The sequence below is a fragment of the Sorangium sp. So ce1335 genome (assembly GCF_051521615.1).
Lineage (GTDB): Bacteria > Myxococcota_A > Polyangia > Polyangiales > Polyangiaceae > Sorangium.
The window spans coordinates 460,470-575,812 of the sequence record NZ_CP150363.1 but is presented as its reverse complement, the minus strand read 5'-3'; the positions used below and the strand labels follow the sequence as shown (position 1 = coordinate 575,812).

Below are 115,343 nucleotides of genomic sequence, written 5' to 3'. Positions count from 1 at the left end.
GAGGAGCAGGACCGCGATTGCCGTGGGAGCAAGCGGTACCGGAGCTTCTTCAGCGGCCACAGCTCGACGGCGTTCACGGCGGCGGGGCTCATGTGCTCGCACCACATGCACCTGCCCCTCTACGGCGGCGGCGCGCCCGACGCGCTCGCGTGCGCCGCGTCGCTCGGCGCGGCGGCCGCCGTGGCGACGCTGCGGGTCGTCTCGGACCAGCACTTCGCGACCGACGCGCTCACGGGCGCGGCCGTCGGCACCCTGACGGGCTTCGGGGTCCCGTGGCTCCTTCATTACCGCGGCGGCGCCGCGGCGGCCGGCCCGCCGCGCGCGGAGGCGGTCTCGATCGGCTTCGTGCCCGCGCCGCTCGGCGGGTACCTGGTGGGCAGGTTCTAGCGATGGCGCGTCGACGCACGCTCGCCGCCGCGACGCTCGCCGCGCTGGCCCTCGCGCCCGCCGCGGCCGTCGCCCAGGACCCGGCCGACCTGCCGCCGCCCGCCAGCGATCCGCCGTCGGTGTCCGCGGGGATCGACCTCCTGCAGAAGCGCTCGTACTGGGCGCGGAGCGCGGCCGCGCGCCCGTTCGTCTCCGCGGTCCTCGAGCTCGGCGTCATCTACTTCAGGCCGAGCCTCGCGCTCGGCGTCGGACGGCCTCACTGGTCGTGGATCGGGGTCGAGGGGTACTCGAGCGTCTCGCCGTCCGGCGGCGCGGAGTACGTCGGGCTGCGCGCGGCCCTGCCCCAGCTGGAGATCCGCGGCGGCGCGCGGTACGCGTTCTCGACGACGCAGCACTTCCTCGAGCCGCGGGCGTCGTACACGCGCAGGGAGACCGAGCTCATGCAGGGCCCCCGGTCGCGCTACGTCGCCGGAGAGATCGAGGTCTCGGGCTCGATACCGCTGCTCGGAGGCAGCCTGTTCGGCGTCGCGACGGGCTACGCGGTCCTGGGGACGCCGCGGGGCTACTACCTCTACGAGGAGGCGCTCCACACGGTGATGAAGCCGCCGTATCTCTACCGCGCCCGGCTCGGCTACATGGGGGAGATGGACCGGTTCGGCGAGCTCCGGCTCGGCGCCGCCGCCGAGGTGCTCGGCAACCCGGGCCGCGAGAGCGTCATCGTGCGCCTCGGCCCGGTGCTGGCGATCTCGCTGACACACCACCTGGACGCGGTGGCGACGGTGATGGTGGTGGCGGCGACGCCCGACCGGCTCGGCCTGCTGGGCGCGGATCTCGGGCAGCTCGGCCTGCGGTACCGGTGGGCCACCGGCGATCGGTGGCCGGAGTTCCCGTGATCGAGGCGCCGGGCACGCGGCGTGGTAATCGTCCCGGCATGAACAAGCTCGTCCCCCTGACCTTCCTCGCCGCGTCGCTCGCGGCGTGCACCCAGCCCGGCGACGCCAGCGCGCCCTCTGCCCCCGCGGCGACGAGCGCCGCGGCGCAGCAGCCTGCCAGGACGGAGGCCGCGAAGGCCCCGGACGCGCCGGCGGCGAACCCGGGAAGCGCAGGTCCGGCGAAGGTCGGCCAGCCCGCGCCGGATTTCACGCTGCCGGACCTCGACGGCAAGCCGGTCAAGCTCGCCGACCACAAGGGCAAGACGGTCGTTCTCGAGTGGTTCAACCCCGGTTGCCCGTTCGTGCAGCTCGCGCACCGCAAGGGCGGCCTGAAGGACGTGCCCGCGCAGCAGATGGCCAAGGGCGTCGTGTGGCTCGCCGTCAACTCCGGCGCTCCCGGCAAGCAGGGCGCCGCCAGGGAAGACAACGTGAAGGCCAAGGGCGAGTTCGGGATGAGCTACCCGATCCTCGTCGATGAGAAGGGCGATGTCGGGCGCGCCTACGGCGCCCAGCGCACACCGCACATGGTCATCATCGACCCGCAGGGCACGCTCGTCTACGCGGGCGCGATCGACAGCACGAAGGGCGGTGAGCCCGAGCCGGGCGAGCAGGTCACGAACTACGTCGAGGCCGCGCTGGCCGAGCTCGCCGCCGGCAAGCCGATCTCCACGAAAGAGACCGAGGCGTTCGGCTGCACGGTCAAGTACTGAGGTGCGGTCCGGCGGGCCAGGCGCGACATCGCAGCTTGACCCACCTTGGCCGCATGTCGCGCCGCAGCCATCGACCCGTGACGCGGGCGGCGCGCACCTCGCTGCGCTGGCGTCTTTCCTCTCCGGCCGCTTTCCACACCAGCCGTATTCCACGCTGGCATCTTTCCTCGCCGGGCTCTCTCCTCCGATCAGAACACCCGCCCACCTCGCTGCCGCGCGCAGCGATCACCGCGTAGCCAGCGTCGCAGGCTCGCGCCATACTGGAAGCCTGCAGAGCGCGGCGACACGACGCGTCCGGGTATTGACATGGACGTAAACCCCGGTTTACCGTCGTACGGCAGCGCTGTCGTATCGCCAGGCGCTCACGACCCAAGACGCTCACTGGCAAGCGACCCAGGCGATCCAGGACGATGGCGATTCGCGGCCATGCGCCGGGGGCCTGCCAAGGGAGGTGCTGATGCGAAGGTTGATGTCCACGCTGCTCCTTGCCCTTGTGTGCGGCTGCGCTCCGGACGTGTTCGAGGAGGGGCGCCTCGCGGCGACGGCCCAACTCCTGTCGACCGGAGAGGAGGAGTCGGTCATCCCGGCGCCGGGCGAGCCCTGGTCGAGCGGCGTCGTATCGAACGGGATATGGCCGAATGCGCTCAGGCCGGACTCGATACCGTCCACCGCCCTGCGCGCTCTCCGGGTCCAGGCGCTCGAAGGGGCCGTGTCCCGCGACTTCATCCGTTATGCGGTCGGGTGCGCGCTCGATCGATCGCAGGCGATCACGCTCGACGGGCCGGGCGGCGCGGAGGAGCACCGGGGGGCCGTCGGGCTCGCTCCGGAATGGGCGGACGGGCCGCTCTCTCCGGTCAAGCAGCGGTGGGTCTCGGCCTGCATCGCCGCGCGGACCAACCGCTCCGGCGCGCCCGTGATGGTCTCGATGCGCTCGCAGGCGAGCGCGCAGCTGGGCGCCGGCGCCGAGGAGCGCGGCGCCTTCGCCGTCAGGGAGGGCGCGTTCTGGGGCAACCTGTTCAGCGACACGCCGGCGCTCTACACATGCCACGTCCCGGACAACCTGGAGCGCTCGCGCGCGAGGAGCCGATCGTGTGCGACAGGGCATGACACCGGCGCGGGGGTCGTCGGGTGCGGCATCATCCAGCGGACGGGAGACTGCTCTTCCGCCTGCTCGGCCGCAGGCGACCCGGCGATGGGCTATGCAGCGTGCAGCGGTTCGACGGAGGTCATCACGACCTTCCTCGAATAGAATCCGGGCCCCGAGCCCCCGGGGGCTCCGCCTTTGCTGTCGAGAAGGGTCCGAGTCATGAGCCGAATGGGAAGAGCGGCCCCGGAGAGCGCGCACGCGGCGAGGCCGGCGGCCGTGTCGTCCGCAGCGCCCGTTCCGTCGGAGGGCCCGGGCGCCGCGCAGGACACGGTGTTCGTCTGCGTCGATCCGCCCTCCTCGCGCACGCCGATCCGGTTTCCGATCCGCGACTGGGATCGCTATGAGTGCGTGTCGCTCATCGGCAAGGGGGGAATGGGGACGGTCTACAAGGCCAGGGATCCCCGACTCCAGAGGTACGTGGCGATCAAGCTCATCCGGGGCAACGATCCGGAGCTCGCCCAGCGCTTCGTCTGGGAGGCGCGGGCCCAGGCCCGGGTCGAGCACCCGAACGTCTGCAAGGTGTACGAGGTCGGCGAGGCGCAGGGCCAGCCGTTCATCGCCATGCAGTACATCGACGGCCAGCCGCTGCACCGCGTGGCGCAGCACATGTCGCTCGAGCAGCGGCTCAAGATCGTCGCCGACGTGGCGGACGGCCTCCACGCCGCCCACCGGCTCGGGCTGATCCACCGCGACATCAAGCCGGCGAACATCCTCGTCGAGCGGACCGAAAGCGGCGCCTTCCGGCCTTATCTCCTCGATTTCGGGCTCGCGCGCGACATCGGGGCGGACGGGCGGACGACGACGAGCGATGAAGGGACGCCCGCGTACATGGCGCCGGAGCAGGTGTCCGGGGGGCAGCGCCAGCTCGACCGCCGCACGGACGTCTACTGCCTCGGCGCGACGCTCTACGAGGTCCTCTCCGGGCGCCCGCCGTTCGTCGATCCGTCGATGACGAGCCTCATCTGGCGGGTGGTGAACGAGCGTCCCGTGCCGCCGCGCCAGATCGACGAGGGGATACCTGTCGATCTGGAGACCATCGTGATGAAGTGCCTCGAGAAGGAGCCTCAGCGGCGGTACGACTCCGCGAAGACGCTCGCCCTCGATCTCGGGCGCTATCTCGAGGGCGAGCCGATCGACGCGCGGCCGCGGAGCCTCGTGTACCGCGCGCTGAAGCGGGCGAGGAAGCACCGGCTCGCGGTCGCGGCGGGCGCCGCGGCGCTCGTCGTGCTCTCGCTGTCGGGCGCCGTCGCCCTCCGCGCGAGGCTCGCCGCCGCGCGCCAGGCCGAGCTCGCGGCGCACGTGGCGTCGCTGGCCCAGGGCTTCGGTCAGGACGTGAAGGAGATGGAGCTGTTCATGCGCTACGCGTACGCGCTCCCCCTCCACGACGTGTCGCGCGAGAAGGAGGTCATCCGCGCGCGCATGGGCGAGATCGACCGGAAGATGCAGGCGATGCGCGGGGCCGCGGGCGACCTCGTCGAGGGGCCGGGCCGTTACGCGCTCGGGCGCGGGCACCTGGCGCTGCACGAGCCCGAGGAGGCGCTGCGGCACCTGGAGGCGGCGCTCGCGAGCGGGTATGCCCCGCGGGAGGCGAAGTTCGCGGCCGGGCTCGCGCACGGGATGCTCTACCGGAAGGGGCTCGACCGGGCGCGGCGCGTCGCCGACAAGGGGGAGCGGTCCGCGCAGCAGATCGAGCTCGAGGAGCGGCACAAGGGGCCGGCGATCAGGTACCTGCGCAACAGCGTGAGGTCGGCCGCGGAGCCGTCGGCGTACGCCGCGGCGCTGATCGAGCTCTACGAGGGGCGCTTCGACGAGGCGCTCGGCGACGCGCGGCGGGCGTTCGCGCGGTCGCCCTGGGAGTACGAGGCGAAGAAGCTGGAGGGCGACGTCCTGTTCGCGAAGGGGGCGGCGGCGCGGGACGCCGGCGACCACGCCGCGGCGCTCGTCGAGTTCCGGGCCGCCGTCGCGTCGTACGACGCGGCGGCGCTGATGGCCGAGAGCGACCCCGACGTCCACGAGGCGACCGCGAGCGCCCTGAGCGAGATCCTGCTGATCGAGGCGCAGCACGGCGGCGACGTGGAGCAGCTCTTCGCGCAGGTCATCGACCGCTGCGACAGGGCGCTCCGCGCGAGCCCGGGCGCGAGCGGGGCGCACGCGAAGAAGGCCTGGGCCCACGTGCACCGGGCCCGGCGGGACCTGTCGAGGGGCGTGGACCCGCGGCCGGACCTGACCCAGGCGATCGCGGCGAGCGAGCAGGCGATCCAGGGGGACCCGTCGGACGCGACGGCGCACGGCGCGATGGGGGCGAGCTTCTTCCTCATCGCGTCGCACGAGGGCACGCTCGGGCTCGACGCGCGGCCGTCGCTCGAGCGCGCGATCGAGAGCATGCAGCGGTCGCTCGCCCTCGACCCGAACTCGTTCTGGGCGTGGAACGACACGGGCATCGCCTTCGGCATGATGGCCGAGTACAGCGCGTCCCGCGGCGCCGACCCGATCCGCCTCTTCGAGCTCAGCGCGTCGCACATCGAGCGGGCGATCGAGATCGCCCCGAACGACGCGCCGCCGCGCCTGAACCAGGGGTGGTTCCACGCGCAGCGGGCGCGCTACGAGCTCGACCACGGGGCGTCGCCCGAGGCCTCGATCGAGGTGGCCATGGACAACCTCGAGGAGGCGCTCCGGCTGCGGCCGGACAGCTACCAGTCGTACAACAACCTGGCCCTGGCGTACCTGATCCAGGGCCGGTACGAGCGGCTCACCGGCCGGAGCCCGGAGGTGTCGCTCGCGCGGTCGCTCGACGGCTACGTCGCGGCGTCGCACCTCAGCCCGGAGGACCTCGAGGCGCAGCAGGGGACGGCGCTCGCGCTCGCCGAGTCGGCGCGCTGGGCTCTCTCGCGCGGCGAGGATCCGACCGAGGCGCTCCGCGCGGCGCGGGGCGAGATGGAGCGCATCGTGGCCGCGCGGCCGCGCAACGCGGAGGCGCTGCTCGCGCTCGGGGGCGTCGACCTGATCGCGGCGCGCTGGGCCGCGTCCCGGGGGCGCATCCCCGTGGCGCCGCTCGACGCCGCGGAGCGGGCGCTGCTCCGCGCCGTCGAGGCGAACGACGGGGACGCGAGGATGTTCGCGACGCTGGCCGAGGTCCACCGGCTGCGCGCGGCGCTCGCCGCGCCGGGGCTGCTCGACGCGCGCGCCGAGGTCGAGGCGGGGCTCGCGCTGGTCGATCGCGCGCTGGCGATCGACCCGGCCTACCCGGCGGCGAGCGCCGAGCAGGGCGCGCTGCTCCTGCTCAAGGCGAAGGCGGAGCGCGACAGGGCGCTGCGCCTGGAGCTGGCCCGCCGCGCCGTCGACGTGCTCGAGCGGGCGCTCCAGGACAACCCGCTGCTCGCACGCGAGCACGCGCCGCTGCTCGACGAGGCGAGGAAGGTCGCGGAGGCGAGCGGGCCGTAGAACAACGATCACGTTGAGCTAGCGAGAAATAAACCGCCAAGAACGCCAAGAAGAAGACAATGTCTTGGCGTCTTGGCGGTTCGAAGCTCTGCTCGTTTCAGGCGGGTTCAACCCGTTTGTTGCTCTAGTTCCACATGCCGGGTGTCGGGCCAGGGATCCGGAGAGAGAATTCAACGCAAAGGCAAAAAAAGACAATAATTTCATGCATTTTGCGTCTTTGCGTCTTTGCGTTGAAATTTCTCCCCCCGCTGGAGAGGCAGAGCCCCGGCAGGATCTCTGAACCGAGGCCCCGGCGCCGCTACCGGCGCTTCGGGCGCGACAGCCGGGACATGGCCTCGTCGTGGGCCCACTTGACGCGCATGAACTCGCCGGCGTCGCCGCCGCGATCGGGGTGCGTGACGAGCGCGAGCCGGCGGAACGCCTGGCGGATCTCGTCCGCGCCGGCCGCCTCGGAGAGGCCGAGCACGGCGAACGGCGACGCGCCGCGCGCGGAGGCGGGCCGCGACGGCGCGCGCCGCGACGGCCCCGGGGGCGGCGGCGGGGGGGCCTCGCGGCGCGCGCGGGGCCTGGGCCAGGGGGGCTCGCCGCGCAGGATGCGCGTCCAGGCCGTCGCCCACGCCGGCGCGATCTCGACGAGCGGGCGCCCGGCGGCGCGCTCGGCCTGCGCCCGCGCCTCGTCCACGGTCCGCGCGCCGCCCTGGCTCGCGTCCGGCGGGCGGAACGGCTCGCGCGCGGGCTCGGCCGTCCACCAGGCGGCCCACAGGAAGCGGCGGCGGCGCGTCGGCGTCACCGCGTAGACGCCGCGGAGCGGGAGCGTCATCGCCGCGGACGGTGGCACGGATCGGCCCGAACGGCGAGCGGCGGCCGGCGCGCCCGGCGGCCGATCAGAAGATCTCGGGGCACCACGGGGCGCGCGCGGCGCGGAACAGGCGGTCGGCGCGCGCGAGGGCGTCCCCGGAGAGCGCCTCGACCTGGCCGGCGTCGGCCAGGCCCTGGAACGAGACGCCGCCGAGGTACGCCGAGCCGAGCGCCGTGATGTCGAGGCGGAGGTCCGGCGCCTGCGTTGTGCGCGCCGCGCGCCGCTCGCCCCCGTGGAGCCGGAAGCGCCCGGCGTTCCAGGGGCAATCGCGGTCGATGATCTCGAGGGTGAGCAGCTCGCCGCTGCCGTAGGCGCGCGCCGCGAGCGCGGCCTCGACGTCGACGACGCGCACCCACAGCCCGTCGCTCGCCGTGAGGCGCAGGCGCCGCGGCTCGGCGACGAGCAGGCCGAGCGGGTGGTCCGGCGGCAGGAGGCTCGCCTCGATCCGCTGCGCCAGGTCGATGTCGAAGAGGTACCGCCAGACGAGCCGGGTCCCGAGCGGCGTCGCGCCGACCGCCTCGATCACGCGGACCGAGCCGACCGGGATGGTGGACGCGTCAAACCGGTGGTGAAGGCAGTAGAGCGCGTACGCCTCGGGGCGGCCGTCGACCTCGATGACGACGCGCTGGAGCGGGCCGCCTCCCTGGCGGACGAGGTCGTTGTCGCTCAGCCGGCGGACCTGCCACCACACCTTCGAGCGCGCGAGCATCCCCGGGGAGAGCGGGCGTGCGCGCTCCCAGACCGGCGCGAAGGCCTCGAGCGCCTCGTCCTCTCCGAGCAGCCGCGCGCGGCCCGCCGCGCTCGGCTCCCCGCGGAACGCGGCGCGATCCCGCTCGATCGAGATGGAGCACGCCTGGGACGCGAGGCCGTAGCCGAAGCGGCCGTAGATGGTGCCCTCCGTGGCCCAGAGCGCGGAGATCGGCCGCCCCTCGGCGCGCGCGTCGTCGAGGTGGCGGCGGATGAGGGACGTGAGGATGCCGCGGCGGCGGTGCGTCGGCATGACCGCGACCATCGTGAGCCCGGCGACGGGGACGGCGCCGCCGGGCGTCGTCATCGTGAACGAGAACGAGCCCGCGGCGCCGACGATGGTGTTGCCGTCGTACGCGCCGATGCGCGACGAGAGCTCCGTGAGGCGCATCATCCCCTCCAACCGCTCGGGGTTCACCATCGCGCCGAACGCGGTGAGGATGGGATGAGCCGCCTCGCCGTGTTGATCGGCGGTCAACTGCCGGAGCTCGATGTTCATGCGGCGACCATAGCAAAGGAGCTGCGCGTCCCGGGAGCGCGGGCAAGGTTCCGCGGCCCGGGAGAGGCTCCCGCCCCTATGCGCTCAACCGCTCGCGCTCCCGCGCCGCCGCCCGTCGGACGCGCGTCTTCAGCCACGCCTCGATGAGCGGCCAGACCGTGAGCGGCGCGTCCCGGCCGACGACGATGTCGAGGTGGCCGCGCGGGAACTCGCGGTACGTCTTGTCCGAGGAAAGGCTGAAGTCGTACGCCGGCTTCACCGACGCCGGCGGCGCGAGGTCGTCGAACGCGCCGGCGACGACGAGGAGCGGCAGATCCAGGCCCTCGAACGCCCTGGCGTACCCGAAGAGGCTCCCCATGTGGTGGCCGCTCTTCCGCGACGCCGCCGCGTCCAGGAACATGTTCCGCAGCACCGTGATGCTGCCGCTGTCCATGGCCAGCGACATGTGCTGCGTGAGCACCCGCGTCTCCATCGAGCCCGGCACGAACCCCCGGATCGGCAGCGGAAAGATCGGGCTCTCGACGAACGCGCGCACGAACCGGAACGGCTCGCCCCACGCCGAGAGCGCCAGCGCCCCCTGCCCGAGCGGGACCCGGCGGTCGACCGTCAACATCAGCCGGCCGAGCAGCGCGAGCGCGCGCGAGCCGTGCGTGAACAGGTACGGGCTCCCCAGCGTGACGATCCCCCCCACCGCGTCGCCCATCGTCGGCGCTGTCGCGTAGCTGATGAGACCCCCGAGCGAGTGCCCGATCAGGTACACCGGCCGCGGGCCCGAGATGCGCCGGACCTCCTCGATCGCCGCCGGCACGTCCTCGCGGACGAAGTCCGTGACGTGGGCCGGCCGCCGCGCCCCGAGGTGCCGCGATCGCCCGTGCCCCCGCAGATCCAGGTTGAAGACGTCGAAGCCCGCCCGCGCCAGGTAGTTCGAGAAGCTCCGCGACGGCAGGTGCCAGATGTACCGGTTCTGGCCGTACCCGTGGACCAGCAGCACGCTCGCCACCGTGCTCCGCAGCCGCGCGCTCCGCTTCCGGACCATCGCGAGCGGCACGTCGTGGACCACCAGCTCCCGGTCGACAACCGGGTCCTCCCCCCCCGGCGCGCGCGCCCCCTCGATGCCGCGGCTCGCCGGCGCCACCTCGGCCGCGGTGCTGCGAACCCGCACCACCACGAGCTCCTTGATGAACCTGTCCCGCTCATCGCGGTCGACCGTCTGCTCCACCTGGGACTGGTGAAGGATCATCCTTTCCGTCTATTGCGGATCATTGCGCTGTGCGCAACCTCGCGTCTCGACCGCTGCCGTGCTGGAGGCGCAGGCCGTCGAAGTTTCCCGCGCCGGCGTCGTATCACCTCCGATGCCGGGCCTGGCGAGCGCGCTCTGCCGCGCCGCGCGCGCCTCCTGCGCCGCCCGCCGCACCGCGCGCCCCCCCCCGGCAACGGCCGTCATGCCGGAAAAAGCTCCGCCATGGGCGGCCCGGGGGCGCCACACAACGCTGCGTCTCGTGTACCCTCCCCCCTCGGCTGGTACCCGGTACTCCGGGGCGCGCGGCGAACCGGAGTCGCCGCCGGCGCGTCCGATCGTGGGTGCCCGGGTCCGGCCTCGATCTTACGCATCGCCAGGTGACCTACAATGTACCACTCGAAGATGGGTCGGCAGCTCGCGGTCGGGGTGCACGCCAGGGCCGCCGCGCTCGCCGCGCTGCTCGGTGCCATGAGCTTCGCGCCGAGCGCGCGCGCTCAGTCGGAGGAGGGCTCCGACGGTGGCCAGGACGATCCCCTCGCGGCCGAGAAGCAGGCTGACGAGAAGGCGCAGGGCGACGCGGCGCCCGGCGAGAAGGAAAAGGAGCCTGAGGCCGCGCCGGAGCCCGCCGACGACAACGCCCCGCTCGAGAAGGACGGCAAGGCTTACAAGTTCATCGGGATGCGGTTCCGGAACGTCATCGTCCCGAAGTTCATGATCAACCTCTTCGCCGACGGCGGATCGTCGGTGAACGTGTTCACGTTCGGCCCGGAGTTCACGACGCGCAAGAACGGCCTCGAGCTCGATCTGGCGCTGTCGTACGCCGACTACTCGATGGATCCCTTCCTCTTCAAGGGGAAGAACGACAACGAGTTCGCCTGGGAGATGGTCTCCAGCGACATGAAGCTCGTCTATTTCACGAGCGACCTGCTCTTCGAGATCCCGCTCGACGAGGAGAAGGGCCGCTTCTCGCTCCTCGTCGGCGGCGGCGTCGGGCTCGGCGTCGTCTTCGGCAACCTCCGCCGCGCCCAGGCGTACCCGAACGGCACCGTGGCGAACCCAGGCCCCGACGACGTGAGCGGGTGGAGCCGGTGCGCCGGCCCGGGCGGCGCGGGTGGCCCCTACTGCGACGCGTCCAACAACCACTACGGCGACTACGAGGAGCCGAGCTGGGTCAACGGGGGCGCGAAGCCGTCGGTGTTCCCCTGGGTCTCGTTCCCGCAGGTGAGCTTCCGGTACAAGCCGATCAAGCAGCTCCAGACGCGGCTCGACGTCGGCATGTCCATCACCGGGTTCTTCTTCGGGATGTCCGCCGCGTACGGGCTCTGATCGAGGGATGACGTGACGTCGAATCCGCTGTTTCCCCCGCGCTACGAGCCGATCGCGACGCTCGGCAAGGGCGGCGGCGGCGAGGTGTGGGCGGTCCGCGACCGGATCACCGGCAAGACGGTCGCGCTGAAGACGCTCGGCGAGGACGCGGACGAGTCGGAGGTGCTCGCGCTCGTCCGCGAGGCGGCGGCGCTGTCGGGCGTCGAGGGGCTCGGCGTGCCGCGCGTCCTGCGCTTCGGCCGGCTGCCCGGGACGGGGCGGCCCTTCATGGTGCGCGAGCTCGTCGAGGGGACGAGCCTCGCCGACCTGCTCGTGCGCGCGGGCGACCTGCCGAAGAAGCTCGCGGCCATCGCCGACGCGGCCGACCAGCTGACGCGCCTGCACCGCGCCCTCCTGCTGCACGGCGACGTCAAGCCCGCGAACATCATCGTCGGCGAGGGCGGCCGCGCGACGCTCGTCGACCTCGGCCTCGCCGCGCCGTTCCGCGACGGCGGCGCGCGGCCCGTGGGCCTCACGCCCCGCTACGCCGCGCCGGAGCTGTTCAAGGGCGACCCGCTCACCGTCCGCGCCGAGGTGTTCGCGCTCGGCGCGACGATCGCCGAGGCCCTCCGCGACAGCGCGGGCGAGTGCGACCCCGGCGTGATCGCGGAGCTCCAGGCCGTCGTCGACAGGGCGACCGCCAGGGACCCGAACGCGCGCTACCCGAGCGCGGACGAGCTCGCGAACGCGCTCCGGCGCGCCGCGCGGCTGCCCTGCGGGCCGCACGAGGAGGCCGCGCGGCCCGACGCCGAGGCGCGGCCCGACGCCGGCGCGGGCGCGGTCGTGTGGCCGATCGTCGGGCTGGACGCGCCCTCGGCGCGGCTGCTCGCGCAGATCATGAGCCTGCCCGCGGGCGGCGGGCTCTCGATCGCAGGGCCGCCCGGGTCCGGGCGGAGCGCGCTGCTCCGGCGCATCGCGTGGTCGCTCGAGGTCGGCGGCTACGGCGTCGCGTGGGTCGAGGCGGCCGGCGTGGCCGCCCCGCGCGAGGCGCTCGCGATCGAGCTGTCCGGGCACGACCCCGGCCGGGTGACGGCGCTCGTCGACGACGCCGACCGGCTCGGCGACGCGGAGCTCGAGCGGCTCGACGAGGTGCGCAAGGCGGGCGGCAAGCTCGTGCTCGTCGTCGGGTCGCAGGCCGCGGGCGCGCAGGCGGCGGGAGAGCGCGGCGCGCCAGGCGCGACCGCCGCGCGCGCCGCGCTCCCCGCGCGCGCTCACATCGAGGGGCGCGGGTTCGAGCGCTTCGAGATGGCGCCGCTCGACGAGCAGGTCGCCCGCGAGCTCGTCCAGCGCACCATCCCGTCGCTGAGCGACGCGGTGGCCGCGCACGTCGTCGCGCGCGCGGGGCGGTGGCCGGGGCGCATCCGGGAGATCGTCGCGCGCATCGCCCGCGCGCCCGTCGCGTCGACCGAGGACGTCGACCGCCTGCTCGACGCGCCGCCCGCCTCGGGGGCGGCGGCCTCGGGCCGCGGCGGCGCGGGCGCCGAGGGGGAGGCGCTGCCGCCCGCGGAGATCCACCGGCTGCTCGATCGCGGCCACTTCGACGCGGCGGCGGAGGCGCTCGGCCGGTACGAGGGCGACGGCTCGCCCGCCGTCGTGCCCACCCTGACGCCCACCCTGATGATCGCGCGCGCGCGGCTCGCCATGAACCGCGGCGACGCCGCGCGGGCGCTCGCCGAGCTCGGGCGCGTGAAGGACGACGTCGAGGCCTCGGGCGACCACGCGCTCGCGGCGTTCTGGTCGCTGCAGATGGCCCGGGCGCTCGTCCGCGTCGGCGACTACGGCGAGGCGGAGCGCCGCGCGGGCGAGGCCGTGGAGCGGGTCGGCCCCATCAAGCTCGAGGCGGAGCTCGCCGGGGGCGCGCGCTCGCAGCTCGCGTCGGTCGCCGCGTTCGGCGCCTCGCCCGAGGCGATCGCCTCCGAGGCGGTGGCGACGCGCGGGCTCGCGCAGAGCTTCGCCTCGCGGCACGAGGAGGCGAAGCGCACGCTGGAGCACGCGGTCCGGCTCGCGCGGCTCACGGGCGAGCCGCGGATCCTGTCGGTCGCGCTCGTCTCGCTCGCGTTCGCGCTCCAGCGGGACGACCGCCTGAGCGAGGCGAAGGCGGTCTACGAGGAGGCGCTCACGGCGGCGGAGCAGGCCGGCGACGCGGGCACGCTCGCGACGACGCGGCTGAACCTCGCCGCGCTCACGAAGCTGCAGGGCGACCTCGGGGCGGCGATCCGCCACCTCGAGGCCGCCGTCGACCTCGGCCGGCGCTCGGGCCGCGTGGCGACCATCCGGCAGGCGCTCCTCAACCTCGCGAACCTCGACCTCTACCTCGGGCGGCTCGCGCGGGCGCGGGTGTCGATCGACGCGCTCGCCGCCCACCGCGCCGACCTCGCGCCGCAGCAGCACGCGCAGCTGCTCGCGCTCGAGGCGGAGCACGCGGCGCGCTCCGGCGACCTGGAGCAGGCCGAGCGGCTCTGCCTCCAGTGCGCCGAGGCGTACGAGGCGATGGGCCGGCGGGTCGACGGGGTCGAGGCGCGGCTCGAGCGCGTGCTCTTCGCGGCGGCGCGCCCCGGGGCCGACCCGCGCGCGCTCGGCGAGGAGATCGACGTGGCCGCCGAGCGCCTCGGGTCGACGGGCGCCCACCGCGCGCTGCTCGCGCTCGCGCGCGGGCGCGTCGCGGCGCTCGCGCGCGACGAGCGGCAGGCCCGGGCCGCGTACGACGAGGCGCTGGAGGCGGCGCGCGCCGCGGGCCAGCGCGACTGGATCTGGCGCGCGCTCGAGGCGCGGGCGCAGCTCGAGACGGAGCGGGGGCACGTCATCCGGGCGCGCCACGACCGCGAGGAGGCGCTGATCACGCTCGAGGAGATCGCCTCGAAGCTGCCGCGCGACCTGCGCGAGGTCTTCTGGAACGACGCGCGCCGCAAGGAGATCCGGGCGGCCGCGATGCTCGAGCTGATGAGCGGCCGCACGGTGCCGTTCACGCAGAGCGCGGCGGCGACCCCGCCCGGCGAGGACCGGCTGGCGCGGGTGCTCGAGATCAACCGGGAGATCGCGGGTGAGCACGACCTCGCGCGCCTGCTCGCGAAGGTGACCGATCACGCGATCGCGCTGCTCCAGGCCGAGCGCGGGTTCATCATCCTGCAGCGGCCCCCGCGCGACGAGCCGCCGCCGTCCGCGCGCGAGGGCGCGGTCGACCTGTCGATCCACGCCTCGCGCGACCAGGCCGGGGACGACCCGCACGCGCGGTTCTCCAGCTCGATCGCCGAGCGGGTGATCTCCACCGGCGAGCCTGTCGTGACCGCGAGCGCGCGGGACGACGCGCGCATGAGCGATTACGTCTCGGTCCACCAGCTCATGCTGCAGTCGGTCGCCTGCGTGCCGATCCGGCAGCGGAGCGGGCAGGTGATCGGCGCGCTGTACCTGGAGACGCGCCTGAGCGCGGCGGCGAAGTTCGAGGCCGAGCTGCCCACGCTGACGGCGCTGGCCGACCAGGTGGCGATCGCGATCGAGACGGCGCGGCTCGTCGGCGAGAACGAGCGCCGCGCCCGCGAGCTCGAGCGGGCCAACGAGGAGCTGCGGGCCGCGCGCGCCAAGCTGGAGGAGCTGCTCGGCCACCGCACCGCGCAGCTCGCCGCGACGCGGCGCGATCTGCGCTCGGCGCGCGCGGTGATCCGCGGGCACTTCGGCTACGAGGGGCTCGTCGGCACGAGCGAGGCGATGCGCCGCGTCTACGCGCTGATCGACCGGGTGAAGGACACGGACATCCCGATCCTCATCACCGGCGAGAGCGGGACGGGCAAGGAGGTCGTCGCGCGGACGATCCACAACGCGAGCCCGCGGGCGAAGAAGCCGTTCGTCGGCGTCAACTGCGGCGCGATCCCGGAGCACCTGCTCGAGAGCGAGCTGTTCGGGCACGTCCGCGGGGCGTTCACGGGCGCTGACCGCGACCGCAAGGGGCTCTTCCGGGAGGTGACGGGGGGGACGATCCTCCTCGACGAGATCGGCGAGATGCCGCAGAAGATGCAGGCGGGGCTGCTCCGGGTGCTGCAGGAGAAGGTCGTGCGCCCGGTCGGCGGCGCGCGCGAGGAGCCTGTCGACGCGCGCGTCATCGCGGCGACGCACCGCGATCTCGCCGACATGGTCTCGCGCGGCACGTTCCGCGAGGATCTCTATTACCGGCTGCACGTCGTCGAGGTGCGGGTGCCGGCGCTGCGGCAGCGGATCGAGGACATCCCGCTGCTCATCGACTACTTCCTCGGGATCTTCGCGGCGCGCTACGGGCGCGATCGCCGCAGCGTCTCGCGCGCCGCGCTGAAGCGGCTGTCGGCCTACAGCTGGCCCGGCAACGTGCGGCAGCTCGAGAACGTGCTGCTCAACGCGTGGGTCCTCTCGGACCGCCCCGAGCTGGAGAGCGACGACTTCGAGCTCCCCGACGCGGCGCCGCGGTCGCTGCGGGCCCCCGAGCCGCCGGCGTCCACGCCGCGCGCGCCCGCGGCCGGCGCGGCCCCCGCGAGCGCCGGGCGGGCCGCGCCGCCGCCGAGCGATCGGCGCCTCGAGACGTCGCTCGACGCGCACAAGGCGAGCGAGCGAGAGCGGATCCTCGTCGCGCTGTCGAGCTGCAACTGGAACCGGGTGAAGGCGGCGCAGGTGGTCGGCCTGCCGCGCAGGACGTTCTACCGGCGCCTGAAGGAGTACGGCATCCAGTGACGCGAGGGCCGCGCCCTGGGCGCGGCGCGGGCGAAGCTGGCGGGGCGACCGTATCCGGGCGCATGGCGCCGGACACGACATCGCCGTGCCGCGGCGCTGCGCCCTGCTACTTCGCCCAGAGGACCGAGAGGTCGAGCTCGACGGCGTCGAAGGGCTGGGCGCGGACGCGCGCGGCGTCGCGGTGGACGACCGCCGGCCCCCAGCGGCGATCGTCGCCGAGCGTGTAGACCTCGAGCGTGCGCGCGATCGGGTCGACGAGCCACGCGTGCCGCACGCCCTCGCGCGCGTAGACGGGCATCTTCTCGTGGCGGTCGACGTCCTCGGTGGAGGCGCTCAGCACCTCGCAGATCCAGTCCGGGGCGAGCGCGAAGTAGGCGGTCTCCGGCAGCTCGGGCATGCGTTCGCGGCGCCAGCCGGCGAGGTCGGGGACGAGCGCGTCGATCTCTCCCGGCGCGTCCGGGTCGGGGAAGTGCAGCTCGGGCTCTACCAGGATGCGCCAGCCACCGGGACCGCCGCGCCCGCGACCGAACGCGCCAACGAGCTCGGTGGCCAGCTCGGTCTCTGCCTGCGCATGCCGCGGCGCCGGCCGGGGCAGGACGTGGAGCACGCCCCCGATGAGCTCTGCCACCTTGTTCGGCGGGACGGCCTCGAGGTCGGCGTACGTCGCGCGGCGCGGCTTCTCGGCGGGCTGGCCCATGGGCGAAGCCTGGAGGGGGACGCGAGGCGCGGCAAGGCGGTGCTCCTCGTCGCGCTCTCGAGCTGCAACGGGAACCGGGTGGAGAGGCGTGAAGGCGTGCAGGCGGCGCAGGGGGTCGGCCTGCCGCGCGGGACGTTCGTTCTACCGGCGCCTGAAAGAGTACGGCATCCAGCAGCGCCGCGGGCGCCTTGACCCGGGATCTGCTTTGCGCGAGCCTCGTGGAGGTGGGCTCTCCCGGGCCCTGCTCCTCGCGGCCCGTTCCCGGCAGGGTCGATGGGAGGGGCGAAGAGGGCGCGGCCCTTCGGGTGGGTTCGTCGCGATCCTCCAGAGCGGCCGCCCGTCGCGCCGGGACGACGCGTGCGCGGTCGCGGGGAGCGGTCGGATGCCGAATCGACGAGCGAACAAGAAGCTGCGCGCGCGGGTCCTCGCGCGCATGAGCGAGACCGGGGAGAGCTACCAGAAGGCGCTCGCGCACCTGCTGGCGACGGGCGGCGCTCCGGCGCCTGCACCCGCGGCGGGCGACCGCGCGGGGGCTCGCCCGTCGCGGGCGCGGGCGCCGGCCGTCCGCGAGGCGGCGCCTGCCTCGCCGCTGCTCCTGTACCAGCAGGCCGTGGCGCTCCTCGCCGTCGCCGATCAGGCCCGCCGGTTCGACGGCGATCCGGCGGGTGCGGCGATCCACGCCGAGGCGCTGGCGACCTTCGCTGTCTACTGGCGCGCGCGCGGGAGGCCCGCGGCTGCTGCGTTCCGGCTGGGGGGCGACGCGTCCCGGGAGCTTCGGGCCGGCGCCGATCTCGTGGAGCGGGCCCGATCGGCGGCCCGGCGGTGGTGGCAGGGGCAGCCGGCGAGCGCGCTGGCGGCCGCGGCGCTGGCGGGCCGGGGCAAGCGCTGACCGGGACGCGCCGCGGCAAGCGCTGACCGGGGCACGCCGCGGCAAGCGCTGACCGCGGCACGCCGCGGGCCCGCGCGCGCCGGCCCGGCGCGTGGCGGGCGGCGCATGGCGGGCGGCGCGCGGACCGAGGCGCGCGCGTTGCGGTCTTGCCGGGCTGCGCGCCCCCGGGCAGGCTTCCGCCGTGTGGAACGGGCGCGCCACCCTCGTCGCGCCGCGGCGCCACGCGCACAGGATCCCGTGAGCGACCGTTCGAACCTCGCCGCCACCCTCGACGGCGCGCCCCTCTCCGACGAGGAGGCGCGCGATCTCTGGACGCGGTTCAGCCGGCACATGGATGAGCACCGCGGCGACATGGCGGGCTTCGCGCGCGAGAACGGCTACGTCAGCGTGACGCCGACCTTCGAGCGCGGCCGGGCGCTGCTCGTCGTGCGGACGACGGAGGCGCCGCCGGAGAAGCCCGCGCCGCGCCCCGGCGGGGACAGGCCCGCGCCGCGCGCCAGCGGGGCCAAGCCGGGGTCACGCGGCGGCGGCAAGCCCACCCCGCGCGGCGGCGGCAAGCCCACCCCGCGCGGCAGGCGGCGGGGCTGATCGCCCTTCGGGCGACCTCACCCGCGGTGCGCCGCCACGGCGGCGGGTGGATGGCTCCCCAGGGCGCGTCGCCGACGCCCGCCGGCGTGCGGCGCCGCGTGGGGGGACGCCCGCCGGCGTGCGGCGCCGCGTGGGGGGACGCCCGCCGGCGTGCAGAACGCCGTGGGGGGACCGCCGCCGGCGCCAGGCGTCGAGCGCGGCGGTGGAAGCTTGAGCAGCGTGGAGGAACTGCGGGCAGCTTGTCCAAGGCGCGCCCGCCGCCGAGCATGCCCGCATGGCACGGACGGCCCCCTTTCCGAACGCGCTGGTGATCCCCGGCATGAATCCCGGCGTCTTCATCCTGGGCGGCGGCGGGGCGGGCGGGGGCGGCAATGGCCGCGGGGGCAACGGCCGCGGCGATGGCCAGGGCAGCGGCGGCAAGAACGGCGGCAACGGCGCGCGCGGCGGCAGCAAGGATGCAGGGAGCTGCGGCCCCGGCAGCGGCGGCGGCTGCCCCAACCCCTCGCACGGCAGCGGAGGCGGCACGCACGCCGGCGATCCGGTCGATCCCATCACCGGCCGCGTCTACACGGTCGCGGTCGTCGACCTGGCGCTGCCCGGCACGATCCCGCTCGTGATCCGGCGCAGCTACAGCTCCGCGCTCGTCGAGGAGGACTGCGGCCTCGGCTTCGGCTGGACGCACTCGATGGCCTGGCAGGTCGAGGAAAGGCGCCGCGGGCTGCGCGTGCTGGAGCCGCACGCGGCGCCGACGGAGCTACCGAGGAAGCTCGATCCGGGCGAGTCGGCGCGGCTGCCGTGCGGCGTGCTGACCCGCTACGCGTGGGGCTACGCGCTCGGCGCGGACGGGCTGGCCTACCTCTTCGCGGAAGCGCGGGGCAGCCGATGGCTGCTGAGCCGGATCGTCGACCGGCATGACAACCACATCGCTCTGACGTACGAGGACGGCCGGCTCGCGCGCGTGATCGACAGCGTGGGCCGCGTCGTGCGCGTGCGGCGGCACAGGGACGGCCGCATCGCCGCCTTCGAGGTCAAGAACGCCTCGGCGCAGGGGCGCTGGGAAGCGCGGCGGCGCTACGCGTTCGACGCGCGCGGCGATCTCGTCGCGACCGAGGACGCCGCGGGGCACGCGCACCGCTTCACCTATGACGAGGACCACCGCCTGCTGCGGCGCGAGGAGCCCGGGGGCCTCGTGGCGGAGTTCCGCTACAAGGACGGGCGGTGCTTCGAGGCGTGGTGCCACCGCGTCGGCAACGACGCGCTCGACGCGGAGGCGCCGGAGACCTTGCGCGACGGGTCTCCGGCGAGGGGGTTCCTGCACGTCAAGATCGACCGCCACGACGGCGGGCTCGTCGAGGTGATCACCTCGCGCTCGATCCGGCGCCTCGACGGCAACGCCTTCGGCAAGCTCGACAAGATGGTCTGGGGCGGCGGCAGCGGCGTGCACACCTTCCGCTACGACGACGCGGGCGCGCTGCTGGAGTACCAGGACGCGACGCAGCAGGTCTTCCGCTGGGAACGCGACCCCGAGGGGCGGCTCCTCGCGGAGGTCGACCCGCTCGGGAACAGGACGGATTACGAGCGCGACGCGCGCGGGTTCGTCTCGGCCATGATCGACGCGCTCGGCGGCGCCGCGCGCTACGAGCGCGACGCGCACGGCGACGTGATCGCCGTCCACGACGACGCGGGCTTCGTGGCGGGCTTCGCCTACGACGGCCGCGGCCTGCTCGTCGGCGCCACCCTCCCCAACGGCGGCGAGACGCGCATGGAGTACGACGCGCTCGCCAACCGCGTCCGCGTCGTCGAGCCCGATGGGGCCGAGCGGCGCATCCGCTACGACTTCCTCGGCCGCGTCGTGGGCTTCACCGACGAGGCCGGCCACGAGACGCGCTACGCCTACGACACGTGCGGCCGGCTCTGCGCCGTGTTCGGGCCCGGCGGCGCGGTGACGCGCCACGGCTTCGACGCCGACGGCAACCTGGCCACGATCACCGACGCCGACGGGCGCACAACGACGCTGCGCTGGGGCGGCTTCCACGTCGTCACCGAGCTCGTCCGGCCCGACGGGACCAGGGCTCTACCGCTACGATCGCGAGCAGGACCTGGTGCGCATCGTCAACGAGGCGGGCGACGAGCACCGGATCCAGCGCGACGGCGAGGGGCGCATCACCGGCGAGCGGACCTTCGATGGACGGGAGATCGCGTACCGGCTCGACCTGCAGGGCAGGATCGCGCAGACGCGGTGCGGCCCCGCCGCGATCGACTTCGAATACGACGCGGTCGGGAGGCTCGTCAGGCGCACCACCTCCGACGGGCGCGAGGACGTGTTCGACTACGATCCGCTCGGCAGGATCGAGCGCGCCGCGAGCGGCGACGTCGAGTGCGTGTTCACCTACGACCGGCGAGGGCGCGTGGCGACCGAGGTGACGCGGCGGGGTGCGGAGGTCCTGGCGGCGTTCGCGTGGACTTACGACGCGATGGGCAAGGTCGCCGGCGTGCGCGGGCCGGACGGCGAGGTGAGCCTGCAGCGCGACGTCATGGGGCGGCCCATCGCCGCGCTGGTGGGCGACGAGCGCGAGCCGCTGCGGCTCGCCTACGACGCGCGAGGCTTCGAGATCGAGCGGCTCCTGCCCGGCGGCGGCAGGATCGCGACCGAGGTGAACGCCGAGCGGCTGCTCGCGCGCCAGAGCGTGCTCGGCAAGCCCGCCACGCCGCGGGTCGGGCCCGGCGAGCCGCCGTGGGTCGGGCCGCTCGTGGCGCCGGAGACATGGCGCAGGACGTACGCGTGGTCGCCCGCGGGCCTGCTGCGCGCCGACGACGACCGCGGCGGCACGATGAGGGGAGAGCTGCTCCGCGACGCGAACGGCCGCGTCATCGAGCGGCGCAGGGCGGGCAAGGCGGCGGAGCGCTTCCGGTTCACGGCGGCGGGAGACCTGGAGCGAGCAGGCGAGCAGCGGACGTACGCGCCGGGGGGGCGGCTCACGGCGCGCGCGGCGGGACGAGAGACCGTGCGGTACGACCACAGCGAGCGCGGCGATGTCGTGAGCAAGCGCGTGACCGGATCGGATGCCGCCGGCGAGCAGGCGCGCGAGCGCGTGTGGGCCTATGCATGGAGCGGCGATGGGCGGCTGATGGAGGCGCGGACGCCGGAGGGATGCGCGATCGCCTTCGCGTACGACGCCTTCGGCCGCCGGATCGAGAAGCGCGTGGCGCGGCTGGGCGCGCTGGAGAGCGTGACGCGCTACGCCTGGCGCGGCGACGCGCTGGTGCACGAGCGCCGCGAGCGGGCGGACGCCGCGGGCGCGCGCGTCGTGGAGGAGCGCAGCTACGTCACGCTGCCGGAGAGCGCGCTGCCGCTCGCGCAGCGGGACGGCGCCGCGGGGGCACTCAGGTACTTCGTCCACGGGGTGAACGGGCTGCCCGAGGCGCTGGTCGAGGGGGACGGCAGCGTAGCGGCCGAGCTCGAGGCGGGGCTCTACGGCGACGTCCCGGCGGAGCAGGCGCGGCACACGCCGCTGCGGTTTCCCGGGCAATACGCCGATGAGGAGACCGGGCTCCACTACAACGGGCACAGGTACTACGACCCGGAGACGGGGGCGTACCTCAGCCCGGAGCCGATCGGGCTCGAGGGGAGCCTCAAGGCGTATGCTTACGCAGATGCGTGGCTGCCCGAGACCATCGATCTGGATGGGCTCAAGAAGGATCCGGTCGTCTGCACAATCCGCAGAAAAGATGGCACGGTCGTAACCGGCTCGAGTCAGGACAGAAGTCCAAACGATCTGCACAAGGCAGTTCTGGCCGCGTTACCTCCGACGCCAGCTCGCGATCCCGATGACCCGACAGCGCCATGGAACTGCGCCGAGCCAGCAGCGCTCTCGGCACACATCAGGGACTGGGAGGAGAGAAATAAACCCAAGAAATGTGACCCCGGCACGAAGGGTTGGAAAAAAAACCTACGTTCCGCGATGCGAGAGATAGACGAAGAGAACGGCATCTCGTCAAAGCACGAAAAATCCGACGTGGCTCGCGCGGCATGCCCGAACTGCTCACAAACGGTACCCAGGCTCTTCGCGCTCGCTGGGATGATGCCCCCCACCAAGGTGCTCGCCCCAGGATATCAGAACCGGAGAGGCGTCGGACCGGTCGAACGATTCTCTCAGCCGAACGAGGGTTTTCACAAGAACCCGAGCAACAAGTCACCCAACGCGCCTGTACCCGGGACGGACAATCTGGGAACCTGGTCACTCACCAACAAGGGCTGGAGGCGCTACTCCTAGCGGGGGATGTATGAGCCAAGATAGACCATCACTGGATGCTTTCTGCGGGCCGCTCTCGGGCCGCGTGAGATCATTCTTCATGCGAGAGCGGATTTTTCGGGACGCATCGAGGACATGCAGCTTCGAGCGCCTCGCGGAGGAGCTTGATCGCCGAGGCGCACCGTGGTTCGACAAGGTGTTCGAGCTGGAAGAAGAGTTCGGTGGTCTGGTGCGTCGCGGCGCACATCCCAAGACGCCGTCTCTGGCCCTCGGACTTTATCAGCTCATATGCCTCGACCTCGACTCCCCCACCGAGGAAGAGCCCACGGACGACTCTGCACTGATCTCGTTGAAATGGCCGACGGCGCGCCTGACATTCACCGACGATCTGTTGCTCCACGTGGGCTTGTACACAATGGAGGGAGACCTCTATATGAGTGAAGCCGGCTGGATGTTCTGGTACATTCCTGCGCTGGACCGTGTTGACCTGCTGTCTGCATCTGTGTCGACGTTCCTGGAACGTATCGCGCTCGAGGACGACGTACGACGAGAGATGCGCGAGTACGCCGCGACGTTCTTCGTGGCGGACGAGGGACCTGCAATCGCGCAGGCGCTCGCTCTTCCCATCCTCGAGGAGGCTTCGGACGCGCTGGTAAGCCACTGGATGGGTCCCAACATCCTCATCTCACGCTTGCCCCAGGCGTCCGCGCCGGACACCTGCCGGACGCGCATTGTATCCCGTACCGTGGAAGATCTCCTCTCGGCCGCTCGCGTTGTGGCCAAGAAGCACCCTGAAGCGCGAGCGACCGTGGAGACTCACCTTCCAGGTGGGCGCGAGCGACATGATGCGCTCCAGCGCGAAGGTGTCGCCATCAACGGGTAACGTGGGCGGCGCCGATGAGGAAACGCAGCAGCGTCGGCCCGTCGCCCGAGCACCTGGCGCACGGGTACCGCTTGATGCGCCAGAAGACTCCGTCCAAGTCGCAGCGCCCCCTCGTCCGACGACCTCAGGCCCTTCCGTGCCGCCGCGCCCCGTCGCTCAGAACCTGTCCCGCTCGTGCCGCCTCGCGCTGCTCGGCACCCTGGAGTCGCGCCTGCCGCCCTCCTCCGGGCGCGGCGCGATCCGGCCGGCGAGGACCGCCTCGGCCAGCTCGCGGTACACGGCGGCCGTCGCGCGGTCGGCGCGCGCGAGCGACTGCTCCGCCGCGGCGCGCGCCTCGACCGAGCGGCCCGCGAGCGCGTGCGTCCGCGCGATCTCGGCCAGCGTCGCGGAGAGCTCCGCGGCGTTGCCGGAGACCTCCAGCAGCCGCTTCGCGCTCAGGTAGAGCGACAGCGCCCCGGCGAGATCCCCCTGGATGCGCGCGAGATCGCCGCGCGCCCGGAGCACGCCGGCCTGGCCGGCGCCGTCCTCCAGCACCTCGAACAGGGCGAGCGCCTGGTCGTAGTCCGTGAGCGCGTCCTCCAGGTCCGACGCGTCGGCGGCCGCCACGCCCACGAGCTCGGCCACCAGCTCGAACTGCGCGCGGCGGAGATCGCCCCGCGCCTTGAGCGTCGCGGCCTGGCCCCGGCGCTCGAAGCCCGAGCGGAACAGCGCGAGCGCGCGATCGTAGTCGCGCACCGCGTCCACGAGGTCCTCCTGCTGCGACCGCAGATCGCCCCGCGCCTTCAGCACCAGGGCCTGGCCCAGGAGATCGCGCGTCGTCGTGAACAGCTCGAGCGCCTGATCGTAGTCCCGCTCGGCGCCCGCGAGGTCCCCCTGCCGGGTCCGGAGGTCGCCGCGCGCCTTGAGCACGCTGGCGTGCCCGAGGTGGTCCTCGGTGGCCTGGTACAGCGTGAGCGCCCAGTCGTAGTCGCGCGCGGCGCCCGTCACGTTGTCCTGGCCGAGGCGCATGTCGCCCCGCGCCTTGAGCACGCTGGCCTGCCCGCCGCGGTCCCCCGCCCCCTGGAACAGCGCGAGCGCGGTGCTGTAGTCGCGCGCGGCGCCCGGGAGGTTGCGGAGGCGGACGCGGAGGTCGCCGCGCGCCTTGAGCGCCCGCCCGTGCGCGGCGCCGTGGGGGCGGGCGCGCGGCTGCTCCGACGCCACCGGGCCGTCGACGTCGGAGGACGGCGCGCGCGACCCGGCGCGCGGCTTGAGCGGCTCGCGATCGCCGAGCTGCAGGAAGAGCTGGATCGCCGCGTCGTAGTCGCAGACCGCGCCGCCGAGGTCGCCCTCCTCGGCGCGCGCGAAGCCGCGCGCCCGCAGCGCGTCCCCCTCCCCCGCGCGATCGCCCGCGGCCTGGAAGAGCGCGAGCGCCTCGTCGTAGTCGCGCACCGCCTGGACCGGGACGCCCTCCCGCAGGCGCAGCGCGCCGCGGTCCATGAGCACCTGCGCCTGGCCGAGCGCGTCGCCCGCGGCCTGGAAGAGCGCGAGCGCCTCGTCGTAGTCGCGCCCGGCGTTCGCGTAGTCGTTGCGCCGGAGCAGCAGGTTGGCGCGCTCGCGCAGCGCGTGGCCGCGCGCCTCGGGCGCGGCGCCGCTGAGGCTCGGCGGCGGCGGCACGGCGCTGGACCGGGGCCCCCGCATCCCGCCGTCGCCGAACGCCTCGGCCACCGATCCGCTCTTCGGCGCGCAGCGCTCGCTCACGCTGTCGAAGGAGCGCTGGGTAGGAGGATCGCCATCCACCCCCTTCGGCTCGGGCTGGGCGTCGGCACGGCGAAGCATGGGCATGATAGAGGGCCCATCATACCGCGACGGCGCCTCCCCCGTGGAGACATTGCGCGGGCGCCGGCGCCGCGCGAGCGATGCCCAGGCAACGCTCCGGGCACGCGCCGGGCGCGCTCCAGGTGCTTTCTTACGGAAGCTCCGGGCGCCCTCCTACGGACCTCCGGCGCTCTCCCGAATTTTTTGGGCAGGCTCCCGGGGTCTCGCCGGCTCCGACGCCGACGGCGCCCCGGGTCGCCCGCGCGTTGCGTCGCGGTCGGCGCGGCGGCGGCCGTGACCTCAGAGGCCCTTGCGCGACACGAGCACCGCGTCCCGCTCGATCTCGTGCATCGCCTGCGTCACGAGCGCCGCGGCCGTGCGCTCCCGGACATTCACGACGCGCAGCTCGGCGTAGGTCTCGTCGGGCAGCAGCTCCTCGTCGACGCTGAACTTCGGCGCGTCGACCTGCGCCGGCCGCTCGTCCTGCAGCTTCGGCCGGAGCGTCGCCATCTTGCCGGCGCCCCCGAGCTGCTGCACCCAGCGGTCGCCGCGCCGGACCGCGAAGAAGCGCTGCCCGGGCTTCACGCCGTCCTTCTCGCCCTTGTCGATGAACACGACCTGGTGCTGCCCGACGAGCTGGTACGGGTAGATGGCCGCGATGATCTTCGCCTCGAGATCCTGCTCGGCGGCCGCCGGCGGGACGACGTCGAAGCGGCGCAGCACCGAGCCCACCTTGTCCCCTCGCTCGACCACGTCGAGCGACTCGACGAGCCGCGCGCGCACCATGTGCGTCTTCGGGTTGTAGCGGTCCACGCGCGCCGTGCCGCGCACGGTCACGAGCTCGCCCCGCACATCCCCGCTCCTCACCTTCTTGATCTCGCGGAAGATCGTGAGCGCCTGGCCGATCGCGACGTCGTGATCGTCCGAGAGCTTGAGGTAGATGTCGTCGCCCTCGCTGAGGAGCATCTGATCCTCGGGGCTCGCGACGAGCTCGCCCCACGTGTCCTTCTTGATGTCGTCGACCCAGCCGAGGCCGCGCAGGAAGATCGTCTTCGGCGGCACGCGCGAGCCACGGCCGGCCGCGCCCGTGCGGAGGCCGATGCTGCCGCGGGTCGGCCCCTCGTTCGGGTCGCGGAGGCGGATCCTGTCGCCCGGGTAGATCCAGTGCGGGTTCTGGAGCTGCGGGTTCAGCGCCCAGACCTGCGGCCAGGCGTAGGGGTTCGTGTAGTACCGGCCCGAGATGTCCCAGAGCGTGTCGCCGCGCCGCACCGAGTGCGACTCGGGCACGAACTGCCCCTCGACGACGTAGCTGCCGTTCGCGCTGCCCCGCACCGAGGCGGGGCCCTCGCTGCGCTGGCCCAGATCGAAGCCGTCCGAGGCGCGCGACGTGTCCGTCGTGCCCCGCGAGCTCGAGGGCAGGTGGGCGTTCGGATCGAACCCCGGCTGCGGCAAGCCATACGGCGAAACGACCTGCGTCTCGACCGTCGGCTCGCCCGGCGGGAGCTGGACCACGGTGACGCCCGGCGCCTGGCCGCCGCCCTCCTCGCCGCCCTGATCCTGGGCGAGCGCCGGCGGCGCCGCGGCGAGCGCAAGGAACACCGGGATCATCGCTGTCTTCGCGGGGAGCTTCATCGCTTGCGCCTCGACTGGGTGGAGGGGGGCGGGCCCGGCGGCGTCCCGCCCGGAGGCTCGTCGAGCACGACGCCGCGCGCGGTCGAGCGGAGCACCGGCGGCCGCGCGGCGCCGTCGGTCTCGGGCTCCGCCCCGGGCTCCGGCGCGAGCCGCACCACCTCGAGGTCGGGCCGGTCCGGCTCGTCCGGGGGCGCGGCGCGGGTCCCGGCCGCCTCGGCGCGCGCGGCGCCGAGGCGATCGCCGCGCGAGCGCTCCAGCGAGCCCACCCGGTCCGCGAGCACCGCGTTGTCCGCGCGGATCCTCACGAGCTCCGCGCGCAGCTCGGCGAGCTCCCGATCGACGATCGCGCCCCGCCCCCCGCCGCACCCGGCGGAGAGCGCGGCGAGCGACAGCCCCAGCGAGCAGATGCCCAGGCGTGTCCTCATGCAGCGCCCAGCCTACCCGCCGCCGCGCCGGCCGGCCAAACGCGCGGCGATCTCCGCGCGCGCGCGGAGTTCTGCTAGGGTCGCGCGTCGCCAACCTTGCGAGAGGGGACAACGTGCGGAAACTGTTCGCGATTTTCGTGGCCGTGACAGCGTGCGCCGGGGCCGCGTGCGGCGATGACGGCGAGTCGCCCCCCGGGGCGACCGCGTGCTTCGACTACAGCAAGTTCGACGGCGCGACCCCGGAGGTGAGCTTCAGGACCGACGTGCTCCCCGTCTTCCAGCGCGGCTGCGCGTTCAGCTCGACCTGCCACGGCGCCGAGGCCGGCTCGGCCGGCTTCGCGTACCTCGGCCCGCCGCTGAGCGAGCAGGCGACGGACGCGCAGATCGACGCGATCGTGGCCCAGAACGTCGGCGTCCCGTCGCGGGCGCCCTCCGGCATGGCGCGGATCGCGGCCGGCGACCCCGCGAACAGCTTCCTCATGCACAAGCTCGACGGCACCCTGACCTGCGGCGACCTCGAGTGCGCCGCCGACGACTGCGGCAGGACCATGCCCGCCGGCGGCGACCTCCTGCCCGCGGCGGAGCGGGACGCCATCCGCAGGTGGATCCAGCAGGGGGCCAAGGTCAATTGATCGGCCGGCTCTCCGGTCACGTCGTCGAGGAGGGCGACGAGGGCACGGTCGTCGTCGACGTCGGCGGCGTCGGCTACGAGGTGACCGTCCCGCTCGGCGCCGTGGGCCGCGCGCGCGGCATCGCCGGCTCGGACGCGATCACGCTCTTCGTCCACACCCACGTGCGCGAGGACGCGCTCCTCCTCTACGGCTTCGCGACCCGCGAGGATCGGACGGCCTTCCGCGTGCTCATCGGCATCTCGAGCATCGGCCCGAAGATCGCGCTCGCCATCCTCAGCGCCCTCGGGGCGGCGGAGCTCGCCGCGGTGATCGCGCGCCGGGAGACCGCGCGCCTCACCGCCATCCCCGGCGTCGGCAAGAAGACCGCCGAGCGGCTCGTCCTCGAGCTGAAGGACAAGCTCGTCGCCCTCCCCACCGTCCCGCCCTCCCCCGCCGCGCCGACGCCCGCCCCCGCCGGCGCCAAGCAGGACCTGCTGCACAGCGCGCTCACCCGCATGGGCTACCGGCCGGCCGAGGCCGAACGCGCGGTCACCGCCCTCGGCGCGCGCGTCGAGAGCGCCCCGCTCGGCGACCTCGTGCGCGACGCGCTCGCGCTGCTGTCCAAGTGATGCGCCCGCGCGACAGCGGCCCCGGGGCGCGGGCGGCCGGCGCGCTCCCCGGCGCGCAGCCCGAGCCCGCGCGGCGCGGCGCGGCGCGGCGCACCGACACTGGCGCGCGCGCGAAGGCGCGACAGACAGTCGACAGAAGGCGGCCGCGGCGAATATGCTCCCGCCGCCGTTGCCCCGAGACCCTGTCCGGTCGCTCGTTGTGAGGAGGCCTGGTGATCACCTGCCCGAAGTGCTCCAAGGAAAATCAGGACCATTACAAGTTCTGCCTCGGCTGCGGCGCCGAGCTGCCTCGCGACGTTTCGCCGAAGAAGTTCGCGCCGGGCACCCCGCCCCACGGCGTGCCGGCGGCCTCGCGGTCGCACAACTACGGCGATGAGCCGACCGCCATCGGCACCGGCGCCCAGAAGGGCCCCCCGCTCGCGGCGCCTCGCAAGTCCCAGCCGCCCGCGATCCAGCCGCCCGCGCTCGTCGACCCCGCGGCGTTCCTCGCCCCGGTCCGGGGAGAGGACACGGCGAGCCGGAAGGCGGCCGCCGCAGCGGCCGCCGCGACGCCCGCTGCGGCGTCGCCGCCCGCCGCGGCCGCGGCCGGCGCGGGGACGGTCGTCTGCCCGCAGTGCCAGGAGCCCAACCCGCCGTCGAACAAGTTCTGCGCGCTCTGCGGCTTCAAGCTCCTCAAGCCGGCGCACCCGTCGGTCCAGCCGCCCGCGCCCGTCGTGTCGACGTCCGGCGCCGCGAACGTCGTGCTGACGGCGCTCCGGGCCGACGGCTCCGAGGCCGGCGCGTACACGCTGCCGACGAACCCGAGCACGGTCGGGCGCGACGCGGGCGCGATCTTCGGCAGCGACAGCTACCTCTCCCCGCGCCACGCGACGTTCTCGATCAAGGGCGGGCGGCTCTTCGTCAAGGACGAGAGCTCGCTGAACGGCGTCTACCGCAGGCTGCGCCGCGACACGCCGGTGCAGCTCGAGTACGGCGACGTCTTCCGCATCGGCCAGGAGATCGTCCGCCTGGAGCCGCTCACCCCCGCGCCCGCGACGCCGGACGGCGTCGAGCGGCTCGGCAGCCCGTCGAAGGGGTACGTCGCGCGGCTGGCGCTGATCATCGGCCGGGACGCGACCGGCAATGCGTTCCCCGTCCCCGACACGGGCCTGCACCTCGGGCGCGAGCGCGGCGACATCCTCTTCCCCGAGGACGGCTACGTCTCGGGACTCCACTGCCAGATCTCGGTCCAGGGCGGCCGGCTGTTCCTCACGGATCTGGGCAGCTCGAACGGCACCTTCCTCCGCGTCCTCGGCGAGACCGAGATCTCGGGGGGCGACATCCTCCTCATGGGTCAGCAGCTCTTCCGCGTGACCGTCTGACGAGCGAGGCCCGCGCGCCGGGGACGCGGCCGTCCCGCTCGCACAACCCGACGCCCCGTCGTACCCTGGGGACCCCTGAGACGCCGCCATGGAAAGTGTCCGTACCATCCGCGTGGTCGCCGCCGTGATCGAGCAGGACGGCCGCTACCTCATCACCCAGCGCCGCCCGAACGCCGTGCTGCCGCTGCTCTGGGAGTTCCCCGGCGGGCGCGTGGAGGAGACCGAGACGGACGCGGCCGCGCTGAAGCGCGAGGTCCGGCACCGGCTCGGCGTCGAGATCGAGGTGGGCCAGCTCATCTCGTTCGTGAGCCACCCGTACGACCGCTACGTCGTCGACCTGTACCTCTACGAGTGCCACATCCGGAGCGGCGAGCTCGCCTCGCTCGCCGTGAACGCGTTCCGGTGGGTCACGAGCGCCGAGTTCGACCGGTACCCGTTCACGCCGGCCGACGAGGCCAGCATGAACAAGCTCCTCGGCATGACCTAGAGGCGCGGCGAGCGCCGCAACAGCACGAGGAACAGCGGGCCGCCGAGGACGGCGGTCACGGCGCCGACGGGCGGCTCGGTGCCGAGCCAGCGGAAGAGGAGCCGCGCGAGCAGGTCGCACGTGGTGAGCAGCACGGCGCCCGCGATGAGCGTGAGCGGCAGGAGCCGCCGGTGATCCGCGCCGGCGAGCCGGCGGACGGCGTGCGGGACGATGAGCCCGACGAAGCCGATGAGCCCGGTGCGGCTGACGATCGCGCCGACGACGCACGAGGACGCGAAGAAGATCCGGCGCTCGACGGCGCGCACGTCGACGCCCAGGGTGCCGGCCGACTCGTCGCCGAGCGAGAGCAGGTTCAGGCGCGCGGCGTCGGCGAGGAGCACGGCGCAGCCCGCGGCCACGTAGGCGGTGACGCCGAGGAGGACCGAGGGCGTGGGCAGCTCGACGAAGCCGATGAGCCACCGGAGGAGCTGCTGGGCGCGCGAGGGGGAGACGACCGTCTTCAGGAAGGTGATGAGGCCGGCCGCGATGGAGTTCACGATCACGCCGGCGAGGAGCATGGAGGCGCCGGAGGTGCCCTCGGCCGCGCCGCGCGCGATGGCGTAGACGAGCACCGTCGCGAGGAGGCCGCCGGCGAGCGCCGCCGCGGGCAGGAGCGTCGCGCCGAGCACGGTCGTCGCGCCGACGCCGAGCGCGATGGCGAGCGCGGCGCCGAGGGCGGAGCCGCCGGAGACGCCGAGCACGTACGGCTCGGCGAGCGGGTTGCGGAGCAGCGCCTGGAACGCGGCGCCGACGGCCGCGAGGCCGGCGCCGGAGACGGCCGCGAGGAGCACGCGCGGCAGGCGCACGTCGAGCAGGAGCGTCCTGTCGAGGCCCGGGCCCGCGAGGGCGCGCTCGACCGAGACGGGCTCGGCGCCGAGGAGGACGGCGGCGAGGAGCGCGACGACGAGCGCGGCGGGCGCCGCGGCGAGGGAGAGCGCGCGCGCGGGCGCCGCGGCGGGGGCGAGCGCGCGGCCGGTCCCGGGGGCCGTCAATCCTGGCCGCCTCCGCGCGCCGCGGGCGGCAGGGTGGCGGGCCCGCTGTTGCGATCGGCGTTCCGCTCGTAGATGAGGCGCAGCCCGGTGAGCGTGAGGTCGTCGTCGACCGCCTCGATGGTGTCTGTCTGCGGCGCGATGAGCCGCGCGAGGCCGCCCGTCGCGATGACCCGGCACGGGTAGCCGAGCTCCCGCCGGAGCCGGCCCACGAGCCCGTCGACGAGCCCGGCGTAGCCGTACACGATGCCCGACTGCATCGAGTGGACGGGGTTGCGGCCGACGACCCGGGGCGGGAGGGCGATCTCGACGCGGGAGAGCCGCGCGGCGCGGGAGAAGAGCGCCTCGGCGCTGATCTGGATGCCCGGCGCGATGACGCCGCCGAGGTACTCGCCCCGCGGGGTCACGCAGTCGAACGTCGTCGCGGTGCCGAAGTCGACGACGATGACGCCGGTCGCCCCGGCGCTGTCGCCCCGGCCCGCCTCGCCGCCACGGCCGGGCTCGATCCCGTGCTCGCGCGCCGGCGCGGGCTCCGGGTGGCGCTTCACCCACTCGTGCGCGGCGACCGCGTTGACGATCCGGTCGGCGCCGACCTCGCGCGGGTTCTCGTAGAGGATCGACATGCCGGTCTTGATGCCCGGCCCCACGACGAGCGGCTCGATCCCGAACGCCCGCTCGACGAGCCCCACCATCGTGTCGGTGAGCGTCGGGACAACGCTCGCGACGATGGCGCTGTCGATGCGGGCGAGGTCGACGCGGCGGAGGTCGAGCATCTGCCGGACGAGCACGGCGTACTCGTCCGCGGTGCGCGAGCGCGCGCTCTCGCAGCGGAGGTGGTGCCGCAGCGCCTCGCCCTCCAGCACCCCGAAGCTGATGTTCGTGTTCCCGACGTCGATGGCGAGCAACATGCTGGCCGGACTCTAGCGCTGCGCGCGGAGATCCCGTCAGGATTTCAGCGCTTGCGCGCGAGCGTCACCCCGTCGCGGACCGGGAGCAGGACCTTCTCGACCCGCGGATCCCGGGCCACGCGCTCGTTGAAGGCGGCGAGGGCGCGGGCGTCCTCGGTCTCCGGGGCGAGGACCTCGCCGCTCCACAGGGTGTTGTCGGCGACGATCAGCCCGCCCTGGCGCAGGCGCGGGAGCGCTTCCTCGTAGTAGTCCGGATACCGCGCCTTGTCGGCGTCGATGAACACGAGATCGAACGGCGGGCTCGCGGGCAGGCCGCGGATCGTGTCGAGCGCGTCGCCGAGGGCGATCCGGATCTTCTTGCCGTGCTCGCTGCGGTCGAAGAACGACCGGGCGACGCGGGCCACGCCGGGGTCGCGCTCGCACGTGACGAGCTCGCCGTCCGGCGGCAGCGCCTGGGCCATGCTGAGCGCCGAGTAGCCCGTGAACGTGCCGATCTCGAGGACGCGGCGCGCCCGCATGAGCGCGACGAGCATCCCGAGCAGGGTGCCCTCGACCCGCCCGACCTGCATGCCAGCGCTCGGCTCGTTGGCGTGGGTGTACTCGCGCAGCTCGTCGAGGAGCGCGGTCGGCGGCTCCGTGTGGTCGTGGGCGTAGCGGTCGATCTCTGGATGGACGATGGCTGTCATGGGGAGGGTTCCTCGATGGGAGTCACGATGGCGCCCGCGCGCCGGGCTCCGCCCCCCAGCTTGAGCTGCCGCCAGCCTTCGAGGTAGCGTCCGCCATGGCCTATTCTTCCTGGAGGACGTGCGCCGTGGCGGCGCTGCTCGCGGTGGCCTGCAGTTCGGCGCCGCCCAGCGCCGGGGCCGGCGGTGCCGGCGGCGCGGGGACCGGGGGAGCCGGGGGCGCCGGGGGCGCTGGCGGCGCCGGGGGCGCCGGCGGCGGCGGGACGGGCGGCGGCGGCGGCGCCGGGACGAGCGGCGGCGGGGCCGGCGGGACGAGCGGCAGCGGCGGCGACGGGGCCGGCGGGGCGGCGAGCTCCACGACGAGCGGCGGCGGCGAGGGGGGCGGGCCGGCGTACGCGTGCGCCTCGCTCGGCGATCCGTGCACGACGTGCCTGTCGCTGCGATGCCAGGAGAGCTACTGCGCGTGCCGGGAGAACCCGGAGTGCGCCGCCCTGGCCAACTGCTTGCTGATCTGCGACGCCGGGGACATGGCCTGCGAGCAGACGTGCTTGACCCCGCACGAGGCCGGCATCTCCGACCATCTCCTCGAGGGCGGCTGCGCGTCCGAGCTCTGCAGGGTGCAGTGCCCGTCGCGAGCCCCGCTGTCGCCCTGCGACACCTGCCTTTTCTCGCGGTGCGCCGACGACATGAACGCGTGTGTCGCCAACCCGTCGTGCAGGTCGCTCCGCTCGTGCACGGACGCGTGCAAGGCGGGCGATTCCCTCTGCGAGGAGCGGTGCGCGGCGCAGTACGAGGCCGGCGAGCTGGACGCCCGCAAGGTCGCCGCGTGCGAGGGCGACGTGTGCCGCGCGGCGTGCGAGGGTGGGTGACGCGCCCCACATCGCAGGGGTCGACGCCCCCGGCGAACCGGCCTAGCATCGCGCCCGTGCCTCACCACGGCTTGCGCCAGATCGAGCGGAACCCGTACACGGCCCTCTACCACGATTCCACCCAGCAGCTCGTCGCGCTCAAGCGGTCTTCTCGGCACTATCCGAGCATCGGCGTGCTCGAGCAGAACTTCGAGCGCATCGAGCAGGCGCTCGGTCTCCTGGCGCAGCAACAGCGCTCTCTCCTGCTCGTGGACGCCCGGGACGCACCGTTCCGCAACGACGACACGTTCGACGGCGCGTTCGCGCGGTGTCACGCGCGGCTCGTGCAGGGGTTCAAGAAGACGGCTGTTATCCTGAAGAGCGCGACAGGGGTGCTCCAGGTCGGGCGCATCTCGAAGGGCTATGTCCGGCCCGTGGCCACCTTCACGAGGTCCGAGGACGCGCTCCTCCACCTCGGCGTGCAGCTCGATCTGACGCAGCTCGCGGGCTGGTAGCGAAGCGCCCCGCTCCTGGTCGCGACCGAGCGCGGCGTGCGACGTGCGACGTGCGACGTCAGGAGAGCGGCTTGCCGCCCGTGACGCCGAGCACCTCGCCGTTGATGTAGCTCGCCTCGTTCGAGGCGAGGAACACGAACGCCGGGGCGAGCTCTGCCGGCTGCGCGGGGCGCTGCATCGGGGAGTCCTTGCCGAAGGTGGCCACCTTCTCCGCCGGGAACGATTGCTCGATGAGCGGCGTCCAGACGGGGCCGGGCGCCACCACGTTGACCCGGATGCCGCGCTTGATGAGGTCCTGCGCCAGGCCCTTGCTGAAGGTGACGATCGCGCCCTTCGTCGACGCGTAGTCGAGGATGTTCGGGCTCGGCTGGTACGCCTGGATCGAGGCGACGTTGATGATCGCGCTGCCCTCCTTCATGTGCGGCAGCGCGTGCCGGACGAGGTGGAACATGGCCACGATGTTGACGCGGAAGGTGCGCTCGACGCGCGCGGCGTCGATGTCCTCGAAGCGCTCGGCCGCCTTGCCCTGCTCCGCGGCGTTGTTCACGAGGATGTCGATCCGCCCGAACTTGCGGGCCGCCTCCTCGACGACCTTGCGGCAATGGGCCTCGTCGGCCAGGTCGCCGGGGATCGTGATCGCCTCGCGCCCCGCCTCCTTGACGACGCGCGCGGTCTCCTTCGCGTCCTCGTGCTCGCTCAGGTAGGAGATCGCCACGTGGGCCCCTTCCCGGGCGAAAGCGAGCGCGACGGCGCGGCCGATCCCGCTGTCGCCGCCGGTGATCAGCGCGACGCGGTCCTTCAGACGGCCGAGCCCCTTGTACGACGACTCGCCGTAATCGGGCCTCGGATCCATCCTTGCCTCGATGCCGGGCCGCTCCTGGCTCTTGCCCTCGAAAGGCGGCTTCGGGCCTGCGTCCTTCGGATCCTGGGTCGGTCCAGTGTTCTGCATGCCTCCTCCTGATGCGGTTCGATGGTGGGAGGCGGATCGCGCTCCCAGCGGTACGTGGCCATAGTGACGGCCTCGAGGCCCTGCCATCGGTCCCAGCCTGCACTGCGGATCGGAGCGCGCCTTACGCTGGGGGAGCCTGGGATGCCGGGCCGCGCGCGGCGGAAGAGAGGCGGTTAGGCCGCGCCATCGCGCGGCGGGCTGCCGTGTCCGTCATGTGAGACCTTGACAGCGGGCAGTTGCTCCGGTGTCGTCGCCTCTGCGTTGTTCGCGGCGCACGCGGCGCGGACGAGAACGCGGAGGAGAAAAGGAGCAACGGCTGCCATGAAGCACATCGACGAGAAGCTGCTGGAGTCGAGCCTCGAATATCGGTTCGGGTACCTCATCGAGTTCATCGGCTTCGGAGAGGCCGACATCGCCGCCATCCACGGGGCCGCGCTCCACCTCGCCCCGCGGGTCGAGGCGCTCGTCGACGCGGTGTACGAGAAGCTGTTCCTCTACGACGCCACGAAGCGCCACTTCGTGCCGAAGCAGCACGGCTACGAAGGCCAGGCCCCGACGGATCTCCTGTCGCTCACGCTGAATCACGAGCAGATCCAGTTCCGCAAGAAGCACCTCGGGGAGTATCTTGTCCGGCTCGTGACCCACCCGTACGACGCGAAGCTCGTCTCGTACCTCGACATGGTGGGGAAGATCCACACGGCCAAGGCGGGCAATGCAGAGCTCGTCGTCCCGCTCGTCCAGATCAACGCGCTCATGGGCTTCGTGTCGGACGCGCTCCTCCAGACGATCCTGTCGCTGGGCCTCGACCGGGAGACCGAGGTGCGCACGCTCCGCGCCTTCAACAAGCTGCTCTGGATCCAGAACGACCTCCTCGCGCGCCACCACCTGCCGGCGGGCTGATCCGCGGGGCGCGCCGCGGACGGCGGTGGGGCACGACAGCGCAGCTCGCGGGGTGAGCCGCTGTTCAGGCGGCCAGAGGAAAGGCGTGCTGGCCCTCACGGGAGAGGTGGACTTCTCGTCATCGGGCCCGTGATTTCATGGAAGAGGCTGCCGTGTTCTGCCACGACTGTGACAGATCGCCTCCGGCTCTCGGCGTGTCGATGATCGCGGACGGGGCTCCGGCGCGCTGTCCGGCGCATGAATGGAGCGCGCGGCACGCGCGTTGCCGCGCCGTCCCCCATGAGAAGGACGACAGAAGCCTGGTGGCTCCTCGTGCTCCGCGGGATCGCGGCGCTCGGGTTGGGTCTCCTGACCCTGCTCCTGCCTGGGCATGGCCTCAGCGCGCTCGCCGTCGTCTTCGGCGCGTACCTCGCCGTCGAGGCGCTCATCGCGCTCGTGGGGGCGGCGCGCGGCGCGCGGCTCGATCAGCGGTGGCAGGGGCGCGCGGCGCACGGGCTCATCAGCCTCGCGGGCGGCATCGTGATCCTGGCCTGGCCAGGGCTCTCGGTGCTGATCCTGCTCTATCTGGTCGCGGCGTGGGCCATCGTGAGCGGCGCGCGGGACATCGTGGAGGCGGTCCGCTTCCGTCAACGGGTCGCCAGCGAGTGGCTGCTCGCGTTCGCGGGGGTGATCGCGGTCGCCCTCGGGGTGCTCGTGATGGCGCTCCCGAGCGCGGGTGCGCTGGCGCTCGTCTCGTGGGTCGGCGCCTATGCGATGATCCTCGGCGCGAGCCTCCTCCTCTCCGGGGTCGCGATGCGGGCGTACCAGCGGCGGGCGCCGAGGTACGCGGTGCTCGATGGGCTCGAGCGGAGGCTTCGATTCCGAGCAGCCCGGCCCCCGGAGCTCCGAGCAGCCCGGCCCCCGGAGGGGGTGTTCTCGGCGCGGGGTGGGGGCCCCGCCGAGCTCGCCTGAGCCCTCCGACCGCGCGCCGAGGACACGACGCCTGAAACGGAGCGCTCCCGCCTCCGGACCTCCTGGCCTGGAAGCGGGAGCTGCTCACGGGCGCGACGTGCGCCGACCGCTATCGGGCGATGCGCTGGGCGCGCTCAGATGCAGAGAGAGTCGCAGTCGTGGTCCTCTTCGCACGCCGAGACGCAGTCGCCGTCGTCGTCGCACGCCGAGATGCAATCGTCGTACTCCGTCTGGCACGCGGTGATGCAGTCATCGCCGCTGTCGCCCGGACCGGGGTCGTCGTCCGCGTCGACGAAACAGCCCGCCGCGAGGGGAATCGAGGCAAACACGAGCACGGAAAGGATCTTACGCATCATGGGTTGTCCTCCTTCAGGGTGTACTGTCCGCATGCGATGCAGGGGACATCGAGCACTCAAGCAGGGGATATACCAATCACCCTCCGCCACGACTCGCCTGTTGGCGCGCGAACCCCGGAGACGCGAGGCGCCGCGCAAAGCCAGCTCGACGCCGCGAAAATGAGCCCGGCACGGAACGTCACGTCACCGCGCGTCACCCCAGGCGGCAGACCGGCGAGGTCGCGCGGAAAGGCAAATCGCCACAGGGTCGCAGGGCGCGGCCGCGCTCGGCCGCGCGGCAGGCCTGATTTCGCGGAGCACCGGCGCGATACGGCCTCTTCCGAGGCGCTGCGCCAGACTGCCACACCCGCCTCGACCGTGAGCGCCCGACACCCGTCCAGACGCGCGTCCGGTCTCCCACGGCGGGCCCACGGCGGTTCCGAAGAGGGCGGCGGCCGCGCGGGGCCGCCGCCCGGGCGGATCACCCCTCGGGCTTCTTCGGCTTCGGCGGCGGGCGGTCCGCCGGGTAGCGCCGCAGATCCAGCGTGTACGGCGCGTCCTCGTGGGGGTACGCCGGCGTGCCGGTGACCGGCCACGGCGTCTGGCCCTCCAGCGTGAACCGCTGCGCGCGCCGCGCCGCCGCCTCGAAGCGCGTGAGCGGCGGGGCGTCGAAGGCGCGGCCCTCAGGGTGCCACACGTGGTAGGCGCACGCGCCGATCGAGCGCTTGCCCCACGTGTCCAGGATGTCGAGGTGGATCGGGTGGTGGATGCCGAGGTGCGCGTGCAGGCTGTGCGGCGGCGCCCAGGCGCGGAACCGCACGCCGCCGACGTACTCGGCCGCCACGCCGGTCGGGCGGAGCGGCAGCACGTGGCCGTTCACGAGGACGCGGTGGCGCTCGGGCGTGAGCCCCTGCACGCGCACCTCGATGCGCTCCATCGACGAGTCGACATAACGCGACGTGCCCGTCGTCGTCAGCTCCTCGCCGAGCACGTTCCACGGCTCGATCGCGTTGCGCACCTCCAGCGTCACGTCGCCCGCGTGCAGCGTGCCCACCACCGGGCAGCGCAGCTCGATGAACGGACGGTACGCGTCCGCCGGCAGGGCGAGCCCGCGCTGCTTCAGATGGTCGAGCACGTCCTCGAAGTCGCGCCACAGGTAGTACGGCAGGAGAAAGCGGTCGTGCAGCGCCTGGCCCCAGCGCACGAGCTTGCCCGAGTAAGGCTCCTCGGCGAACGCGGCCAGGAGCGTGCGGAGGAGGAGCGTCTGCGCGACCGCCATGCGGAAATGCGGCGGCATCTCGAAGGCGCGCAGCTCGATGAGCCCCTGGCGGCCGTGCGCGGTCTGCGGATCGAACAGCTTGTCGATGCTCACCTCGGCGCGGTGCGTGTTGCCCGTCATGTCGACGAGGAGGTGGCGGAACAGCATGTCCGCGAGCCACGGCGGCTCGCCCTCGCGCCGCTCGAACGCGCGCGAGAGCGCGATCTCGAGCTCGTAGAGGTTCTCGTGGCGCGCCTCGTCCACGCGCGGCGCCTGCGACGTCGGGCCGACGAAGAGGCCCGCGAACATGTACGAGAGCGACGGGTGGTGCTGGTTGAAGGTGAGCAGGCTGGCCAGGAGATCCGGCCGGCGCAGGAAGGGGCTCGAGAGCGGCGTCGGGCCGCCGAAGGTGAGGTGATGGCCGCCCCCGCTGCCCGCCATGCGCCCGTCGATCAGGTACTTCTCGCAGTGAAGGCCGCTGTGGAGCGACGCGTCGAACACCGTCTCCAGCAGCGACGCGTACGCGCGCACGCCGTCGGTCGGCGGCAGGTTCACCTCGAGCACGCCCGGGTCCGGCGTCACGGAGAAACGGAGCAGATCCGCGCCGGGCGGCGGCGGATAGCCCTCGAGCAGCACGTCGATGCCCGTCTCCTTCCGGGTCGCGTCGATGGCGGCGATGAGGTCGAAGAAGTCCGCGGGCGAGAGGAGCGGCGGCAGGAAGACGTGGACGGTGCCGTCGCGCGTCTCGACGCAGAGCGCCGTGCGCACGCCGTAGCCCGACCGCCCCGCGGCCGGCGCGGGGCGCTGGGCCGCGGCGGCGCGCTCGTCCGGGGCGGCGTGGCGGTGCGCGGCGAGCGCGCGCGCCGTCTCGAGGGGGTCGGCGTCGCCGTCGCCGGGCAGCGCGTCGATGCGGCGCTGCTTCGCGGCTTCCTCGGCTTCGTCGTCGGGCTCGCCGCGCCGCGGGTCCGGCGGCGACACGAGCTCCTCGAGCGGCGGGGGCGGCGCCATGGCGATGAGCGACCGGAGCGGCAGGCGCAGGCCGATGGCGCTGTCGCCGGGCAAGAGGAAGAGGTGCCCGCGCCGGAAGCCCCAGCGCTCGCTGATCCACGACCCCCACTGGCGCGTGAGCGGCAGGACGAAGCCGACCTCCGAGCCGAGGCCCCTGTCGAGCACGCGCGCGAGGCGCCGGCGCTCCTCGGGGTCGTCGAGGTCCGCCTTGAGCGGGTCGACGTCGACGGGCAGGCTCGCCTCGTCCTGGAGGTGGCGCCACGGGTCCTCGTAGGCGGGCAGCAGGAACTCGGAGAGCCCGAGCCGCGCCGCGAGCGCCTGGGCGAACTGCCGCGCCTGGAGCGGGCCGCGGCCGCGCGACGAGCTCCGCGCCGAGATCGCGGGGTCGGCGTGGCGCGCCTCGGACATCTCGGTCCAGAGGGGGACGCCGTCGCGGCGGCCGAGGATCTCGAGGGCCCAGCGCGGCAGGCTCTCGCCGGGGTAGTGCTTGCCGGCGCGGAGCAGCAGGACGCCGCCCGGCGCGATGCGGCGCCGCAGCTCGTTCGCGAGCCGGAGGCCCTGCGACCACTTCGTCGGGCCGAGCGCGCCCTCGCGCCACTCCGGCGCGTCCGGGTACTCGCGCGAGTTGAACGTCGGCTCGCCGCCCATGGTCAGGGTGAGGCCCGCGGCGGCGAGCCGCTCGTCGGCGCGATCGGCGACGGACAGGAGCTCTTGCCACACGGGCTCCTCGTAGGGCGTCGTGGGCCGCGGCTCGTGGCCGAGCCGGCCGACCTTCATCTCGAAGCGCACGTCGCTCGCGCGCACGTCGCTCGTGCCCTCGACGGGCGCGGCGAGCGCGGGCGACGCCGTGCAGGCGAGCGGGATGTGGCCCTCGCCGCAGAGCAGGCCGCTCGTCGCGTCGAGGCCGATCCAGCCGGCGCCGGGCAGGTAGACCTCGGCCCAGGCGTGCAGGTCGACGACGTCGCGGCTCACGCCGCGCGGCTGGTCGGGGATCATCCCCTCGTCGGTGAGCTGGACGAGGTAGCCGCTGACGAAGCGCGCGGCGAGCCCGCGCGACCGGAGCGCCGCGATGAGCAGGACGGCCGAGTCGCGGCAGCTGCCGCGGCCGTGGGCGAGCGTCTCCTCGGGCGTCCAGATGCCGGCCTCCTCGCGGATGACGTATTTGACGCGGCGGTTGACGGCGGCGTTGAGGGCGACGAGGAGCGAGACGGTGTCGCCGTCGCGGGGGAGGCCGGCGAGGAACTCGTCGAGCAGCGGGCCGCGGGAGATGGTCGGATCGGCGCTGTCGAGGAAGGGGGCGAGGTCCTGCTTGAGCTCTGCGGGGTAGGCGAACGGGACCTTCTCGACGCGCTCGTCGAGGTAGAAATCGAACGGGTTGACGGGGCGCACGCTGACCGCGAGCTCGACGAGGATATCGAGGTGCGGGGCGCGCTCGCCTGCGGGCAGGAGCACGCGGGCGACGTGGTTGTTGTACGGGTCCTGCTGCCAGCGGACCGGGATGGGCGGGTCGATCGTGAGGCTGTACGACTCGATCTTCGCCTTCGCGTGGGTGGCGGGCCGCAGGCGGATGAGGTGCGGGCCGAGCGAGGCGGGGGTTGGATACGAGTAACGGGTCCGGTGCTGGATGAGCAGGCGCACGGTGGTTGTCTCCGGGAGTGGCCCTATCCAACCAGAAGTGACCGCGCTCGTCTCGCTCTGCGCGAGGCGGCGCGCGATCGTTTCCGGGATGATTCAGGCAGGGAACGGCGGTGTGGCGGCGCGTTGTGCGATGAGGTGACGGCGCGTGACGTGGAGCGCGGTGCGCGGGTCGCGGACGAGGTTGGGATCGTTGGCGAGCTCGTCACTTGCTCGCGGCGCTCGGTGAGGTGTCGTAGAGCTGCCCGGTCCGTCCCCCGCGCGGCGAGGCCCCTCCCCTCGGGCCTACCGCTGACGGAACCTCGCGCGCGACGACATCGGCCCGTCCCCCGCGCGGCGAGGCCCCTCCCCTCGGACCTACCGCTGACGAACCTCGCGCGCGACGACATCGGCCCGTCCCCCGCGCGCGGTGAGCCGCCTTCCCTCGAGCCTACCGCTGACGAACGAGGAGACGGCGAAGCGACGAGACCGTGCGGTAGCAGCGGCGTTGCTGCACCTTTCGCCCGGTTCTGCGCGCCGCGGGGTGTTGCGGGCCCCGCAGCGGCGCCGCGCTCTTGCCGTCCGAGGGGGAAGCGGTGATCATCGCGCGCTGTGTCGGATTCCGAGACGAAACAGCCCTCGGTGGCCCCGGTCGAGCCGGGGACCGTGCTCGCCGGCAAGTACCGCGTGGAGCGGATCATCGGCCAGGGCGGGATGGGGGTCGTCGTCGAGGCGCGGCACGTGGTGCTCGACGAGCGCGTCGCGCTGAAGTTCCTGCTGCCCGAGTTCACGCGGCACCCGGAAGGGTCGGCGCGCTTCCTCCGGGAGGCGAAGGCCGGGATGCGGATCCGGAGCGAGCACGTCGCCCGCGTCTCGGACGTCGGCACGCTCGAGAACGGCGCCCCCTACATGGTCATGGAGTACCTGGTCGGGAGCGACCTTGCGCGCCTGATCCGGGACCAGGGCGTGCTCGGCCTGGAAGACGCGGTGGATTACGTCGTCCAGGGGAGCGAGGCGATCGCCGAGGCCCACGGGATCGGCATCGTGCACCGCGATCTGAAGCCGGCGAACCTGTTCCTCACGACGCGCGCGGACGGGTCGCCGCTCGTGAAGGTGCTCGACTTCGGCATCTCCAAGATGGCGACCGCGGCGGTCGACATCCTGACGGGGACGGACGCGGCGCTCGGTTCGGCGCTGTACATGTCCCCTGAGCAGATGCGGCAGACGCGCTCGGTGGACCACCGCACCGACATCTATGCGCTCGGCGTGACGCTGTACGAGCTGCTCGCCGGGAGGCAGCCGTACTACGCGGAGACGCTGCCGCAGCTCTGCGCCGAGGTGCTGACGGGCACGCCGACGCCGCTGCGGGACATCCGCCACGACCTGCCCGCCGCGCTCGCGACCGTGCTGGAGAGGGCCTACGCCCGCGATCGCGAGCACCGGTACGCGTCGGTCGCCGAGCTCGTCGTGGCGCTCGCGCCGTTCGCGCCCGCGCGCACGTACCCGACGATCGACCGGATCGCGCGCATGGGCGGGCTGTCGCTGCGCGCCGCCGTCGGGGGGCACCGGGCGTCGCAGCCCTCGTTCACCGCGGAGGCGAGGGGCTCGGCGCCGGCGCTCCGCGAGCCGTCGTGGCCGGGGGTCCCGTCGTCCCCGCCCGGGCAGGCCGACGCCGCGCTGTCGCGCCCGCCGACGCCGTACCCGCACCCGCCGTCGCCGTTCTCGCAGCAGGGGCCCGCGGCGGCCGCCCACGCGACGACGCCGTACCCGCACCCGTCGTCGCCGTTCTCGCAGCAGGGGCCCGCGGCGGCCGCCCACGCGCAGACGCCGTACCCGCACCCGCCGTCACCGTTCTCCCAGGCGCCGCAGGGCGCCGGCGGCGCGCCCGGGGGGCCGTACGGCGCGGACGGCGGCAGGCCGAGCCCGGTGCCGCCGGAAGGCGTTGCGGGGCCCGGGCAGCAGATCGTGCCCGGTCCGTACAGCGCGCCGATGAGCACCCGCGCGGCCGCGACCTTCGCGTCGTCGACGAACCTCGGGCTGTCGACGGAAGGGCGCCGGATCCCGGGCCTGCAGGCTTCCCCCGCCGCGGTCGTCGCGATCGCGCTGCTCTCGGCGACGCTCCTCCTCGGGGTCATCGCCGTCGGCGTGTTCGTGCTCCGCGGGCTTGACGGGGACGACGCGGGCGGCACGCCGGCGACGCTGGCAGAGACCGCGAGCGCGACCCCGCCCGCCGCGCCGGCGCCCGAGACCGGGGCGAGCGCGGGGGCCGCGACGCCGGACGAGCCGGAGGTCCGGCCCACCGCGGCGGCGAACGACGCCGCGGCCACCGGCCCGGCGGCGAGCGCCTCGGCGGCCGCGGGCGCATCGACGGCCGTGGGCGCATCGACGGCCGCGGGCGCCTCGACGGCCGCGGGCGCCTCGACGGCCGCGGGCGCCGCTGCGACGCCCGCCTCGGCGGCGACGCCGGCGTCTGCGCCTGCAGCGACCGCGCCCGCGCCCGCGCGCCGCAACAAGCCGGCCGCCCGGCCCGCGCCGCCTCCGACGACGCAGCGACCTCCCCAAGGCATCGACCTGAACGATCCGCACTGAGCCCACCGCCCATGATCCCCTCGAAATCGCACGCACCCCGCGCGCTCCGCCGCGCCCGCCTCGCCCTCGCCTCGGTCGTCCTCGCCTCGGCCGCCCTGCTCGCGCCCGCGGGCGCTGCTGCGCAGGGCGCGGGCGGCGATCCGACCCTCGCCCAGACGCTGTTCGAGGAGGGGCGCCGCCTGATGGAGGCGAAGTCGTACGCGGAGGCGTGCCCCAAGCTGGCGGAGAGCCAGCGCCTGCGTCCCGGCACGGGCACGCTGCTCAACCTGGCGCTGTGCAACGAGGCGCTCGGCAGGACGGCGACGGCGTGGGGGCAGTTCAAGGAGGCGCTCTTCGCCTCGAAGAAGGAGGGCAACGCGGCGCGCGAGGCGTTCGCGCAGGAGCACATCAGCGCCCTGGAGCCGCGGCTGTCGAAGATCCAGCTCAACGCCGAGAGCACGCCCGGCCTGCTGATCCGCGTCGGCGGCAGCGACATCCCCGCCGCGGCGCTCGGCACGCCGATCCCGATCGACCCGGGCACGCACCAGGTCGAGGCGACCGCGCAGGGCTACGCTGTCTGGTCGACGACCGTGCAGGTCGGCGACAGCGCCGACCTGAAGACGATCGCCATCCCGAAGCTCCAGCCCGCGCCCGCCCCCGAGAAGGCCGCCGCCCCGCAGGGGCCGGCGGTGGGCGGCGCCGACAGCGGCGGCAGCAGCGGCGGCGAGGGCCTGCGCACCGCGGGCTTCGTGATCGGCGGCGCCGGCGTCGCGGTGCTCGGCGTCGGCGCCGTGTTCGGGGCCCTCGCGTCGGGCCAGGCGAGCGACGCGGAGAAGGACCCGGCGCTCTGCCCGAACAAGCAGTGCACGCCCCTGGGCCGCGAGGAGATCGACGCGGCGGAGACCAAGGCGCTCCTGTCCACCATCGGCTTTGGCGTGGGGATCGCCGCGCTCGGCGCGGGCGCGATCCTCGTGCTGACCTCGGGCCCGTCGAGGACGGAAGGTGCGCGCGCCGCGAGCGGCCGGGTGCAGGCGCGCGTCGTGCCGCTCATCGCCCCGGACGGCGGCGGCGTCGGGGTGCTCGGCAAGTTCTAGCGCGGCGCGCTCCGCGTCGGGCGCGGCGGTGGACGTGACGTGGACATGAAGAAGAATAAACCGCCAAGACGCCAAGGACGCCAAGGGGAGAGAAGAAGAGAAGAGGCTCGATAGAAGAGCGCTCATCTCCTCTTCTCTCTGCTTCTCTCCTCTCCTCTTCTCTTGGCGCTCCTGGCGCCTTGGCGGTTTACTCTCTTCTCGTCCTTCTCGTCCGATTGCGCATCACGAGCGCGTCGCTCGGTAGAAGACGGTCACCGACGCGTCAATCAGGGCGTGTCCTCACGTGACATCCGCGCCGGCGGGCGCTCGCTTATGTCTCGATGGATGACGACGGTCCGTTCGTTGAGACGTCTCTCACGGCGAGGCTCAGAGGCTGCAAGGGCGACGTGCTGGAGCGCTGGGCGCGCCGGGTGCTCGAGGATCCGAGGGCGCCGACGGCGCCGACGGCGCAGCGGCCGGCGAAGCCCGTGCTCGCGCGCGCGGTCCCGGAGCTCTTCGACGATCTCGTCGAGGCGCTGGCGGCGAGCCGGCGCGCCGGGCAGGGCGGCGGCGAGGACGCGGAGCTCCTCGGCGCCTCCGCGCGGGTCGGGGAGCACGCGCGCCTCTGCGCCGCGCAGGGGCGCTGCATCGTCGCGGCGCTGCGGGAGCTGTCGCACCTCCGGGCGACGCTGATCGAGGTCTGCGCCGAGCAGGGAATCTCGCTCGGGGTGAGCGAGGCGCAGGTCCTCCACGCGGTCCTCGACGCGAGCATGTGGGCGAGCGCGCTCGAGATCGAGGCGGCGACGCGCGCCGCGCTCGAGGACAGCGGCGCGCGGCTGCGGCTCGCCACGCGCGCCGGCGGCGTGGGGGTGTGGGACTACGACACCGTGACCGGCGCGCTGCGCTGGGACGAGCGCACCCGGGAGGTGGCCGGGCTCGATCGGGAGTCAGAGGTCCGGTACGACCTCTTCCTCTCGTCGATCCACCCGGACGATCGCGCGCGCGTCGAGGCGGCCGTGCGGCGCGCGCAGACCCCGGAGAGCGGCGGCGAGTACAGCGTCGAGTACCGCACCGTGGGGCTCTGCGACGGGGTGGAGCGCTGGATCGCGGTGCAGGGGCGCACGTTCTTCGACGCCGCGGGGCGCAGCGTCCGGATGATCGGCACGGTGATCGACATCACCGAGCGCAAGCGGGTGGAGGTGGCGCGGCGCGAGGAGCTCGTGCTTCGCGATCGGTTCATGGCGGCGCTCAGCCATTACCTGAACACGCCGCTGACCTCGGTCACGCTGGCGGCCAGCGTGCTTTCGCACCACGGCAACCTGACGCCGCGCCAGGCGAGGAACGTCGAGCGGATCGCGGCGAGCGCGCGACGCATGGCGCGGACCATCAACGACCTGCTCGACCTGACGCGGAGCCGCTGCGGCGGCGGCGGCATCCCGATCGCGCCGAGGCCGGAGGACCTCCACGCGCTCTGCAAGAGCGCGATCGACGAGCTCGGGGCGGCGCACCCGGACGTGCCGATCCGGCTCGACCTCGTGGGGAGCGGCGCCGGGCTCTGGGACCCCGAGCGCATCGCGCAGATGGTGACGAACCTCGTGCAGAACGCGCTCGATCACGCCGACCCGGGCAGCGCCGTCGGGGTGACCGTGCGCCCGCGCGGGCACGGCGGGCGCGGGGGGCGCGGGGACGAGATCCTGATCGAGGTGCACAACGACGGGCCGGCGATCGCGCCGGAGCTGCTGGAGACGCTGTTCGACCCGTTCCAGAAGGCGCCCGCGGGAGGCAGGACGAGCACGGGGCGCGGGCTGGGGCTCGGGCTGTTCGTCGCGCAGCAGATAGCGCGGGCGCACGGCGGGGGGATCGAGGTGGAGAGCAAGGCGGCGCGGGGGACGACGTTCACGGCGAGGCTGCCGCGGCGGGCGGAGGCGGGGGGGAGCTGAGGGACCGAGGACGCTGGCGAGGTAGTGCGATTGCGTTCGGGGCGCGTTCGCAATAATTCGTGATAAGCGCGATCACGTCGAAGTGACCCGCTCCGCGCACGCGATGGCCCCGGCGCCGTGATCCGCGCCTCCCGGATCTCCTTCATCCCCTCCCCACCCCGCCGTATCCTCCTCGCTGGAGGCGCTCCATGCCGACCGCGACGAGATCCCAGAACGCCACGCTCACGGGCGCGCTGCCGCTCGACAGGCCCACGGAGGAGCGGCCGCACCGGCTCTACGTGGCCACCTCGAACCACTGCAACCGCTCGTGCCCGTGGTGCTGCACGTGCTCGTCGCCCCGGGGGCAGACCTTCCTCGCCCTCGACCGCTACCGCGCGAGCTTCCCGGCCGAGGGCCCGTTCGAGGTGCAGCTCGAGGGCGGCGAGCCCACGATCCACCCATACTTCGACGAGATGGTGCGGCTCGCCCGCGCCGAGCGCCGGTGCGCGCGCGTCGTCGTCGTGACCAACGGGGTCGAGCTCCCGCGCGACCCGGCCGGGCTCGACGCCTGGCTGGAGAAGCTCGGCGAGCCCACCACGATAAAGCTCTCGGTCAACCACCACCTCCTCGAGCACGACAGCGGCCTTCTCGACCTCGCGCGCGCCCTGCGCGAGCGGCTCGCGGCGCTCGGCGGCGACCGCCAGCTCGTGCTGAACGTCCGGCTGCGCAGGACAGAGCCGGACGGCGACGCGTGGATCGTGCAGGCGGTGCGCGACGCGGGGCTCATCGAGCTCGCCAACGTCTTCCACCTGCAGCGCTACGGCTTCGCGCAGAAGCACGAGGACTGGGAAGAGCCCTTCCTCGTCGGCACCCACTTCACGATGCTCAACCCGGACGGCAGCGCCTTCGGCCCCGACCTCGTGGCGCGCTCCGACGCCATGCGGAGGCTGCCGTGAGCGCGCGCCCGTTCCGCGACGAATGGCGCCGCCTGAAGAGCCGCGCCTTCGACCTGACAGGCAACAGCACCGCCGGCGCGACGGTGCGCTTCGACCTGTGGGGTCGGCCTGTCGAGGTCTACCGCAACGCGAACTTCTCCATCTACAGCCGGCAGCCCTGCAACGCGAAGTGCCACTTCTGCGTCGAGGAGCTCAGGCCCGCGTCGCGCGGGCGGAGCCTCGCCGTGCAGAAGACCGTAGAGGACGACGACGGGCGCTACTTCGACGCCATGGCCGAATCCCTTGACGCGCTCCGGCCGCTCGATCCCACGGTGTCGATCACCGGCGGCGAGCCGAGCCACGATCCGCGGCTTCCCCGCATCCTCGCGATCGGCCAGGCGCGGCGCGGTCGCAAGCGGACGCTCACGACGAACGGCTCGGGGCTGCTCCAGGAGCGCGAGGGAAAGCGGGTGATCGACTGGATCGTCGACACGGGCGTCCAGCACCTCAACATCAGCCGCGCCCACCCCGATCACGACAAGAACGCGCGGCTCATGGTGATGAAGGACGGCCTGAGCGTCGACGAGCTCCGCCATGTCGTCGCTGCGGCAGCGGCGGGCGGGACGCGGGTGCGCCTCTCCTGCGTGCTCCTGGAGGGGCAGATCGACGCCGTGGAGCCCATCGTGGCCTATCTGCGGTTCGCGCAGTCGCTCGGCGTGGACAACGTGATCTTCCGGCAACTGATGAAGACCGACCCGACAGCGGTCGTCGAGAACCACGTCGTCAAGTACAGCGATCGCGCCCGCGTCCGGCTCGAGCCGATCCTCGACGCGCTGAGCGCCGACGCGCGGTTCTCGTTCGAGCGGCAGATCGTCGGCTATTACTACTATGTCGAGGTGTTCCGCTTCGAGAACATCGATGTCGTCTTCGAGGAGGCCGATCTCGCGCAGCTCGAGGAGACGAAGCGCTCGGGCCCGGGCATCGTCCACGAGCTCATCTTCCACCCGAACGCCCGGCTCGCCTCCACCTGGCAGCCCTGGGACGGCATCCTGGGCCCGCCGCCGCCAACGACGACAGCGCGCGCCGGGCTCGACGCGTCATGACGGCGCCCGTCATCCCCCTGCCCTACATCGGCCGGAACCTGCTCTTCCTCGAGGAGGTGCTGGACGAGCTCGAGGCGCGCGGCATCAAGGCCCCTCTGCTGTTCCGCGCGAGCGAGGTGGACAAGCTGGCTCGCCTCCTCGAGCACGGCACCGACCGCGCCGGGTACCCCGGAGAGCGGCCGTGGACCGACGGCCCGGATCAGGGGCGCCCGATCCGGCACGAGGACGTGATCTTCGCGACGACCGCCGACGAGATCCGGAGGGGAGAGCGGGAGCCCGAGCGGTCCACGTCGCTCAAGAAGTTCGCCGTCATCGGGCGGCCGCTGTTCGTGGCGCACGACGCCCGCTGCTTCGTGAAGCTGTGCGACAGGCAATACGAATACAGCGATCCAGCGCAGAAGCCGGCGGCGCTCCTCGCGCTGTTCCCGGTGACCCGGGTCGATCCGATCCAGGGCTGGTTCTCCGAGGAGGCCGGCCTCGCGTACCGCGCGCTCGTGCGCTCGATCCGCGGCGGCGCGATGGTCGAGGTGGGCTCGTGGAAGGGGCTCTCCACGGCCTACGTCGGGCGGCTCGCGGCGAGGAGCGGGGTCGCGCTCCATTGCGTCGACGCCTGGGAGGGATCGAGCGACGAATACGCCGCGCGGTACAGCGCCATGCTGGCCGCGGAGGACGTGCCCGGCGTGTTCAGGGCGAACATGGAGGCGCTCGGGATCCGGCCGATCGTCCACCGGTTGGCCTCCACGGACGCGGCGGCGCGCTTCGCCGAGGCGAGCCTGGATCTCGTCTTCCTCGACGGCTCGCACGATGAGGCGGCGGTGCTCGCGGACATCGAGGCCTGGTGGCCCAGGCTCAAGCCGGGCGCGATCCTGGCCGGCCATGATCACAACGAGGAGCACGCAGGCGTCACGGAGGCTGTCGCGCGGTTCACGGCGCGCGCTGGGCGCTCTATCGAGATCGGCGCGGACTCCGTGTGGTGGACGCGGCGGTGAGCCTTCGATGAGCAAGCGTCTCTTCGTGGCGACGGGCGCCTATTCGTGCGGCAAGACGACGACGCTCCGTCACCTCGCGTCCACGCGGGGCCACCGCGTGCACGGCGAGGCGCACCGGCGCGTGCTCGACGAGCTCGGCGCGCGCACCCACGGCCACCCGCCGGACGCGCCGTTTCGCCCGATCGACGCGCCGGAGCACGTCTGTCCCCTGTGCCGAAAGCGGGAGTTCGCCGCGCGGGTGCTGGAGACGCAGAAGGCGATCGAGGCGGAGGCGCGCAGCGGGGACTGGCTGGAGCGCGGCTACCTCGATCCGGTCGAGTACTACCTGCGCACGAGCGGAGAGGCGGAGTATCCGTGGCCGCCCGGCGAGCCCGCCTTCGAGCGCTATGCGCTCGTGTTCCTGTTCGCCGTGATGCCGGAGCTGCAGGCGCCGCGCTGGGGCAGGAGCCGGGAGGAGCGCGCCGCCGAGGCGGAGCGGATCAACCTGCGGCTCGGCGCGATGTACCGCGCGGCAGGCTTCGAGGTGGTCGACGTCGCCCCCGGCACGGTGGAGGAGCGGGCGGAGTTCCTGGCGAGCCGCATGGAGGTGGGCAATGCAAGGTGAGCAGCGCTTCGTGCTCCAAGGCGTCTCCTGGCAAACCTACGTCAGCTTGCGGGACGAGGTGGACACCCCCGGCCTGCGAATGACCTTCTGCGAGGGCACCCTGGAGCTGATGCGTCCGTCCGTCGAGCACGAAGCAGCGAAGAAAAGCATCGCCCGCCTGATCGAGATCTTCGCGCTGGAGCGCGATGTGCCGCTCTATGGCTACAGCTCGACGACGTTCCGCCAAGAAGCCAAGGCGCGCGGCCTCGAGCCCGACGAGTGTTACTGCGTGGGCGGCACGCTCAAGGAGTTCTCCGATATCGCGATCGAGGTGGTGCTGACGAGCGGTGGGCTCGACAAGCTGCCTGTCTATAGCGGGCTCGGCGTTCGCGAGGTCTGGTTCTGGGAGCGCGACGCTTTCCATCTCCATGTGCTGCGCGGCGAGAAATACGAGCCTCTCGCGGCCAGCGAGCTCGTTCCGGACCTGGATTTCGGCGCGCTCGCACGGTTCGTGCGCTGGCCGGACCAGCACGAGGCGGTCAAGGCGTTCCGCTCCTGGCTGCGGACCGGAAGCTGACCCCGGCGCCGGACCTCACAACCACATCAACGAGAAAGAGAATCGAACCACAGAGGCACAGAGGGCACAGAGGATGAGAAGAATATAAATCTCTCTTCTCTCCCTCTGTGCCCTCTGTGTCCTCTGTGGTTTTTCTCTCTTCCTTCCTACCGTCGCGCCAGCCGCCTCGCGCCGCGCCCCCCGGCGCTCACCCGTCCGCGAAGTCCTGAGCGAGCCGCACGTCCTTGAGCTCGGCGCCGAGCAGCTCGATCGCGGCCGTGACGAGCGGGTGGTCGGCCACGGCGCGGCGGGCGGCATCGACGCGCGCCTTGCGCTCGGCGGTCTCGACCTGCGCGAGCGACGGGCCGGCGCTGCCGCGGGTGATCGTCTCGAAGACGAGCTCGACGGGGCCGCCGAAATGGGATTGCAGGACGCGGGCGAGCATCTCGCGGGCCGCGGGCTCGGTGGCCTGGCCGGCCAGGAACGCGTTCGTCTCGTAGTAGCCGAGGGCGACCCGGGTCGGCGACAGCTCCAGCACGGCCGCGTGCTCGAGCACCGAGGCGAGCGCCGGCCGCAGCGCCCGGACCCCGGTGATCACCGCGCGCCAGGTGGCGAGGTCGGCGGCGCTCATCGACGGGGGCGGCGCGCTCGTCCTTGACACAGGGCCCGGCGCCGCGGGGGCCGCCGGGGCGCTCTGCGGACCCGCCGGGGCGCTCTGCGGCACGGAGTACAGCGCGCCGCGCGGCGAAGGAGGCGGCGCGCTGTCGGGGCGGTACGCCGGCGCGGCCGCCCCGTTCGCGTACGGCGCCTTCGCGAACGCCGGCGCGGCGCCGCCCGCGAAGGCCGGCGCGGCGCTGCCCGCGAAGGACGCCGCCGCGCCGTTCGCGCCCGCCGCGCCGTTCACAAGGGAGACGACGTTCGCCGCCGCGCCGTTCGCCGCCACGCCGCCGCTCGCCCTCGCCACCCCGCCCGGCGCCGGCGCGCCGTACGCAGCCGCCGCGCCGTTGGCTCGCGCCACGCCGCCCGCCGCCGTCACGCCGCCCGCCATGGCGACGGGGCCGTGCGCTGCCGCCGCGCCGTTCACCGCCGCGCCGTTCGCCCTCGCCGGCCCGCCCGCGCCCGGCGCACCGCTCGCGAACGCGACGCCGTTCGCCGCCGCGCCGTTCGCCCTCGCCGGCCCGCCCGCACCCGGCGCACCGCTCGCGAACGCGACACCGTGCGCCGCCGCGCCGTGCGCCGCCCCGCCGTTCGCCGCCCCGCCGAACGCAGGCGCCGCGCCCGCGCCGCGCCCATCCGCCCGCGCGTCCTCCGGCGCCGCCTCGGCCAGCGCCGCGCCGCGCCTCGGCGCAGCCGCGCCGCCGGACGGCGCGCCGGGCCGCTGCGGCCCGCGCTCCGGCGCGCCGCCGCCGCCACCACCGCCGCCGCCGCCGCCGTTCAGGCGCCGCTCGAGATCGCCGAGGCGGCGCAAGAGCTCGTCGATCGGCAAGAGCGGCGGCCGCCGCGCGAGGCGCACGAGCGCCATCTCGAGCGAGGCGCGCGGCTGGCCGCTCCGGACGATGTCGTCGAACGCGCGCGAGAAGCCCTGGTGCAGCCGCGTGAGGTCGTCCGCGTCCGCCCGCGCCGCGAGCGCGCGCGCGTCGGCGATCTCCTCGTCGGCGAGATCGAGCAGCGGCGCAGGGTCGTCGCAGACCTTGGCCACGACGAGGTCGCGCAGGTGCGCGAGGAAGTCGCGCGCCACGTGCGGCAGGTCGTACCCCTGCTGCGCGAGCTCGCCGACGATGCGCACGCACGCCGCCGGGTCGCCGTCCACGAGCGCCCCCGCGAGCCGGTGCAGCACGACGCGGTCGGCCACGCCGAGCACCTTCGCCACGCCCTCGGCCGTGATGCGATCGCCGCTCGTCCCCACCCACGCGATCACCTGGTCGAGCAGGCTCATCGCGTCGCGCATGCTCCCCGCCGCCTCGCGCGCGAGCGCGCTGAGCGCCGGATCGTCGGCGGGGATCTTCTCCTGCTCGAGCACCCAGCGGAGCCGCGCCGCGATCGACTGCGCGCTGATGAGCTTGAAGTCGTAGCGCTGGCACCGGCTCAGGATCGTGACAGGGACCTTGTGCACCTCCGTCGTCGCGAAGATGAACTTCACGTGCGGCGGCGGCTCCTCCAGGGTCTTCAGGAACGCGTTCCACGCCGCGTTCGAGAGCATGTGGACCTCGTCCACGATGAAGATCTTGAACCGGTCGCGCGCCGGCCGGTACGGCAGGCTCTCCTGGAGCTTGCGCACCTCGTCGACGCCGTTGTAGCTCGCGCCGTCGATCTCCTGGACGTCGACGTCCGCGCCCACCGTGATCTCGGTGCACGGCGCGCACGCCTGGCACGGCTTCGCCGTGGGGCCCTGCACGCAGTTCAGCGCCTTCGCGAGGATGCGGGCGCTCGTCGTCTTGCCGACGCCGCGGACGCCCGTGAACAGGAAGGCGTGCGCGACGCGATCGCGCGCGATGGCGTTGGCGAGCGTCGTGGAGACGTGCTCCTGGCCGACGAGATCCTCGAAGGACTGCGGGCGCCATTTCCGCGCGAGGACGACGTAGCTCATACGCTGCTCGACTAGCACCTTCTCGCGGGCGCGTCGCCGCGGCTGTGGCCGGCACCGGGCTCGCCCCGCATTCCGGAGAGTTTGCCAGACTTGCCGCGCCGAACGCACCCCGCTCCGTCACGGCCGTCTGCGCGGCCACCGCAGCGGGCAAGGTGCGCCAGGGAGCGCCAGGGAGCGCCAGGGAGTGCCTGGAGAGCCGGAAGGGTCCGCGGCGCCCTTGCCGCTCCCCTTGCCGCTTCCCTTCCCGCTCCCCTTCCCGGTTGCGGCCCGGCGCGGTTCACGGCATAGACCGCCGCCTGACCATGCAATTTCGCGGCGGAATGAACGAGCTCGTGCGCCAGGCGGCGCGCATGCAGCGCAAGATCGACCAGGTCAAGGGCGAGCTGAAGGACCGCGAGGTGAGCGCGACCGCCGCCGGCGACAAGGTAACCGTCGTCGTCACCTGCGAGGGCAAGCTGCGCCGGATCGACGTCGATCCCGCCTTCCTCCAGAGCGAGGGCCTGGAGATGGCGCTCGACTCCATCGTCGCGGCGACGAACTCGGCGCTCGACACGGCCGACAAGCTCGTCGAGAGCGAGATCGCCAAGGTCACCGGCGGCGTCAAGCTCCCCGGCATGCACACTTGATCGCGTTGCGTCCCCCGGCGTCGCCCCCCGGCTCCTCGAAGGTCCCGAACGGCGGCCGCGCCGCGCCCGCGCCCGGCTTCCGCAGCGCGCCCGGCGGCCTGCCCGCCCGGCTGTCGCGCGTCGCCCAGCTCCTCGCGCGCCTCCCCGGCGTCGGCGAGAAGACAGCCCAGCGCTTCGCCCTCTTCCTCGTGACCGCCGGCGAGGACACGGCGCGCGAGCTGGGCAGCGAGCTCGTGGAGCTCTGCGACCACATCCGGCCGTGCGCCCGGTGCGGCAACATCGCCGAGATCGGCGAGGACGGCCAGGCGCTCTGCGCCGTCTGCCTCGACACGCGGCGCGACGGCGCGCTGCTCTGCGTCGTCGCGCGCGTCCAGGACCTGCTCGCGATCGAGCGGAGCGGGGCGATGCGCGGGCGCTACTTCGTGCTCGGCCGGCTCCTCTCGCCGCTCGAGGGGGTCGGCGCCGAGGAGCTGCCGCTCGAGGCGCTCCGGGCGCGCGCGCGCGACCCGGAGCAGCCGGTGCGCGAGGTGCTCGTCGCCACGCCGCCGTCGGTGGACGGAGAGGCGACCGCGCTGCTCATCGCGCGCGAGCTCGGCGCCATGGGGATCCAGGTCACGCGCATCGCCAGCGGCGTGCCGCACGGGGGAGATCTGGAGTTCGCCGACCAGGTGACGCTGGGGCGAGCCATCGAAGGCCGGAAGAGCTTCGGCTAGAGAAACCGCGCCGACCGGCCCCCGGCGCGCCCGCGCCGGGCGGGCGGGCCTTCCGCATGCCGGGGCGCTCCATCATGCAGAGGTCGACATGTCCAACACCGCCATCACATCCGATCGGGCCCCGCGCGCCATCGGCCCCTACTCGCAGGCCGTAAGGGCCGGCGACCTCGTGTTCTGCAGCGGCCAGATCCCGATCGATCCCGCGACGGGCGAGCTCGTCGCCGGCGGGATCGACGCGCAGACCGCCCAGGTGATCAAGAACCTGAGCGAGGTGCTGTCCGCGGCCGGAGCGAGCTGGAACGACGTGGTGAAGACCACGATTTACCTCACGGACCTCGCCGATTTCGCCGTCGTCAACCAGGTGTACGGGGCGGCCGTCGGCGGCGTGCTGCCCGCACGGGCGACGGTGCAGGTGGCGGCGCTGCCCAAGGGCGCCGCCGTCGAGATCGAAGCTGTTGCCCATCTATCGCGATAATCGGGGGGCCGCGGCCGCGGCCCCCATCTCCAAAATGCCCCCGGGAGCCTCGACATGAGCACAAAGAACGAGAGCGAGAGCACGGAGCGGACCGCCAGCGCAGTTCCCGAAGCTGCGCGCGAGGGCGCCCCCGATGCAGAGAGCGCAGACAAGCCGCGCGCGCGGAGGGTCGTCCGCTCGGCCAGCACGTCCGTCGCGAGCAGGGCCGACGAGCCGGCCGAGGGCGCGCAGCCCGCGGGCGAGCGCCCCGCGGCCAGGGCCGCCGCCAAGGAGCCGCAGGGCTCGCTGCTGGACGTGATCGCGCCCCGCAAGCGGCCGGCGCTGGCCGACGCGCCGCCGCCGCCCACGAGCGAGGACGCCGCGCCGCCGCCCACCGCCGCGCCGCGCGTCGTGCGCGACTACCGCGCGCCACGGCCCGAGCGGCCGGCCGCCGCGGCCGGCGGGCCGAGGCCCGACCGCGGACCGCGCCCCGACCGCGGCCCGAGGCCCGACCGCGGGCCGCGCCCCGACCGCGGCCCGAGGCCCGACCGCGGGCCGAGGCCCGACCGCGGACCGCGGCCGGAGCGTGGACCCAGGGCGGAGGGAGCCGGCGCGGAGCAGGGCCCGAGGCTCGACCGCGGGCCGAGGCCCGACCGCGGACCGCGGCCGGAGCGGGGGCCCAGGCCCGACCGCGGACCGCGGCCCGTCGCCGAGGGCGGGCGGCCGCAGGGAGCGCGGGCGCAGGGGGGCGCCGAGGGACGAGCGCCCGCGGCGGCGAAGCCTCCGAGCCAGATGGTGACCGTCGTCGGGCAGGGCGCGACCGCGACGGTCGTGACCGGCAAGGACCCGCGGCAGCAGGGCCCGGCGAGGCCGGCGCACCTCCTGTTCGCGCTGCCGGCGGCCAAGGCGAAGCAGGTCGCGGCCTCGGACAAGCCGGCGCTCACGGCGCGCGAGGCGCTCAAGGCGCGCACCGCGAAGGCCAAGCAGGCCGCGCCGGCCGCGAAGAGCAAGGCCGAGGGCGGCGCGCGGCAGGAAGGCGGCGCGGCGGCGAAGGTCGACTTCGACGCCGAGGTGCTCGCGGCGGGCTGGGATCGGGCGCTCGAGGCGCTGCGGGCCGCGGGCGACGCCGCGCCGGCGCTCGTCGACGCGTGGCTCGGCGCCTCGAACGCCGAGGCGATCGCGGCGGCCGCCGAGGCGGAGGACGCCTCCGGCGCGGCGCGCAAGGCGGCGCGGCGCGCGCTCAACGTGCTGAAGTCGCGCGGGGCGGCGATCCCGACGCGCCCGCGCGTGGCGCGGCTCGCGGACGACCGCGCCGAGGTGCTCGAGGCGACGCTGATCCCGCCGGACTCGAGCGGGACCGAGGCGATCGCGATCACGAGCCGCGACACGAGCGGCCGCTACCGCATCGCGGAGGTGATCGTGCGCGAGGCGGTCGGCGTGCTCCACGCCGGCGCGGGGTGGCTCAGCGGCTCGCAGCTCAAGGAGGGCCGCGCGCGCGCGTACGACAACCTGGGCACGGCGCCCGTGCCCGTCCCCCTGGAGTGGGCGCGCCACCGGATCGCGGCCGCGAAGCGGCAGAACGCCGTGTCGGGGCAGGTCCTGCCGCTCGGGCTGGAGGGGTGCCGCGATCTCGTCGAGCCCGCGCCGGAGGCCGAGCCGCGGCACCCGGTCGCCGACCTCGAGGAGAGCCTGACGGACGAGCAGGTGACGGCGCACATCGCCGGCTCCGCCGCCCTCCACGAGGAGCCGGAGTTCCGGCACTGGCTGCCCGCGCGGCAGGCGCTCGACGAGCTCCTGCAGAAGGTCGGCCAGCGGCTCGGGGCCGCCGGGGCGCGCGACGCCGAGAAGGTGAACGTGGCGCTGCGGGAGGAGATCGAGCTCGCGACCGACAGGTTCTTCTCGCCCGAGGTGCGCACGCAGCTCGCGACGCGGATGCGGAGCAGCGCCGTCTCGCTGCGCGCGCGCAAGGGCGACGCGGCGGCCACCGCCGCCCTCGCCGTCGCGCGCGCGGTCAAGGAGGCGGGGCTCATCACCTCGCCGCCGCGCGAGATCCCGTTCCTGGCGGCGTTCTTCCAGAAGGCGCTCGGCGTGCTCGCGCAGCAGGGCGGCGGGCAGCTCCGGGTGCCGGTCCCGGCCGGCGCGGCCCCGAGCGCCGGGGGAGCCCCGGCGGGCGGCGAGGAGGCCCCCGCGGGCGATCAGGGCGCCGAGGCCCAGCCGCCGGCCGGCGGGTGATCGGCTGCGGGTGATCCGAGCGCTGACCCCGGCTGGCCGGTGATCCGGAGCGCTGGCTCGATGGGCCGGTGATCCGGAGCGCCGGGCCGGCCGGCGCCGGACAGACAAAGGACGAGAGGCGAGCGCCGGGTCTCCCCGGGGCTCGCCTCTCGGCTTCTTGTGCTGGCGGAGCTACTTCACGCGGATCTCGATGTCGCCGTTCTCGGTGAAGAGCGTGAGGTGGCCGCCGTCGCCGTCGCCCATCGTGTACGACGTGCCGGCGTCGTTCGCGGCGACCGCCCACGTCGAGGGCAGGCCCTGCTCGACGACGTCGCCGAGGAGCGTCTGCGCGGTCATCGTCCCGTCCACCCCGGCCGGCACCGAGAGCTCGATCTCGCCGTTGCCGCTCGAGATCGTGCCGTCCGTGTCGCTCCACGCGTCGAGGTCGACGAAGACGCTGCCGTTGTCGGTGGACACGTCGATCGCGCCGCGCGCGCCGACCACATCGACGCTGCCGTTGTCGCTGAGCACCGTGGTGCCGCGGGACGGGGCGCCGTCGAGGTCGACGTCGACGCTGCCGTTGTCCTGCTCCACGCGGAGCACGCCGTCGAAGTCGGCCGGCAGGACGACGCGGATGTCGGCGCCGAGGTAGCCCGAGGCGCCCGACGTCGTCTGGGTCGAGATGACGACGTCGCCGTCGATCTTCGCGGCGAGCCGGAGGTCGTTCTCCATCTCCGCCTTCGCGAGGCTGTTCTCGTCCTTCTTGCGCATCGTGAAGGGCGAGAAGGTGACGACGACATCGCTGACGTCCCCGGTGACGACCTCGACGTCACCGTTGTCGCTCACGATGCGGACGCTCTGGGTCGGGAGGTACTCGACGCGCGCGCTCTCGTCGCTGCCCTCGTAGCGGACGAGGGTCTCGGCGGTGATCGAGTTCTCGCCGGTGGTGATGGCGCACCCGGCCGTCGCCGCGGCGGACGTGGCGCAGATCAGGAAGCAGGCGATTCGAAGCGAGCGATTCATCATGGATTCCTCTCGGACTGAGTGTACGGCGGGCGAGGGTCGAGCCCCGTCCCACCGCGCAGGGAGCGTGCCAGGTTGCTCCTTGGACGCGCGCGCCGTGCGGACCATCAGGGATCGCAAGAATTCGACGCGGTCGGGTCGGCTGCGGGGCTCACGGTGCGTCCCAGGGGAGAGGTGCCGCACCGAGACCCACCTTCTTGCGGAAAGCGGCGTGAAGCGCGCGGGTCTGCGGGCCGGGAGCTCCGGCGCCGATGAGGTGCGCGTCAACGCGGACGACCGGAACGATCTCGCGGAGGCTCGAGGTGATGAACGCCTCCTCGGCCGCGAGGAGCCGGGCCATGGTGACGGGCTCGCAGCACACGGGAAGGCCGAGCTCGCCCGCGACCTCGATCACGTTGGCCCGGGTGATGCCGACGAGGATCCCAGCCTCCTTGGGCGGGGTGATCAGCACGGGTCCGGGGCCTTCCTCGCCCTCGTGCGCCGGGGGTCTCCGCTCCACGAGGAAGACGTTGGACGTCGTCCCTTCGACGACGTGGCCTGACGGGTCCAGGATGAGCGCCTCGTGCGCCCCGGCGGCCCGCGCCTCGCGAAGGGCGAGCAAGCTCTCGAGGTAGTTCGAGACCTTCGCCCCGGGCGCCGCGTCGCCGGCCCGCTGGGTGCGGATCGTGACGACCGCGATCCCGTCGCGGTAGAGCGCGCCCGGCAGCGGCTTCAGCGGCTCGACGAGGATGACGCGGAGGGGCGCGCCCGCGAGCGCGGGGTCGAGCCCGAGCGGGCCGCTGCCGCGGGTGAGCATCACGCGGACGTAGCTCTCGGTCGGCATGGCAGCCGCTGCGCCGGCCGAGGTCGCCGCGCCGGCCGAGGTCGCCGCGCCGGCCGAGCCCGCCGCGGCGCCGGGACCGCCGGCCGCATGGGCGGCCCGGACGAGCGCGCGCACCTCGCGCTCGAGCTCGTCGCGGGAGATCGGCAGGGCGATCGCGATCCGCGCGGCCGAGCGCTCGAGGCGGGCGAGGTGCTCCTCCAGGGCGAACGGCTCGCCGCCGTAGGTGCGGATGGTCTCGAAGACGCTATCGCCGTAGAGGAAGCCGCGGTCGTAGACAGAGACCCTGGCTTCCTCCGGCGGGAAGACGACACCGTCGATGCTGACAAGCCGCGTCACACGGCGAGATTACGTCACTTCTTGAGCTGCGCCAGGAGCTCCTTCGCGGGCGCGAAGTCCCTGTCGTTGTCGAGCGCGCGCTCCAGCATCTGGATCGCCTTCTTGTCGTCGTTCTGACGGTGGCTGATGACGCCCAGGTAATAGAAGACCTCGCCCTTGCTGATCGGCGCGCCCTCGTCGAGCTTCTGCAGGAGCAGCGCCCGGAAGGTCTTCTGCGCGCGATCGATGTGCGCCGCCTTCGCCGCCGCGTCGTCGCTCGACTCGGACAGCTCGAGCGCCAGCACCCCGAGGTCCCGGAGGATGGCGATCGAGCCCGGGTCGATCTTGAACGCGACGTCGAGCTCGGCGAGCGCCCGGTCCCGCTGCCCCTCGGCCAGGTAGGCCTTGGCGAGGCGGTGGTGGATCGCGGCGAGGTCCTTCGAGCGGCGGCCGCCGTAGGACTCGACGATCTTCTGGAGCGCCTCGGCCGCCTTCTGGCCGCGGCCCGAGGCGCTGTAGGCGTCGCACAGCGCGAGCAGGAGCTCCCGATCGCCCGGGACGAGCTCGGTGGCCTTCTCCAGGAGGTCGGCGGCGCGGCCGGGATCGCTCCGCTTCGTCAGGTGGATGCCCGCCGCCTTGCGGTAGAGCGCCACCTTCTCGGCCGGCTGCGCCGCCGTCTCCGCGTCGCCGGTGATGAGATCGGCGAGCTCGGTGTAGGCCTGCTGCTTCTCGTAGAGCGCGAGGAGCTGCTTCCTGATGTCCTGCGCCGACGCGTCCGCCGCGAGGCCCCGCTCGAGCACCCGCCGGACCGCGCCCTCGTCGCCGAGGGCCCGGTGCAGGTCCGCGAGCCGGAGCGCCGTGCTCACCGCCTCGGCAGCGCGGGCGTCCTCGAGGATCACCTCGAGCCGCTGCGCCGCCTCGGCCTTCTCGCCGCGCTGCTCGTGCAGCCGGGCCAGCGCGAGGAGCGCGCCGGGGTGGCGCGGCTCGCGCTCGAGCACCGCGCGGTAGGTCTCGATCGCCCGCGCCGTGTCGTTCAGCCGGGTCTCGTAGACCTCGCCGAGGCGGACGCTGTACGACAGCTCCGCCGCGACGTCGCCGCGGTCCTTCGCGCGCTCGATCTGCGTGACGAACAGGTCCGACAGCTCCTGATCGCGGCCGGTCTTCTCGAGCAGCTGCGCGAGCAGGACCGTCGCCTTCTCGTTGTCGGGCTGCTCGTCGAGGACGGCGCGCAGGTGCTCGGTCGCCTCGCTCACGGCGTCGAGCCGCGACAAGCAGATCTCGGCGCTCTCCAGGCGCAGCGCCGACCGGGCCTCGGGCGACTCGGCCAGGTCGGTGAGCCGCTCGAGCAGCGCGAGCAGCTCCTTGTGCTTGCCGGCCTTCGCGTACAGCTCGCGCAGCGCCGTCGCCGCGCGCGCGTCGCCCGGATCCGCCTCGAAGAGCGTCTCGTAGAGCTCGATCGCCGCCGCGTCGTCGCCGAGCTTCTCGCGCGCGACCGCCGCGGCGGCGTGCCGCGCGTCCCGGATGCGATCGGCCTCGGCGTAGAGCTCGGACTGGCGCACGAGCAGCCGGAAGACCTCCTTGTGGTCGCCCGCCTCCTCCCGCACCTTCGTGAGCTCGGCGAGGGCCCAGGTGTCGCCCTCGTCCGCCGCGATCATCTCGCGCAGGATCGCCTCGACGAGCTCCCTGTCGCCCAGCGCGCGCTCCGCGAGCTCCTTCGCCTCGCGCCGGAGCTCGCCCGCCATCCCCTCCATGCCGTCGAGGGACGCGATCCGCCGGAGCGTGCCGATGAGGTCGCGCTCGCGCCCCGGCGCCCGCTGGAGCTCCTCGATCGAGCGCAGGATGTGCTCGCTCGTGGGGTCGTGCGTGAGCGCCGCCTCGTACGCCGCCTCGGCCGCCTTCGCGTCGCCGACCTTGTTCTTCTGCCACTCGGCGATGCGCATCCAGAGGTCGCGCGCCGTGTCGCCGTCGAGGTCGGCCCCGGCCCGCACCGCCCGCTCCAGGGCGGCCGCGGCGCTCGGCCAGCCGCCGGTCAGCGGGGCCAGGCGCTCGATCTCGCCGAGCACGTCCGGGTCCGACGGGTCGTCGGCGAGCGCCTTCTCGAGCGTCTCCAGCGCCGCCCGCGGGTCGTTCGAGCGCACCTCGAGCACCTTGGCCAGGTCGAGCCGCATCCGGATCCGCTCCACGCCGGTCGGCGCGAAGCGGATGCGCTTCTCGTAGAGGCGCGCCAGCGCGGCGTTGTCGCCCCGCGTGCGGTAGACGCCCTCGAGCGCCTCGGCCGCCTCGTCGAAGAGCGCCGGATCCTCGGTGAGCGCCTCGAGCGCGGCGCTCGCCCGCTCGTGGTCGACCGCGCGATCGAGCGCCTGCCGCAGGGTGTTCAGCCCCTGCGACTTGTCGCCGAACGACTCGATCTGGATCACCGCGAGCCGGTAGAAGAGGTCCGCCTGGTCGCGATCGCCGGGCGTGACCGCGACGCGCCGCTCGAGCACGTCCGCGAGCGCCTTCTCGTCGCCGAGCCGGCCGTAGAGCCGGTCGAGCGCCTCGAGGAGCTCCGGCGTGTCGCCGGCGTGCTCGACGGCCTTGGCATACGCCTGGGCGCTGCGCCGGTCGTCCTTGAGCTTCTCCTCGGCGATGCGGCCGATCCGGAGGAACAGGTCCTTCGCGATCGTCGCGTCGAACGTCGACGCGGCCCGCTGCGCGAGCGCGTCGCAGTAGCGCCCGAAGCCGTCCGTGCGCTCCGCCAGCCGCTCGATCTCGCCGTGCAGCGACGCGTCGTCCGGCGCGTCCTCCAGGGCGCGGAGCAGCGCCTGCTCCGCCTCGATCGGCCGGCCGAGCTGCACGTCCTGCACCGCCGCGATCGCCCGCAGCGTCTCGGCGCGGTCGGACGGCTCGGTCTGCGCGCGCAGGCGCAGCTCGAGCGCGGCCGCGAGCTCCTCGTGACGGCCGGCCGCGCGCAGGACGGGCTCGAGCACCTGGGCGGCGTCGAGGCGCAGCTCCTCGCGGCCCTCGCCGATGGCCCGGACCGCCCGGATCGCGTGGTCGTTCACCGGATCCTCGTCGAGGACGAGCCGGTACTGCTCGATCGCGTCGCTCGGGCTCTCGAGCTCCCCCGCGTAGAGGTCGCCGATCGCCGTCCGCAGCTTGATGCGCGCGTCCCTGTCCGCGGCGGCGCTCGCCTGGAGCATGAGGTTCGAGAGGAGCTCGTCCCACATCCGCTCGGCCCGGTAGAGCCGCTCCAGCGACTTGAGCACCGCCGGGTCGCCCGCCTTCGCCTCGAGCGCCGCGTTCAGCGCGGTGATCGCGTCGCGCGGGCTCGAGAGGTCCTTCTCGTACCGCTCGGCGGCGCGCACGTTGAGGTCGTAGCGCAGCTCCTCCTCGTCGGGGCCCGCGAGCTCGACGCGGCGGCCGTAGAGCTCCACGAGCCGGCTCGCCGCGCCGCGCGGCTCGTGCAGCTCGATGAGCGCGTCGATGGTCATCGCGCTCTCGGGATCGAGCTCGAGCGCCCGCTCGTACGCCTGGATCGCGCCCTCGGTGTCCTCGAGCATCTCGAGCTTCGTCTCGGCGATGCGCCGGCAGATCGAGGCGTTCTCCTCGTCCGACGCCATCTCGCTCTTCTTCTCGAGGACGGCGATGAGCGTGTCCCAGTCGCTGAGGAGCACGGCGAGCGTGTCCATCTGCTCGAGCGGCTCGGGGTCGCTCGGGTCGAGCTCGGACAGCCGCGCGTACGCGCGGAGCGCCCGGCGCGGGTCGTCGACGCGCGTGTCATAGACCCTGGCCAGCGACGAGAGCAGCTCGCGCTTCGTGAGCTCGTCGGACGTGATCGTCACGCCCTGCTCGAGGCTCTCCGCGAGCTCCTCCCAGGCGCCGAGCTGCTCGGCGAGCCGCTCGAGCTCGCCGCGCGTCTCGCCGTCGTCCGGGTCGAGGCTGAACGCCGACCGGGTCGCGTCGAAGGCGCGCAGCTCGTCGTCGCCCCGCGTCTCCCAGAGCTTCGCCGTCTCCCGGAGCACCGCGACCTTGTCGCGCGCGTCCGTCGCGAGGCCGAACCGCTCCTCGTTGAGCCGGATGAGCTGCCGCCAGTCGTCCGCCCCCTCGTAGAGCGGCCGCAGGATCTCGACCACCCGGGCCTTGTGCTGCGCATCCTGGATGAGCGCCTCGAGCGCCCGGATCGCCTCGGCGTGCGTCGGCACCTCGCCGACGATCGCCTCGAGCTGGTCGATCGCCCCCGCGGTGTCGTCGAGCCGCGTGCGGAGCAGCTCCGCCAGCGCGAGCCGGTAGGGCGCCGCGCGCTCCCCGTTCGGGGCCGCCTCGGCGCGGCGCAGGTACAGGTCGGCGAGGTCGCGCGGCCTGTCGAGCTCGCGGTAGAGCTCGGTCAGCGCGTCGAGCGCCCGGGCGTCGTTCTCGTCGACGTCCAGCGCCGCCCGGTACGTCTCGATGGCGCGCGCGGGCTCGCGGAGCTCCGTCCGCTCCAGGCGCGCGATCGTGTGGAGGGCGTCGAGCCGGTCCTCGTCCTTCCGGTAGTCGAGCGCCGCGCGGTAGAGCTCGATGCGCTCGGCGTGGCGGCCCTCCTTGATGAGCAGCCGGTCGATCGCTTCGAACAGCTCGCGCGAGTCCGGCTCGAACTCGTGCGCGCGCCGGTACCACGTCAGCGCGTCGGCCACGTCGCCGAGCTCGGCGTAGAGCTCGCCGGTGCGCCGGCTGAGCTTCGCGCTCGACGCGTCGTCCGAGGAGAGCTCGCCGAGCTCCGCCGCGTAGATCTCCGCGAGCCGCCGCTCGGCGCTCGCCACCTTCGCGAGCCGCTCGAGCTCCGCCCAGACCCCCTCGTCCGTGAGGTCCTCGTGCAGGAGCTTCGCCACCGTCTCCAGGGCCGCGCGGTAGTCCTCGAGCTGCTCCTCGTGCAGCGTCGCGAGCCGCTGCAGGAGGTCGCGGCGCTCGACAGGGTCCTGGCTCGCGGCGAGGCGCGCCTCGAGCGCGACCCTCACCCGGTTCCAGTCCGCCCGGCGCAGGTACACCGGCTCGAGCATCTCGCCCGCGCGCGCCCGGTGCTCGGCCTCGGCCGAGCCCTCGAGGATGGTCTCGAGCAGCGCGACGGCGCCCTCGTGCGCCGGGTCGATGAGCAGCGCCTCGGAGAGCTCGTCGAACGCGCGCTGCACGTCCCCTGTGTGCCGGTGCGCGACGAGCGCGATCTTCACGTGCAGCTCGGCGAGGTCGCCGGCGCGCACGTCGAGCTGCCGCTCGTAGAGCCGGATGAGGTCCTCGAAGCGCCCCGCCTCCCGGTAGAGGCCGTCGAGCGCCGCGATGGCGTCCGGGTGGAGCGCGATGTCGAGGATCGTCTCGTACGTCGCGATCGCGGCGGCCGGGTCCCCGAGCGGGCCCCGCTCGAGCTCGGCGATCCGGAACAGGAGCCCCGTCTTCTCCTCGTCGTTCTCGGCGTTCTCGACCCGGAGCTTCAGGATCTCGAGCAGCCGGCCCGCGTCGTTCGCCTCGCCGTAGAGCTCCTCGAGGGCGATCATCGCCCGCCGGTCGTCGCCGCGGGCCTCGAGCGCCTTCTTGTACTGCTCGACCGCGAGCTCGCGGTCGCCCAGCTTGTGCCGCGCGAGCTCGCCGACCCGGAGCCGGACGCTCTGCTGCACGTCGCCGTCGAGGATGTCCGGCGCGATGCGCTGGAACAGCTCGCACACCTCGGCCCAGCGGCCGGTGGCCTCGCCGAGCCGCTCAACCGTCTCGATCCAGGTCGTCACGTCGGGCTCGCCGGCCGCCTCGCGCACGCCGCGGAGCGCGTAGCCGAACGCCCGCGACGTGTCGCCGAGCGGCCCCTCCGCGGTGCGGAGCGCCTTCTGCAGGGTGGCGAGCCGCTCGGTCGGGAGATCCGACGTCTCGACCTTGATCTCGAGCACCCGGAGCAGGCGCTCGGCGTCGCCGTCCGCCTCGTAGAGCGGCTCGAGCGTCTCGGCCGCGTCGCGCCGCGCGTCGTCCCGCTCGAGCATCGCCTCGAGCGCCGCGCGGCAGCGCGCGTTCGACGGATCGAGCGAGAGCGCCTGGCGGTACGCCTCCAGGGCGCCCGTCGCGTCGGCCTGGTGCAGCCGCCGCACGTCGCCGAGCCGCGCCAGGAGATCGAGCCGGGCGGGCGTCTCCACGGCGAGGGAGAGGTCCGTCTCCAGCGTCTCGGCGAGGTCGACCCAGCGCTCGTCGAGCTCGTAGAGCTCCTCGAGGGCCGCGAGGGTCGGGCGCTCGGGGCCGAACTCGTCGAGCACCGCGCGCCAGGCGTTGATCGCCTCGGGCACGTCGGCGAGCTTCTGCGCGAGCGTCTCCGCCGCCTTCGTCATCGCGCGGCGCCGCTCCTCGCCGTCCGCCGTCGACTGCTCCCGCGCCCGGAGGATGCCGACGAGCTCGCGCCACTGCGCCGTCCGCTCGTAGAGCCGCTCGAGCGCCGCGAGCGCCGCCGTGTCGGCGCTGTCGTCGCCGAGCCGCGCCTGCCAGGCCTCGATCGCCTTCTGCGGGTCGTCGAGCACCGTCTCGTACAGCGTGCCGATGCGCTCGTAGAGCGACCGCCGCGTCTCGGGGTCCTCCTCGAGGCGCACCTCGATCGCGAGCACGCCCGCGAGCGCCTGGTGCTGCTCCTTCGCCGCGTAGATCCGGCCGAGCGCCTGCGCCGCCGGGATCACCAGCGACGGGTCGGTCGGATCGATGGCGAGCACGCGCCGGTAGACCTTCTCGGCCCTGTCGGCGTCGCCGAGCTGGTCCTCGCAGATCCTCGCGACTTCCATCAGGATCTCGCCGCGGATCGAGGGCGTCCCGCACGCGTCGGCGGCCGCCGTGAGCACCTCGGCGACCTGCTCGTGCTCCCCGAGGCGCCGGCCGATCTCGATGAGCCGCTCGCGCGCCGCGAGGTCCTCCGGCTCGAGCGGCAGGAGCTCCGACAGGCTGGCGAACGCGCCGGCGTCGTCCTTGAGCCGCTCGTCCTGGAGCACGCTGACCCGGCGGAGCAGCTCGCGCCGCTCCGACTCGGACTCCGCCCCCTCGCGCCGGATCTCGAGCACCCGCACGAGCTGCCGGATCTCGTCGCGCGCCTCGTACACCGCCTCGAGCACGCGCGCCGCCCGGAGCCGGAGCGCCCCGATGTCGAGCAGCCGCTCGACGAGCTCGCGCGCCTTCGGGTCGTTCTGCCGGATCCTGAGCACGTCCTCGAGGTGGCCGAGCGCCCCCTCGGGCTCGTGGAGCCGGTCGAGGTAGATGCTGCCGAGCGACAGCTTGATCTCCACGCTCTCCGACTCGGTCGCCGTCTTCAGGCGCTGCTCGAGCAGCGCCGCGAGGTCGCGGAAGCGCCCCTCGCGCTCGTAGAGCTTCTCCAGCGAGTCGAGCGCCGCCGTGTAGAACGGGTCGAGCTCGAGGATGCGCTCGTAGTAGCCGATGGCCTTGGCCGCGTCGCCGATGATCTCCTCGGCGATCAGCGCCACCTCGTTGAGCAGCTCGATGCGCTCGGCCTGGTCGGTCGTGCCCTTCGCGGCGCGGTCGTAGAGCTCCTCGAGCTCGCCCCAGCGCTCGGCCGCCGTCAGGATCTGCTTCAGCCGCTCGAAGGCGCGGTGGTTGTTCGGGTCGAGGTTCAGGACCCGCTCCAGGTACGGCCGCGCCCCCTCGGGGTCGCCGAGCTGCTCGTCGTGCAGGCTCGCCGCGCGCTCGCACAGCTCGACCTCCACGGCGCTCCCGAGCACCTTGTCGCCCTCGGTGCGCCCCGCGACGAGGTGCACCCGGTAGGCCTCGGCCAGGTCCGTCGGCCTGCCCGCGCGCCGCGACAGCTCCGCGGCGCGGTCCCAGAGCTCGAGGTCGTCCGAGAACTCGTGGAGCGCCCGGAGCATCGCGTCGAACGCCGTCCCGGCCGCGTGGAGCTTCGTCTCCTCGACGTCCGCGAGCGTGACGTAGAGCTCACGCCGCCGCGCCGGATCGCGCTCCGCCTCGAGGATGACCCGCAGGGCCATGGCCTCGCGCCGGTGGTTGCCGGTCTCGGCGTACTCGATCGCGAGCACCCGGGCCGCGCGCACGCGCGTCTCCGGGCGCTCGACGAGGCGCGAGAGGACGGCGATCGCGTCCGGGTCGTGCGCCGCGAGGTCGAGCGCGCGCACCGCGGCCTCGAAGGCGTCCGTCGGCCGGTCCAGCCGGTCGAGGTAGAGCCCCGCGAGCTCGATCTCGCGCCGCGCGCGCTCGTCGCCCTCGCTGACGTCGCGGTGCGTGGCCACGATCTCGGCCGCGGACTCGTACTCGCCCGCGGCGATGAGCAGGCGCGAGAGCACCCGCAGCGCGTCGACGCGCCCGGGCGTGAGCGCGATGACCTTGCGCAGGAGCTCGATCGCCTTCGCCGGGTCGCCGAAGACCTCCTCCTCGAGCGTCGCCCACTCCTCGAGGATCTCGGCGCGCGCCTCGCCCTCGACCTGGCTCGCCCTGAGGTCAAAGAGCCACCGCAGGTCCTCCTGCCGCTCGTTCGCGCGGAGGAGCGCGTCGAGCGCCCGCACCGTGCTCTCGTCGGACGGGTCGTCCTCCACGAGGCCGCGGTAGACGGTGACCGCCTCGTCGAGCTTGCCCATCTCGCGCGCGTACACCTCCGCGAGCTTCAGCCGCAGCGTGCGCTGCACGTCGGTCGGGACGAACGTCGCCGTCCGGAGCCGGCCCTCGACCGCCTCGACGAACGGCCCCCAGGAGCCCGCCGCCCGGGACCAGGCCTCGAGCAGATCGAGCCCCTCCTCGTCCGGCTTGAGCTCGTAGGCGCGGCGCGCGTAGCCGAGCGCGCTCGGCTTGTCCGAGAGCGGGCCGCCCGTCACCGCCGCCAGCTTGCGCAGCATGCCGACCTGCGCCTCGGCGTCGTCCGTCGCGTCGAGGAGGATCTCATAGAGCGCCGGCAGCCGGGCCCACTTCTCCTCCTCCTCGTAGATCGGCACGAGCGCCGCGGCCGCGCGCGCGTCCCTCGGCGAGACGCTGAGCACGCGCTCGTACGAGCGCGCCGCGCGCTCGGGCGCCTTGAGCTGCTCCTCGAAGATCCGCGCGGCGCGGAACGAGATGTCGAGCTTCGTGGCCGGGTCGGTCGCCTTGTCCGCCGCGCCCGAGAGGAAGTCGACGAGGCCCTCCCAGTCGTTCTGCGAGGCGTAGAGCTCCTCGAGCCCGTCCCAGTCGCCCGCGGCGAAGTACGCGTCGCGCAGCACGCGGAGCGCGCGCGCGTGCCCCGGCGAGATCGTGAGCACGCGCCGCCACGTCCGCGCCGCCGCGGCCGCGTCCTTGAGGCGCTCGGCGTACACGGCCCCGAGCTTCTGCAGCGACACGAGCCGCGCCGCGTCGTCGGGCGCGAGGTCGACGCGCCGCTCGAGCACCTCGGCGACCGTGGCGAAGTCCTTCTCGCGCTCGGCCTGCTTCTCCAGCGCGTCGAGCACCCCGGGGGCGTTCGGGTCGAGCTCGAGGATCCGCTTCTGCAGCGCGATGGCGTCCGCGCCGCGGTCGAGCCGCTCGGCGGCGAGCTTGGCCATCTCGCCGAGCAGCTCGATCTTCGCGGCGCCCTCGGCGCTCTCGAGCTTGCGCTCGTAGAGCGAGTAGAGCTGCGGCCAGGCGCGGCGCTTCAGGTAGAGCTCCCGGAGCTTCTGCTGCGCCTCCTCGTCGATCGGCTCGACCGTGAGCAGCGCCTCGTACGCGGCGATGGCGTTCTGCACGTTCGAGAACTGGTCGAACCAGCGCCGCGCGACGGCGCGGTAGAGCCCCGCCTTCTCGGCGCGGCTCTCGGTCAGCTCGGCGAGGCGCTGCTGGTACGACAAGAGGTCGCGCCAGCGCCCGAGCGACTCGTAGATGCGCGTGAGCTCCCGGACGGCGTCGACGTCCTTGTCGTCGAGCTGGACGATCTGGGTGAGCACCGTGACGAGCGCCGCGTCGTTCTTGGCGCGGTCGCGGTAGATCCCGGCGATCTCGCGGAGCACGGCGACCCGGCCGGCGACGTCGTCGGCGGGCGTGCGCTCGAGGTCCTGCCGGTGGAGCTCGACGAGGGCGTTGTACCCTTCCGTCTGGAGGTAGAGCCGCTTCAGGGCGTCGCGCGCCTGGCGGTTCTCCGGGTCGGTCCGGAGCACCGACTTGTACTGCTCGATCGCCTTGGCGGCGTTCTCCTGCGACTCGGCGAGGCGGGCGAGCTCGGTGGCGATCGCGCGCTTCTCGGCGCCGTCGGGCAGGGCGCGCTGCGCGTCCGTGAGGATCGTCGTGAGCCGCGGCTTGTCGCCGCGCTGCTCCAGGACCTCGCGGTAGAAGTTGAGCATGCCGGCGTGCGCGGGGTCGGCGCGCCGCACGCGGTCGAAATAGGGCTCCGCCGCCTGGGGCTGGCCGCGCATGCGCCAGTGGACCATGGCGATCTGCACGAGCATCCCGAGCTCCTCGCCCGGCTTGACGCCGCCGCTGCGGAGCTGGTCCTCGTAGAGGGCGACGAGGCGATCCCAGTCGCCCGCGGCGGAGTACGCCTCGGCGAGGAACGAGAGCGCCTCGGGCTGGCCGGGCGAGAGGTCGAGCACCTCCTCGTACGCCGCCACGGCGCGGGCCGGGTCGCTCAGGTGGGCCTTGATCGTGCGCGCGGCGCGGACGCCCGCGGCGATGCGGTCTTCCTTGCTCTGGGCCTCGGCCTTGACGAGCGACTGGACGCGCACGACCGCCTCCCAGTCGCCCGCGGCGGCGAAGGCGATCTCGGCGAGGCTCGTGGCGCGGCGGTTCTTCGGGTCGAGCTTGAGGGCGAGGTCGAGCAGCTCGGCGACCTTCTCGCCGAGCTCGGCGCGGCCGTAGCGGTAGCCGATGTCGGCGGCGCTCGTGTAGAGCGCGCTCTGGAAGGCGCCGTCGGTCGCGCCCTCGGCCTCGGCCACGTAGCGGTCGACGAGGTCGCGCCACCGCTCGCGCTTCGAGGCGTCGGTCTCGAGCGCCTCGGCGGCGGTGTCGTCGTCGGGGCGCAGCTCGAGCAGCCGCTTGTAGGCGGCCGCGGCGCGGTCCACGTCGATGAGCTCCTCGTGGTAGACGCGGGCGAGCTCCGCCTGCATCGCGGGCTCGACCGCGCTCCCGGCGGCGAGGGCGATCTCCAGCTCGAGCAGGCGGGCGACGGCGTCCCACTCGTGCCGCTGCTCGTGCCGCGCGCGGGCCGCGCCGAGCAGGCGCTCGACGTCCCCGGCGCCCGCACCGTTGCTCGGGGCGGTCACGGCCTCCGCGAGCTCGTTCCAGGCCGCCTCGTTTTCAGGCTCATCCTGCAGGCGCCCAAGGGCCATCCGAATCGTCTCAACGCTCATCGTCTCTCCGCGGACCTCGCGAATTCGGTCGGGTCCGTTCACGGGCCGGCCGAAGATACCCGGCCGGACGACACGGTTTCAAGGATCCTCGGCCCCGCGGGTCTGGAAGCGCGGGCGAAGCTCTCGCGCGCTTCTGCGCCGGGGACGTCCGCGGGCCGCGGGGCGGCGGGGCGGCGCGACGTGGACGCCGGCGGTTCACCGCGGTCGCGGCATCGGCTATCAACCGCGGCATGGAAGCTACGACGATCAAGCGCTTCGGGGTGATCGGCGCGGGTCAGATGGGGCGAGGCATCGCCCAGGTCGCCGCGGCCGCGGGCCTCGAGGTGGTCCTGTGCGACGTCTCGAGGGCGCTGGCGGAGTCGGGCAAGGCTCAGATCGCCGCGATCCTCGCGAAGCAGGTGGAGAAGGGCAAGATGGCCGCGGAGGCGCGCGAGGGGCTGCTCGGCCGCATCGCGGTGGCCGACGGCATCGCCGGGCTCTCGGGGGCCGACCTGGCGGTCGAGGCGGTGACCGAGAGCTTCGACGTGAAGAGCGGGATCTTCAAGCTCGCCGACGCGGCGCTGCCGAAGGGGGCGATCCTGGCGTCGAACACGTCGTCGATCTCGATCACGCGGCTCGCGGCGGTGACCAGCCGGCCTGAGCTGGTCATCGGCATGCACTTCATGAACCCGGTGCCGCTGATGAAGCTCGTCGAGCTCGTCCGCGGGGTGCAGACGTCGGACGCGACGTACGAGGCCGTCCGGGCGCTCGCGGAGGGGCTCGGCAAGACGGTGATCACGTCGAAGGATCAGCCGGGGTTCATCGTGAACCGGATGCTGATCCCGTTCCTCAACGAGGCGTGCTTCGCCCTCCAGGAGGGGCTGTCGACGCCGGAGGACATCGACGCGGGGGCGCGGCTCGGGCTGAACCACCCGATGGGGCCGCTCGAGCTGGCGGACCTGATCGGGCTCGACACGGTGCTGTCGATCGCGGAGGTGCTGCACCGGGAGTTCGGGGACTCGAAGTACCGGGCGCCCACGCTCCTGCGGAACCTCGTGGCGGCGGGGTGGTACGGGAAGAAGAGCGGGCGGGGGTTCTACGTGTACGACGCCAAGGGGCAGAAGAGCGGGCGGGCGGTGTAGGTTCGTTCCTGCGGGGGAGCCAGCGGGGGAGGGGATGCCGCGCGAGGGGGCCGGCGGGGGGCCCTCCCACAAACTCGCGCCTCTCGGGGGGCTATTGCCGTGGGCGCGGGTGGGGCGGTCCGGGAGGGAGGCGCGAGGAGCGGGCCGGCGCTCGGGTTTGTGGGGCCCTCCCCCGCCGGCCCCCTCGCGCGGCACCCCCTCCCCCGCTGGCTCTCTCCGAGGAGCGGGTGGGGGTGGGCTGCGGCGCGAATGACGGCCTCGGGCGCTGCAGATCGGCACACGACCCGCCTGAGAGCGACCCGTGGCTGGAACTCGATCGACCACAGCGGGAGATGACAGATACCGCAGGTGCGTTGGGGGAATTCCTCGTCTTCACCAGCAAGTCCACGAACAAGGCACGTGGCGCACATCAGCATCGGTGTTGCACGGCGGGCGCTTCCCCCCGGCGCGGCGCGCTGCTAGCCACCGGGCATGACCGCTCAAGAACAGCAGCCGGGGGTCCCTGCTCGCGGTACCCTCCAGTTCGTCGCCGTCGAGCGCACGGGGCACGTCGCCACCGTGACAATCCAGCGGCCCGACAAGCTCAACGCCCTGAACCCCGCCGTCCTCGGCGAGCTCACCACCGCCTTCCAGGAGCTCCTCGCGCCCGCCGAGGGCGACGAGGTCCGCGCGGCCGTGCTGACCGGCGCCGGCAAGGCGTTCGTCGCCGGGGCCGATATCGCCGAGATGGCGACCATGAACAGCATCGCCGCGAAGCGGTTCGCCGACGCCGGCCACCGGCTCGCCGACCTCATCGAGAGCGCCCCGTTCCCCGTGATCGCCGCCGTGAACGGGTTCGCGCTGGGCGGCGGGTGCGAGCTCGCCCTCGCCTGCGATTTCATCTACGCGGCCGAGGGCGCCAGGCTCGGACAGCCCGAGGTGAACCTGGGCGTCATCCCCGGGTTCGGCGGGACCCAGCGATTGCTGCGCCGGGTCGGCATCGGCCGCGCCCGGGAGCTCGTCTATTCAGGAGACATGATCACCGCTGAACAGGCGCTCGCCATCGGGCTCGTCAACGCCGTCTTCCCGGCCGCCGAGCTCCTCCCGCGCGCCCGCGAGGCCGCCCTCAAGATCGCCTCGCGCGGGCCGCTCGCCGTCGCGGCCGCCAAGCGCGTCCTCCTGCGCGGCGAGAGCCTCGACCTCGCCGCCGCCAACGAGCTGGAAGCCCAGGCGTTCGCCGCGCTCTTCGGCAGCGAAGATCAAAAGACGGGAATGAAAGCGTTCCTGTCGAAATCGCAGGCCGCATTCACCGGGAAGTAACCTGACGGCAATCGAGGGCAACTGACGGCAACCGAGGACAACCGACGGCAACCAACAGCTCACCAGAAAAAAAGACCGCGCATCATGCCGGAGGGGGGGCCAACATGAGCGCGGCAGGGGGACCGCGGAGGAACACCGGATGTCCGCCGCGGTGCGCAAGAAAGACCGCATGCGCTCCGGGCTGGGGGGGGCTGCGCCGGCGCGCATGCGGTGAGAAGAGTGTGGCACCCGGGCGCCCGCTGTCGATAACAAAGTGCAAGGCGTGCGCGCCGATGCGCGAATCGAGCACGCCGCGATGACAGCCAGGCGACCGCGCGACGCGCATTCGCCCGATTTCCCGGAATGCGCGTCCGGGCCGGGCATACCCATCCACAACCGACAGCGCTCGATGGGACGAGCTCGCCGGGTTCCGAGAAAAGACAACGCCAAAGCCCGCCGGCCACGTCAATCCGCGTCCTCCGGACGTCACAACGACGCAGGATGGCAGGGGCCGGACGCCGGCTTATGTAAGTAAAGAGCCAGGACGAACAGAGCGCGCTCCAACGAGAAACGTACCGACCGAGGCCGAACGACGCGAAACACGGGACGGCGCGCTCCAGAAAGGACACCGGGCAGGAGCGTCCAGGCACGGCGATTGTAAAGTGTGTTTACCGCGGAAGCAGGAGGGATAGAAACTGACCGATTGCCCCCGGTGTGTTCGTCTCGGTCAATTTCGCGGCCTGTGCCACGATTCGATTGATAAGGAGGAGCCCGGGCCATGACGCCGCCTGTTCGCTCAGCGGGCGGAACAACGAGCGCGCGGCGGACGACGGCAGCGGCGGATCGCCCGCTCGCGGCGACGCGGCAGCGACAGGGCACGGACGAGGGCGAGCGGCCGGCCCGTCGGATGAGGGGCCCGGACGGCGCAGGGCACGCGGGACGGCGGGAGAGGGCGCGTTCGGGGTGCCAGCGAGCGCGGAGTCACCGTGCGCCGCGTCGGCCATGCGCCGCAGCGGGGGCGCGCCGCGTCGGCCACGCGCCGCAGCGGGGGCGCGCCGCGTCGGCCACGCGCCGCAGCGGGGGCGCGCCGCGTCGACCACGCGCCCCATCCGCCCGGCGCCGCGTCGGCCATGCGCCGCAGCGGGGGCGCGCCGCGACCTCCTTGACGCCGGGCACGAGACGGGCCTACCGAGCAGCCATCTGACAATCCATTTCCTCGGGTGCCCTCGCGGGCATAACAGGGAAGCCGGTGCGAAACCGGCGCGGTCCCGCCACCGTGAATGGGGAGCTGCATCCGGAGACCACTGGGCCTCGTGAAGAGGCCTGGGAAGGTGGACGCAGCGCCGGGAGCTCGAAAGGCCCCCTGAACCCATGAGCCGGGAGACCTACCCGAGTCCCACGAGGTGCAGTTTGCGCACGTCTTCGTGGCGTTCGGGTGCGGACTTCACCCGGAACGCCGAAACAGGTCTCCCCGGCCGCCCCTTGTTCCTCTTTGCCGTGTTCCTTGCCGCGTCGCTCGCGGCGAGGCCCGCGGCCGCGATGCACCTCGCAGAGGGCGTCCTGCCGCTCGGGTGGTGCGCTGCATGGAACGCGCTCGCCCTGCCGTTCGTCGCCGTCGCCCTCCACCTGCTCCGGAAGCGCACCCAGCAGGACGCCTTCTACAAGCCGTTCGTCGGCCTCGTCGCCGCCGCCGTCTTCGCGATCTCGTGCATGCCCGTGCCGGTGCCGACCGCAGGGACGTGCTCCCACCCGTGCGGCACCGGGCTCGCCGCGGTGCTCATCGGGCCCTGGATGACCGTCCTCGTCACCGTCGTGGCGCTCCTCATCCAGGCCCTCTTCCTCGCCCACGGCGGGCTCACGACGCTCGGCGCCGACGTCGCGTCCATGGGCATCGCGGGCGCGTTCACCGGGTACCTCGCCTTCCGGCTCGCGCGGCGCTGCGGCGCGAGCCTCTGGGTCGCGGGGTTCCTCGCCGGCGTACTCTCGGACTGGGCGACCTACGCGACGACGGCGCTCGAGCTCGCCCTCGGCCTCGCCGGCGAGGGGTCGGTGGGCTCGATGTTCACGGCCGTCGCGCTCGCCTTCGTCCCCACCCAGCTCCCGCTCGGGCTGCTCGAGGGCGCCATGACCGCCGGAGCCCTCGTCTTCCTGCGCGCCCGGCGGCCCGACATCCTGGACCGGCTCCGGGTCGTCCCGCTGCCCGCGGGGGCGTCGTGAGCCGGCGGCCGAGGCTGCGCCGGTCGGCCGCGCTGCCGGCCGCCGCGCTGCCGGCCGCCGCGCTCCGGCTCGCCGCGCTCCGGCTCGCCGCGCTGTCGGCCGCCGCGCTCCGGGGCGCCGCGCTGCCGACCGCCGCGCTGTGGCTCGCCGGGTGCGGCGGCGCGTCCTGGGACGGCGTCGACGAGGCCGTGGTCCGCCGCATCGCCGAGGACGCCGGGCGCCACGACACGGGGCCGGTCTTCGGCCTCGAAGGCGACCTCCTGCTCTTCGCGTTCCTCTGGGCCGGGCTCCTCGCCGGCTTCGCCCTCGGCTACCTCTCGCGCGTGCTCTTCGTGGAGCGCGCCGATCAGCCCGCGGGCAAGCCCGGCGGCGAAGGGCTCCGTGCAAAGTGACCTGCCCGCGCGCACCCGCGCGCGGCTCCGCGACGTGGACCCGCGGCTCCGCCTCGGCGCCGCCGTGGCGGCGTGCTGCGTCGCCGCGGGCGCGCGCTCGCCCTGGACGCCGGCCGCGCTGCTCCTGCTCGCGTGCGGCGCCCTCCGGCTCCAGGGCATGACCGCGGGCGACACCCTCCGCGCCTTCGCGCCCGCCGCCTGGATCGGCGGCCTCGCGGCGGCGCTCGCGCTCGCGCTCACCCCGGGCGAGCCGCTCCTCGCCGGCGCGCCGTTCCCGCTCGACGCGCTCACCCGCGAGGGCGCCCGCCGCGCCGCCGCCCTCGGCGCGCGCGTCCTCGCGGCGGCCGCGGTGCTCCGGTGGCTCTCCCGCGCCGCCGCCCCCGCCGAGATCGAGGCCGCCCTCGCCGGCCTCGGCGCGCCCGCGGCGCTCGTCGAGCTGCTCGCGCTCGCGCGGCGCTTCGCCGGCGTGCTGCAGCGCGCCGCCGACAGCGCCTTCAGCGCCGCCGCCCTCCGCGGCGGGTTCTCGCGGCCCGCCGCCGCCGCGCGCTCGGCCGGCGCGATCGCCGGCGTCGTGGCGCTCCGGACGCTGGAGCGCTCCGAGCACGCCGCCGTCGCCATGCAGCTCCGCGGCTACAAGGGGAAGCTCCCCGTCGCCGACCGACGGGCGAGCGCCCCCGCCGCGAACCTCGCCTTCACGGCCGCCGCCGCCCTCGGGCTGACCCTCTGCGTGGCCGCCGGGGGCGCGGGGTGAGCGCGAACGCGATGCGCGCGCCGGCGATCGCGCTGCGCGCGCCGGCGATCGGCTACCGCGGCGCCGAGGCCGTCCTCCGCGACGTGCGCCTCGACGTCGCCGAGGGCGAGTCCGTGGCGGTGCTCGGCGGCAACGGCGCCGGGAAGACCGCGCTGCTCCGCGCGCTCGTCGGGCTCCTCCCCGCGCCCGGCGGCGGCGTCGAGATCGCCGGCCGCCGCGTGGCGTCGCCGTCGGACGCCGTCGCGGCGGGCGCCGCGCTCGTGCTGCAGGACCCGGACGACCAGCTCCTCGGCGCGACGCTCCTCGACGATGTCCTGTTCGGCCCGAGGAACCTCGGGCTGCCCGCCGCCGAGGCGCGGCGCCGCGCAGAGGCGGCGCTCGCCGCCGTGCAGATCGCGCACCTCGAGGGCCGCGCGATCGAGGCGCTCAGCTTCGGCGAGCGCAAGCGCGCGTGCATCGCCGGGATGCTCGCGATGCGGCCGCGCGTGCTCCTGCTCGACGAGCCGACCGCGGGGCTCGACCCGGAGGGCGAGCTCTCGCTGTGCCGGACGCTGCGCGCGCTCTCGGAGCAGCAGGGGACCACGCTCGTCACCGCGACGCACGCGGTCGACCTCGTGCCGCTGTTCGCCACGCGCGCCGTCCTGCTCGGCGACGGGCAGGTCCTCGCGGACGGGCCGCCGCGGGAGGTCTTCGCGCGCGGGGAGCTGCTCGCGCGGGCGCGGCTCAGGCGGCCGTGGGTCGCGGAGCTCTGGACCCGGATGACCTCGGCCGAGCCGCCCGGCCCCGCGGCCGGGCCGCCCGGCCCCGCGGCCGAGCCGCCCGGCCCCGCGGCCGGGCCGCCCGACCCCGCGGACCTTCCGCTCACCCTGGAGGAGGCGCTCGCATGCATGACGAAGGGCTCCTGCTGATCGGCCACGGCAGCCGCGACGCCGCGTCAAACGCCGAGTTCGAGGCGCTCGTGGCCGAGCACCGCGCGGCGCGGCCCGGGCTCGTCGTGCAGCACGGCTACATCGAGCTCGCGACGCCGCACCTCGCCGACGCGCTCGCCACGCTCGCGGCGCAGGTGTCGCGGGTCGCGGTCGTGCCGCTCTTCCTGTTCGCGGCGGGGCACGTGAAGAACGACATCCCGCTCGCGCTCGAGCAGGCGCGGGCCGCCTTCCCGGGCGTGCGCTTCTCCGCGGCGCGCCCCCTCGGCGTGCACCCGGCGCTCGCGGAGATCGCGTTCGAGCGGGCGGCGTCCGTGCTGCCGGAGGATCCGGCCGCGCGCGCCCGGACGGCGCTCGTCGTCGTGGGGCGCGGGTCGAGCGACCCGGACGCGAACGGCGATTTCTGCAAGATGGCGCGCCTCATCGGCGAGGGCCGGGGGCTGCTGCTCGTCGAGCCGACGTTCATCGGCGTCACCCGGCCTTCGGTCGAGGAGACGCTGGAGCGCGTCGCGCGCCAGCGGCCCGAGCGGGTCGTCGTCGTGCCCTACTTCCTCTTCGCCGGGCGGCTCATGACGAAGCTCGCCGAGCAGGTCGACCGCTTCTCGGCGGCGTACCCGTGGATCCGCGCGTCGCTCGCGCCGCACCTCGGCCGGTCGAGCGCGCTGTCGGGGCTGATCGACGAGCGCGCGCGCCAGGCGCTCGCGGGCGAGGCGCCCTTGCCCTGCGACACGTGCATGTACCGCACCGCCATGCCGGGGCTCGCGCGGGAGGTCGGCGGGCTGAAGGCGATGCTCTACAGCGTGCGCCACACGCTGACGCACACGCAGGCGTCGAACCACCCGCACGCGCACCGCTCGCTGCGCAAGCACGTGCTCGTCTGCGGCAACGCCGACTGCGTGGACCGCGGCAGCCTGGCGCTGCTCGAGGCGCTGCGGCGGCGCCTGAAGCAGGCCGGGCAGCAGCAGCAGATCCGCGTGACCAGGACGTCGTGCATGGGGCGCTGCGGCGAGGGGCCCACCGTGGCGGTCTATCCGGACGGGGTCTGGTACCGGGGCGTCCGCGAGGAGGACGCGAAGGACCTCGTGGAAGAGCACCTGCTCGGCGACCGGCTGGTGGCGCGGCTCGTGGACGACATCATGCAATGAGGCGCGGCGCCCGGCGCCGCCCTCGAGCACCGAACGCCGACGCGCGGGGCCTCCCCCCCGAGGCCCGCGCGCCCCCCCGGCGCTCGTGGTCCCTGTCCGCGCCGGCGGCTGGCCGCCCGATTTGACTGATATGTCTGAATTAGTCATATTAGTTCTGTGCCCGTTCGCCGCCCCGAAAAGCCCCGCGATCCTGCGCGGCGCACCAGGATCCTCGAGGCCGCCAGGCGCCAGTTCGCCGAGCGCGGCTTCAAGGGCGTGAACCTCGACGCCGTCGCCGCCGAGGCCGGCTGCGCGAAGGGCGCGCTCTACCTGGAGTTCGCCGACAAGGAGTCGCTCCTGCGCGAGGTGGTCGAGCAGTCCTTCGCCGCGATCCGCGCCCGCTTCGCCGCCGAGGTGATGGGCTTCGACTCCCCGCTCGAACGCCTCGTCGCGACGCTCCGCTTCGCCTACCGCCAGCAGGCCGCCGAACCGCTCTTCGGCAAGCTCCTCCGCGAGGACCCCGATCTCCGCGCGCTCCGCCTGCAGGACGACGCCGCGAGCGCCGCCGCCGCGGAGGCGCAGCTCGCCCAGATCTACGGGTGGGTCGACGAGGGCATCGCGCGCGGCGAGATCCGGCCCGACGTCGACCGCGACGCGATCCCCTTCGTCCTCGGCGTGCTGCGCTTCGCGCCCCAGCACCTCGGGCTGGCCACGTCGTTCGGCGCGTTCTCGGGCGAGCGCACGCTCGACGCGATCGCCGACATCTTCCGCGCCGGCCTGGCCGCGCGCCCCGCGGCGAGCCCCGCGGAGACGACCTCCACGACGACGATTCCCACGGAGCAGCGCGCGACCGCGTCGCGCGCGAGGAGCAAGCGATGAACCAGGCGATCGAGGTGAACGCGCTCGGCAAGCGCTTCGGGAAGGTCACGGCCGTCGACGGCGTGAGCTTCACCGTCGCGGCCGGCGAGATCTTCGGCTTCATGGGGCACAACGGCGCCGGCAAGACGACGACGCTGCGCATGCTCCTCGGACTGACCCGGCCCACCGCGGGCACCGCGCGCGTGCTCGGGCGCGACGTCGTCCACGAGACGCTCGAGGTCCGGCGGAACGCAGGTTACCTGCCCGCGTCGTACTCGCTGCCCCCCGACATGACGGCGCGCGGCTTTCTCGGCTACATCGCCGCGATGTTCGCGCTGCCCCGCGACGTCGCGGCCGCGCGCGCCGACGCCCTCCTGCGCCGCTTCGGGCTGGAGCGCGAGGCAGACCGCCCCCTGCGCGGCTTCTCCACCGGCATGGCCCAGAAGGTCGGCATCGCCCAGGCCCTGATCAACGAGCCCGCGGTGCTCCTGCTCGACGAGCCGACCTCGGGCCTCGACCCCCTCGGCCGCCACGAGCTCCTCGAGGTGCTCCGGGCGCTCGCGCGCGAGCGCGGCGTCACCATCGGGTTCTCGTCGCACATCCTCTCCGACGTCGAGGCCCTCTGCCGGCGCGTCGCCGTGATGCACCGCTCGCGCCTCGTCGCCTGCGACGAGGTCGAGCGCCTCAAGGACGCGCACAGCGCGCGCACCATGGACGATCTCTACCTCGCGCTCGTGCGCAGGGAGGCCGCGTGATCCGGCTCCTCTGGCTCGACTACCTCACGACGCTGCGCGAGCGGAAGACCTGGCTCTGCGTCGCGATGCTCGCCTACGCCCTCGTCGCGATCCCCGTCGTGCTCGCGCGGCCGCCCGATCACGTGCGCGCCGCGATCGCCGCCTGGTTCGGCGACGCCGCGCCGTTCCAGGTCTTCATGTACGTGTGGATCGACCTGACGATGAACAAGGCGATCGCGTTCCTGCCCGTGGTGCTCGCCAGCGGCGTCGTGCTCCGCGAGCGCGACACCGGCGTGCTGCCGCTCCTCGCCAGCAAGCCGGTCTCGATCCCCCGCTACTTCGTGCTCCGCGCGCTGAGCGCGTGCGCGGTGATGGTGACCCTGCACGCCGCGACCCAGCTCGCCGGCGCCGCCTACTTCACGGCGCGCGTCCCCGGCTTCCGCCCCGGCCCCTTCCTCGGCGCGATGTCGCTCCACGCCTTCGCGGCGCTCTTCGCGACCGCGCTCTGCGCCGCGATCGCCGCGTGGGTGAGGCACCGGGCCGCCTCGGCGCTCATCGGGTTCGGCACGCTCGGGGGCCTCGTGGGCCTCTCGCTGATCGGCTTCTACCAGCCCGCCTGGCGGAGCCTCACCCTCGCGAACCCGATCACCCTCGGCGCGCTCGGCCTCGGGAGCCTCGACCACCTCGGCCCCGCCGTGCTCGGCCCCCCGATGCTCGCCCTCACCGCCCTCACCGCCCTCACCCTCGCGGTGGGCGCCGCGGGCGTCCGGAGGATGGAAGCATGACCCGGGCGACCGCCCCCGCCGCGGGCTCGCTCCGCGGCTACTTCGCGCTCGAGGCGCGCCGCGCCCCGCGCCGCGCCTCGCTCGCCGCGGCGGTCGCCGGCGCGCTCGTCGTGCTCGGCAGCCACGCGCTGATCGTGCGCCTGCCGGAGCAGGTCATCCGCTTCATGGAGCAGGCCTTCGCGATCGAGGGGATGGCCTCCGTGCTCCTCATCAACGATCTCCTCGCCGTCTATTTCGTCGCGTACTTCGTCGCCCTCGCGGGCCTCGTCGACGCGACGGTCACGGCGCGAGAGGAGCATCGGCTCGAGCTCCTGCTCGCCAAGCCGGTCCGCGCCCGCGTCCTCGTCGCCGCGCGCACGGCGCCCTCGCTGCTCGCCGGGGCCGGGGCGGGCGTCGTCGTCGCGGCCTGCACCGCGCTCGCCGTCGCGCCGTACATCGAGGCGGTCGACATGATCAGCGCAGCGGGCGCGCTCGGCGCCGGCCTCTTCCTCGTCGCGCTCGCGATCGCGCTGCTCTCGGCGCTCCTGCCGCTCCTGGTGCGGATGCGAGACGGCTTCCTCGCGCTCCTCGTCGCGTCGGCCGCGTGGATCGCGCCGCTCTTGCCCACGGCGGCGTTCATTTACCGGCCCGACGCGTTCGAGCCGCACGAGGGGCTCAGGGAGGCGATCGTGCTCGCGTCGCTGCTCTGGCGCGACGCCACCTCGACCTGGCTCGGCCCTGTCGCGCTGGCGATCGCGATCCCGCTCGCCGCGATCTCCATCGCCGCCTCGGGCGTGCTCCTCGAGCGCACCGACGCGCGCTGAGCCCGCCTCGCTACTGCTCGGCCAGGACGATGATCCTGTCGCCCCTGGCGAGCGTCAGCTTCGCGCGCTTCCTCGGGTTCACCTTCACGCCGTAGGCCTGCGAGGCGTCGTCGGCCTGCGACGCGAGGCGGACGCCGACGGCGACCTCGCCGCGGCGCCGCGCCGCCTCGACGATGGTGGCGAAGGTCACCGGACGGGCGAGGCGGACGTAGTCGCCGGCGGGCTTCAGGTAGAGCTCGGACCCCTCCGGATCGAACAGATCGGTGAAGACGGCGGCGAGATCCCGGTTCTCGGAGATCTGCGCGAGCATCAGGCTGACGAGCTTGTCGCTCACGATGAAGTCGTCCGCGTGCGCGACCTCGGCGAGCTCGCGGTTCCTGACGTCGAGCATCTCGCTCACGATGCTGAAGCGCTGGCCGCGCTTCGCCTCGATGTCGCGCAGGTGGAGCAGCGTGACGAGGGTGCGCGCGTCGGCCTCCTGCGGCTCGAGCGCGTCGGAGTAGCTCAGCGTCACCACGTGATCGTGGGCCCCCACGACCCTGTCGAGCGTGCGCCGGTCGGTCGTGTCGCCCGGCTGGAACGTGACGGTGAGGTTCCTGAGCTCACCGCGCTCGGCCTCGAGCTGCGCCGGGGCGTCGGGGACGTCGGCGACGACGGTGACCTCGGAGCCCTCCGCGACGTAGTGATCGAGCTCGTTGATGAACGCGACGGCGCGGCGATTCCAGCCGAGGAGGAGCGTGCGCTCGGGCCTCGGCGCGGCGGGCTTGCCGTCGCGGATCGCCCGCTCGTCGATGGACGGCGCGCGCTTCGATGGCGCGCCGATCGCGCTGTCGTCCTCGGCGATGAGGATGACCGCATCGCCGGGCTCGATCCGCGCGTTCATGGGTGGGTTGAGCCGCACCTCGCCGGAGCGAAGGCGCAGGCCGATGACGGCGCAGCCGTCGTACGCGAAGAGGGCCTCGCCGAACGTCCTGCCCGCGAGCGCGGGCTCCTCGCGCGTGTAGATCTCGTGGCCCTCGAAGTCGAGCAGCTCGCTGTAGACGACGCTGAGGCCCTCGCTGCGGCAGGTCTGCACCGTGATGCGCGTGAGCACGTCCTCCGTGGGGATGAGCGCCGCCTCGTCGCGCGCCACGAGCCGCGCGGCGTCGAGGTTCCGCTGGTCGCGGATCTGCGTGACGATCGGGTAACGGCCCTTCTTGCGACCCGCCTTGTTGGTGAGCGCCAGGATCGACTTGATCACCCGGGAGTCGGGGTTCCCCTCCTCGGGTGAGAGGATGATGATCGACCGCGCGGCGTCCGGGTTCACGATGGCGATGTCCGCGGGATCGGTCGGGTCTCCGGTGCGGCAGACGACGCGCGTCCTGCCGGTCGAGCCGACGCGCGCGCGGATCTCGTCCTCCATCTCGACCTTGTCCTTGTCGGCGAGCACGGCGATCGCCGCGCGCGGGCGGCTCTCGTTCGCGATCGCGAGCTCCTGGATCATCGAGAAGATCTGCGGCGACCAGCCGAGGATGACCGTGTGCCCCTCCTCGCACACGAGCGAGCGGCCCTTGCGGAGCTCGCCCACGCGGTCCTCGATGCCGCTCGTGATGATGCCGATGAGGATGCTGACCATGAAGATGCCGCCGAGCGTGACGGCGAACATCACGGCGAGGTAACCGCGGCTGCCTGTGTCGCCGGCGACGGTGCCGGCGTCGAGCGCGCGCATCAGCGTGATCCAGAGGGCCGAGGGAAACGACACAGGGGCGCCGTCCTCCTCGGCCGGGGCGAGCCCGAGGGCCACGACGATCGCCGCGAACACGACGACCATCGCCGTCGAGAGCGCGAACAGCCAGGCGATGAGCGCGGGCGCGCCCTTCGCCATGGTGAGATCGAAGCGGTAGTGGAGGCGATCCAGGAAGGTGATCTTCTGCATGGGGCGCGCGGGCGCCGCGCCCTGAAGGAGCGCGGCGCGGGCGGCCCACCTAGCATGGACGGCGCGCACGTCGACCCTCCCCTCCTGCTCCTTCCCGCCCTCCTCCCTAGCTGGTAGGAGGCCTCCCAGGAGAACCGATATGGCCTGTCACGAGATCGCCGCGCTCCGCCTTGGGCTCATGAACGTCCTCGGCATCGACGACCCCGGCGAGCGCGCGCACGAGCTCGCGGAGCTCGGCCCCGCGGCCGCGGAGCCGGGGCCGGTCTCGGCGATGCTGCGCGCCGGGGACCTGAGGAACCTCTCGCGCCTGTTCGAGGGGTCGCTCGCCGAGCTCCAGGAGAAGGTCGCGAAGACGCCGCCGGGGGACGCGAAGCTGCCCTACATGCGCTCGCTCCTCATCCTCACGAAGCAGGTCGAGCTCGACCTGCGCGCCCAGGTCGACGGGCTCGCCCGGCTGTACCGCGAGCTCGAGGAGATGCACGACTTCGTTCACGAGATCTACCCGGCGGAGCAATCAGAGTCGGCAGAGTCGGCAGAGTCGGCGGAGCAGGCAGAGTAGGCGCAGCCGGCGCAGCTGGCGGCGCAGGCCGAGGAAACGGAGGCTACCGGTGGCCCAGGGAAGCGCGAAGATCAGGATCGCCCACGCGGAGCCGCTCGGGCAGGGCGCCCGGCTGCTCCGCATCGAGCGCGTCGACGGCGCGGAGCTCGGCTTCGCCGGCGGGCAGTACGTGATCATCAACACAGGGGTCACCCTGCCCGGCGGCAAGCTCGCGAAGCGCGCCTACTCGCTGATCTCGAGCGACGCCGAGCAGCGCGCCGTCGAGATCGCGGTCAAGCGCATCGGCGCCGGGCCGGGGTCGAACGTGCTCAACGACATCGCCGTCGGCGCGGAGCTCGAATGGAGCGGCCCCTGGGGCAAGCTGCGCCTGCCGCCCGGCTTCTCCGGCCGCGCCCTCGTCGTCGCCACCGACACCGGGATCACCGCGGCGCTCGGCGTCGCGCGGGGCGCGGCCGCCGCCGGCGCCGCGCAGCTCGACCTGCTCTGGCTCGTCGAGTCCGACGACTACTTCGTCTCCGAGGCGTTCGTCCGCGAGCGCCTCCCGCCCCCGGTGCGCCTGACGGTCGCCGGCGGCTTCCTCCCGGCCGGCCACCCGGAGCGGCCAGCGCGCGCGTGCGCGCTCGTCGAGGATCAGCTCGCCGCGGGGCCCTACGACGCCGTGCTCTGCGCGGGCGACGGCGCCGTCATTTATCCGCTGCGCGACGGGCCGCTGCGCGATGGGCCGCTGCGCGACCGGCTCGCCTCGCTCGGCGCGCCGGAGGGCAGCGTGCTCCTGGAGAGCTTCTTCAACAACCCGTTGAAGAAGTCCGTGTAACTACTCGGGATTCTTGATGTCAGAGCTCCGGCCGAGGGACCCGAAAGGGCAGCGCGAGGGGTTCACGACGGGCGCGTGCGCGGCCGCCGCGGCCAAGGCGGCGGCGCGCGTGCTCGCGCGGGGCGCGGCGGTCGACGCCATCGAGACGACCCTGCCGAACGGGCAGCGGGTGACCTTCCCGCTGAAGCGCTGCGACCGCGACGGGCCGCGCGCCACGTGCAGCGTCATCAAGGACGCCGGCGACGACCCGGACTGCACCCACGGCGCCGAGCTCGTCGCCGAGGTCGAGCTCCGCAGCGAGCCTGGTGTCGAGATCCGCGGCGGCGACGGGGTCGCCGTCGTCACGAAGCCCGGGCTCGGGCTGCCCGTCGGCGCGCCGGCCGTGAACCCGGTGCCGCGCCGGAACATCACCGAGATGGTGCTCGAGGAGCTCGAGGGCTCGGGCTTCGCCGGGGCCACGGTCACGATCAGCGTCCCTCAGGGCGAGGAGATGGCGAAGCAGACCATCAACGCGCGCCTCGGGCTCATCGGCGGGATCTCGATCCTCGGGACGAGCGGGATCGTGAAGCCGTACTCGACCGCCGCCTTCCGCGCGAGCGTCGTGCAGGCGATCGACGTCGCCGCCGAGCGCGGCATTGCGACGCTCGTGCTGACAACGGGCGGCAAGTCCGAGGCGTACGCGATGAAGCTCTACCCGGAGCTGCCGGAGGACGCGTTCATCCAGGTGGGCGACTTCATCGGCACCGGGGTCCGCCACGCGGCGCGGCGGCGGATCGCCCGCGCGATCATCGTCGGGATGATCGGCAAGCTGTCGAAGATGGCCGACGGCAAGATGATGACGCACGCCGCCGGCTCGGAGGTGAGCATGGAGCTGCTCGCGCAGATCGCCGAGGAGCTCGGCGCGCGGCCCGAGATCGCGGCGGAGATCCGGCAGGCGAACACGGCGCGGCACGTCCTCGAGCTGTGCCAGCGCGAGGGGCTCACCGGGGTGCCCGGGGGGATCTGCCGGCGCGTCGTCGAGCACACCTCGCGGCACGCGGGCGGCGCCCTCGAGGTGCACGCGTGCCTTGTCGATTTCAACGGGGCGCTCCTCGGCCGGTACCCGGCGGGCGACGCCAGTGCAGACAGAGCGGAGGAGCGATGAGCGGTTCCACGATCGGCGCCAGGACCGATGCCCAGATCGACGAAGGAGCGCGCGCGGCGAACGACATGCGGCAGATGACCGCGCTCGGCCGGCGCATCGAGGACAAAAGCTTCGCGATCATCGACGAGGAGGTCGGGGACCACGGCTTCCCGGACGCGGAGTGGCAGGTCGTGCGCCGCGTGATCCACGCGACGGCGGACTTCGAGTTCTCGTCGCTGATGCGGCTGCACCCCGAGGCGATCGCGCGGGGGATCGCGGCGCTCAAGGGCGGCGCGCCGGTCCTCGTCGACGTGAAGATGATCGGCGTCGGGCTGAACGAGCAGCGGCTCGCGTCGTACGGCTGCAAGATCCACTGCTTCATCTCCGACGACGACGTCATCCAGGCCGCGTCGGCGGCCGGCTCGACCCGCGCGATCGAGTCGATGCGCAAGGCGCACCGGCTCGGGCTGCTCGACGGGGCGATCGTGGCGATCGGCAACGCGCCGACGGCGCTGCTCGAGGTCGTGCGCCTCGCCCGCGAGGAGGGGGCTCGGCCGGCGCTCGTGATCGGCGTGCCGGTCGGGTTCGTCTCGGCGGCGGAGTCGAAGGAGGCGCTGCTCGAGTCCGGGCTTCCCTCCATCGTGGCGCGCGGGCGCAAGGGCGGCAGCCCGATCGCCGTCGCGATCGTCCACGCGCTGCTGCTCCTCTCGGCGGAGCCGGCGCAGGCGACGCAGTCCGCGGGAGCCACGGGCGCCACCGGAGCGACGCAACCCACCGGGGCCGCGGGGTCGCCGGCGCCAGCGCAGGGGGCGCGATGAGCGCGCGCCGCGCCGTGACCGTCGTCGGCATCGGCGACGACGGGTGCGCGAGCCTGTCGAGCCGCGCCGCGTCCGCCGTCGCCCGGGCCGACGTGCTCGTGGGCGGCGAGCGGCACCTCGAGTTCTTCCCCCAGTTCCGCGGCGAGACGATCGCCCTGAAGGGCGGGCTCTCCGCGGCGCTCGACCGCGTGGAGGCGCTCTCGGCCGAGCAGAACGTGTGCATCCTCGCCTCGGGCGACCCGCTGTTCTTCGGGATCGGCGCGCTCGTGGTGAAGAAGCTCGGGGGCGAGCACGTCGAGATCATCCCGAGCCTGAGCTCGGTCCAGTGGGCGTTCGCGCGCACGGGCATCGCCTGGGACGACGCCGCGTTCGTGTCGGTCCACGGGCGCTCGCCCGAGGGGTTCGCGACGCGCCTGCGCCGGCTCTCGAAGGTCGCGGTGCTGACCGACGGGGAGAACGGCCCGGCCCGCCTCGCGGCGCGGCTCATCGAGCACGGCGACGCCGGCTGGAAGGCGTGGGTCTGCGAGAGCCTGGCGGGCGCGGGCGAGCGCGTGCGCGCGTTCGAGCTCGCCGCGCTCGCGGCGTGCGAGGACATCGGGCCGCTCAACGTGCTGCTGCTCCTCCGGAGCGACCCGGCCTGGCGCCAGCCGCCGGCCGTCCCCTACCTGCACGAGGACGCGTTCGCCAAGCGCATGCCGAAGAACGGCCTGATCACGAAGCGCGAGGTGCGCCTTCTCTCGATCGCGTCGATGGCGATCCGCCCCGACGCGGTGGTCTGGGACATCGGCGCCGGCTCGGGATCCGTCGCGATCGAGGCGGCGATGCTGTGCCCCCTCGGGCGGGTCTACGCGATCGAGGTCGACCCGGAGGGCGTGGAGATCTGCCGGGACAACGTCCGCACGCACGGGGTCGACAACGTGCGCGTCGTCGCGGGCCGCGCGCCCGAGGCGCTCGGCGCGCTCGAGGACCCGGACGCCGTGTTCGTGGGCGGGAGCAAGGGGAGCATGGAGGAGATCATCACGGCGGCGCTCGACCGGCTGCGGCCCGGCGGCCGGCTCGTCGTCAACGCGATCACGATGGAGAACGTGGCCGAGGCGTACCGCGCGCTCCGGGCGCGGGGGATCGACCCCGAGATCACGATGCTCTCGGTCTCGCGCGGCGTCCCGCTCGCGCGCTACATGCGGTACGAGGCGCTGAACCCGATCCACGTCTTCGCCGCGACGAAGCCGGCGAAGGAGGCGTCGTGAGCGGCCTCGGCAAGCTCTACGGCGTGGGCGTCGGCCCGGGCGCGCCGGATCTGCTCACGCTGCGCGCCGTGCGCGTGCTCGAGGGCGCGGACGTGCTCGCGCTCCCGCGCAGCTCGGATTTCGGCGCCTCGATGGCCTACAAGATCCTCGCGCCGGTCGTCGGGAAGCGGCAGGACCAGGAGCGGCTGCTCCTCACCTTCCCCATGAGCAAGGACCCGGATCGCGTCCGCCCGTACGTCGACGCGGCCGTGGACAAGATCGGCGAGCGGCTCTCGCGCGGCCTCTCCGTCGCGTTCGCGACCGAGGGCGATCCGTCGCTCTTCAGCACGTTCGTCTACGTCCGCCGCGAGGCGCTCCGCCGCCTCCCCGGGCTCGAGGTCGAGGTCGTCCCCGGCGTCACCTCGGTCACCGCGGTCCCGGCCGTGAGCGGGCTCTCGCTGGCGGACGGGCAGGAGCGGATCGCCATCCTCCCCGCCACGTACGGCGTCGACGACCTGACCGACGTCCTCCGCCGCTTCGACACCGTGGTCCTCATGAAGATCGGCCCGGAGATGCCCAAGGTGACCGAGGCGCTCAAGCGGGCGGGGCTCCTCGATCGGGCCGTGTTCGTCTCCAAGGCGACCATGCCCGAGCAGCGGATCGTCCGGGACCTCCGCGCCGCCGAGGGCGAGCGGGGCGACTGCTTCGCCATGGTGGTCGTCACGCGCGGCGAGCGCAGCGGGCTGCTCGTCGGGGAGGCCGAGGCCTCGCCGCCGGGCAGCTTCGACAGGACACTTGACGAACCGGAGGCCTCGTGACGCCCGCGCGCAAGCCGTACGCCATCTACGCGATCACCCGCCACGGGATCGAGATCGCGAAGAAGCTCGCCCCGGGGCTGCCGGGCGCGGATCTCTATGTCTCGCAGAAGCTGTTCGACGGGGCGCCAGAGGGCGCGAAGCCGCTCCCGCTGCCGATGGGGCCGCTGCTCACCGAGGCGTTCACGGCCTACGACTGCCACGTGTTCGTGATCAGCGTCGGCGCCGTCGTGCGGATGATCGCGCCGCTGCTCAAGAACAAGAAGGTCGATCCGGCGGTCGTGTGCGTGGACGACACGGCGCGGTTCTCGATCTGCGTGCTGTCCGGCCACGTCGGGCGGGGCAATGCGTTCACCGAGAAGGTGGCCGCGCTGCTCGGCGCGCAGCCGGTGGTGACGACGGCGTCCGACGCGCTCGGGACGCTGACGGTCGACATCCTCGGCCGGGAGCTCGGCTGGACGCTGGACGACCCCGACCGCAACGTCACGCGCGGCTGCGCCGCCGTCGTGAACGCCGCGCCCGTGCTGTTCGTCCAGGAGGCGGGCGAGCCGTCGTTCTGGCCCGAGGACAGGCCGCTGCCGCCCGGGGTGCGCTACGCGACCTCGCTCGACGGCGTGGACCCGGACGCGTGGGAGATGCTGCTCGTCGCGAGCGATCGCGATCTCGCCCGCTCACACCCGGCCATCGTGGAGCGCGCCGTGATCTACCGCCCGAAGAGCCTCGTCGTCGGCGTCGGCTGCGACCGTGGGGCGCCGCTCGACATGGTGGAGCGCGGGGTCGACCGGCTGCTCGAGGAGCACGGGCTGTCGGCCAGGTCGGTGAAGGCGCTCGCCACGATCGACAAGAAGGCCGACGAGGAGGCGCTGCTCGCGCTGTCGGCGCGGCGTGGGTGGCCGCTCGTCACGTTCACCGCCGAGGAGCTCGACGCGACCGAGGGCATCGAGAACCCGTCGGAGACCGTGAAGAAGCACGTCGGCGCCCGGGGCGTCGCCGAGCCGGCCGCCCTGCGCGCGGCCGGGGCGGCGAGGCTGCTCGTGCCGAAGCGGGCGTACACCGAGCCGGGCGTCGGCCGGTCCATGACGCTCGCCGTGGCGCGCGTCCCCTTCCCCAAGCGCAATGTCGAGGAGAGCCATGGGTGACAGAGGAGTCCTGTCGGTTGTCGGCATCGGCCCCGGCGCCGAGGAGCACGCGTCGCGCGCCGCCCTGGAGGCGATCGCCGCGTCGGACCTGATCGTTGGGTACACGACGTACATCCGGCTGGTGAAGCACCTCATCGAGGGCAAGGAGGTGATCAAGACCGGCATGACCGAGGAGATCGGCCGGGCGCGCGCCGCCGTGGAGCGGGCGCGGGACGGGGCGCGGGTCGCGATCATCTCGTCGGGCGACGCGGGCGTGTACGGCATGGCCGGGCTCGTGTTTCAGGTGCTGGAGGAGATCGGCTGGAAGCGGGGCGACTCGCCGGAGCTGCGCATCGTGCCCGGCATGACCGCGCTCAATTCGTGCGCGTCGCTCGTCGGCGCGCCGCTCGGGCACGACTTCTGCGCGATCTCGCTGTCCGACCTCTTGACCCCGTGGCCGGTCATCGAGCGGCGGCTCGAGGCCGCCGCCGCGGCCGACTTCGTCATTGGCCTTTACAATCCCGCGAGCGGGCGCCGCACGCGCCAGATCGTGCGGGCCCAGGAGATCATCCGCCAGCACCGGCCGGGCACGACGCCGGTGGCGCTCGTGAAGAGCGCTTACCGCAAGCTGGAGAGCGCCGTGCTCACCGATCTCGACAGCTTCCTCGACTACGAGATCGGGATGCTGACCACGGTGCTCGTCGGGTCGACCAACACCTTCGTCTTCGAGGGATACATGGTCACGCCGCGCGGATATACGAACAAGTACACGTGGGATGGGGAAGCGCTCCCGGGCCAGACGCCGGGGCGCTCGCTGGTGCTCTCGGACGAGAGCGCCGCTGGAGAGGAGGTCTAGATGGCACGCGTAGGCAGGCTGGGCGGCGCGATCCTCGCCGAGACTCAGGGAGCGTATTACCTCGTCGGCAACACGAAGGCGCCTGTCGACTTCCGGAACGCGGGGTTCGAGCCGCCGGACGAGGTCGAGCTCGTGAAGGGGGCCTATCTCCGGCTCAAGCCGCTGCGCGAGGTCAAGGTGGAGGCGCCGGTCCTCCTGCTCGACGTCGAGGGCGAGGAGCTCGCGAAGAAGCTCGTCCAGCGCTTCGTGATCGACAGGAACGGCTCGGTGAGCGAGCGGCTCTGGCGGCTCGTCTACAGCCCGGATGACCCGCTCGACGACGCCGAGGCGCCGGTCGAGCGCGACGCGCGCTGGCTCGGGGACATCCCCGAGACGATCTGGCAGCTCGTGCGCGACAACGTGCTGCGCTGCCTCTAGCTTCTCGATGGACTCGAACGATCTGTTCCCGCCCGCCGACCGGGCGAAGATCGAGGCGCTCACGGAGGATCCGGACGCGAGGGTGAGCTACGAGCTGACCAAGGGGATGCTCGTCTGGTCGGATGAGAGGCCGCGCAACGTCGAAGCGTCGACGTTCAAGAAGCTCATCATGCTCCAGTCCTATCGATCCATGATGTACCGGCCGGAACAGTTCCGAGATAGCCAGGACGAGCTCGTTCGTGACTGGTTCGAGGCGTGCCGCGCGACGTGGGAAAAGGCGAGGGCCAGCGGCCTCCGGTGGATCGGCTTCGCGCCTTCGCGCACCGCGCCCGCGAACCTCGCGCTCCTCCTCGAGCTCGAGAAGATCGATTTCCCGGACATGTAGCGACTCGCCCCCTCGGCGCTCGCCCCGCGGCTACGCCGGCGCCGCGGTGAGGCGCATGCGCATCCCGGCCTCGGGCGTGGTGAAGGCCCGCGCGCTGGCCGCGACCGGGTGCGCGGGCGGCTCGAAGGCGTACCGGGCCGCGAGCGTCGCGAGGGTCAGGACCGCCGCGGCCATCGCGTAATGGTTGCCGATGCACTTGTGCCGGCCAGCGCCGAACGGGAGGTAGGCGTGGGCCGGCCGGGTGACGCCCTCCGCGAAGTGCTCGGGATGGAAGTCGTCCGGCCGGGACCAGTGGGCGGGGTGGCGGTGCAGCGTGTACGGGCTGACGGCGAGGATCGCGCCCCGCGGGATCGACACCCCGCCGAGGACGTCCCGCCGGGTGGCGATCCGGTTGATCACCCATACCGGCGGGTAAAGGCGCATCGACTCCTGGACGACCATCCGCGTGAAGCGCAGCCGGCGCGCGTCGGCGAACGTCGGCGGCCGCTGCCCGATCTGCTCCGACACCTCGGCGGCCAGCCGCCGCGCGGCGTCGGGGTGCGCCGCGAGCAGGTACCACGTCCAGGTGAGCGCGAGCGCCGTGCTCTTGTAGCCGCCCACGAGGAGCGTCGCGATCTCGTCGAGGAACTGCCGCTCCCCCATCGCCCCCGTGCTCAGCTCGTCGGCGAGCAGGCGCGTGAGCAGCACGTCGGGGGCGCGCGCCGCCTCCAGGCTCGCGCGGCGCCGCGCGACGAGGCGCGCCACGACCGCGCGGACCTGCGCGGCCGTCGCGGCGAAGCGCCGGTTGCCCGGCGTGGGCAGCCACGCCGGGGCCAGGAGCGGCGCGCCCATCGCCTCGACGAGCCGCGCCTCCATCTCCTCGTTCAGGGCGCCGAACTCGTGGACGTCGTCGCGCAGATCGGCGCCGATCAGCAGCTCGGCCAGGAGATCGAGCGCCAGGCGGCGCATCTCGCCCTCGACGTCCAGCACCGCGCCCACCTGCGTCGACCAGCGCGCCCCTGTCGCGGCCGCCGCGCGCGCGATGCCGCCCGCCATGCCCTCCACCGACCTCGGCTGGAACGACGGCTGCAGGAGCCGGCGCTGCCGGAGGTGAACGTCGCCCTCGGCCGTGAAGAGGCCGCGCCCGAGCAGCCGGCCCATCACCTCGAAGAAGCGCAGCCCGTCCTTCGTGGCGCCGCCGCCCTCGAGCGCGCTCGTGAGGATGCGCCCCGCCTCGTCGACGTCGTTGACGAGGTAGTTGGGAGCGAAGAGGTCGAAGAACGCGACCTCGCTGTAGCCGGACTCGCCGCTGCGGGTGAGCCTCCAGTAGAACGCGAGCGGGTTCGCCTTGAACTCCCGCGCGTTGCGCAGGCTGGCGCCGAGGCCCCGGGGGGCCGCCTGCGCCGCGGGGGCGCGCGCTGGCGCCGCGGGGGCGCGCGACGTGGCCGGAGCGCTCATGGCGAGCCCCTGCCCGGCCTCGCCCGCAGCACGGCGAAGAACGCCGGGATCCGCGTCGAGGTCTGGCCCGGCCGCATCGCGGCCGAGCGCAGCTCCGCGCTGCCGGCCTCGACGTGCTCCCACGACGCCTCGGGGAAGCACAGCGCGAGCTCCCGCGCGCCGAAGCGCGAAGGCGGCGGGAGCCCCGCCTCGAGGCAACGCAGCAGCGGCGCCGGGTAGTCGCCGCCCCGCGCCCCGAGGAACTCGAGGTACGCGAGCGCGCTGCCAGGGAAGTCGGTCTCCACGAGCAGCAGGGTGCCGCGCTCGCCGACGAGCGCGCGGCAGCTCTCGGCCAGGCGGCCTCGCTGCGCCGCATCGAGCGTGTGGAAGAGCCCGCGGACGAACACGTTGGCGGCGCCCACCTCGGCGCCAAGGCGCGCTCCGGCCCCCGCCTCGGTCATGTCCAGCACGCGAAACGAGACGCGCGGAAGAGCCGAGATCCCTCGAGGGACGGCGCCCGGCGAGACGGGCGCGGGCGCGGCGCCCGGCGAGACGGGCGCGGGCGCCGCGCTCGTCCGGTCGGGCGCCTCCGGCGCGGCGCGCGTCTCCCGCTCGGCGCGCGCCACGGCCTGCGCCGAGACGTCGACGCCCAGCGCGGCCGTGAACCAGGGCGCGAGGGCGCGCGTGTAGCGGCCGTTGCCGCACCCGATGTCGACGAGCGGAAGGGCCGAGTCCATGGCGCGGCGGGCCAGGCCGACGAGCCAGTCCCGCTCCTCCGCGCTGTCGCCGTCCCAGAGCACCTCGCCGTCGGGGCCGGTCTGCCGGACGCTGCTCCAGTAACGGTCCCAGGCTCCGCCCCGGGCCCTGAGCGCGCGCAGCCCGGCGCGGACGAGCGTGGGGACGAGGAGCGCCCTGCGCCAGGGGAAGCGCTGCGTCGACGCGCGATCGCTCGTCACGGCGCCCCCCGTGTCGCGAGCTCGAGCGACAGCGAGAACTGGAGCTCGAGGCAGTCGAAGACGGTGTCGATCATCCCCACGGCGATCTCGCGGCCGCGCGCGTCGAGCGCCTCGGCCTTGAAGGCGACGGCGTCGGCCTCCTCGTCGGGCTCGAGCGCGGGGTGCGACAGCGCGTGGCGGTCGGCCAGGTAGTCGAGCCGCAACGGGCGCTCGGCCTCGACCCGGCGCGCCAGCGCGCGCGTGTTCTCGAAGAAGGCGTCGCCGCTCGCCTCCAGCGCCTCCATCAGCCAGAACCGCAGCGCCGGCTCGGGGTGAGCGAACGCGAGCTTGACGAAGGCGGACATGCTCCGCCGCTGCGCCTCCGAGTGCTGGCTCGCGCAGTAGAACTCGAGCGTGTCGCTCGCGCTCCAGCCGAGCCGCCGGTCCATGTCGAGCTCGATCCAGTCGCGCAGGTACAGCCCGTGGTGGGACTGGAGATCGGCGACCCAGCGGTTGATGGCCCGCTCGCGCCGGTCCGTCGGCCGCCTGTACGCGAGGGCGTACACGTTCAGGTCCCGGTATCCCATGCAGTCCGGCGTCCAGAAGAGCGCGATGCGCCGGAGCTTCTCCTCGGGATCCACCGGGCCCGGCGCCCGCATCCACGCGAACAGCGCGTGCTCCGCCGCGGCGCGCTTGCGCTGCTCCAGCGCCCGCTGCACCGGCTCCTGGCTCGGCGCGACGGGCCCGCCCCGCCGGCGCGTCGGGCTCCCCTCGCCCGGCAACGGCGCGCGCCGGGGGGCGCGCGCCGCGGCGGCCGCGATGCGGGCCGTGGACGGCGGCCCGGCGTCTCCGGCGGCCCGCTCGGCGTGGCGGAGGAGCCTGTCGCTCTTGTCGCGGATCATCTCGAAGAGGCGGTTCACAAGCGCCGTGGCCCGGGCGCGCCGGCCCTCGTCGAGCGTCGCCTCCTCGAAGAGCCGGCTGTCGAAGAGCAGGTGCCCTATCTCCCGCTTCAGGTGGTACGGGCCGAAGTAGCGGTACTCCACGCCGGAGCTGCTCGTGAGCTCGGCGGCGGCGCCCGCGGAGGCCGTGAAGAAGACATGGCCCCAGGCCTCGATCGACTGCATCACGGCGGAGCGCACGAGAGGGTCCTCGTTCAGGGTGCACATCTGCATGATCTCCATGCCGTACTCCCTGAAAATCTCCGTCTCGGAGCCCGCGTAATACCACCCGAGCATGTCGCTCGCGCGCCAGCCGAGGCGCGTGTCGAGCCCGAGCTTCCGCCAGTCCTCGAGGAACAGCCTGGCGTGCGTCTCGTCCTCCCGCGTGTGCCTGTTGATGGCGCGCTCGAACGCGCTCGCGGGCGCCGGGTACCTCATGAACCAGCGGTTCATGTCGCTGAACCCCATGATGAAGTTCGCGATGATCGGCGCGAAATCGAACCTCGTCTCCAGCGACGTGGGGCCGCTCGCCATCCATCGGTAGAACGGGTGCGCGGCGATCTCCCGCTTCTTCTGCTCGATCAGCTCGACGACGTGCTTCATGGTGCCTCCCTCCGCTCCTCCCGGGCGACGCGCCGTCAATCGAACAGGACCCGCAGCGTCCTGAGCTCCTGGCCGAGCGGGCGGAACAACACCAGGTCCGGGGCGGCGTCCCGGGGCCGGAGGCGCGGGAAGCGGTCGAACAGGGTGCTGAAGAAGACCTGCGCCTCCAGGCGCGCCAGCGCCTGGCCCATGCAGGAGTAAGGGCCGATGGTGAAGCCGACCTGCCGCCCCGCGCCCTCCCGCGCGGGGTCGAAGCGGTCGGGCGCGGGGAACGCCTGCGGATCGCGGTTCGCCGCGGCGAGCGCGAGGACGAGCGTCTCGCCGGCGCGGATGTGCTTGTCGCGGATCGCGAGGTCGACCGTCGCCATCCGCCGCACCGAGGCGACCGCGCCGTGATACCGCATCATCTCGTCGAAGGCGTTCGGGAGGAGCGCGCGATCGCGCGCGAGCCTCGCCCGCTCCTCGGCGTGGTCGAACAGGATCTGCACACCGTTGCAGAGCTGGTTCGCCGTCGTGTGGTATCCGACGACGAGGAACATGATGCATTGCGCGACGATATACTCGTCGCTGAAGTGTGCGCCGTCCGGGTCCGCCTCCAGGAACACGCCCAGCAGGTCGGCGCCGGGCTCGCGCCTGCGCCGCGCGACGAGGGGCCGCAGGAACTCGGACAGCTCGATCATGCCCTCCTGACAGATGAAGAGCTGCTCCCGATCCCCCATCTCGAGGAGCTGGGATATCTTGTTCGAGCAGCGCAGGTACAGGTCGACGGCGTCGGTCGGGAGCCCGGTCATGCCGGCCACGACGCCCATCGCCATCGGGTGCGCGACGTCGTTGACGAGATCCATCTCCCCGCGCTGCGCCGCGGCGTCGAGCAGACCGTCGAGGAGCGCCTGGATCCGCGGGCGCTGGGCCTCGACGTGCTGCGGCGTGAAGTGGCGCTTGAGGAGCTTGATGAAGAGCGCGTGCCGCTCCGGATCGGCGCGGTCCCCCCATGCCAGAAAGATGCGCCGGAGGGGCCCGAGCGCGCGCTGGTCGGACGTCGGCAATCCCTCGATGCGCTTGAGCTCCTCCACGACGGAGAGCCGCGGGTCGCGGAGCGCCGCGCAGACATCCTGGTAGCTGGTGAGCACCCACGATTCGAGCTGAGGGCTCCAGTACACAGGCTCCTCGTCGCGCATCCGGTGGAGCAGCGGGTGCGGGTCGCGGAGCAGGGCGGGGTCGCGGAGATCGTAGGCGCGGACGGCGCGCAAGGGGGCTGCGGCAGACATGTGCAACGTTGCTCCTTCCGTGCAAAGGCGGTGAGGGCGACAGGCAGTGTCGGGATGAGCGAGCGCCGCGTCCCTCCAGCGTGGCCAGGGCGGCGCGTCCCGAAGGAGCCTATCGCGGCCCATCGCTTGTAGGAAAAGCAATCGACTGACAGAGGCGCCGAATCAGTGCTCGCGCTGGAGCAGCCTGCGAGTGCAGCAATCCGGCGCAACCGACGTGCCCCGCCGCCGAATCAGTGCTCGCGCCGGAGCAGCCTGCGAGCGCAGCAACTCGGCACGACGACGGCCGGCGTGACTCGACTCGTCGCGATGGAGCCGGAGAGAGCCGTACGCGACGACTCCGCAGCGCAGGTGTTCGCGGGACGCCTGCTCCACGCACCGAGGCAGCGGTCGCTCGTGGGTCTCGCGGGCGTGCGCGAGGAGCGACCCCGGATCCTCTCGCCCCGGCGCCGCGCGCTCGGCCGGGAGCTCCTGGCGCGCGTCGGAGCCCCTCGCGCGCGCGCCTGAACCCTTCCGGTCCGCGCCGGATGCGCGCTTCCTCGACGCCCCGCCCCGCTCGGCCCCCTGGCGTTCGCCACGCGATCGCTCTAGCTTCGCGCGCCCGCGGTCCCCGGCGGGATCACAGGCGCACGAAACGAGGAGAGAACCCCCATGCGCGTCTACATCATCGGCGCGGGCCCGGGCGATCCCGGGCTCATCACCGTCCGCGGCGCCGAGCTCGTCGCCCGCTGCCCGGTCGTCATGTACACGGGCTCCCTCGTGCCGCGGGAGGTCGTCGCCTCCGCGCGGCCGGACGCCCGGGTCATCGACTCTTCGGGCATGACCCTCGACCAGATCGTGGAGGTCTTCGTCGAGGCGCGGGACGCGGGGCACGACGTGGCGCGCGTGCACACGGGCGACCCGGTGCTGTTCGGGTCGACCGCCGAGCAGATGCGCCGGCTGGACGCGCTCGGGATCCCGTACGAGATCGTCCCCGGCGTCTCGTCGTTCACCGCGGCGGCGGCGGCGCTCGGGCGCGAGCTCACGCTGCCCGAGCTCTCGCAGACGGTGATCCTGACGCGCGCCGAGGGGCGCACGCCGGTGCCGCCGGCCGAGCGGCTCGAGGAGCTCGCGCGCCACCAGGCGACGCTGTGCCTGTTCCTGAGCATCACCCTCCTCAAGGACGTGACCGAGGCGCTCATCCCGTCCTACGGCGCCGACTGCCCGGTCGCGGTGGTGCACAAGGCGAGCTGCCCCGATCAGAAGATCGTGACGGGCACGCTCGCCGACATCCGGGAGAAGGTGCGCGCCGAGGGGATCAAGACCCAGTCGATGATCCTCGTCGGCCGCGTGCTCACGTCGACGGACTTCGCCGACTCGCGGCTCTATGATCCGGAGTTCAGCCACCGGTTCCGCAAGGCCGAGAAGAAGCCCCGCGATCCGCGCCCGGCGGAGGAGGGCTCGTGAGCGCGGAAGCGACGGCAGGTAGAAGAGGCCTCGTCATCGTCTACACGGGCCACGGCAAGGGCAAGACGACGGCCGCGCTCGGGATGGTGTTCCGCGCGCTCGGCCGCGGGATGCGCGTCGCCGTCGTGCAGTTCATCAAGGGGAAGTGGAAGACGGGAGAGCGCCTGTTCGCCGAGACGCTCCCGGGCCTCACCTTCCTCGTGATGGGGCGCGGCTTCACCTGGGAGAGCGACGACCTCTCGCGCGACAAGGCGGCGGCGCGCGCGGCCTTCCAGGAGGCCGCGGCGCTCATCGCCGGCGGCGAGCAGGACATCGTCGTGCTCGACGAGATCACGTATGCGCTCCATTACGGCTTCGTCGCGGAGGAAGAGCTCCTCGACGCGCTGCGCGCCCGGCCCGCGCACGTTCACGTGGTGATCACCGGCCGGAACGCCCCCGACGCGCTCGTCGCGCTCGCCGACCTCGTGACGGAGATGCGATCGGTGAAGCACCCGTTCGAGCAGGGCCACAAGGCGCAGATCGGGGTCGATTTCTGATGGCGCGGGCGATCCCCAGGCTCGTCGTCGCCGGCACGGCGAGCGGCGTGGGCAAGACGACGACCACGGTGGCGATCGCGCGCGCGCTCCGCGCCCGCGGGCTCAGGGTCGCGCTGTTCAAGTGCGGCCCCGACTACCTGGATCCGACGTACCACGCGCGCGCCGTGGCCGGGACGTCGCACAACCTCGACGGCTGGATGATGGGCCGGGACGCCGTGCTGTCGACGTTCGCGGCCGAGGCCGAGGGCGCCGACGTGGCGCTGATCGAGGGGGTGATGGGGCTGTTCGACGGCGCGAGCCCCACGGGCGAGGAGGGCTCGACGGCCGAGATCGCGAAGTGGCTCGACGCGCCGGTCGCGCTCGTGGTCGACGCGTCGGGGATGGCGCGCAGCGTCGCGGCGCTCGTGCAGGGGTTCGCTGGCTTCGATCCGGGGCTGCGCGTGGCCGCGGTCGTGTGCAACCAGGTGGGCAGCCGGGGGCACCTCGATATCCTTCGACAGGCGCAGCGCTCGCCGCCCGTGCTCGGGGGCCTGCCGCGCGAGCAGGCGCAGAGCTTCCCCGAGCGCCACCTCGGGCTGCGCACGGCCGACGAGGCCGCGCTCCCCGAGGCGCGGTTCGAGCACTGGGGCGCGCGGGCCGAGGAATGGATCGGGCTCGACGCGCTGCTCGAGATGGCGCGCGGGGCGCCGGCGTTGCCGGAGCCGGCGCAGGGCGCGACGGTGTCGCCGGGGCCGGCGCAGGGCGCGCCGGCGGGCGGGGCCCGCGCGGCAGCGCCCCGGGCGCGCATCGGCGTGGCGTTCGACGAGGCGTTCCACTTCTACTACGCGGACAACCTGCGCCGCCTCGAGGCCGCGGGGGCCGAGCTCGTGCGGTTCTCGCCGCTCCGCGACGCGCGCCTGCCCGAGGTCGACGCGCTCTACCTCGGCGGCGGCTACCCCGAGGCGCACGCGGAGCGGCTGGCCGACAACGCCGCGATGCGCGCGGAGATCCGCGCGTTCGCCGGCCGCAGGGGGCCGATCTACGCCGAGTGCGGCGGGCTCATGGTCCTGACCGAGGCGATCCGCACGCTCGACGGGCGCGCGCACCCGATGGTCGGGCTCGTGCCGGCCGAGGCCGTGATGTGCGAGAAGCTGCAGGCGCTCGGCTACGTGGAGGTCGAGACGCAGGTGCGCACGATCCTCGGCGGCGCCGGGCTCCGCTTCCGCGGGCACCAGTTCCGCTACTCCGAGCTCCGCCCGACGCAGGCAGCGCCGGCGCCGGAGCCGCCGCCCGCGCCCGCCGCGCAGGCGACGCCCGCCGCGCAGGCGTCGCCGCTTGCGCCCGCCGCGCAGGCGCCCCTGCCGATCGAGCACGCCTACTCCGTGCGGCGCCGGCGCGGCGGCCAGGTCGCGCGCGAGGGGTACCTGGCGCAGCGCGTCCTCGCCTCCTACGTCCACGCGCACTGGGCCTCGAACCCGCTCGTGCCCGAGGGGCTCGTGGCGAGCGCCGCCGCGCACCGGAAGGAGCTCGGACGTTGAGCGGCGCGCGCGCGGCGCCGCGGCGGGTCGCCCTCGTCGGCGGCGGCGTGCGCTCCGGCAAGAGCGCCTTCGCGCTCTCGCTCGGGCGCTCGCTCGGGGCGCGCCGCGCCTTCATCGCGACCGCCGAGCCGTTCGACGACGAGATGCGGGCGCGCATCGCGGCCCACGCCCTCGAGCGCGGCGACGCGTTCGCCACCGTCGAGGAGCCGCTCGCGCTGCCCGAGCGCATCGCGGCGCTCTCCGGCGTCGACGTCGTCGTCGTGGACTGCCTCACCCTGTGGCTCTCGAACCTCTTGCTCCGCGACGAGACCGAGGGCCGCCGGCTCGATCCGATCGAGGCGCGCATCGAGGAGCTCGCGGCCGCCGTGGAGTCGGCGACCCCCCACGTCGTCCTCGTCTCGAACGAGGTGGGCATGGGCGTCGTCCCCGAGAGCCGGCTCGGCCGGGCCTTCCGCGACCTCGCCGGCCGCGCGCACCAGCGGCTCAACCGCTCGGCCGGCGAGCTCTACGTGGCCGTGATGGGCGTCGTCCTGCGCCTGCGCCCCGGCCCGGTCGAGGTCGTGGACGGGGACGCGCGATGACCGCCGCCGCCGCGCTGCTCGTGGCCGTCGCGCTCGACCTCGCCTGCGGCGAGCCCCCGGCCGCCGTCCACCCGGTCGTGTGGATGGGCTCCATGATCCAGGCCCTGAAGCGCCGCGCGCCGCGCTCCGGCCGCGCGGCCGAGCTCGTCTTCGGCGCCGTCATGGCCCTCGCCGTCCCCTGCCTCTTCGCGGCGCTCGGCGCCGGGCTCGCGGCGCTGATCGCCCCGCACCCGCTCGTTGGCCTCACTTTGTCAGGACTGTTGCTGAAGCCGACGTTCGCGCTGCGCGCGCTCCGCGACGCGGCCTTCGGCGTGCGCGACGCCCTCGCGGCCGGCGACCTCCCCGCGGCGCGCTTCGCCCTGCGGAGCCTCTGCAGCCGCGACCCGTCCGAGCTCGACGAGCCCGCGCTCGTGGCGGCGTCGGTCGAGTCGGTGGCGGAGAACGCGTCGGACAGCTTCGTCGCGCCGCTCTTCTACTTCGCCCTGTTCGGGCTGCCGGGCGCGCTCTTCTACAGGGCGGTGAACACCCTCGACGCCATGGTGGGGTACCGCGGCCGCTACGAGTACCTGGGCAAGGCGTCGGCGCGGCTCGACGACGCGCTGAACTTCGTGCCGGCGCGGATCACGGCCCTCCTGCTGCTCGCCGCCGGGTGGCTGCGCGGCGCCGACGCGCGCCGCGGCCTCGCCGTGCTGCTGCGCGACGGCGGGCGCACCGAGAGCCCGAACGCCGGGCGGCCGATGGCGGCGATGGCCGGGCTGCTCCGCGTCGAGCTCGAGAAGCGCGGCCACTACCGCCTCGGCGACCCGATCGAGCCGCTCCGGCGGGGGCTCATCGACGAGGCGTGCCGGATCGTCGCGCTCGCGTCGCTTCTCTTCGCCGCGATCGCGGCGGCCGCGCTCGCGGCGGGTTCCACGATGGGAGAGGGGCTCCTTCGATGACAGCGCTCACGGTGATGGTGCAGGGCACGGCGTCCTCGGTCGGCAAGAGCCTCCTGTGCACGGCGCTCTGCCGGATGTTCCAGCGGCGGGGCCTTCGGGTCGCGCCGTTCAAGTCGCAGAACATGGCGCTGAACTCGTTCGCGACCCTGGACGGCGGCGAGATCGGCCGGGCGCAGGCGGTGCAGGCCGAGGCGGCGCGCGTCGCGCCGACGGTCGAGATGAACCCGATCCTGCTCAAGCCGGAGGGCGACTCGCGCTCCCAGGTGGTCGTCCTCGGCAAGCCCATCGGGAGCCTCCACGCGCGCGACTACTTCGCTTACCGCGGGGAGCTCAAGGACATCATCGCCCGCTCGCTCGGGCGGCTCCGCGAGGCGCACGACGTCATCGTGATCGAGGGGGCGGGCAGCCCCGCGGAGATCAACCTGAAGGACCGCGACATCGTGAACATGCACGTCGCGCGCGTCGCCGACGCGCCGGTGCTCCTCGCCGGCGACATCGACCGCGGCGGGGTGTTCGCCGCGCTGGTCGGGACGATGGCGCTCCTCGAGCCGGACGAGCGCGCGCGCGTGGCCGCGTTCGTCATCAACAAGTTCCGCGGCGACATCAAGCTGCTCGAGCCGGGGCTCGAGATGCTGACGGCGCGGACGGGCGTCCCGGTGCTCGGCGTCGTGCCTTACCTGAAGCAGCTCCGCATCGCGGACGAGGACTCGGTGGCGCTGGAGAACCGGCGGCGGCGGGGGCCGGCGGGCCCGGGGGAGCTCGACATCGCCGTCGTGCGGCTGCCGCGGATATCGAACCACGACGACGTGGAGCCGCTGGAGCACGAGCGGGGCGTCGTGGTGCGGTTCATCGAGCGGCCGGACGAGATCGGCGGCGCGGACCTCGTCGTGCTCCCCGGGACGAAGAGCACGATGGCCGATCTCGCGTGGCTGCGCGCGAGCGGGCTCGCGGAGGCGGTGGCGGCGCGCGCCCGGCAGGGCGGGTGGACGCTCGGGATCTGCGGCGGCTGCCAGATGCTCGGCGGGGCGATCGAGGACCCGGAAGGCGTCGAGTCGGCCGAGCCGTCGGCGCGAGGGCTCGACCTCCTCGAGGTGTCGACGCGGTTCGAGCGGACCAAGACGACAGCGCAGGTCCGGGCGCGGATCGCGGGCGACTCGTTCCTTGGCATGGCGGGCGCGGCGGGCGCGGCCGGGGCAGAGCTGACCGGCTACGAGATCCACATGGGCCAGGTGGAGCGGGCGCCCGGCGCGCGCGCGGCGTTCGCGATCGCGTCGAGGAGCGGACGGGCGGAGCCGGCGCTCGACGGGGCCGTGTCGGCGGACGGCGCCGTCGTGGGGACGATGATCCACGGCATCTTCGAGAACGACGGGCTCCGGCGCGCGCTGCTCGCGGCGCTGCGCGGGCGGCGGGGGCTCGCGGCGCCCGCGGGCGAGCCGGCGATCCCGAGCCGTCACGACGAGTACGACCGGCTCGCCGCCGCCGTGGAGGCGAGCCTCGATCGGGCGCTGCTCGACCGCATCGTGGGGCTCGACGCGCGGGTCCGGGACGCCGCCGAGGCGCGATGAGCGGCGCGGCGGGCCGATCGCAGGATCGTTCGAGCCCGTAGCGAGCCCCCGAAAACGACACGGGTGTCAAGCCCGAGCCACCTCGGGGGCGAGAGTTCACACGGGCTGCACGCGGGGCCCCCGGTCGCTGCGGGAATCGTGCTCACCCCGAAGGACGTAATCCGCGCAACGTGGGACCTGTGCATACTGCGTACGCTTGCGGGGGTTCGACAGCGCATCAGCGGTTTGCGCATTCCCCCTGCCGGGAGGAGGACACATGAAAGCACTGAAGTGCGGCGCGCTGGTTCTTGGGCTGCTCGCGGGGGCGTGCGACGGATCACCGTCGGCCGGATCAGGGGAAGAGGGCGATATCGGACGGATCCGCGTGGCGCTCTCCACGCCCGGACCGACGTATGACGTCGCCGCGATGAACATCCGGGTCGTGAACGCCTACGATGGCTGTTACTACGGGGAAGCCGTCGCCGAGGCGACCGTTCCCCTGGAGGAAGAGGCGCTCCCGGCGGACCTGATCCCGTCCGGCGGAGCGAACCATCCGTTCGCGGATGCGCTGTTCGTTCTCCCGCCTGGAGACTACTGGGTCTGCGCCACACCGCAGACGGAGCTCGGTACGCCCTCGTCGTATTGCTATATGGCTGAAAACTACGTCACGGTGTTCGGCGGCTCGACCACCGAGACGGCGCTTGTCTCGCACTGCAGCGGTCAGGCAAACGGCGGGCTCGACGTGATCGCGGCGCTCAACTCTCCGCCGGTGATCGACGATCTCGACATCGCCGAGAGCAAGTTCATCACCACGTGCGAGGAGGCGACCATCACGGTCAGCGCCAGCGACCCGGATGGCGACGACGTCTGGTACGAGTGGGTCCAGGTCTCTGGACCGGCGTGGGGCGCGCTCTCGCCGAACGGCGCGACGGCGACGTTCAGCGCCCCGCTGGCCGGCAATTACGAGCTCGGCGTCATCGCGTACGATTCGTGGGGCTACGGCACCTCGCTCACGTTCCCGATCCACGTCTCGCTGGAGGAGGACTGTGAAGGAGGAGGCGGCGGTGGTGGTGGCGGCGGCGGCGGCGGCGGTGGCAGCGCCGAGGTGTGTCAGCGAGGGAACGACATCGGGAGGGAGAGCTCGCCGTGGGTCGTGTGCGCCGCGGACGAGCGCTCCGCGTGGGTCTCGGCCGACAGCTCGGGCTTTTACCACCTCGATCTCATCTGCCAGGAGCTCGGTTATGCGGCCGCCGGGGCGTTCGGCGGCACGTGCGGTAACGTCTGCGGCTACTGCGAGGAGCCGACGTCCTGCGATGCACCCGGACAGCGGATCTTCGACGGCAACGGGGATTGCGACGTCGACGAGTGGGGCCGCATGATCTGCTACACGGTCCAGTGGGAGTGCGTGAACTGACGCGCCTGACGCGTGAACCGACGCGTGAACCGACGCGTGAACTGACGCGTGAACTGACGCGCGCCTGACGCGGCCGTCCCGCCGTCAAAGCCGTCTCCTCTCGATCCCCCCTCGCGCCCGATCACCGAAGGCTCGCTCGAGCCATAGGCGATCCCGACGCGCACTCCGCACCTCGTGCGCGCGCCTCATCCCACGAGCCATCGACGTGAATGTCAAGCCCGGACATCTCGCCGGCATCGACGTCACACAGGCGTCTTGTGCGATGACCACAGCATTGTGGGAATCGTGCTCATCACCGCGAAGTCGCTTCTCGTCACATGAGACGTGTGCATACTACATCTGCGGGGGTTGGCGAGCGCATCACGTTCTGTGCGCGTTCCCCCCGCCGGGAGGAACAGGACAATGAGAGCACTGAAGTGCGGCGCGCTGGTTCTTGGGCTGTTTGCCGGGGCATGCAACGGTTCACCTGCGCCCGAGTCCGGTGAGGAGGGCGAGGTCGGGCAGGTCCGCGTGGCGCTCTCCACGCCAGGACCCACGTACGATGTCTCCGCGATCAACATCCGGGTCGTGAACGCCTACGACAGCTGTTATTACGGGGAGGCCGTCGCCGAGGCGACGGTGCCCCTGGAGGAGGAGGCGCTGCCGGCGGACCTGAGCCCGTCCGGCGGCGAGAATCATCCCTTCGCGGATGCGCTGTTCGTCCTCCCGCCTGGCGACTACTGGGTCTGCGCGACGCCGCAGTCCGAGTACGGCGGTCCCTCGTCGTACTGCTATACGTCCGAGGGCTACGTCTCGGTGTTCGGCGGCTCGACCGTCGAGACGACGCTCGTCTCGCACTGCAGCGCCCAGCCGAACGGCGGGCTCGACGTGATCGCGGCGCTGAACTCGCCGCCGCAGATCACCGATCTCGACATCGCCGAGAGCAAGTTCATCACCACGTGCGAGGAGGCGACGATCACGGCCAGCGCCACCGATCCGGACGGCGACGAGGTGACCTACTACTGGTACCAGGTCTCCGGACCGAGCTGGGGGGCGCTCTCGCCCGACGGCGCGACGGCGACGTTCAGCGCGGCGGTGGCCGGCAACTACGAGCTGGGCGTGATCGCGTACGACACGTGGGGCTACGGCACCTCGCTCACGTTCCCGATCCACGTCTCGCTGGAGGAGGAGTGTGGCGGCGGCGGCGGCAGCGCGGAGGTGTGCCAGACCGGGAACGACATCGGGTTCGGCTCGCCCTGGGTCGTGTGCGATGCGGACGAGGACACGGCGTGGGTCTCGGCCAACATCGAGGGCTACTTCCATATCGACCTCATCTGCCAGGAGCTCGGCTACGCGGCCGCCGGCGCCATCGGAGGCACCTGCGGTAACGTGTGCGGGTACTGCGAAGGGGCGACCTCCTGCGAGAGGCCGGGGCAGCGGTTCTTCGACGGCGGCGGCGACTGCGGGGTGGACGAGCTCGGCCGCTACATCTGCTACACGGTCCAGTGGGAGTGCGTGAACTGACCGACGCCTGATGCGGTAAGCCTGCCGGGGAGGCGTCTCCTGATTGACTCCGCCTGGGCGCGCGGACTCCACGTCAGCGCGCCCAGGCTCGTCCCCATCACACCTCGACCGCCTCGACGCGATCGGCGCAACACCGCCGACCTACCAGCGGGCGCTGTAGCAGGCGCCGCTGTCGGCCGCCGCGTCGCTTTCGCCGTCGCCGTCGACGCCCGTGGCGCTGCTGTCCTCTCCGGCCGCGGCGACGACGAGCGTGGTGGCCGAGAGGGAGAGCCGCGCCCCGAACGCGTCCGACGCGCCGGTGTTCGCCGCCTTGATGTACGAGGCCTGCACCCAGGCGCCGCCGGAGCGCTCGAACAGGTACGCCGCCCCGCTGGCGGGAGCGCCGTTGTCGGACTCGACGCCGCCCCACCCCGCGGCGCTGCTGTCCTCTCCGGGCGCGCCCACGGCGAGGAAGTCGTCGTCGATCGAGACCGATGAGCCGAACGCGTCGCCGGCCTCTGCGTTCGACGCCTTGAGATAGGCCTGCTGCGCCCACGCGGCCCCGCCGCGCGTGAACACGTAGACGGCGCCGCTCCCGGGCGCCGCGTCGTCCGCCTGCGCGCCGTTCACGCCCGTCGCGCCGCTCGCCTCGCCCGTCGCGCCAACGACGAGGGTGTCTCGATGGATCGCGACGCTCGCGCCGAACGCGTCGCCCGCGCCGGTGTTCGAGGCCTTCACGTACGCCTGCTGCGTCCACGAGGCGCCGCCGCGCGTGAACACGTAGACGGCGCCGCTCCCGGCCGCCGCGTCGTCGGCCTCTACGCCGTTCACGCCCGCCGCGCTGCTCGCCTCGCCTGTCGCGCCCACGGCCAGGGTGTCCCTGTAGAGCGCGACGCTCGCGCCGAACCGGTCGTCCCGTCCGGTGTTCGACGCCTTGAGGTACGCCTGCTGGGTCCACGCCGCGCCGCTGCGCGTGAACACGTAGGCGGCGCCCGCCTGAGACGCGCTGTTGTTGGACTGCGCGCCGTTCACGCCGGTGGCGGAGCTGTCCTCGTTGGGCGCGCCCACGACGAGGACGTCGCCGTCGAGCGCCACCGCGTGGCCGAACTGGTCCTGCGCCTCCGTGTTGGACGCCTTGAGGTAGGCCTGCTGGGACCACGTCGCGCCGCTGCGCGTGAAGACGTAGACAGCGCCGGCGTTCGGCGCGGTGTTGCTCCCCTGGTCGCCGTTCACGCCGCGGGCGCTGCTGTCCTCCCCCGGCGCGGAGACGGCCAGCGTGTCGCCCGAGAGCGCGAGGCTGTGGCCGAAGTTGTCGGTCCGGTCCGAGGTGGACGGCTTCAGGTACGCCTGCTGGACCCAGGCGACGCCCTCGCGCGCGAACACGTACACGGCGCCGCTGATCTTCGAGTTGTCGGTCTGGTCTCCACCGACCCCTGTCGCGGCGCTGGCCTCCAGGAGCGCGGATACGGCGAGCGTGTCGCCGTCGAGCGCGACAGCGTAGCCGAACTGGTCGCCCGCGTCCGTGTTGGAGGCCTTGAGGTACGCCGAGGCGATGCCGCCGCGGAGGACCACAACACCATACGTCGTCGCGTCCCCGCTCGGCGCGGTGACCTCGACGGTGATGGCCGTGGCGCCGCCCTCGGTGAGCGCGATCGGCGGCGAGGCGCTCCCCGAGGCGACGGGGGTGCCGTTGACCTCGATGGCCGCGCCCGGCGCCGACGCTGTCGGCGTCACGGTGATCGACGCGATGTGATCCTCGACGGACACGACATACAGCGCCGCGCCAGGGTCGAAGTCGGGGCTCAGGCTGCCGCTCGAGACAGCGAGGCCGGAGAGGCTCGAGTCCGCGCTCGCGCACGCCCCCGCGACGCACGCCTCGCCGGCGCCGCAGGTGGCGCCGGCGCTGGCCCCGGCGCAGTCGCCGGTCGCGCCGCAGTAGGTCTCGTCGGTCGCCGGGTCGACGCAGCCGCCGCCGCAGGCGACGAGGGGCGGCGCGCAGGAGGCCTCGCACGCGCCGTGGCTGCAGATCTCGCCCGCGCCGCAGACGGCGCCCGCGTCGCTTCCGCGGCAGTCGCCGGCCGCGCCGCAATGATCGCGGTCGGTGGCGGGGTCGACGCACGTGCCGTCGCACGCGACGAGCCCGCGCTGGCACGACAGCTCGCACGCCCCCGCGCCATTGCAGATCTCCCCGGCCGGGCACGCGACGCCCGCGCTGTCCCCGCGGCAATCGCCGGTCGCGCCGCAGTGATCGCGGTCGGTCGCCGGGTCGATGCACGTGCCGTCGCACGCGACGAGCCCGCGCTGGCACGACAGCTCGCACGCCCCCGCGCCATTGCAGATCTCTCCGGCCGAGCAGGCGACGCCCGCCCTGTCCCCGCGGCAGTCGCCGGTCGCGCCGCAGTGTTCGCGGTCGGTCGCCGGGTCGATGCACGTGCCGCCGCACGCGACGAGCCCGCGCTGACACGACAGCTCGCACGCCCCCGCCCCGTTGCAGATCTCGCCGGCCCCGCACGCGACGCCCGCGCTCTCCCCGCGGCAGTCGCCCGTCGCGCCGCAGTGGTCGCGGTCGGTGTCGGGGTCGACGCACGTGCCGCCGCACGCGACGAGGCCGCGCTGGCACGACAGCTCGCACGCCCCCGCGCCATTGCAGATCTCGCCGGCCCCGCACGCGACGCCCGCGTTCTCCCCGCGGCAGTCGCCCGTCGCGCCGCAGTGATGGCGATCCGTGTCGGGGTCGACGCACGTGCCGTCGCACGCGACGAGCCCGCGCTGGCACGACAGCTCGCACGCCCCGGCGCCATTGCAGATCTCGCCGGCCGCGCACGCGACCCCCGCGCTGTCCCCGCGGCAATCGCCGGTCGCGCCGCAGTGATGTCGATCGGTGTCGGGGTCGACGCACGTGCCGTCGCACGCGACGAGCCCGCCCTGACACGACAGCTCGCACTCCCCCGCGCCGTTGCAGATCTCGCCGGCCGCGCACGCGACCCCCGCGCTGTCCCCGCGGCAATCGCCCGTCGCGCCGCAGTGATGGCGATCGGTGTCGGGGTCGACGCACGTGCCGTCGCACGCGACGAGCCCGCTCTGGCACGACAGCTCACATTCACCGGCCCCATTGCAGATCTCGCCGGCCGCGCACGCGACCCCCGCGCGCTCCCCGCGGCAGTCGCCCGTCGCGCCGCAGTGGCTGCGGTCGGTGTCGGGGTCGATGCACGTGCCGTCGCACGCGACGAGCCCGCTCTGGCACGACAGCGCGCACTCCCCGGATCCGTCGCAGATCTCGCCGGCCGCGCACGCGACCCCCGCGCTGTCCCCGCGGCAATCGCCCGTCGCGCCGCAATGGTCGCGATCGGTGTCCGGGTCGACGCACGTGCCGCCGCAGGCCAGGCGCCCCGCCGTGCACGTCACCGCGCACTCGCCTGCTCCGTTGCAGAGCTCACCCGCCCCGCAGGCGACGCCGCAGGCCCCGCAGTGCGCCGGATCGGTGGACAGATCCGCGCACACATCGCCGCACAGCGCCTGGCCTGTCCCGCACTGGGGTGCTCCGCCGCTGCTCGACCCGGGGGAATCGCTCGAGCAGGCCGCGATGAGGAAGGCGAAGCTCAGGAGAAAGAAGAACCGCAGGTGGGGCATGGTCAACCTCGATGGTAGGCCGTGGCGCGGACGACGACGGGTGACTGCAGGTGCTATCTGGCCGATGCGCTCCGGGTCCCGATCGCGCATCGCGCGAGGCGCGGCTGCGTCGCGCAGCGCGCTCTCGAAAGGAGATCGGCTGTCGAGGGTAGACGATCCGCGCGCCGCGGAGCCAACAGGAACGACACGAGGCCCCGCGGCCCGCCGCTCACGCCACGGCGCCGCGCGCGGCCTCGTCCCGGATGCGCCGGAGCAGCTCGTCGAACACCTCCGCGCGCACGATCCCGCCGGTCGCGCGGTCGTGGCCGGCGGCGAAATCGGGGCCGGCGTCGGGCAGCAGCGCGGTGAGCGCCGCCCGGAGGTCGAGCGGCAGGTGGGATCGCACCGAGAAATGCACGCGGCCCGGCATGTAGCCGCGGTTGGCGACGAGGACGATCCGGTCGGGGAGCCGGCGCGTCCACGCGCTCGCGACGGGGCCGTGGACGCGGTACGGCTCGTCGAGCTGGATGACCGCCCAGCGCCCGTGGACGCGCGGCGCGACGCGGATCGCGCGCCGGGTCGCCGCCGACACCTCCTCCTTGAGCGCGCGCAGCCGGCGCGCCGCCTCGCCGCCGCCGCGCGCGAGATCCGCGGGGCGCTCGGCCTCGAGCAGCGCCTCGAGCGCGACGCCCGCGTCGTGGGCCGCCGAGCGGCCGGCGGCGTTCACCAGCGCGACGGCCTCGCGCAGCGCCGACAGGCCGTGCTGCCGGGCCGCCGCCGCGACGAGCGGGTGCCGGCGCGCCCCGTCGCCGAGGTCGCCGAGCAGGCCCAGCGCCGCGAGCCACGCGCGCGGCGCGATCGGCGCAAGCGGCTCGACGACCGGCGCGAGGAGCTCGTACGTGAGCGCGCTCGTCGAGGTCTCCGGGTCGTCCCCGAGCGTGCTCACGAAGGCCTCCACCTCGGGCGCCTGCGCCGGGTCGATCCGGTGGTGGTCGACGATCAGCGTCGGTATCGTGAACAGCCGCCCCGGCCGAGATCCCGTGTCGAGCACCACGGCGAGCGCGGCGCCCGTCGCCAGCACGCGCGCGCCGAACGCGGCGCCATGCACGTTGTCCCCCTTCCCGGGCGTCTCCGGGGCCACCTCGCCGCCGAGGGCACGGACAGCGAAGCAGACGAGCGCGGCGGACGACGTCCCGTCCGCGTCGGCGTGGTACACGACGGCCACCCGGGCGCCCTGCGCCCCGGCGCGGCAGAGGAGATCCCGCGCGGCCTCGCGGGCCTTGTCGGCGGACAGCATGGAATAAAATTGCTGCAAGCCCGATGCCGGTGAGCCGAGGACGACACACCCTGTCGGCATGATTCGACTCGGCCATGTCTGTCAGTCGCTCGGAATGCCGGAGCCCTCGCTGAAGAGCGCCCAGCTCGGTCGCTACCTCAAGGGCCTTGTCGATCTCACGCCGATCTACAGGTACAACGCCGAGTACGTCCGGCGATCTCTCGTGTACTCGACCGGCCTCGGCCTGACGGCGCACCGCATCTCGAGCGACCTCTTCCCGCTCCTCGACATCGCGCCGGGCGCGCGCATGCTGGTGCCGGACCTGCGATCCGTCCGCCGCGCAGCCGAGCGGGGCGATGTGCACCTGTCGAATCATCCGAGCCAGTTCGTCGTGCTCTCCTCGCCGCGCGAGGAGGTGCTGCAGAACTCGCTCGCGATCATGAACGACCAGGGCTGGGTCATGGATCTGCTCGGCGCGCGGGGGTCGATCACCCTTCACGGCGGCGGTGTCTACGGCGACCGCGAGAGCACCGCCGCGCGGCTGCGGGAGGGCATCGCGCGGCTCGCGCCGCGGGCGCGCGAGCGGCTCGCGCTGGAGAACGACGAGCGCTGCTGGACGGTGCCGGAGCTGCTCGACGCCACCGGGGGCGAGGTGCCCATCGTGTTCGACAACCTGCACTGGTCGGCGAACCCGCGGAGCGCGCCGTACGAGGTGGAGCTCGAGGCAGCGCTCCGCTCCTGGCCGGCGGATCGGCTGCCCGAGCTGCATTACAGCGAGCAGTGGAAGGGAAAGCCGGCCGGGGCGCACGCCGAGCACATCACCGGCCGCGGGCTGCTCCGCTTCTGCGAGGAGATCGAGGAGGCCTCGGGCGGCCGTGAGGTGGTGGTGATCGTGGAGGCGAAGCAGAAGGATCTCGCCATCGTGCGCGCCCTCGACGAGCTGACGGCCCGGCAGCGGGCGCGGATCGAGGCGCTCGTCCCGGGCCTCTCGGTGGCCTCGGCCCGGAAGAGCGCTGTCAGCCCTCCGCGCCTTGGATCGCCCGCCGCTGGCCGCTGAGCGCCAGTCGCCGGTCTCGAGAGGATCCCGGGCGCGCGGCGCGTCACCGCTTCGTCAGCCGCATGTAGTACTTCATCGGATCCACGCTCACCGCCCCTTCTTCGGCCTCGACACCGAGCGTCAGCGAGGAGCCATCGATGCAGAACGGCACCTCCTCCGGCACCCCATCGTCGCTCGTCGTCGTCAAGGTGGTGCCGGAGACCGACCAGGTGCCGTCCTCGGTGGCGGAGGTCCCGTTGTAGACCAGGTCGCACGCGCAGCTCGCGCCCGCGGCTGCGCACGTCACCGAGGCGAGGGGCGAGCCCTCCGTGCCCGCGATCGACTTCAGCCCCTCGTCGAGCTGCGCGCACGTGAACGTGACGCCGTCCTGGGTGAGGCACGCCGGCGGGTAGACCACCCTCATCGGCCCTCGCACCGCGGACGTCACGACATAGGTGCCGTCGGACCTGAACTCGGCGCTCCCGCTGAAATCGACGCCGTCGATGTCGATCTCGGCATTGCATCCCTCCGTGAGATCCCGGAACAGCGAGGCGTCGAGGCACATGTCCGCGATCGACCAGGCTCCGGTCGGGTCGCCGCCGCACGCCGCGACCTCTCCGCAGGCGGCTCCACCGTCGCCGCTGCTGTCGTCGCCGCACGCGGGCAGCAAGAGGAGGGGCACCGCGAGCAAGCTCGAGCACCTGCGAGAGATTGACTTCATTCTATTCTCCATTGGAAGAGAGGGATCCCGGGACCCTTCCCTGAAGGGCATAACAGGATCCACGGCCTGCGGGGAAGCAGAGCCCGTTCGCGCTCCATGGCACCGTGGATCGCGGGGAGCGCCGCCCGAACCACCACCGGCACGCACACGACAGTTTATGTCTTCTCCTCGCTGCCGTTTGGCCTCACTGTGTCCCGCGAGGATGAACAGCACACGAGCGAGCCATGGCGGCCGGGCACGGCGTCTCCCCGCCGCGATCGCGGCGCTCCCGGCGCTGCTCGCCGCCCTCGCGGGCTGCGGGGACCGGCAGCGCCCGCCGGACGGCCTCGCGGGCAGCGCCACCTCCACCGCCGCGCAGCCGCCGCCCGACGCGGCCCCGCCGGCCGCGACCGCCGCGGCCTCGGCGACGGCCTCCTCGTTCGCCGCCGCCTCCGCGCACCCGGCCGTGCCCACCGCGGTGCCCAGCGCGTCGAGCGACGTCGTCGCGGGCGCGTCGCAGCGCTACGACGCCGGCCCCTCGGTGATCGCGTCGGACAGCGTCGACGGCGCCGCCCTCAGAAAGCGGCACGTCGCGCGGATCAAGGCCGACGATTCCCCCGTCACCGTGCTGCGCGGCCAGGGTCCCCTGGATCTCGGCAAGCGCATCTGCGAGGCGGTGGTGCCGCGGCGGCCCGCGGCGACGCCCGTGCTCCTCAAGCCGAACCTCTGCGGGTTCGACAGCGTGAAGGACCCGGCGAAGCACAAGGGCGACGACGGCGTGACAGGCCGGATCACCCAGCCCGAGTTCGTGCGCGGCGTCGTTCAATGCCTCAAGGCGCGCGGCCACACGAAGATCACGATCGCCGAGGGGTGCGGCCACTCGCACAAGTTCTGGAAGGATCTCGCGAAGCGCACCGGCTACGAGGCGATGGCCGCCGAGGAGGGCGTCGCGCTCGTGGCCATGGACGACGACGGCGTCTACGACGTCGCCGGGGACAGGCCCGGACAGCCCCTCGCCATCCGCGGCATCCAGGCGAGCCACGTGCCGACGCTGCTCATGCCGCGGCTGCTCGCCGAGCACCTCGATCGCGGGCTGTTCCTGTCGCTCCCCCGGATCAAGATGCACCGGTATTCGGTCATCTCGGCCGGCATCAAGGGCATGCAGGGGACGGTCATGCTGTCGGACAGCGCGCCCGCCTACAAGCAGAAGTGGCGGATGCACCGGGAGCTCAAGCCGTACCTCGATTCGAGGTCGGCCGGGCAGGACGACCGCGCGCTCTACCTCTCGTCGCTCCGGGTCTTCGCCGAGCGGATGGTCGACGTGCTCGAGATCTCGACGCCGGACGCGGTGCTCGGCGACGGCGCGCCGGGGATGGGCGGCGACGGCTTCCAGGTCCTGCGCCCCACCGCGGAGATGGTGGCGATCGGCGGCACGAACCCGGTGCGCGTCGACCGCGTCGTGGCGGAGTTCATGGGGGTGTGGAACAGCCCCGCGCTCGCGCGCGAGCTCGGCGGCCACCGGACGTCGCCGCTCATCGAGGCCGCGGCGAAGCGCTTCGGGCTGGATCTCCAGGCGACGGCCATCACGGGAGACGGGGCAGACCTGCTGAAGAGCCCGAGACCTGTGCACTACAAGGCGATGGCGCCGTTCCGCCTCGACTGGGAGCCCGGCCAGGCGCCCCTGCCCGGCGGGCCCGCGAAGGCGCCCGACCCCGCGCCGCGGCCCGCGCCCGAGGCGCCCGCCGGCCAGCAGGACGCCGGGGCGGGCGCCGCCCCCCCGAAGCCGGAGGCGCGCGCGTCGCGGCTCTTGCCGGGCGAGGAGATCGCGATCGACGGCAAGGCCGACGACGCGGCCTGGAGCCGCGCGAAGGCCGTGCAGTGGGACACCGATTACGCCGGCAAGAGCACCGGGATCCTGACGCGGGCGCGGTTCCTCTGGTCCAAGGACGGGCTCTATGCGCTCTTCGAGCTCTCGAGCGCCGGGCTCAACACCGATCGATCGAAGCCGGTCGGCGTCGAGCGAACGGGGCTTTACAAGGAGGATTGCGTC

General features: G+C 73.6%; 87 protein-coding genes, 2 pseudogenes and 1 riboswitch (2 of these 90 cut by a window edge). Of the genes and pseudogenes, 62 read left to right on the top strand and 27 right to left on the bottom strand.

The window, feature by feature from the left end; all coding sequences use genetic code 11:
• From WMF24_RS02030 to WMF24_RS02010, 5 genes are all read left to right on the top strand, one after another.
• Positions 1-387: the final stretch of a phosphatase PAP2 family protein gene (locus WMF24_RS02030; protein WP_437734648.1), read on the top strand. Its footprint begins 570 nt before the window's first position; the window shows 387 of its 957 coding nt (coding positions 571-957); its start codon lies off the left edge, out of view; the stop codon is at positions 385-387.
• Positions 388-389: 2 nt separating this feature from the next.
• Complete coding sequence (locus WMF24_RS02025; protein WP_437734647.1) at positions 390-1,280, top strand: hypothetical protein; 891 nt, start codon at positions 390-392, stop codon at positions 1,278-1,280.
• Positions 1,281-1,318: 38 nt separating this feature from the next.
• Positions 1,319-2,029 carry a redoxin family protein gene (locus tag WMF24_RS02020; protein WP_437734646.1) on the top strand — a complete coding sequence of 237 codons (711 nt, stop codon included), beginning with the start codon at positions 1,319-1,321 and terminating at the stop codon, positions 2,027-2,029.
• A 457-nt stretch (positions 2,030-2,486) separates the two neighbouring features.
• Positions 2,487-3,278 carry a hypothetical protein gene (locus tag WMF24_RS02015; protein ID WP_437734645.1) on the top strand — a complete coding sequence of 264 codons (792 nt, stop codon included), beginning with the start codon at positions 2,487-2,489 and terminating at the stop codon, positions 3,276-3,278.
• Between the two features lie 57 nt (positions 3,279-3,335).
• Positions 3,336-6,617, top strand: a complete 3,282-nt coding sequence (locus WMF24_RS02010; RefSeq protein ID WP_437734644.1) for a protein kinase domain-containing protein — start codon at positions 3,336-3,338, stop codon at positions 6,615-6,617.
• A 298-nt stretch (positions 6,618-6,915) separates the two neighbouring features.
• Here the strand turns inward: WMF24_RS02010 and WMF24_RS02005 are convergent, their stop codons facing one another.
• The 3 genes from WMF24_RS02005 to WMF24_RS01995 form a co-directional block, all read right to left on the bottom strand.
• Entirely contained in the window at positions 6,916-7,437 is a 522-nt protein-coding gene (locus WMF24_RS02005) for a J domain-containing protein (protein ID WP_437734643.1), read from the bottom strand.
• Between the two features lie 64 nt (positions 7,438-7,501).
• Positions 7,502-8,722, bottom strand: coding sequence for a GNAT family N-acetyltransferase (locus WMF24_RS02000; RefSeq protein WP_437734642.1), 1,221 nt, complete (start codon positions 8,720-8,722; stop codon positions 7,502-7,504).
• A 76-nt stretch (positions 8,723-8,798) separates the two neighbouring features.
• Complete coding sequence (locus WMF24_RS01995; protein WP_437734641.1) at positions 8,799-9,962, bottom strand: alpha/beta hydrolase; 1,164 nt, start codon at positions 9,960-9,962, stop codon at positions 8,799-8,801.
• A 387-nt stretch (positions 9,963-10,349) separates the two neighbouring features.
• Here WMF24_RS01995 and WMF24_RS01990 point away from each other — a divergent pair, with 387 nt between their 5' ends.
• A complete protein-coding gene (locus tag WMF24_RS01990; protein ID WP_437734640.1) occupies positions 10,350-11,288 on the top strand; it encodes a hypothetical protein in 939 nt (312 codons plus the stop codon).
• A 12-nt stretch (positions 11,289-11,300) separates the two neighbouring features.
• Positions 11,301-16,019, top strand: coding sequence for a sigma 54-interacting transcriptional regulator (locus tag WMF24_RS01985; RefSeq protein WP_437734639.1), 4,719 nt, complete (start codon positions 11,301-11,303; stop codon positions 16,017-16,019).
• A 106-nt stretch (positions 16,020-16,125) separates the two neighbouring features.
• On the opposite strand, the gene WMF24_RS01980 is transcribed toward WMF24_RS01985, so the two are convergent.
• The gene (locus WMF24_RS01980) at positions 16,126-16,716 is read right to left on the bottom strand and encodes a Uma2 family endonuclease (RefSeq protein WP_437734638.1); all 591 of its coding nucleotides are present in this window, start codon (positions 16,714-16,716) and stop codon (positions 16,126-16,128) included.
• Between the two features lie 382 nt (positions 16,717-17,098).
• Between WMF24_RS01980 and WMF24_RS01975 the strand changes: the two genes are divergently transcribed.
• The 3 genes and pseudogenes from WMF24_RS01975 to WMF24_RS01965 form a co-directional block, all read left to right on the top strand.
• Positions 17,099-17,605, top strand: a complete 507-nt coding sequence (locus tag WMF24_RS01975; protein ID WP_437734637.1) for a hypothetical protein — start codon at positions 17,099-17,101, stop codon at positions 17,603-17,605.
• A 237-nt stretch (positions 17,606-17,842) separates the two neighbouring features.
• Positions 17,843-18,193 carry a hypothetical protein gene (locus WMF24_RS01970; protein WP_437734636.1) on the top strand — a complete coding sequence of 117 codons (351 nt, stop codon included), beginning with the start codon at positions 17,843-17,845 and terminating at the stop codon, positions 18,191-18,193.
• 274 nt (positions 18,194-18,467) lie between these two features.
• Positions 18,468-18,911 (top strand): annotated as a pseudogene (locus tag WMF24_RS01965) (DUF6531 domain-containing protein); the annotation flags it as partial.
• Positions 18,912-18,947: 36 nt separating this feature from the next.
• Here WMF24_RS01965 and WMF24_RS01960 read toward each other — a convergent pair.
• The gene (locus tag WMF24_RS01960; protein ID WP_437734635.1) at positions 18,948-20,072 is read right to left on the bottom strand and encodes a hypothetical protein; all 1,125 of its coding nucleotides are present in this window, start codon (positions 20,070-20,072) and stop codon (positions 18,948-18,950) included.
• Between the two features lie 14 nt (positions 20,073-20,086).
• Positions 20,087-20,236 (bottom strand): hypothetical protein, encoded by a 150-nt coding sequence (locus WMF24_RS01955; RefSeq protein ID WP_437734634.1) that lies wholly within the window; start codon positions 20,234-20,236, stop codon positions 20,087-20,089.
• Positions 20,237-20,295: 59 nt separating this feature from the next.
• On the opposite strand from WMF24_RS01955, the gene WMF24_RS01950 reads away from it, so the two are divergent.
• A complete protein-coding gene (locus WMF24_RS01950) occupies positions 20,296-22,467 on the top strand; it encodes an RHS repeat-associated core domain-containing protein (RefSeq protein WP_437734633.1) in 2,172 nt (723 codons plus the stop codon).
• Between the two features lie 79 nt (positions 22,468-22,546).
• Positions 22,547-23,329 (top strand): hypothetical protein, encoded by a 783-nt coding sequence (locus WMF24_RS01945; protein WP_437734632.1) that lies wholly within the window; start codon positions 22,547-22,549, stop codon positions 23,327-23,329.
• Between the two features lie 156 nt (positions 23,330-23,485).
• Here the strand turns inward: WMF24_RS01945 and WMF24_RS01940 are convergent, their stop codons facing one another.
• From WMF24_RS01940 to WMF24_RS01930, 3 genes are all read right to left on the bottom strand, one after another.
• Positions 23,486-25,150, bottom strand: a complete 1,665-nt coding sequence (locus WMF24_RS01940) for a tetratricopeptide repeat protein (protein WP_437734631.1) — start codon at positions 25,148-25,150, stop codon at positions 23,486-23,488.
• Between the two features lie 273 nt (positions 25,151-25,423).
• Positions 25,424-26,755 (bottom strand): LysM peptidoglycan-binding domain-containing protein, encoded by a 1,332-nt coding sequence (locus WMF24_RS01935; RefSeq protein WP_437734630.1) that lies wholly within the window; start codon positions 26,753-26,755, stop codon positions 25,424-25,426.
• On the bottom strand, positions 26,752-27,180 hold the full coding sequence (locus WMF24_RS01930; protein WP_437734629.1) for a hypothetical protein: 429 nt from the start codon (positions 27,178-27,180) through the stop codon (positions 26,752-26,754). The genes WMF24_RS01935 and WMF24_RS01930 overlap by 4 nt, the downstream gene beginning before the upstream one ends.
• Positions 27,181-27,293: 113 nt before the next feature.
• Between WMF24_RS01930 and WMF24_RS01925 the strand changes: the two genes are divergently transcribed.
• The 4 genes from WMF24_RS01925 (at position 27,294) to WMF24_RS01910 (ending at position 30,268) form a co-directional block, all read left to right on the top strand.
• Complete coding sequence (locus tag WMF24_RS01925; RefSeq protein WP_437734628.1) at positions 27,294-27,812, top strand: hypothetical protein; 519 nt, start codon at positions 27,294-27,296, stop codon at positions 27,810-27,812.
• Positions 27,809-28,420: a Holliday junction branch migration protein RuvA gene (gene ruvA / locus WMF24_RS01920; protein ID WP_437734627.1), complete on the top strand. Its 612-nt coding sequence runs from the start codon at positions 27,809-27,811 to the stop codon at positions 28,418-28,420. Before WMF24_RS01925 ends, ruvA begins: the two co-directional genes overlap by 4 nt.
• 212 nt (positions 28,421-28,632) lie before the next feature.
• Positions 28,633-29,781, top strand: a complete 1,149-nt coding sequence (locus WMF24_RS01915) for an FHA domain-containing protein (RefSeq protein WP_437734626.1) — start codon at positions 28,633-28,635, stop codon at positions 29,779-29,781.
• 88 nt (positions 29,782-29,869) lie between these two features.
• Positions 29,870-30,268 carry a (deoxy)nucleoside triphosphate pyrophosphohydrolase gene (locus WMF24_RS01910; RefSeq protein ID WP_437734625.1) on the top strand — a complete coding sequence of 133 codons (399 nt, stop codon included), beginning with the start codon at positions 29,870-29,872 and terminating at the stop codon, positions 30,266-30,268.
• On the opposite strand, the gene WMF24_RS01905 is transcribed toward WMF24_RS01910, so the two are convergent.
• The 3 genes from WMF24_RS01905 to WMF24_RS01895 are packed head-to-tail and all read right to left on the bottom strand — an operon-like array spanning position 30,265 to position 32,890.
• On the bottom strand, positions 30,265-31,299 hold the full coding sequence (locus WMF24_RS01905; protein WP_437734624.1) for a FecCD family ABC transporter permease: 1,035 nt from the start codon (positions 31,297-31,299) through the stop codon (positions 30,265-30,267). The two genes, WMF24_RS01910 and WMF24_RS01905, sit on opposite strands and share 4 nt — an antisense overlap.
• Complete coding sequence (locus tag WMF24_RS01900) at positions 31,296-32,204, bottom strand: type III pantothenate kinase (RefSeq protein WP_437734623.1); 909 nt, start codon at positions 32,202-32,204, stop codon at positions 31,296-31,298. Before WMF24_RS01900 ends, WMF24_RS01905 begins: the two co-directional genes overlap by 4 nt.
• A gap of 44 nt (positions 32,205-32,248) precedes the next feature.
• Positions 32,249-32,890, bottom strand: coding sequence for an O-methyltransferase (locus WMF24_RS01895; RefSeq protein ID WP_437734622.1), 642 nt, complete (start codon positions 32,888-32,890; stop codon positions 32,249-32,251).
• 95 nt (positions 32,891-32,985) lie between these two features.
• On the opposite strand from WMF24_RS01895, the gene WMF24_RS01890 reads away from it, so the two are divergent.
• Both WMF24_RS01890 and WMF24_RS01885 read left to right on the top strand, forming a co-directional pair.
• Positions 32,986-33,756 carry a hypothetical protein gene (locus WMF24_RS01890; RefSeq protein WP_437734621.1) on the top strand — a complete coding sequence of 257 codons (771 nt, stop codon included), beginning with the start codon at positions 32,986-32,988 and terminating at the stop codon, positions 33,754-33,756.
• Between the two features lie 56 nt (positions 33,757-33,812).
• A complete protein-coding gene (locus WMF24_RS01885; RefSeq protein ID WP_437734620.1) occupies positions 33,813-34,250 on the top strand; it encodes a hypothetical protein in 438 nt (145 codons plus the stop codon).
• A 58-nt stretch (positions 34,251-34,308) separates the two neighbouring features.
• Here the strand turns inward: WMF24_RS01885 and WMF24_RS01880 are convergent, their stop codons facing one another.
• Positions 34,309-35,199, bottom strand: coding sequence for an SDR family oxidoreductase (locus WMF24_RS01880; RefSeq protein ID WP_437734619.1), 891 nt, complete (start codon positions 35,197-35,199; stop codon positions 34,309-34,311).
• A 321-nt stretch (positions 35,200-35,520) separates the two neighbouring features.
• On the opposite strand from WMF24_RS01880, the gene WMF24_RS01875 reads away from it, so the two are divergent.
• Both WMF24_RS01875 and WMF24_RS01870 read left to right on the top strand, forming a co-directional pair.
• Entirely contained in the window at positions 35,521-36,099 is a 579-nt protein-coding gene (locus WMF24_RS01875) for a protoglobin family protein (RefSeq protein ID WP_437734618.1), read from the top strand.
• A 279-nt stretch (positions 36,100-36,378) separates the two neighbouring features.
• Positions 36,379-37,050: an HdeD family acid-resistance protein gene (locus tag WMF24_RS01870; protein ID WP_437734617.1), complete on the top strand. Its 672-nt coding sequence runs from the start codon at positions 36,379-36,381 to the stop codon at positions 37,048-37,050.
• Positions 37,051-37,184: 134 nt separating this feature from the next.
• Here the strand turns inward: WMF24_RS01870 and WMF24_RS01865 are convergent, their stop codons facing one another.
• On the bottom strand, positions 37,185-37,406 hold the full coding sequence (locus WMF24_RS01865; protein ID WP_437734616.1) for a hypothetical protein: 222 nt from the start codon (positions 37,404-37,406) through the stop codon (positions 37,185-37,187).
• A 460-nt stretch (positions 37,407-37,866) separates the two neighbouring features.
• On the bottom strand, positions 37,867-41,289 hold the full coding sequence (locus WMF24_RS01860; protein ID WP_437734615.1) for a DUF2126 domain-containing protein: 3,423 nt from the start codon (positions 41,287-41,289) through the stop codon (positions 37,867-37,869).
• 618 nt (positions 41,290-41,907) lie between these two features.
• Here WMF24_RS01860 and WMF24_RS01855 point away from each other — a divergent pair.
• From WMF24_RS01855 to WMF24_RS01820, 8 genes are all read left to right on the top strand, one after another.
• The gene (locus WMF24_RS01855; protein WP_437734614.1) at positions 41,908-43,854 is read left to right on the top strand and encodes a serine/threonine-protein kinase; all 1,947 of its coding nucleotides are present in this window, start codon (positions 41,908-41,910) and stop codon (positions 43,852-43,854) included.
• Positions 43,855-43,865: 11 nt separating this feature from the next.
• On the top strand, positions 43,866-44,927 hold the full coding sequence (locus WMF24_RS01850) for a hypothetical protein (protein ID WP_437734613.1): 1,062 nt from the start codon (positions 43,866-43,868) through the stop codon (positions 44,925-44,927).
• Between the two features lie 320 nt (positions 44,928-45,247).
• Positions 45,248-46,846 carry an ATP-binding protein gene (locus WMF24_RS01845; protein WP_437734612.1) on the top strand — a complete coding sequence of 533 codons (1,599 nt, stop codon included), beginning with the start codon at positions 45,248-45,250 and terminating at the stop codon, positions 46,844-46,846.
• 188 nt (positions 46,847-47,034) lie between these two features.
• Complete coding sequence (locus WMF24_RS01840) at positions 47,035-47,781, top strand: radical SAM protein (protein WP_437734611.1); 747 nt, start codon at positions 47,035-47,037, stop codon at positions 47,779-47,781.
• Entirely contained in the window at positions 47,778-48,863 is a 1,086-nt protein-coding gene (locus WMF24_RS01835; protein WP_437734610.1) for a radical SAM protein, read from the top strand. Before WMF24_RS01840 ends, WMF24_RS01835 begins: the two co-directional genes overlap by 4 nt.
• Positions 48,860-49,852 (top strand): class I SAM-dependent methyltransferase, encoded by a 993-nt coding sequence (locus tag WMF24_RS01830; protein WP_437734609.1) that lies wholly within the window; start codon positions 48,860-48,862, stop codon positions 49,850-49,852. Before WMF24_RS01835 ends, WMF24_RS01830 begins: the two co-directional genes overlap by 4 nt.
• Before the next feature lie 7 nt (positions 49,853-49,859).
• Positions 49,860-50,456, top strand: coding sequence for an ATP/GTP-binding protein (locus tag WMF24_RS01825; RefSeq protein WP_437734608.1), 597 nt, complete (start codon positions 49,860-49,862; stop codon positions 50,454-50,456).
• Entirely contained in the window at positions 50,446-51,012 is a 567-nt protein-coding gene (locus WMF24_RS01820; protein ID WP_437734607.1) for a Uma2 family endonuclease, read from the top strand. The genes WMF24_RS01825 and WMF24_RS01820 overlap by 11 nt, the downstream gene beginning before the upstream one ends.
• Before the next feature lie 187 nt (positions 51,013-51,199).
• Here WMF24_RS01820 and dnaX read toward each other — a convergent pair whose 3' ends face one another.
• On the bottom strand, positions 51,200-53,578 hold the full coding sequence (gene dnaX, locus WMF24_RS01815) for a DNA polymerase III subunit gamma/tau (protein WP_437734606.1): 2,379 nt from the start codon (positions 53,576-53,578) through the stop codon (positions 51,200-51,202).
• Positions 53,579-53,880: 302 nt separating this feature from the next.
• On the opposite strand from dnaX, the gene WMF24_RS01810 reads away from it, so the two are divergent.
• The 4 genes from WMF24_RS01810 (at position 53,881) to WMF24_RS01795 (ending at position 57,603) form a co-directional block, all read left to right on the top strand.
• Positions 53,881-54,204, top strand: a complete 324-nt coding sequence (locus WMF24_RS01810) for a YbaB/EbfC family nucleoid-associated protein (protein ID WP_437734605.1) — start codon at positions 53,881-53,883, stop codon at positions 54,202-54,204.
• A 5-nt stretch (positions 54,205-54,209) separates the two neighbouring features.
• Positions 54,210-54,917 (top strand): recombination mediator RecR, encoded by a 708-nt coding sequence (gene recR / locus WMF24_RS01805; protein WP_437734604.1) that lies wholly within the window; start codon positions 54,210-54,212, stop codon positions 54,915-54,917.
• Positions 54,918-55,005: 88 nt separating this feature from the next.
• The gene (locus WMF24_RS01800; RefSeq protein ID WP_437734603.1) at positions 55,006-55,392 is read left to right on the top strand and encodes a RidA family protein; all 387 of its coding nucleotides are present in this window, start codon (positions 55,006-55,008) and stop codon (positions 55,390-55,392) included.
• 54 nt (positions 55,393-55,446) lie between these two features.
• On the top strand, positions 55,447-57,603 hold the full coding sequence (locus WMF24_RS01795; protein ID WP_437734602.1) for a hypothetical protein: 2,157 nt from the start codon (positions 55,447-55,449) through the stop codon (positions 57,601-57,603).
• A gap of 171 nt (positions 57,604-57,774) precedes the next feature.
• Here the strand turns inward: WMF24_RS01795 and WMF24_RS01790 are convergent, their stop codons facing one another.
• From WMF24_RS01790 to WMF24_RS01780, 3 genes are all read right to left on the bottom strand, one after another.
• Positions 57,775-58,608 (bottom strand): hypothetical protein, encoded by an 834-nt coding sequence (locus WMF24_RS01790; RefSeq protein WP_437734601.1) that lies wholly within the window; start codon positions 58,606-58,608, stop codon positions 57,775-57,777.
• A gap of 148 nt (positions 58,609-58,756) precedes the next feature.
• Positions 58,757-59,764, bottom strand: coding sequence for an aminotransferase class IV (locus tag WMF24_RS01785; protein WP_437734600.1), 1,008 nt, complete (start codon positions 59,762-59,764; stop codon positions 58,757-58,759).
• 14 nt (positions 59,765-59,778) lie between these two features.
• The gene (locus tag WMF24_RS01780; RefSeq protein WP_437734599.1) at positions 59,779-71,001 is read right to left on the bottom strand and encodes a tetratricopeptide repeat protein; all 11,223 of its coding nucleotides are present in this window, start codon (positions 70,999-71,001) and stop codon (positions 59,779-59,781) included.
• A gap of 251 nt (positions 71,002-71,252) precedes the next feature.
• Between WMF24_RS01780 and WMF24_RS01775 the strand changes: the two genes are divergently transcribed.
• From WMF24_RS01775 to WMF24_RS01725, 11 genes are all read left to right on the top strand, one after another.
• Positions 71,253-72,143, top strand: a complete 891-nt coding sequence (locus WMF24_RS01775) for a 3-hydroxyacyl-CoA dehydrogenase family protein (RefSeq protein ID WP_437734598.1) — start codon at positions 71,253-71,255, stop codon at positions 72,141-72,143.
• Between the two features lie 471 nt (positions 72,144-72,614).
• Positions 72,615-73,442 carry an enoyl-CoA hydratase/isomerase family protein gene (locus tag WMF24_RS01770; protein WP_437734597.1) on the top strand — a complete coding sequence of 276 codons (828 nt, stop codon included), beginning with the start codon at positions 72,615-72,617 and terminating at the stop codon, positions 73,440-73,442.
• 1,180 nt (positions 73,443-74,622) lie between these two features.
• Positions 74,623-74,828, top strand: a riboswitch (cobalamin riboswitch).
• Positions 74,829-74,960: 132 nt separating this feature from the next.
• Positions 74,961-75,638 carry an energy-coupling factor ABC transporter permease gene (locus WMF24_RS01765; protein ID WP_437738952.1) on the top strand — a complete coding sequence of 226 codons (678 nt, stop codon included), beginning with the start codon at positions 74,961-74,963 and terminating at the stop codon, positions 75,636-75,638.
• Positions 75,635-76,030, top strand: a complete 396-nt coding sequence (locus WMF24_RS01760; protein WP_437734596.1) for a hypothetical protein — start codon at positions 75,635-75,637, stop codon at positions 76,028-76,030. Before WMF24_RS01765 ends, WMF24_RS01760 begins: the two co-directional genes overlap by 4 nt.
• The gene (locus WMF24_RS01755; RefSeq protein ID WP_437734595.1) at positions 76,020-76,781 is read left to right on the top strand and encodes a CbiQ family ECF transporter T component; all 762 of its coding nucleotides are present in this window, start codon (positions 76,020-76,022) and stop codon (positions 76,779-76,781) included. The genes WMF24_RS01760 and WMF24_RS01755 overlap by 11 nt, the downstream gene beginning before the upstream one ends.
• Entirely contained in the window at positions 76,778-77,689 is a 912-nt protein-coding gene (locus tag WMF24_RS01750) for an energy-coupling factor ABC transporter ATP-binding protein (protein WP_437734594.1), read from the top strand. Before WMF24_RS01755 ends, WMF24_RS01750 begins: the two co-directional genes overlap by 4 nt.
• Positions 77,665-78,852, top strand: coding sequence for a CbiX/SirB N-terminal domain-containing protein (locus tag WMF24_RS01745; protein ID WP_437734593.1), 1,188 nt, complete (start codon positions 77,665-77,667; stop codon positions 78,850-78,852). The genes WMF24_RS01750 and WMF24_RS01745 overlap by 25 nt, the downstream gene beginning before the upstream one ends.
• Before the next feature lie 156 nt (positions 78,853-79,008).
• A complete protein-coding gene (locus WMF24_RS01740) occupies positions 79,009-79,710 on the top strand; it encodes a TetR family transcriptional regulator (RefSeq protein ID WP_437734592.1) in 702 nt (233 codons plus the stop codon).
• Positions 79,707-80,444: an ABC transporter ATP-binding protein gene (locus WMF24_RS01735; RefSeq protein WP_437734591.1), complete on the top strand. Its 738-nt coding sequence runs from the start codon at positions 79,707-79,709 to the stop codon at positions 80,442-80,444. The genes WMF24_RS01740 and WMF24_RS01735 overlap by 4 nt, the downstream gene beginning before the upstream one ends.
• Positions 80,441-81,208: a hypothetical protein gene (locus WMF24_RS01730; RefSeq protein WP_437734590.1), complete on the top strand. Its 768-nt coding sequence runs from the start codon at positions 80,441-80,443 to the stop codon at positions 81,206-81,208. Before WMF24_RS01735 ends, WMF24_RS01730 begins: the two co-directional genes overlap by 4 nt.
• Positions 81,205-82,011, top strand: a complete 807-nt coding sequence (locus WMF24_RS01725) for a hypothetical protein (RefSeq protein WP_437734589.1) — start codon at positions 81,205-81,207, stop codon at positions 82,009-82,011. Before WMF24_RS01730 ends, WMF24_RS01725 begins: the two co-directional genes overlap by 4 nt.
• A gap of 10 nt (positions 82,012-82,021) precedes the next feature.
• Here WMF24_RS01725 and WMF24_RS01720 read toward each other — a convergent pair whose 3' ends face one another.
• Complete coding sequence (locus WMF24_RS01720) at positions 82,022-83,926, bottom strand: CASTOR/POLLUX-related putative ion channel (RefSeq protein ID WP_437734588.1); 1,905 nt, start codon at positions 83,924-83,926, stop codon at positions 82,022-82,024.
• 139 nt (positions 83,927-84,065) lie between these two features.
• Between WMF24_RS01720 and WMF24_RS01715 the strand changes: the two genes are divergently transcribed.
• From WMF24_RS01715 to WMF24_RS01675, 9 genes and pseudogenes are all read left to right on the top strand, one after another.
• Positions 84,066-84,485: a DUF3209 family protein gene (locus WMF24_RS01715; RefSeq protein ID WP_437734587.1), complete on the top strand. Its 420-nt coding sequence runs from the start codon at positions 84,066-84,068 to the stop codon at positions 84,483-84,485.
• A 49-nt stretch (positions 84,486-84,534) separates the two neighbouring features.
• Positions 84,535-85,299 carry an FAD-dependent oxidoreductase gene (locus WMF24_RS01710; RefSeq protein WP_437734586.1) on the top strand — a complete coding sequence of 255 codons (765 nt, stop codon included), beginning with the start codon at positions 84,535-84,537 and terminating at the stop codon, positions 85,297-85,299.
• Positions 85,300-85,315: 16 nt separating this feature from the next.
• Complete coding sequence (locus WMF24_RS01705) at positions 85,316-86,443, top strand: cobalt-precorrin-5B (C(1))-methyltransferase (protein ID WP_437738951.1); 1,128 nt, start codon at positions 85,316-85,318, stop codon at positions 86,441-86,443.
• Between the two features lie 74 nt (positions 86,444-86,517).
• Positions 86,518-87,240: a precorrin-8X methylmutase gene (locus WMF24_RS01700; RefSeq protein ID WP_437738950.1), complete on the top strand. Its 723-nt coding sequence runs from the start codon at positions 86,518-86,520 to the stop codon at positions 87,238-87,240.
• Positions 87,237-88,487 carry a precorrin-6y C5,15-methyltransferase (decarboxylating) subunit CbiE gene (cbiE, locus tag WMF24_RS01695; protein WP_437734585.1) on the top strand — a complete coding sequence of 417 codons (1,251 nt, stop codon included), beginning with the start codon at positions 87,237-87,239 and terminating at the stop codon, positions 88,485-88,487. Before WMF24_RS01700 ends, cbiE begins: the two co-directional genes overlap by 4 nt.
• The gene (cobI, locus tag WMF24_RS01690) at positions 88,484-89,284 is read left to right on the top strand and encodes a precorrin-2 C(20)-methyltransferase (RefSeq protein ID WP_437734584.1); all 801 of its coding nucleotides are present in this window, start codon (positions 88,484-88,486) and stop codon (positions 89,282-89,284) included. Before cbiE ends, cobI begins: the two co-directional genes overlap by 4 nt.
• Positions 89,281-90,420: a cobalt-precorrin 5A hydrolase gene (locus WMF24_RS01685; protein WP_437734583.1), complete on the top strand. Its 1,140-nt coding sequence runs from the start codon at positions 89,281-89,283 to the stop codon at positions 90,418-90,420. Before cobI ends, WMF24_RS01685 begins: the two co-directional genes overlap by 4 nt.
• Positions 90,413-91,672: pseudogene (cobJ, locus tag WMF24_RS01680) on the top strand (precorrin-3B C(17)-methyltransferase). The gene WMF24_RS01685 and the pseudogene cobJ overlap by 8 nt, the downstream one beginning before the upstream one ends.
• A gap of 7 nt (positions 91,673-91,679) precedes the next feature.
• Positions 91,680-92,057, top strand: a complete 378-nt coding sequence (locus WMF24_RS01675) for a hypothetical protein (protein ID WP_437734582.1) — start codon at positions 91,680-91,682, stop codon at positions 92,055-92,057.
• Positions 92,058-92,087: 30 nt separating this feature from the next.
• Here the strand turns inward: WMF24_RS01675 and WMF24_RS01670 are convergent, their stop codons facing one another.
• Genes WMF24_RS01670 through WMF24_RS01655 form a run of 4 tightly spaced genes read right to left on the bottom strand, consistent with a single transcriptional unit; the run spans position 92,088 to position 97,217 of the window.
• The gene (locus WMF24_RS01670) at positions 92,088-93,494 is read right to left on the bottom strand and encodes a cytochrome P450 (protein WP_437734581.1); all 1,407 of its coding nucleotides are present in this window, start codon (positions 93,492-93,494) and stop codon (positions 92,088-92,090) included.
• Positions 93,491-94,429, bottom strand: coding sequence for a methyltransferase domain-containing protein (locus tag WMF24_RS01665; protein ID WP_437734580.1), 939 nt, complete (start codon positions 94,427-94,429; stop codon positions 93,491-93,493). The genes WMF24_RS01670 and WMF24_RS01665 overlap by 4 nt, the downstream gene beginning before the upstream one ends.
• The gene (locus WMF24_RS01660) at positions 94,426-95,949 is read right to left on the bottom strand and encodes a hypothetical protein (protein WP_437734579.1); all 1,524 of its coding nucleotides are present in this window, start codon (positions 95,947-95,949) and stop codon (positions 94,426-94,428) included. Before WMF24_RS01660 ends, WMF24_RS01665 begins: the two co-directional genes overlap by 4 nt.
• A gap of 35 nt (positions 95,950-95,984) precedes the next feature.
• Positions 95,985-97,217: a cytochrome P450 gene (locus WMF24_RS01655; RefSeq protein WP_437734578.1), complete on the bottom strand. Its 1,233-nt coding sequence runs from the start codon at positions 97,215-97,217 to the stop codon at positions 95,985-95,987.
• A gap of 648 nt (positions 97,218-97,865) precedes the next feature.
• Here WMF24_RS01655 and cobM point away from each other — a divergent pair.
• The 8 genes from cobM (at position 97,866) to WMF24_RS01615 (ending at position 106,693) form a co-directional block, all read left to right on the top strand.
• On the top strand, positions 97,866-98,660 hold the full coding sequence (gene cobM / locus WMF24_RS01650; protein ID WP_437734577.1) for a precorrin-4 C(11)-methyltransferase: 795 nt from the start codon (positions 97,866-97,868) through the stop codon (positions 98,658-98,660).
• The gene (gene cobO / locus WMF24_RS01645) at positions 98,657-99,196 is read left to right on the top strand and encodes a cob(I)yrinic acid a,c-diamide adenosyltransferase (RefSeq protein ID WP_437734576.1); all 540 of its coding nucleotides are present in this window, start codon (positions 98,657-98,659) and stop codon (positions 99,194-99,196) included. The genes cobM and cobO overlap by 4 nt, the downstream gene beginning before the upstream one ends.
• Positions 99,196-100,713 (top strand): cobyrinate a,c-diamide synthase, encoded by a 1,518-nt coding sequence (locus tag WMF24_RS01640; protein ID WP_437734575.1) that lies wholly within the window; start codon positions 99,196-99,198, stop codon positions 100,711-100,713. The genes cobO and WMF24_RS01640 overlap by 1 nt, the downstream gene beginning before the upstream one ends.
• On the top strand, positions 100,710-101,294 hold the full coding sequence (gene cobU, locus WMF24_RS01635; RefSeq protein ID WP_437734574.1) for a bifunctional adenosylcobinamide kinase/adenosylcobinamide-phosphate guanylyltransferase: 585 nt from the start codon (positions 100,710-100,712) through the stop codon (positions 101,292-101,294). Before WMF24_RS01640 ends, cobU begins: the two co-directional genes overlap by 4 nt.
• Positions 101,291-102,232: an adenosylcobinamide-phosphate synthase CbiB gene (cbiB, locus tag WMF24_RS01630; protein WP_437734573.1), complete on the top strand. Its 942-nt coding sequence runs from the start codon at positions 101,291-101,293 to the stop codon at positions 102,230-102,232. Before cobU ends, cbiB begins: the two co-directional genes overlap by 4 nt.
• Positions 102,229-103,797: a cobyric acid synthase gene (locus WMF24_RS01625; RefSeq protein ID WP_437734572.1), complete on the top strand. Its 1,569-nt coding sequence runs from the start codon at positions 102,229-102,231 to the stop codon at positions 103,795-103,797. Before cbiB ends, WMF24_RS01625 begins: the two co-directional genes overlap by 4 nt.
• A 256-nt stretch (positions 103,798-104,053) precedes the next feature.
• The gene (locus tag WMF24_RS01620; protein ID WP_437734571.1) at positions 104,054-105,190 is read left to right on the top strand and encodes a hypothetical protein; all 1,137 of its coding nucleotides are present in this window, start codon (positions 104,054-104,056) and stop codon (positions 105,188-105,190) included.
• Between the two features lie 402 nt (positions 105,191-105,592).
• Positions 105,593-106,693, top strand: coding sequence for a hypothetical protein (locus WMF24_RS01615; RefSeq protein ID WP_437734570.1), 1,101 nt, complete (start codon positions 105,593-105,595; stop codon positions 106,691-106,693).
• Between the two features lie 141 nt (positions 106,694-106,834).
• Here the strand turns inward: WMF24_RS01615 and WMF24_RS01610 are convergent, their stop codons facing one another.
• Together WMF24_RS01610 and WMF24_RS01605 are read right to left on the bottom strand one after the other, a co-directional pair.
• The gene (locus WMF24_RS01610; protein ID WP_437734569.1) at positions 106,835-110,302 is read right to left on the bottom strand and encodes a cadherin-like beta sandwich domain-containing protein; all 3,468 of its coding nucleotides are present in this window, start codon (positions 110,300-110,302) and stop codon (positions 106,835-106,837) included.
• 208 nt (positions 110,303-110,510) lie between these two features.
• Entirely contained in the window at positions 110,511-111,638 is a 1,128-nt protein-coding gene (locus tag WMF24_RS01605; RefSeq protein WP_437734568.1) for a DHH family phosphoesterase, read from the bottom strand.
• Here WMF24_RS01605 and WMF24_RS01600 point away from each other — a divergent pair.
• Positions 111,637-112,614, top strand: a complete 978-nt coding sequence (locus WMF24_RS01600; RefSeq protein ID WP_437734567.1) for a hypothetical protein — start codon at positions 111,637-111,639, stop codon at positions 112,612-112,614. The genes WMF24_RS01605 and WMF24_RS01600 overlap by 2 nt on opposite strands.
• A gap of 43 nt (positions 112,615-112,657) precedes the next feature.
• Here WMF24_RS01600 and WMF24_RS01595 read toward each other — a convergent pair whose 3' ends face one another.
• Positions 112,658-113,314 (bottom strand): hypothetical protein, encoded by a 657-nt coding sequence (locus WMF24_RS01595; RefSeq protein WP_437734566.1) that lies wholly within the window; start codon positions 113,312-113,314, stop codon positions 112,658-112,660.
• A gap of 202 nt (positions 113,315-113,516) precedes the next feature.
• Between WMF24_RS01595 and WMF24_RS01590 the strand changes: the two genes are divergently transcribed.
• On the top strand, positions 113,517-115,343 hold the 5' portion of the coding sequence (locus WMF24_RS01590) for a DUF362 domain-containing protein (RefSeq protein WP_437734565.1). Its footprint extends 363 nt past the window's final position; the window shows 1,827 of its 2,190 coding nt (coding positions 1-1,827); the start codon lies at positions 113,517-113,519; its stop codon lies beyond the right edge, outside the window.

Bases quoted from the DNA above. Each gene is read 5' to 3' on its own strand.
- WMF24_RS02025 (WP_437734647.1), top strand. From the start codon at position 390: ATGGCGCGTCGACGCACGCTCGCCGCCGCGACGCTCGCCGCGCTGGCC.
- WMF24_RS02020 (WP_437734646.1), top strand. From the start codon at position 1,319: ATGAACAAGCTCGTCCCCCTGACCTTCCTCGCCGCGTCGCTCGCGGCG.
- WMF24_RS02015 (WP_437734645.1), top strand. From the start codon at position 2,487: ATGCGAAGGTTGATGTCCACGCTGCTCCTTGCCCTTGTGTGCGGCTGC.
- WMF24_RS02010 (WP_437734644.1), top strand. From the start codon at position 3,336: ATGAGCCGAATGGGAAGAGCGGCCCCGGAGAGCGCGCACGCGGCGAGG.
- WMF24_RS02005 (WP_437734643.1), bottom strand. From the start codon at position 7,437: ATGACGCTCCCGCTCCGCGGCGTCTACGCGGTGACGCCGACGCGCCGC.
- WMF24_RS02000 (WP_437734642.1), bottom strand. From the start codon at position 8,722: ATGAACATCGAGCTCCGGCAGTTGACCGCCGATCAACACGGCGAGGCG.
- WMF24_RS01995 (WP_437734641.1), bottom strand. From the start codon at position 9,962: ATGATCCTTCACCAGTCCCAGGTGGAGCAGACGGTCGACCGCGATGAG.
- WMF24_RS01990 (WP_437734640.1), top strand. From the start codon at position 10,350: ATGTACCACTCGAAGATGGGTCGGCAGCTCGCGGTCGGGGTGCACGCC.
- WMF24_RS01980 (WP_437734638.1), bottom strand. From the start codon at position 16,716: ATGGGCCAGCCCGCCGAGAAGCCGCGCCGCGCGACGTACGCCGACCTC.
- WMF24_RS01975 (WP_437734637.1), top strand. From the start codon at position 17,099: ATGCCGAATCGACGAGCGAACAAGAAGCTGCGCGCGCGGGTCCTCGCG.
- WMF24_RS01945 (WP_437734632.1), top strand. From the start codon at position 22,547: ATGCGAGAGCGGATTTTTCGGGACGCATCGAGGACATGCAGCTTCGAG.
- WMF24_RS01940 (WP_437734631.1), bottom strand. From the start codon at position 25,150: ATGCCCATGCTTCGCCGTGCCGACGCCCAGCCCGAGCCGAAGGGGGTG.
- WMF24_RS01935 (WP_437734630.1), bottom strand. From the start codon at position 26,755: ATGAAGCTCCCCGCGAAGACAGCGATGATCCCGGTGTTCCTTGCGCTC.
- WMF24_RS01930 (WP_437734629.1), bottom strand. From the start codon at position 27,180: ATGAGGACACGCCTGGGCATCTGCTCGCTGGGGCTGTCGCTCGCCGCG.
- WMF24_RS01910 (WP_437734625.1), top strand. From the start codon at position 29,870: ATGGAAAGTGTCCGTACCATCCGCGTGGTCGCCGCCGTGATCGAGCAG.
- WMF24_RS01900 (WP_437734623.1), bottom strand. From the start codon at position 32,204: ATGTTGCTCGCCATCGACGTCGGGAACACGAACATCAGCTTCGGGGTG.
- WMF24_RS01895 (WP_437734622.1), bottom strand. From the start codon at position 32,890: ATGACAGCCATCGTCCATCCAGAGATCGACCGCTACGCCCACGACCAC.
- WMF24_RS01890 (WP_437734621.1), top strand. From the start codon at position 32,986: ATGGCCTATTCTTCCTGGAGGACGTGCGCCGTGGCGGCGCTGCTCGCG.
- WMF24_RS01880 (WP_437734619.1), bottom strand. From the start codon at position 35,199: ATGCAGAACACTGGACCGACCCAGGATCCGAAGGACGCAGGCCCGAAG.
- WMF24_RS01875 (WP_437734618.1), top strand. From the start codon at position 35,521: ATGAAGCACATCGACGAGAAGCTGCTGGAGTCGAGCCTCGAATATCGG.
- WMF24_RS01870 (WP_437734617.1), top strand. From the start codon at position 36,379: ATGAGAAGGACGACAGAAGCCTGGTGGCTCCTCGTGCTCCGCGGGATC.
- WMF24_RS01865 (WP_437734616.1), bottom strand. From the start codon at position 37,406: ATGATGCGTAAGATCCTTTCCGTGCTCGTGTTTGCCTCGATTCCCCTC.
- WMF24_RS01850 (WP_437734613.1), top strand. From the start codon at position 43,866: ATGATCCCCTCGAAATCGCACGCACCCCGCGCGCTCCGCCGCGCCCGC.
- WMF24_RS01845 (WP_437734612.1), top strand. From the start codon at position 45,248: ATGGATGACGACGGTCCGTTCGTTGAGACGTCTCTCACGGCGAGGCTC.
- WMF24_RS01840 (WP_437734611.1), top strand. From the start codon at position 47,035: ATGCCGACCGCGACGAGATCCCAGAACGCCACGCTCACGGGCGCGCTG.
- WMF24_RS01830 (WP_437734609.1), top strand. From the start codon at position 48,860: ATGACGGCGCCCGTCATCCCCCTGCCCTACATCGGCCGGAACCTGCTC.
- WMF24_RS01825 (WP_437734608.1), top strand. From the start codon at position 49,860: ATGAGCAAGCGTCTCTTCGTGGCGACGGGCGCCTATTCGTGCGGCAAG.
- WMF24_RS01820 (WP_437734607.1), top strand. From the start codon at position 50,446: ATGCAAGGTGAGCAGCGCTTCGTGCTCCAAGGCGTCTCCTGGCAAACC.
- dnaX (WP_437734606.1), bottom strand. From the start codon at position 53,578: ATGAGCTACGTCGTCCTCGCGCGGAAATGGCGCCCGCAGTCCTTCGAG.
- WMF24_RS01810 (WP_437734605.1), top strand. From the start codon at position 53,881: ATGCAATTTCGCGGCGGAATGAACGAGCTCGTGCGCCAGGCGGCGCGC.
- WMF24_RS01800 (WP_437734603.1), top strand. From the start codon at position 55,006: ATGTCCAACACCGCCATCACATCCGATCGGGCCCCGCGCGCCATCGGC.
- WMF24_RS01795 (WP_437734602.1), top strand. From the start codon at position 55,447: ATGAGCACAAAGAACGAGAGCGAGAGCACGGAGCGGACCGCCAGCGCA.
- WMF24_RS01790 (WP_437734601.1), bottom strand. From the start codon at position 58,608: ATGATGAATCGCTCGCTTCGAATCGCCTGCTTCCTGATCTGCGCCACG.
- WMF24_RS01780 (WP_437734599.1), bottom strand. From the start codon at position 71,001: ATGGCCCTTGGGCGCCTGCAGGATGAGCCTGAAAACGAGGCGGCCTGG.
- WMF24_RS01775 (WP_437734598.1), top strand. From the start codon at position 71,253: ATGGAAGCTACGACGATCAAGCGCTTCGGGGTGATCGGCGCGGGTCAG.
- WMF24_RS01770 (WP_437734597.1), top strand. From the start codon at position 72,615: ATGACCGCTCAAGAACAGCAGCCGGGGGTCCCTGCTCGCGGTACCCTC.
- WMF24_RS01765 (WP_437738952.1), top strand. From the start codon at position 74,961: ATGCACCTCGCAGAGGGCGTCCTGCCGCTCGGGTGGTGCGCTGCATGG.
- WMF24_RS01745 (WP_437734593.1), top strand. From the start codon at position 77,665: ATGCATGACGAAGGGCTCCTGCTGATCGGCCACGGCAGCCGCGACGCC.
- WMF24_RS01735 (WP_437734591.1), top strand. From the start codon at position 79,707: ATGAACCAGGCGATCGAGGTGAACGCGCTCGGCAAGCGCTTCGGGAAG.
- WMF24_RS01725 (WP_437734589.1), top strand. From the start codon at position 81,205: ATGACCCGGGCGACCGCCCCCGCCGCGGGCTCGCTCCGCGGCTACTTC.
- WMF24_RS01720 (WP_437734588.1), bottom strand. From the start codon at position 83,926: ATGCAGAAGATCACCTTCCTGGATCGCCTCCACTACCGCTTCGATCTC.
- WMF24_RS01715 (WP_437734587.1), top strand. From the start codon at position 84,066: ATGGCCTGTCACGAGATCGCCGCGCTCCGCCTTGGGCTCATGAACGTC.
- WMF24_RS01705 (WP_437738951.1), top strand. From the start codon at position 85,316: ATGTCAGAGCTCCGGCCGAGGGACCCGAAAGGGCAGCGCGAGGGGTTC.
- WMF24_RS01700 (WP_437738950.1), top strand. From the start codon at position 86,518: ATGACCGCGCTCGGCCGGCGCATCGAGGACAAAAGCTTCGCGATCATC.
- cbiE (WP_437734585.1), top strand. From the start codon at position 87,237: ATGAGCGCGCGCCGCGCCGTGACCGTCGTCGGCATCGGCGACGACGGG.
- WMF24_RS01675 (WP_437734582.1), top strand. From the start codon at position 91,680: ATGGACTCGAACGATCTGTTCCCGCCCGCCGACCGGGCGAAGATCGAG.
- WMF24_RS01670 (WP_437734581.1), bottom strand. From the start codon at position 93,494: ATGAGCGCTCCGGCCACGTCGCGCGCCCCCGCGGCGCCAGCGCGCGCC.
- WMF24_RS01660 (WP_437734579.1), bottom strand. From the start codon at position 95,949: ATGAAGCACGTCGTCGAGCTGATCGAGCAGAAGAAGCGGGAGATCGCC.
- WMF24_RS01655 (WP_437734578.1), bottom strand. From the start codon at position 97,217: ATGTCTGCCGCAGCCCCCTTGCGCGCCGTCCGCGCCTACGATCTCCGC.
- cobM (WP_437734577.1), top strand. From the start codon at position 97,866: ATGCGCGTCTACATCATCGGCGCGGGCCCGGGCGATCCCGGGCTCATC.
- WMF24_RS01640 (WP_437734575.1), top strand. From the start codon at position 99,196: ATGGCGCGGGCGATCCCCAGGCTCGTCGTCGCCGGCACGGCGAGCGGC.
- cbiB (WP_437734573.1), top strand. From the start codon at position 101,291: ATGACCGCCGCCGCCGCGCTGCTCGTGGCCGTCGCGCTCGACCTCGCC.
- WMF24_RS01625 (WP_437734572.1), top strand. From the start codon at position 102,229: ATGACAGCGCTCACGGTGATGGTGCAGGGCACGGCGTCCTCGGTCGGC.
- WMF24_RS01620 (WP_437734571.1), top strand. From the start codon at position 104,054: ATGAAAGCACTGAAGTGCGGCGCGCTGGTTCTTGGGCTGCTCGCGGGG.
- WMF24_RS01615 (WP_437734570.1), top strand. From the start codon at position 105,593: ATGAGAGCACTGAAGTGCGGCGCGCTGGTTCTTGGGCTGTTTGCCGGG.
- WMF24_RS01610 (WP_437734569.1), bottom strand. From the start codon at position 110,302: ATGCCCCACCTGCGGTTCTTCTTTCTCCTGAGCTTCGCCTTCCTCATC.
- WMF24_RS01600 (WP_437734567.1), top strand. From the start codon at position 111,637: ATGATTCGACTCGGCCATGTCTGTCAGTCGCTCGGAATGCCGGAGCCC.
- WMF24_RS01605 (WP_437734568.1), bottom strand. From the start codon at position 111,638: ATGCCGACAGGGTGTGTCGTCCTCGGCTCACCGGCATCGGGCTTGCAG.
- WMF24_RS01595 (WP_437734566.1), bottom strand. From the start codon at position 113,314: ATGAAGTCAATCTCTCGCAGGTGCTCGAGCTTGCTCGCGGTGCCCCTC.